At 48.1% G+C, this 115,343-nt stretch carries 116 protein-coding genes and 2 riboswitches (1 of these 118 running past the window's edge); of the genes, 84 read left to right on the top strand and 32 right to left on the bottom strand.

The window, feature by feature from the left end:
* From FB479_RS31095 to FB479_RS26470, 3 genes are all read right to left on the bottom strand, one after another.
* Positions 1–87 carry the 5' portion of a hypothetical protein gene (locus tag FB479_RS31095; protein ID WP_255438700.1) on the bottom strand. It extends 48 nt beyond the left edge of the window, so the window shows 87 of its 135 coding nt (coding positions 1–87); its start codon is at positions 85–87; its stop codon lies beyond the left edge, outside the window.
* Positions 88–113: 26 nt separating this feature from the next.
* Complete coding sequence (locus FB479_RS26475; protein WP_142067264.1) at positions 114–404, bottom strand: hypothetical protein; 291 nt, start codon at positions 402–404, stop codon at positions 114–116.
* A 98-nt stretch (positions 405–502) separates the two neighbouring features.
* Complete coding sequence (locus tag FB479_RS26470; RefSeq protein ID WP_106652618.1) at positions 503–916, bottom strand: Lrp/AsnC family transcriptional regulator; 414 nt, start codon at positions 914–916, stop codon at positions 503–505.
* Positions 917–1,034: 118 nt separating this feature from the next.
* Here FB479_RS26470 and FB479_RS26465 point away from each other — a divergent pair, with 118 nt between their 5' ends.
* The 5 genes from FB479_RS26465 to FB479_RS31090 all read left to right on the top strand — a co-directional run bounded on the left by FB479_RS26465 (position 1,035) and on the right by FB479_RS31090 (position 4,143).
* A complete protein-coding gene (locus FB479_RS26465; RefSeq protein WP_142067263.1) occupies positions 1,035–1,790 on the top strand; it encodes an MBL fold metallo-hydrolase in 756 nt (251 codons plus the stop codon).
* A gap of 154 nt (positions 1,791–1,944) precedes the next feature.
* Positions 1,945–2,538 carry a winged helix-turn-helix domain-containing protein gene (locus FB479_RS26460; protein WP_017247220.1) on the top strand — a complete coding sequence of 198 codons (594 nt, stop codon included), beginning with the start codon at positions 1,945–1,947 and terminating at the stop codon, positions 2,536–2,538.
* A complete protein-coding gene (locus tag FB479_RS26455) occupies positions 2,535–2,792 on the top strand; it encodes a hypothetical protein (protein ID WP_106652620.1) in 258 nt (85 codons plus the stop codon). Before FB479_RS26460 ends, FB479_RS26455 begins: the two co-directional genes overlap by 4 nt.
* A 36-nt stretch (positions 2,793–2,828) precedes the next feature.
* A complete protein-coding gene (gene clpP / locus FB479_RS26450) occupies positions 2,829–3,410 on the top strand; it encodes an ATP-dependent Clp endopeptidase proteolytic subunit ClpP (protein ID WP_106652621.1) in 582 nt (193 codons plus the stop codon).
* 232 nt (positions 3,411–3,642) lie between these two features.
* Positions 3,643–4,143, top strand: a complete 501-nt coding sequence (locus FB479_RS31090) for an NAD-dependent epimerase/dehydratase family protein (protein ID WP_370511706.1) — start codon at positions 3,643–3,645, stop codon at positions 4,141–4,143.
* A gap of 133 nt (positions 4,144–4,276) precedes the next feature.
* On the opposite strand, the gene FB479_RS26440 is transcribed toward FB479_RS31090, so the two are convergent.
* The gene (locus tag FB479_RS26440) at positions 4,277–4,903 is read right to left on the bottom strand and encodes a hypothetical protein (RefSeq protein ID WP_142067262.1); all 627 of its coding nucleotides are present in this window, start codon (positions 4,901–4,903) and stop codon (positions 4,277–4,279) included.
* A 100-nt stretch (positions 4,904–5,003) separates the two neighbouring features.
* Complete coding sequence (locus FB479_RS26435) at positions 5,004–5,819, bottom strand: hypothetical protein (protein WP_142067261.1); 816 nt, start codon at positions 5,817–5,819, stop codon at positions 5,004–5,006.
* 196 nt (positions 5,820–6,015) lie between these two features.
* Between FB479_RS26435 and FB479_RS26430 the strand changes: the two genes are divergently transcribed.
* Complete coding sequence (locus tag FB479_RS26430) at positions 6,016–7,701, top strand: methyl-accepting chemotaxis protein (protein ID WP_142067260.1); 1,686 nt, start codon at positions 6,016–6,018, stop codon at positions 7,699–7,701.
* A gap of 62 nt (positions 7,702–7,763) precedes the next feature.
* Here FB479_RS26430 and FB479_RS26425 read toward each other — a convergent pair whose 3' ends face one another.
* Positions 7,764–9,002, bottom strand: a complete 1,239-nt coding sequence (locus FB479_RS26425) for an MFS transporter (RefSeq protein ID WP_142067259.1) — start codon at positions 9,000–9,002, stop codon at positions 7,764–7,766.
* 66 nt (positions 9,003–9,068) lie between these two features.
* Here FB479_RS26425 and FB479_RS26420 point away from each other — a divergent pair, with 66 nt between their 5' ends.
* The 3 genes from FB479_RS26420 to FB479_RS26410 all read left to right on the top strand — a co-directional run bounded on the left by FB479_RS26420 (position 9,069) and on the right by FB479_RS26410 (position 11,911).
* Entirely contained in the window at positions 9,069–10,946 is a 1,878-nt protein-coding gene (locus FB479_RS26420; protein ID WP_142067258.1) for an SgrR family transcriptional regulator, read from the top strand.
* 78 nt (positions 10,947–11,024) lie between these two features.
* A complete protein-coding gene (locus FB479_RS26415; RefSeq protein ID WP_142067257.1) occupies positions 11,025–11,387 on the top strand; it encodes a cupin in 363 nt (120 codons plus the stop codon).
* A gap of 89 nt (positions 11,388–11,476) precedes the next feature.
* Positions 11,477–11,911, top strand: a complete 435-nt coding sequence (locus tag FB479_RS26410; protein WP_106652628.1) for a metal-dependent hydrolase — start codon at positions 11,477–11,479, stop codon at positions 11,909–11,911.
* A 45-nt stretch (positions 11,912–11,956) separates the two neighbouring features.
* On the opposite strand, the gene FB479_RS26405 is transcribed toward FB479_RS26410, so the two are convergent.
* Together FB479_RS26405 and FB479_RS26400 are read right to left on the bottom strand one after the other, a co-directional pair.
* Complete coding sequence (locus tag FB479_RS26405) at positions 11,957–12,382, bottom strand: hypothetical protein (RefSeq protein WP_106652629.1); 426 nt, start codon at positions 12,380–12,382, stop codon at positions 11,957–11,959.
* A gap of 165 nt (positions 12,383–12,547) precedes the next feature.
* Positions 12,548–14,194, bottom strand: a complete 1,647-nt coding sequence (locus tag FB479_RS26400) for a DUF6583 family protein (protein WP_142067256.1) — start codon at positions 14,192–14,194, stop codon at positions 12,548–12,550.
* Positions 14,195–14,408: 214 nt separating this feature from the next.
* Between FB479_RS26400 and FB479_RS26395 the strand changes: the two genes are divergently transcribed.
* The 10 genes from FB479_RS26395 (at position 14,409) to FB479_RS30660 (ending at position 25,372) form a co-directional block, all read left to right on the top strand.
* Entirely contained in the window at positions 14,409–15,323 is a 915-nt protein-coding gene (locus tag FB479_RS26395) for a LysR family transcriptional regulator (protein ID WP_106652631.1), read from the top strand.
* Between the two features lie 97 nt (positions 15,324–15,420).
* Positions 15,421–16,509 (top strand): DUF418 domain-containing protein, encoded by a 1,089-nt coding sequence (locus FB479_RS26390; RefSeq protein WP_232030129.1) that lies wholly within the window; start codon positions 15,421–15,423, stop codon positions 16,507–16,509.
* Positions 16,510–16,608: 99 nt separating this feature from the next.
* Positions 16,609–17,712 (top strand): citrate synthase/methylcitrate synthase, encoded by a 1,104-nt coding sequence (locus tag FB479_RS26385; protein ID WP_142067296.1) that lies wholly within the window; start codon positions 16,609–16,611, stop codon positions 17,710–17,712.
* 653 nt (positions 17,713–18,365) lie between these two features.
* Positions 18,366–19,394: an NADH:flavin oxidoreductase/NADH oxidase gene (locus tag FB479_RS26380; RefSeq protein WP_142067255.1), complete on the top strand. Its 1,029-nt coding sequence runs from the start codon at positions 18,366–18,368 to the stop codon at positions 19,392–19,394.
* 135 nt (positions 19,395–19,529) lie between these two features.
* Positions 19,530–20,129, top strand: a complete 600-nt coding sequence (locus FB479_RS26375; RefSeq protein ID WP_142067254.1) for a TetR/AcrR family transcriptional regulator — start codon at positions 19,530–19,532, stop codon at positions 20,127–20,129.
* A gap of 74 nt (positions 20,130–20,203) precedes the next feature.
* Positions 20,204–21,583: an MFS transporter gene (locus tag FB479_RS26370; RefSeq protein ID WP_142067253.1), complete on the top strand. Its 1,380-nt coding sequence runs from the start codon at positions 20,204–20,206 to the stop codon at positions 21,581–21,583.
* A 70-nt stretch (positions 21,584–21,653) separates the two neighbouring features.
* Complete coding sequence (gene pdxR, locus FB479_RS26365; protein WP_142067252.1) at positions 21,654–23,039, top strand: MocR-like pyridoxine biosynthesis transcription factor PdxR; 1,386 nt, start codon at positions 21,654–21,656, stop codon at positions 23,037–23,039.
* Between the two features lie 103 nt (positions 23,040–23,142).
* Positions 23,143–23,916, top strand: a complete 774-nt coding sequence (locus tag FB479_RS26360) for an HAD-IIB family hydrolase (RefSeq protein ID WP_142067251.1) — start codon at positions 23,143–23,145, stop codon at positions 23,914–23,916.
* Between the two features lie 20 nt (positions 23,917–23,936).
* Entirely contained in the window at positions 23,937–24,632 is a 696-nt protein-coding gene (locus tag FB479_RS26355; protein ID WP_142067250.1) for a M24 family metallopeptidase, read from the top strand.
* Between the two features lie 410 nt (positions 24,633–25,042).
* Complete coding sequence (locus tag FB479_RS30660) at positions 25,043–25,372, top strand: Rossmann-fold NAD(P)-binding domain-containing protein (protein WP_185746424.1); 330 nt, start codon at positions 25,043–25,045, stop codon at positions 25,370–25,372.
* Positions 25,373–25,401: 29 nt separating this feature from the next.
* On the opposite strand, the gene FB479_RS26345 is transcribed toward FB479_RS30660, so the two are convergent.
* The 10 genes from FB479_RS26345 to FB479_RS26300 all read right to left on the bottom strand — a co-directional run bounded on the left by FB479_RS26345 (position 25,402) and on the right by FB479_RS26300 (position 36,527).
* Positions 25,402–26,217, bottom strand: coding sequence for an ABC transporter permease (locus FB479_RS26345; RefSeq protein ID WP_142067249.1), 816 nt, complete (start codon positions 26,215–26,217; stop codon positions 25,402–25,404).
* Positions 26,214–27,200, bottom strand: a complete 987-nt coding sequence (locus tag FB479_RS26340; protein WP_142067248.1) for an ABC transporter ATP-binding protein — start codon at positions 27,198–27,200, stop codon at positions 26,214–26,216. The genes FB479_RS26345 and FB479_RS26340 overlap by 4 nt, the downstream gene beginning before the upstream one ends.
* A 17-nt stretch (positions 27,201–27,217) precedes the next feature.
* Positions 27,218–28,027, bottom strand: coding sequence for an ABC transporter permease (locus FB479_RS26335; protein WP_142067247.1), 810 nt, complete (start codon positions 28,025–28,027; stop codon positions 27,218–27,220).
* A gap of 1 nt (position 28,028) precedes the next feature.
* Complete coding sequence (locus tag FB479_RS26330) at positions 28,029–29,126, bottom strand: ArsR/SmtB family transcription factor (protein ID WP_142067246.1); 1,098 nt, start codon at positions 29,124–29,126, stop codon at positions 28,029–28,031.
* Between the two features lie 152 nt (positions 29,127–29,278).
* Positions 29,279–30,607, bottom strand: coding sequence for a DUF4129 domain-containing protein (locus tag FB479_RS26325; protein WP_142067245.1), 1,329 nt, complete (start codon positions 30,605–30,607; stop codon positions 29,279–29,281).
* Positions 30,604–31,794 carry a DUF58 domain-containing protein gene (locus FB479_RS26320; protein WP_142067244.1) on the bottom strand — a complete coding sequence of 397 codons (1,191 nt, stop codon included), beginning with the start codon at positions 31,792–31,794 and terminating at the stop codon, positions 30,604–30,606. Before FB479_RS26320 ends, FB479_RS26325 begins: the two co-directional genes overlap by 4 nt.
* A gap of 4 nt (positions 31,795–31,798) precedes the next feature.
* Positions 31,799–32,737: an AAA family ATPase gene (locus FB479_RS26315; protein WP_106652646.1), complete on the bottom strand. Its 939-nt coding sequence runs from the start codon at positions 32,735–32,737 to the stop codon at positions 31,799–31,801.
* A gap of 53 nt (positions 32,738–32,790) precedes the next feature.
* A complete protein-coding gene (locus tag FB479_RS26310; RefSeq protein WP_142067243.1) occupies positions 32,791–34,017 on the bottom strand; it encodes an MFS transporter in 1,227 nt (408 codons plus the stop codon).
* Entirely contained in the window at positions 34,014–35,066 is a 1,053-nt protein-coding gene (locus FB479_RS26305) for an ArsR/SmtB family transcription factor (protein WP_142067242.1), read from the bottom strand. The genes FB479_RS26310 and FB479_RS26305 overlap by 4 nt, the downstream gene beginning before the upstream one ends.
* A gap of 156 nt (positions 35,067–35,222) precedes the next feature.
* Positions 35,223–36,527, bottom strand: coding sequence for a homocysteine synthase (locus tag FB479_RS26300; protein WP_142067241.1), 1,305 nt, complete (start codon positions 36,525–36,527; stop codon positions 35,223–35,225).
* Between the two features lie 91 nt (positions 36,528–36,618).
* Positions 36,619–36,725, bottom strand: a riboswitch (SAM riboswitch).
* 312 nt (positions 36,726–37,037) lie between these two features.
* Here FB479_RS26300 and FB479_RS26295 point away from each other — a divergent pair.
* Both FB479_RS26295 and FB479_RS26290 read left to right on the top strand, forming a co-directional pair.
* The gene (locus FB479_RS26295) at positions 37,038–37,349 is read left to right on the top strand and encodes a rhodanese-like domain-containing protein (protein WP_047073938.1); all 312 of its coding nucleotides are present in this window, start codon (positions 37,038–37,040) and stop codon (positions 37,347–37,349) included.
* An 80-nt stretch (positions 37,350–37,429) separates the two neighbouring features.
* On the top strand, positions 37,430–38,056 hold the full coding sequence (locus FB479_RS26290) for an SCO family protein (RefSeq protein WP_232030120.1): 627 nt from the start codon (positions 37,430–37,432) through the stop codon (positions 38,054–38,056).
* On the opposite strand, the gene FB479_RS26285 is transcribed toward FB479_RS26290, so the two are convergent.
* Positions 38,053–38,391, bottom strand: coding sequence for a YqzG/YhdC family protein (locus tag FB479_RS26285; protein ID WP_106652651.1), 339 nt, complete (start codon positions 38,389–38,391; stop codon positions 38,053–38,055). The two genes, FB479_RS26290 and FB479_RS26285, sit on opposite strands and share 4 nt — an antisense overlap.
* Before the next feature lie 103 nt (positions 38,392–38,494).
* Between FB479_RS26285 and FB479_RS26280 the strand changes: the two genes are divergently transcribed.
* The 4 genes from FB479_RS26280 (at position 38,495) to FB479_RS26260 (ending at position 43,346) form a co-directional block, all read left to right on the top strand.
* Positions 38,495–39,265 carry a hypothetical protein gene (locus FB479_RS26280; protein ID WP_142067240.1) on the top strand — a complete coding sequence of 257 codons (771 nt, stop codon included), beginning with the start codon at positions 38,495–38,497 and terminating at the stop codon, positions 39,263–39,265.
* 98 nt (positions 39,266–39,363) lie between these two features.
* Positions 39,364–41,034 (top strand): ribonuclease J1, encoded by a 1,671-nt coding sequence (gene rnjA / locus FB479_RS26275; RefSeq protein ID WP_106652653.1) that lies wholly within the window; start codon positions 39,364–39,366, stop codon positions 41,032–41,034.
* A gap of 79 nt (positions 41,035–41,113) precedes the next feature.
* Positions 41,114–41,542 (top strand): BrxA/BrxB family bacilliredoxin, encoded by a 429-nt coding sequence (locus FB479_RS26270; protein WP_106652654.1) that lies wholly within the window; start codon positions 41,114–41,116, stop codon positions 41,540–41,542.
* A 1,102-nt stretch (positions 41,543–42,644) separates the two neighbouring features.
* Positions 42,645–43,346: an SDR family oxidoreductase gene (locus FB479_RS26260; protein ID WP_142067239.1), complete on the top strand. Its 702-nt coding sequence runs from the start codon at positions 42,645–42,647 to the stop codon at positions 43,344–43,346.
* Between the two features lie 90 nt (positions 43,347–43,436).
* On the opposite strand, the gene FB479_RS26255 is transcribed toward FB479_RS26260, so the two are convergent.
* Positions 43,437–44,687: an MFS transporter gene (locus FB479_RS26255; protein ID WP_185746423.1), complete on the bottom strand. Its 1,251-nt coding sequence runs from the start codon at positions 44,685–44,687 to the stop codon at positions 43,437–43,439.
* 340 nt (positions 44,688–45,027) lie between these two features.
* Between FB479_RS26255 and FB479_RS26250 the strand changes: the two genes are divergently transcribed.
* Together FB479_RS26250 and FB479_RS26245 are read left to right on the top strand one after the other, a co-directional pair.
* Positions 45,028–45,582, top strand: coding sequence for an RNA polymerase sigma factor (locus FB479_RS26250; RefSeq protein ID WP_142067237.1), 555 nt, complete (start codon positions 45,028–45,030; stop codon positions 45,580–45,582).
* Positions 45,579–47,297 carry a DUF4179 domain-containing protein gene (locus FB479_RS26245; protein ID WP_142067236.1) on the top strand — a complete coding sequence of 573 codons (1,719 nt, stop codon included), beginning with the start codon at positions 45,579–45,581 and terminating at the stop codon, positions 47,295–47,297. Before FB479_RS26250 ends, FB479_RS26245 begins: the two co-directional genes overlap by 4 nt.
* Before the next feature lie 57 nt (positions 47,298–47,354).
* On the opposite strand, the gene FB479_RS26240 is transcribed toward FB479_RS26245, so the two are convergent.
* Complete coding sequence (locus FB479_RS26240; protein ID WP_142067235.1) at positions 47,355–48,584, bottom strand: MFS transporter; 1,230 nt, start codon at positions 48,582–48,584, stop codon at positions 47,355–47,357.
* Positions 48,585–48,770: 186 nt separating this feature from the next.
* Here FB479_RS26240 and FB479_RS26235 point away from each other — a divergent pair, with 186 nt between their 5' ends.
* The 8 genes from FB479_RS26235 to FB479_RS26200 all read left to right on the top strand — a co-directional run bounded on the left by FB479_RS26235 (position 48,771) and on the right by FB479_RS26200 (position 58,342).
* Positions 48,771–49,757 carry an LCP family protein gene (locus tag FB479_RS26235; RefSeq protein ID WP_142067234.1) on the top strand — a complete coding sequence of 329 codons (987 nt, stop codon included), beginning with the start codon at positions 48,771–48,773 and terminating at the stop codon, positions 49,755–49,757.
* A gap of 97 nt (positions 49,758–49,854) precedes the next feature.
* Positions 49,855–51,303: a spore germination protein gene (locus FB479_RS26230; RefSeq protein WP_142067233.1), complete on the top strand. Its 1,449-nt coding sequence runs from the start codon at positions 49,855–49,857 to the stop codon at positions 51,301–51,303.
* Positions 51,304–51,320: 17 nt separating this feature from the next.
* Positions 51,321–52,451 carry a GerAB/ArcD/ProY family transporter gene (locus tag FB479_RS26225; RefSeq protein WP_142067232.1) on the top strand — a complete coding sequence of 377 codons (1,131 nt, stop codon included), beginning with the start codon at positions 51,321–51,323 and terminating at the stop codon, positions 52,449–52,451.
* Positions 52,432–53,592 (top strand): Ger(x)C family spore germination protein, encoded by a 1,161-nt coding sequence (locus FB479_RS26220; RefSeq protein ID WP_142067231.1) that lies wholly within the window; start codon positions 52,432–52,434, stop codon positions 53,590–53,592. The genes FB479_RS26225 and FB479_RS26220 overlap by 20 nt, the downstream gene beginning before the upstream one ends.
* Positions 53,593–53,710: 118 nt before the next feature.
* A riboswitch (SAM riboswitch) is annotated at positions 53,711–53,827 on the top strand.
* A 99-nt stretch (positions 53,828–53,926) separates the two neighbouring features.
* Positions 53,927–54,940: a methionine ABC transporter ATP-binding protein gene (locus tag FB479_RS26215; RefSeq protein ID WP_047074071.1), complete on the top strand. Its 1,014-nt coding sequence runs from the start codon at positions 53,927–53,929 to the stop codon at positions 54,938–54,940.
* The gene (locus FB479_RS26210) at positions 54,941–55,606 is read left to right on the top strand and encodes a methionine ABC transporter permease (RefSeq protein WP_142067230.1); all 666 of its coding nucleotides are present in this window, start codon (positions 54,941–54,943) and stop codon (positions 55,604–55,606) included.
* Between the two features lie 59 nt (positions 55,607–55,665).
* Positions 55,666–56,505 carry a MetQ/NlpA family ABC transporter substrate-binding protein gene (locus FB479_RS26205; RefSeq protein WP_106652664.1) on the top strand — a complete coding sequence of 280 codons (840 nt, stop codon included), beginning with the start codon at positions 55,666–55,668 and terminating at the stop codon, positions 56,503–56,505.
* Positions 56,506–56,692: 187 nt separating this feature from the next.
* Positions 56,693–58,342, top strand: a complete 1,650-nt coding sequence (locus tag FB479_RS26200) for a peptide ABC transporter substrate-binding protein (protein WP_142067229.1) — start codon at positions 56,693–56,695, stop codon at positions 58,340–58,342.
* A 57-nt stretch (positions 58,343–58,399) separates the two neighbouring features.
* Here FB479_RS26200 and FB479_RS26195 read toward each other — a convergent pair whose 3' ends face one another.
* Complete coding sequence (locus FB479_RS26195; protein WP_142067228.1) at positions 58,400–58,849, bottom strand: SRPBCC family protein; 450 nt, start codon at positions 58,847–58,849, stop codon at positions 58,400–58,402.
* Positions 58,850–58,964: 115 nt separating this feature from the next.
* Here FB479_RS26195 and FB479_RS26190 point away from each other — a divergent pair, with 115 nt between their 5' ends.
* The 9 genes from FB479_RS26190 to FB479_RS26150 all read left to right on the top strand — a co-directional run bounded on the left by FB479_RS26190 (position 58,965) and on the right by FB479_RS26150 (position 70,450).
* Positions 58,965–59,768: a helix-turn-helix domain-containing protein gene (locus tag FB479_RS26190; protein WP_185746422.1), complete on the top strand. Its 804-nt coding sequence runs from the start codon at positions 58,965–58,967 to the stop codon at positions 59,766–59,768.
* A 241-nt stretch (positions 59,769–60,009) separates the two neighbouring features.
* Positions 60,010–61,635, top strand: coding sequence for a peptide ABC transporter substrate-binding protein (locus tag FB479_RS26185; protein WP_106652667.1), 1,626 nt, complete (start codon positions 60,010–60,012; stop codon positions 61,633–61,635).
* Positions 61,636–62,057: 422 nt separating this feature from the next.
* Positions 62,058–63,710 carry a peptide ABC transporter substrate-binding protein gene (locus FB479_RS26180; protein ID WP_106652668.1) on the top strand — a complete coding sequence of 551 codons (1,653 nt, stop codon included), beginning with the start codon at positions 62,058–62,060 and terminating at the stop codon, positions 63,708–63,710.
* A 134-nt stretch (positions 63,711–63,844) separates the two neighbouring features.
* Positions 63,845–65,443, top strand: coding sequence for a peptide ABC transporter substrate-binding protein (locus FB479_RS26175; protein WP_142067294.1), 1,599 nt, complete (start codon positions 63,845–63,847; stop codon positions 65,441–65,443).
* A gap of 125 nt (positions 65,444–65,568) precedes the next feature.
* Positions 65,569–67,155 (top strand): peptide ABC transporter substrate-binding protein, encoded by a 1,587-nt coding sequence (locus tag FB479_RS26170; RefSeq protein WP_142067227.1) that lies wholly within the window; start codon positions 65,569–65,571, stop codon positions 67,153–67,155.
* Between the two features lie 130 nt (positions 67,156–67,285).
* Positions 67,286–67,543, top strand: a complete 258-nt coding sequence (locus FB479_RS26165; RefSeq protein WP_007721136.1) for a hypothetical protein — start codon at positions 67,286–67,288, stop codon at positions 67,541–67,543.
* Between the two features lie 41 nt (positions 67,544–67,584).
* Positions 67,585–68,067 (top strand): hypothetical protein, encoded by a 483-nt coding sequence (locus FB479_RS26160; RefSeq protein WP_142067226.1) that lies wholly within the window; start codon positions 67,585–67,587, stop codon positions 68,065–68,067.
* A 164-nt stretch (positions 68,068–68,231) separates the two neighbouring features.
* A complete protein-coding gene (locus FB479_RS26155; RefSeq protein WP_142067225.1) occupies positions 68,232–69,887 on the top strand; it encodes an N-acetylmuramoyl-L-alanine amidase family protein in 1,656 nt (551 codons plus the stop codon).
* A gap of 14 nt (positions 69,888–69,901) precedes the next feature.
* Positions 69,902–70,450 (top strand): GerMN domain-containing protein, encoded by a 549-nt coding sequence (locus FB479_RS26150; RefSeq protein WP_142067224.1) that lies wholly within the window; start codon positions 69,902–69,904, stop codon positions 70,448–70,450.
* 585 nt (positions 70,451–71,035) lie between these two features.
* Here the strand turns inward: FB479_RS26150 and FB479_RS26145 are convergent.
* Positions 71,036–71,239, bottom strand: a complete 204-nt coding sequence (locus tag FB479_RS26145) for a DUF378 domain-containing protein (RefSeq protein ID WP_106652673.1) — start codon at positions 71,237–71,239, stop codon at positions 71,036–71,038.
* A gap of 180 nt (positions 71,240–71,419) precedes the next feature.
* On the opposite strand from FB479_RS26145, the gene FB479_RS26140 reads away from it, so the two are divergent.
* The 4 genes from FB479_RS26140 to pstB (FB479_RS26125) all read left to right on the top strand — a co-directional run bounded on the left by FB479_RS26140 (position 71,420) and on the right by pstB (FB479_RS26125) (position 75,070).
* A complete protein-coding gene (locus FB479_RS26140) occupies positions 71,420–72,349 on the top strand; it encodes a phosphate ABC transporter substrate-binding protein PstS family protein (protein WP_106652674.1) in 930 nt (309 codons plus the stop codon).
* An 89-nt stretch (positions 72,350–72,438) separates the two neighbouring features.
* A complete protein-coding gene (gene pstC / locus FB479_RS26135; protein WP_106652675.1) occupies positions 72,439–73,386 on the top strand; it encodes a phosphate ABC transporter permease subunit PstC in 948 nt (315 codons plus the stop codon).
* Positions 73,387–74,277 (top strand): phosphate ABC transporter permease PstA, encoded by an 891-nt coding sequence (pstA, locus tag FB479_RS26130; protein ID WP_017247277.1) that lies wholly within the window; start codon positions 73,387–73,389, stop codon positions 74,275–74,277.
* 19 nt (positions 74,278–74,296) lie between these two features.
* Entirely contained in the window at positions 74,297–75,070 is a 774-nt protein-coding gene (gene pstB / locus FB479_RS26125) for a phosphate ABC transporter ATP-binding protein PstB (protein ID WP_047073985.1), read from the top strand.
* A 70-nt stretch (positions 75,071–75,140) separates the two neighbouring features.
* Here the strand turns inward: pstB (FB479_RS26125) and FB479_RS26120 are convergent, their stop codons facing one another.
* Both FB479_RS26120 and FB479_RS26115 read right to left on the bottom strand, forming a co-directional pair.
* Complete coding sequence (locus FB479_RS26120; RefSeq protein WP_232030117.1) at positions 75,141–75,533, bottom strand: hypothetical protein; 393 nt, start codon at positions 75,531–75,533, stop codon at positions 75,141–75,143.
* Positions 75,534–75,593: 60 nt separating this feature from the next.
* Positions 75,594–77,639, bottom strand: a complete 2,046-nt coding sequence (locus FB479_RS26115) for a methyl-accepting chemotaxis protein (RefSeq protein ID WP_106652676.1) — start codon at positions 77,637–77,639, stop codon at positions 75,594–75,596.
* A gap of 234 nt (positions 77,640–77,873) precedes the next feature.
* On the opposite strand from FB479_RS26115, the gene pstB (FB479_RS26110) reads away from it, so the two are divergent.
* From pstB (FB479_RS26110) to FB479_RS26085, 6 genes are all read left to right on the top strand, one after another.
* Positions 77,874–78,626, top strand: coding sequence for a phosphate ABC transporter ATP-binding protein PstB (pstB, locus tag FB479_RS26110; protein WP_142067223.1), 753 nt, complete (start codon positions 77,874–77,876; stop codon positions 78,624–78,626).
* A gap of 77 nt (positions 78,627–78,703) precedes the next feature.
* A complete protein-coding gene (locus FB479_RS26105) occupies positions 78,704–79,996 on the top strand; it encodes an arsenic transporter (protein ID WP_142067222.1) in 1,293 nt (430 codons plus the stop codon).
* A gap of 136 nt (positions 79,997–80,132) precedes the next feature.
* Positions 80,133–80,522 (top strand): hypothetical protein, encoded by a 390-nt coding sequence (locus tag FB479_RS26100; protein ID WP_142067221.1) that lies wholly within the window; start codon positions 80,133–80,135, stop codon positions 80,520–80,522.
* Positions 80,523–80,549: 27 nt separating this feature from the next.
* On the top strand, positions 80,550–81,152 hold the full coding sequence (locus FB479_RS26095; protein WP_142067220.1) for a gluconate 2-dehydrogenase subunit 3 family protein: 603 nt from the start codon (positions 80,550–80,552) through the stop codon (positions 81,150–81,152).
* On the top strand, positions 81,139–82,758 hold the full coding sequence (locus FB479_RS26090; RefSeq protein WP_142067219.1) for a GMC family oxidoreductase: 1,620 nt from the start codon (positions 81,139–81,141) through the stop codon (positions 82,756–82,758). Before FB479_RS26095 ends, FB479_RS26090 begins: the two co-directional genes overlap by 14 nt.
* A 96-nt stretch (positions 82,759–82,854) precedes the next feature.
* The gene (locus tag FB479_RS26085) at positions 82,855–83,190 is read left to right on the top strand and encodes an ArsR/SmtB family transcription factor (protein WP_106652682.1); all 336 of its coding nucleotides are present in this window, start codon (positions 82,855–82,857) and stop codon (positions 83,188–83,190) included.
* Between the two features lie 21 nt (positions 83,191–83,211).
* On the opposite strand, the gene FB479_RS26080 is transcribed toward FB479_RS26085, so the two are convergent.
* Positions 83,212–83,463 carry a glutaredoxin family protein gene (locus FB479_RS26080; protein ID WP_106652683.1) on the bottom strand — a complete coding sequence of 84 codons (252 nt, stop codon included), beginning with the start codon at positions 83,461–83,463 and terminating at the stop codon, positions 83,212–83,214.
* 171 nt (positions 83,464–83,634) lie between these two features.
* Here FB479_RS26080 and FB479_RS26075 point away from each other — a divergent pair, with 171 nt between their 5' ends.
* The 14 genes from FB479_RS26075 to FB479_RS26005 all read left to right on the top strand — a co-directional run bounded on the left by FB479_RS26075 (position 83,635) and on the right by FB479_RS26005 (position 95,708).
* Positions 83,635–83,877, top strand: a complete 243-nt coding sequence (locus FB479_RS26075; RefSeq protein WP_106652684.1) for a gamma-type small acid-soluble spore protein — start codon at positions 83,635–83,637, stop codon at positions 83,875–83,877.
* A gap of 147 nt (positions 83,878–84,024) precedes the next feature.
* Positions 84,025–84,411, top strand: coding sequence for a holo-ACP synthase (gene acpS / locus FB479_RS26070; protein WP_142067218.1), 387 nt, complete (start codon positions 84,025–84,027; stop codon positions 84,409–84,411).
* Between the two features lie 262 nt (positions 84,412–84,673).
* Positions 84,674–85,711, top strand: coding sequence for an outer membrane lipoprotein-sorting protein (locus tag FB479_RS26065; RefSeq protein WP_106652686.1), 1,038 nt, complete (start codon positions 84,674–84,676; stop codon positions 85,709–85,711).
* A gap of 694 nt (positions 85,712–86,405) precedes the next feature.
* Entirely contained in the window at positions 86,406–87,488 is a 1,083-nt protein-coding gene (locus tag FB479_RS26055; protein WP_142067216.1) for a coiled-coil domain-containing protein, read from the top strand.
* A gap of 184 nt (positions 87,489–87,672) precedes the next feature.
* The gene (locus FB479_RS26050) at positions 87,673–88,113 is read left to right on the top strand and encodes a hypothetical protein (protein WP_106652689.1); all 441 of its coding nucleotides are present in this window, start codon (positions 87,673–87,675) and stop codon (positions 88,111–88,113) included.
* Positions 88,114–88,115: 2 nt separating this feature from the next.
* Positions 88,116–89,318 carry an alanine racemase gene (gene alr / locus FB479_RS26045; RefSeq protein WP_142067215.1) on the top strand — a complete coding sequence of 401 codons (1,203 nt, stop codon included), beginning with the start codon at positions 88,116–88,118 and terminating at the stop codon, positions 89,316–89,318.
* A gap of 230 nt (positions 89,319–89,548) precedes the next feature.
* Positions 89,549–89,848 carry a CopG family ribbon-helix-helix protein gene (locus FB479_RS26040; RefSeq protein ID WP_007721089.1) on the top strand — a complete coding sequence of 100 codons (300 nt, stop codon included), beginning with the start codon at positions 89,549–89,551 and terminating at the stop codon, positions 89,846–89,848.
* A 3-nt stretch (positions 89,849–89,851) separates the two neighbouring features.
* Positions 89,852–90,202, top strand: a complete 351-nt coding sequence (locus FB479_RS26035; protein WP_005830205.1) for a type II toxin-antitoxin system PemK/MazF family toxin — start codon at positions 89,852–89,854, stop codon at positions 90,200–90,202.
* Between the two features lie 208 nt (positions 90,203–90,410).
* Entirely contained in the window at positions 90,411–90,839 is a 429-nt protein-coding gene (locus FB479_RS26030; RefSeq protein ID WP_106652691.1) for an anti-sigma regulatory factor, read from the top strand.
* Between the two features lie 5 nt (positions 90,840–90,844).
* Positions 90,845–91,846, top strand: coding sequence for a PP2C family protein-serine/threonine phosphatase (locus FB479_RS26025; RefSeq protein ID WP_142067214.1), 1,002 nt, complete (start codon positions 90,845–90,847; stop codon positions 91,844–91,846).
* A gap of 24 nt (positions 91,847–91,870) precedes the next feature.
* Entirely contained in the window at positions 91,871–92,197 is a 327-nt protein-coding gene (locus tag FB479_RS26020) for an anti-sigma factor antagonist (protein ID WP_106652693.1), read from the top strand.
* Positions 92,197–92,691 (top strand): anti-sigma B factor RsbW, encoded by a 495-nt coding sequence (rsbW, locus tag FB479_RS26015; RefSeq protein ID WP_142067213.1) that lies wholly within the window; start codon positions 92,197–92,199, stop codon positions 92,689–92,691. The genes FB479_RS26020 and rsbW overlap by 1 nt, the downstream gene beginning before the upstream one ends.
* Complete coding sequence (gene sigB / locus FB479_RS26010) at positions 92,660–93,448, top strand: RNA polymerase sigma factor SigB (protein ID WP_142067212.1); 789 nt, start codon at positions 92,660–92,662, stop codon at positions 93,446–93,448. Before rsbW ends, sigB begins: the two co-directional genes overlap by 32 nt.
* Before the next feature lie 97 nt (positions 93,449–93,545).
* Complete coding sequence (locus FB479_RS26005) at positions 93,546–95,708, top strand: Tex family protein (protein WP_142067211.1); 2,163 nt, start codon at positions 93,546–93,548, stop codon at positions 95,706–95,708.
* Positions 95,709–95,733: 25 nt separating this feature from the next.
* Here the strand turns inward: FB479_RS26005 and cmpA are convergent, their stop codons facing one another.
* Together cmpA and FB479_RS25995 are read right to left on the bottom strand one after the other, a co-directional pair.
* A complete protein-coding gene (gene cmpA, locus FB479_RS26000) occupies positions 95,734–95,856 on the bottom strand; it encodes a cortex morphogenetic protein CmpA (protein WP_012684250.1) in 123 nt (40 codons plus the stop codon).
* Positions 95,857–95,932: 76 nt separating this feature from the next.
* On the bottom strand, positions 95,933–96,271 hold the full coding sequence (locus FB479_RS25995) for a hydrolase/acyltransferase (protein WP_106652696.1): 339 nt from the start codon (positions 96,269–96,271) through the stop codon (positions 95,933–95,935).
* 125 nt (positions 96,272–96,396) lie between these two features.
* Between FB479_RS25995 and FB479_RS25990 the strand changes: the two genes are divergently transcribed.
* From FB479_RS25990 to tsaD, 6 genes are all read left to right on the top strand, one after another.
* Positions 96,397–96,858, top strand: coding sequence for a SprT family protein (locus FB479_RS25990; RefSeq protein WP_142067210.1), 462 nt, complete (start codon positions 96,397–96,399; stop codon positions 96,856–96,858).
* 98 nt (positions 96,859–96,956) lie between these two features.
* Positions 96,957–97,973: a thiamine-phosphate kinase gene (thiL, locus tag FB479_RS25985; RefSeq protein ID WP_142067209.1), complete on the top strand. Its 1,017-nt coding sequence runs from the start codon at positions 96,957–96,959 to the stop codon at positions 97,971–97,973.
* Positions 97,974–97,978: 5 nt separating this feature from the next.
* A complete protein-coding gene (gene tsaE, locus FB479_RS25980; RefSeq protein ID WP_048036252.1) occupies positions 97,979–98,449 on the top strand; it encodes a tRNA (adenosine(37)-N6)-threonylcarbamoyltransferase complex ATPase subunit type 1 TsaE in 471 nt (156 codons plus the stop codon).
* Complete coding sequence (tsaB, locus tag FB479_RS25975) at positions 98,430–99,152, top strand: tRNA (adenosine(37)-N6)-threonylcarbamoyltransferase complex dimerization subunit type 1 TsaB (RefSeq protein WP_106652699.1); 723 nt, start codon at positions 98,430–98,432, stop codon at positions 99,150–99,152. Before tsaE ends, tsaB begins: the two co-directional genes overlap by 20 nt.
* A gap of 4 nt (positions 99,153–99,156) precedes the next feature.
* Positions 99,157–99,612: a ribosomal protein S18-alanine N-acetyltransferase gene (gene rimI, locus FB479_RS25970; RefSeq protein ID WP_106652700.1), complete on the top strand. Its 456-nt coding sequence runs from the start codon at positions 99,157–99,159 to the stop codon at positions 99,610–99,612.
* Positions 99,612–100,694 (top strand): tRNA (adenosine(37)-N6)-threonylcarbamoyltransferase complex transferase subunit TsaD, encoded by a 1,083-nt coding sequence (gene tsaD / locus FB479_RS25965; RefSeq protein ID WP_106652701.1) that lies wholly within the window; start codon positions 99,612–99,614, stop codon positions 100,692–100,694. Before rimI ends, tsaD begins: the two co-directional genes overlap by 1 nt.
* A 53-nt stretch (positions 100,695–100,747) precedes the next feature.
* Here tsaD and FB479_RS25960 read toward each other — a convergent pair whose 3' ends face one another.
* Both FB479_RS25960 and FB479_RS25955 read right to left on the bottom strand, forming a co-directional pair.
* A complete protein-coding gene (locus tag FB479_RS25960; RefSeq protein WP_142067208.1) occupies positions 100,748–101,248 on the bottom strand; it encodes a DUF3600 domain-containing protein in 501 nt (166 codons plus the stop codon).
* Entirely contained in the window at positions 101,220–101,801 is a 582-nt protein-coding gene (locus FB479_RS25955) for a sigma-70 family RNA polymerase sigma factor (RefSeq protein WP_142067207.1), read from the bottom strand. The genes FB479_RS25960 and FB479_RS25955 overlap by 29 nt, the downstream gene beginning before the upstream one ends.
* Positions 101,802–102,044: 243 nt before the next feature.
* Between FB479_RS25955 and FB479_RS25950 the strand changes: the two genes are divergently transcribed.
* On the top strand, positions 102,045–104,282 hold the full coding sequence (locus tag FB479_RS25950; protein WP_142067206.1) for a hypothetical protein: 2,238 nt from the start codon (positions 102,045–102,047) through the stop codon (positions 104,280–104,282).
* A gap of 8 nt (positions 104,283–104,290) precedes the next feature.
* On the opposite strand, the gene FB479_RS25945 is transcribed toward FB479_RS25950, so the two are convergent.
* Positions 104,291–106,225 (bottom strand): ABC-F family ATP-binding cassette domain-containing protein, encoded by a 1,935-nt coding sequence (locus FB479_RS25945; protein ID WP_106652705.1) that lies wholly within the window; start codon positions 106,223–106,225, stop codon positions 104,291–104,293.
* Positions 106,226–106,332: 107 nt separating this feature from the next.
* Here FB479_RS25945 and FB479_RS25940 point away from each other — a divergent pair, with 107 nt between their 5' ends.
* From FB479_RS25940 to FB479_RS25915, 6 genes are all read left to right on the top strand, one after another.
* Positions 106,333–106,911, top strand: coding sequence for a 5-formyltetrahydrofolate cyclo-ligase (locus FB479_RS25940; RefSeq protein WP_106652706.1), 579 nt, complete (start codon positions 106,333–106,335; stop codon positions 106,909–106,911).
* Between the two features lie 131 nt (positions 106,912–107,042).
* Positions 107,043–107,558 (top strand): MogA/MoaB family molybdenum cofactor biosynthesis protein, encoded by a 516-nt coding sequence (locus FB479_RS25935; protein ID WP_106652707.1) that lies wholly within the window; start codon positions 107,043–107,045, stop codon positions 107,556–107,558.
* Positions 107,552–108,553 (top strand): molybdopterin-binding protein, encoded by a 1,002-nt coding sequence (locus FB479_RS25930; RefSeq protein WP_016740771.1) that lies wholly within the window; start codon positions 107,552–107,554, stop codon positions 108,551–108,553. The genes FB479_RS25935 and FB479_RS25930 overlap by 7 nt, the downstream gene beginning before the upstream one ends.
* A gap of 61 nt (positions 108,554–108,614) precedes the next feature.
* Positions 108,615–108,980, top strand: coding sequence for a twin-arginine translocase TatA/TatE family subunit (gene tatA / locus FB479_RS25925; protein WP_142067205.1), 366 nt, complete (start codon positions 108,615–108,617; stop codon positions 108,978–108,980).
* Between the two features lie 21 nt (positions 108,981–109,001).
* Positions 109,002–109,778 carry a twin-arginine translocase subunit TatC gene (tatC, locus tag FB479_RS25920; protein ID WP_047074049.1) on the top strand — a complete coding sequence of 259 codons (777 nt, stop codon included), beginning with the start codon at positions 109,002–109,004 and terminating at the stop codon, positions 109,776–109,778.
* A 109-nt stretch (positions 109,779–109,887) separates the two neighbouring features.
* On the top strand, positions 109,888–110,307 hold the full coding sequence (locus tag FB479_RS25915; protein ID WP_142067204.1) for a hypothetical protein: 420 nt from the start codon (positions 109,888–109,890) through the stop codon (positions 110,305–110,307).
* Positions 110,308–110,373: 66 nt separating this feature from the next.
* Here the strand turns inward: FB479_RS25915 and FB479_RS25910 are convergent, their stop codons facing one another.
* On the bottom strand, positions 110,374–111,693 hold the full coding sequence (locus FB479_RS25910; protein WP_142067203.1) for a CAP domain-containing protein: 1,320 nt from the start codon (positions 111,691–111,693) through the stop codon (positions 110,374–110,376).
* 264 nt (positions 111,694–111,957) lie between these two features.
* On the opposite strand from FB479_RS25910, the gene groES reads away from it, so the two are divergent.
* From groES to FB479_RS25895, 3 genes are all read left to right on the top strand, one after another.
* Positions 111,958–112,242 carry a co-chaperone GroES gene (groES, locus tag FB479_RS25905; RefSeq protein ID WP_007721023.1) on the top strand — a complete coding sequence of 95 codons (285 nt, stop codon included), beginning with the start codon at positions 111,958–111,960 and terminating at the stop codon, positions 112,240–112,242.
* A 55-nt stretch (positions 112,243–112,297) separates the two neighbouring features.
* Positions 112,298–113,929 (top strand): chaperonin GroEL, encoded by a 1,632-nt coding sequence (groL, locus tag FB479_RS25900; RefSeq protein WP_047074052.1) that lies wholly within the window; start codon positions 112,298–112,300, stop codon positions 113,927–113,929.
* A gap of 111 nt (positions 113,930–114,040) precedes the next feature.
* Positions 114,041–115,057, top strand: a complete 1,017-nt coding sequence (locus FB479_RS25895) for an HAD family hydrolase (protein WP_255438675.1) — start codon at positions 114,041–114,043, stop codon at positions 115,055–115,057.
* Positions 115,058–115,343: the final 286 nt, after the last annotated feature.

The raw sequence follows: 115,343 nt of genomic DNA, 5'->3' as shown, positions 1-115,343 counted from the left end.
TGCATGCATTCCTTCGAGTGTTTGATAAGCGAAAATAGGCAGACCCACAACAAACAACAAAGCTTCTCCGATATATTTGGCGATCATATGATCAACCTCCTTTTGGATGTTCGTTACGCTACGCGATCCAAAACAAAGGAACCATATGTATCCATTTCGCCGTCTGTATGCTGTAAGCGCCTGAATAAGCGAAGGCGCTGCGGTTGCCTTGCCGCCATTGGATAAGTCTCAACCAACAACGTGTTAATAGAAGGTCGGTACGTATCCGTGACGTTCTGATGTAGAGCCCGGTTTTGCAGGTAACACTGTCTGAGACAAAAAGCAGAAGTGAAGCATCCTACAAAAAGCGCGACCAAGGCGAAGAAATCTTCCAGCGAAAACAGCAGCAATAGCATATCTTCCATGGCGTTTCTCCTCCTTTCGTATTCATCATTCTACTCTTGTTCACAATATCGAGCAACCCCGAAAAATCATGAGAGCGGATACATTGCCAAACTGCCAACTATTTCAATTTGCTAATCGATAGATTGACTCGGTAGTTCCCAAAAGGAAGCAGGGCATCTAAAAAATGATTGAGGGCCTCTTGATCTGGAACATGTACCACCATGGTGTAGCAGCCTTCTCCGCTAATGCGGTGGGCTTCGACGATCTCGCTGCGACTTTTGATAAAACGAGTGAAGAGAGAATGATCGGTAGTGGTCATGAACATAGTGACGAGAGCAGTGAGGAATGGGGCGATTTTACTCTCATCAATGAGCGTTGTGTAGCCTTGAATAATGCCTTGCTCCTCCATTCGTCTAATGCGGTTGCCGACGGCTTGACCGCTTAGATGGACCTGTTCGCCGATGTCCTTCCACTGCAATCGGCTATTTTTGCGTAGCAAGGCAAGGATGGAGAGATCGATTTGGTCTAGCATGCGTATCTCCTTTCACGGCGAAAGTCGGTAGCCAGCAATCGTTTCGCGGCAACCGTTCATGACCTTATACAATAAACGTACATCCATTATAACGATAACGAGGAAAGGAAGAAATGACATGCAGATTCAGCTTGTACGACATGCTACCTTGCGCGTGGAATATGCAGGGCTGACACTTTTGGTCGATCCGATGTTTAGCTCCAAGGGCGAAATGCCAGCAGTACCAAATACGCCGAATCAGCGTCCGAATCCAGGAGTAGAATTGCCCATTTCCGTGGAGGAGGTACTCGCTGGCGTAGACGCCCTCTTGGTGACGCATACCCATTTCGATCATCTCGATGAAGCGGCCATACGCCTTCTCCCGAAGCATTTGCCTGTCTTTTGCCAGCCACCGGATCTGGATAAGCTGGTACAGCATGGCTTCGAACAAGTCATTGCCATCGAAGAGGAGTATACATGGCAAGGGATTCACCTACATCGAACAGGTGGTCAACATGGAACAGGAGAAATTGGACAGCAGATGGGGCCAGTATCTGGCTTCGTTCTGGGGCGAGCTGGTGAGCCGACGCTGTATGTGGCGGGGGATACGATTTGGTGTGAAGAAGTGGAGCAAGCTGTTACAGCGTATCGTCCAGATGCGATCGTCGTTTTCGCAGGTGCGGCCCAGTTTTTGACGGGAGACCCGATCACGATGACGCAGGAGGATATCGTCCATATCGCAAATGCCGCGCCCGACAGCCGTATCCTCGTTGCCCATATGGAAACATGGAACCATTGCTTGCTCAGCCGCCGGGAATTGAATGAATGTTTGCAGGAAAAACAGCTGTCCGGACGCGTACATGTTCCGCAGGATGGCGAAATCATCTCTTTTTAATGAGTGAACCGAATAGTAATGAAAAACAAAAGCTCCGCAGGTCATAGCGGGGCTTTTGACGTTGTCGAAAAAAAGGCTTATCCATCATTTGACAAACAAAAACGAACGTAATAAACTATTTTTACGTAAATGATTAATGTCATGAGGTGTTGTTGTGGCGCACGAACAACTGGAAACATATGTAGTCGAGAAGCCGGAACAGGCGATGGCGCTATTGAACCCGCTCCGTGCCGAGATATTAAGCCGTTTGGCAGAGCCTGCTTCGGCAGCAGAAGTCGCACGTGGGATCAATGAAATCCCGCAGCGTGTCAATTATCACTTGAAAGCCTTGGAAAAGGTCGGATTGGTCAGGCGGGTAGGGAGTCGACAGGTGCGCAATCTCGTCGAGGTGCTTTATTTGGCGATTGCGCGGACGTATGTGCTCTCGGAAGGACTGAACTGGGGCAACGATACCATTCAGCAAATGAAGGATCAAGGATCGTTGTCTCATCTAGTCCAAACAGCAGAACGAATCAAGCGTGATGCCATGCTTTTGCTGGAGCGCTCCGATCAAGAGGTGGAGGTTCCGAGCGCCTCGCTGAATGCGAGTATTCAGCTAGCCAGTGCGGAACAGCGCAGTGCTTTTGTAGAGGAGTACGTCCAACTGGTGAATCAGCTTGTGGCGAAGTATCAGCCAAAAGAAAAGGGACAAGAAACGTATCAGGTCGTTCTGGCGGTTTATCCAAAACAAGGAGGAGACGAGGCATGAAGGCACAAGCTGTGGAGTCAAACAAGTCCAAACCCGTAATCGTTTGGGAAAGTCGAGTCCAGCCTCAAACCGATCAGGTCATTGCCATGCCTGCCCGAAACGGAAATGGGGTTGCTGTCGAAAGAGAAGCAGCTGTTCAGACATGGTCAGTGGGGCCGGCGAGTAATCCGGCAGTGGTGACGCAGGTTTCATCTGGATTTAACAAAAAATCAGTGGCGGTTCCACAAGCAACCAGCATGCGTATGGCCGCGTAAAAAATCGAGCGTAAACAAGCGAAGGAGGGCTTTTTCATGAATCTCATTCCGGTAGTAGTCGAGCAAACGAGTTATGGAGAGAGGTCCTATGACATTTACTCCCGGTTGTTGAAGGATCGCATCATTTTTCTCGGCAGTGCCATCGATGATCAGGTAGCCAATGCAGTCGTAGCTCAGTTGCTGTTCCTGGCAGCAGAGGACCCGAAAAAAGACATTCACCTTTATATCAATTCGCCCGGGGGCTCTGTCACAGCAGGGATGGCGATTATCGATACGATGAGTTTCATTGCGCCTGATGTGTCCACAATCTGCACGGGGATGGCAGCGTCCATGGGAGCGATGCTTCTCGTAGCAGGAGCGCCGGGCAAACGGTACGCGCTGCCCAATGCAGAAGTCATGCTCCACCAGCCGTGGGGAGGCAGTCAAGGACAGGCGAGCGATATTAAGATCGCGGCAGACCGTATTCTACGACATCGCAACATGCTGTATACGATCATCGCGGAGCGTACGGGCAAGACAGTCGAGCAAATCGAAAAAGATGCAGACCGCGACTATTTCCTTACCGCCGCAGAGGCGCTCGAATACGGCTTGATTGATAAAGTGATCGAAAAATTGTAGAGATGGGGGTGCCGGGGTGAAGATCCTATTTTTGGGGGGACGCGTTTTATCGGTCCACATGCAGTGAAGCGCTTGGCAGAATCAGGTCATGAGGTTGCTGTATTTATAGAGGGATTAACCCCGGTGCTGCTTCTCTTCCGCAAGGTGTCGTTTCTAGCAGTCTCCACTTTGCGAGAAGCGCTATCCGTTCCGAGGGGCCAGACCAGATCGTGAAGATTATGACAAGATACTCGTGGAGCGAGCCGTGATGGGGCAGCAGAGTCTGCCAGGCACGATTTTGCGCCTGCCGATGGTGTATGGCCCGCATGACTATCAGCATCGCGTCTATCCGTACCTTCAGCAGATGCGTGACGGACGTCCGTTTATTTTGCTCGATGAAGGCTTTGCTTCTTGGCGTTGGGCACGCAGCTACGTAGAAGACATCGCGCATGCCATTTACCTGGTGGCGACCGACGATCGAGCAAAGAATCAGATTTACCACGTAGCAAAAGAGCAATGCTTGTCGATGAGAGAGTGGATTGAACGAATCGGCAGCGTTTATGGTTGGGATGGCAAAGTAATGACAGCGCCTTCTGCTGAGTTGCCGACCGAATGGGTCCCGCAGATCGAATCGAAGCAGCATATTCAGCTGGATTCAGCAAAAATCAGGAGAGAGCTGGGGTATACAGAACAAGCTACCGCAGAGGAGTCTATGCGACGTACGATTGTATGGGAGCTCGAACATCCTCCCTAAAACGTTTTGCAAGGAATTGACTACAGCGTAGAGGATAAAGTGGCTGCGAAGCTCGGAGTTTAGCGTACCGAATGTTCAACCGTCAGGATTTTTCCTGGCGGTTTTTTATCTGCACACGAACGTGATTAAAGGATTAAGTTTTAGTGAATTGTTCTATGAAGTTGTTCAATTGCTCCATAGCGTTGTTAAAATTCATAAAAAAGATATCTATATCCGTAACGGTATACTTTTCAAGTAATTTCTCAGGTTTCGTAATTAATGTGTAAAGATTTATACCTGTCTCATCTTGCTCAGGGTATACATAGATGAGTAGATCGTCAATTCGCTCTCTTAACTCAATGATTTGATTTGCGGAAAGTTCTGCCGCTATATGTTCTTCTGTCAACAAATCATTAAGCTGCCTTGTTAGTTGGGTTAATTTGCGATTCGCTTCAAATAATTTTGCGATGATTTGTTCATTGTAGTGTTTTGCAAAGTAGAGCGAGATGATATTTTCTACACTTTCATAAATTTTCATCCTGCTATTTCCTTGTTTATACCCACTAACATACATTTGAAGTGATTCCAATGTGATTTCTTTTCCATTAGCGTTACCTAAAAAATCACTGATAGATCCTACGTATCTATAGTTATTAAATACATTTTCTGAGTAGGTGTATGCAAGCATTCGGATTTCATCTTCACTGATATCGGCTGCATCCTTATTGCATCCGGAGGTCAACACTAGAATCAAGGATAGCATGATTAGTATCTTTTTCATTATTACCGCCCCTTCATTTAATTATATTATAGAGACTGAATTTTCCAACTCCATCAAGAAAACAGGTGTCCTCCATAAAGGGGACACCCAAATTTTAGCATTATCCTTTCCAATATTCACCTGTAGAGGTGAGTGGATTTAAGTACTTCACTCCCGTGTTCCAAGATATATTAAAACCTCCACCGCCACCTGATACGTTACCACCTATCCCTGTAATTGAAGTGCTTGTCCAAGAATGGTCATATTGTAAATAGACGCGCTCCTTTTTGTTAGTTGTAACTTTTTCAAGTACAGCGGTTATCGTGCCATTTGTAACATATCGATCATTAATCCAAAAGCCAACACCTGCGTCCGTAGCGCGTTTTGCTAAGGCCACCTTACCACGTTTTTTATCAGTTCTTGTATCGAAGAAAGCTTCTTCATCACCCAAACCATTCCATCCTTGGATGACAACCCCATCAACGTCGATTGGCATACTTTTTTTATTATCTGTATAAACACCTACGAAATCGTATGGTTCACGTCCGACAAAACCTTCATTCTCATCCCACTCCCAATATCCAACAAACACATATTGATCACTTTCATCATCGTAAACAATTCTATCAGTAAACGTAAGCCATCCTTCCTCGTTAGATAAAGCCTTGATCGGTTTTCCATCTTCACCATCTGAATTTACAACCTTCAAATTACTGTATTTTTCTACTGTTATTTTCATTGCCTTATCAAAATCCTTCGTTTTTCTTACTTGCTCTCGTAAGTAATCTAATTTTTCGTTAAGTTTTTCAAGTTTTTCTTGTTTTACTGCTTTCTCGTATTTTGCGTCAACTTTTTCAGCAAAAGCCATACTTGGAACAGTGAGCAATGACATTGAAAGTGCAAGAGGTGTAATTATCTTAGACAAATTACCTAACATTAACTCATCTCCCTAATTATGGTATATACTTCGTTTGCATTCTACTATTTCTTGATTGTTTGTTCAATGTATTTTGTTGAAAAATAAAAAGATTACCACAATTTAATCTGACGGTTTTTTGTTTGCACATCAAATTGTTTGAAGGAAGGAGAAGCTGGGAATGAACATGAGTATCAGATGACGGGAGGCTCACCTTGTGAAAATCAGAACAAAAATTATCCTGGCTTTTGGTGTCATATTGGCAGTCATGTTCGGTTCAGGCACGTATATGTATGTGCAAATGTTAGCGATGAAGGCATCCTACACAAAAATTATCGAAGAGGAAAAATTGTTGACGGACCTGCGAGAAATGCAGTTTATCATGACAGGTCGAAACAATGACGAACGTGCCTATTTGTTAACGGGCGATGAAGAGTTTCGGATGGAATTGAAGGAAAAGGCAGCAAAGGTGGACAGCCTGTTTGCTAAAATGATCAGTTCTCTTGATACTTCTCACCATCGTGAGGAAATGGAGGAGGCTGAGAGACTATATAAGTCTTATCTGGAGTCGAGTAATAAAGCAGTAGATGCAATGGATAAAGGACTACGTGAAGAAGCCATCTCTCACCATTTCGGCCAGGAACGGCAATCGAGAAAAGAAATGGATTCGGTTGTGAGTGGATTGGTTGAAGAAGTGCGTAATGAAATCGAAGCAGATCAACAGGAGCTGGCAGAGAACGAAGGAATTTCGGCCATGATTCAGTTGTTTTTTAATGTAGCGGGAATTCTCGTCGCGATTGTGGTTGGCGGTTTTCTGATTCGCTCGATTGTGGCACCGCTGCATCGGGTGAACAAACAGCTTCATGATATCGCTGACGGAAAAGGGGATTTGACGCAAGAGCTGACCGTCTTTTCAAAAGACGAGATTGGACAGTTGGCAGGCTCATTCAACCGGATGCTAGCCAATTTACGAGAGTTGATTTCTCAGGTTCGCGGGCATGCCCAGCAGGTTGCAGCCGCAGCTGAACAACTGACAGCGAGCTCGAAGCAAACGAGCCAAGCTACGGAACAGATCGCCATCACGATTCAGGAAATGACGGAAGGAACGGACAGGCAATCCCAAAACGTAGAGGAGAGTCAGCAGGAAGTCGAAGAAATATCAGCTGGAATTGAAAAAATTGCGGCACGTGCGCAAAGCGTGTCTGCTGCGGCTGCCAGTACCTCAGAGCTGGCGACAGAGGGGGATCGAACCATCCAGCAGTCGGTATCCCAGATGAACGGGATCGGAGAAACGATGGAGCATTTGACTGCACTGGTAGGTGGTTTAGGAAAACGCTCCGAGCAAATCGGCCAAATCGTCGAAGTCATTACGCAAATTTCAGGTCAGACGAATCTCTTGGCATTGAATGCCGCCATCGAAGCGGCGAGGGCGGGCGAGCATGGCAGAGGCTTTGCTGTCGTGGCAGATGAAGTGCGAAAGCTGGCAGAACAGGCATCTGCATCGGCACAAGAAATTTCCCAGCTGGTAGCGTCGATCCAGATGGAGACGAACGAAGCGGTCCTCACGATGGAAAAAGGCTCTCAAGAAGTGGCAGATGGTATGGGGGGCGTCGCAAGAGCAGGAGAAGCGTTCTCTCATATTCGCGATGCTGTTGTGGGCGTGACGAATGAAATTCAAGAAGTATCGACTGCGGCACATACCCTTACGGAAAGTACAGGCAAGGTCGGACAATCGATGCAGATGATCGCCACTGTAGCGCAATCGGCTGTCTCTCTCTCGGTGGGAGTCTCGTCTGCTACAGAAGAACAGCTTGCCTCGATGGAGGAAATCTACTCCTCGGCCGCATCGCTGGCGAGCCTTGCGGATGATTTGGAAAAGCTGATAGGCCATTTCAAGGTATAAAGCTTCGCCACAAGAAATACCCCTTAGAATCGACAGAATGATTCTGAGGGGTTTTTTTTCGTTTACGCCAATTTCCACAAAGACAATCTTCGGTACACAAGAAAAACCACGAGATTCCCCACTGCCGCTGCCAAAAAGACAGCCCAAGGCCCCAATGACAAAGTCATCCAGCCCGAACCATAGATGGAGAAGACAATCCCGAGCTTGAAAATAGAGCCGGTGATCCCGCTAATTCTCCCGATCATGTGGGCAGGGGTAGTCTCTTGACGGAAGGTCCAAATACAGACGTTTTCAATCGTGCTGATCAGACCCGTGAGAAACAGAGACAGACAGAGCATCCACGTACTTTGCGCGAAAACCATGAGCAAATAGGAGCAACCAAGTAGCAGGATGGTTATGCCCATGATGCGGCCGATGGGATAGCGCCTCCGCAGATAGGCAACCACTGAGCTGCCGAGAAGACCGCCAAGTCCAGCGACGGAAAGCACCAGCCCTAATGTGGAATTATCCAGCTTCAGGTGATCCTTGGCAAAGAAAATGATCATGGCGTCATACATGCCCGAGGTGGCATTGAGAAAAATCACGAGCACCGTAATTTGCCATAACGGTCGATTTCCCAAAAGCTCCTTCCAACCATTTTGCAACTCCTGCCAGAAGCCGCCCTGAGAGGGGGCAGGCGCATCGGTACGATCTAAAAACGATATGGCGATAAAAGCCAGTAAATAGGCTGTACCCGTAATAAGCAGCCCGGTGTGCAGTGCCGACAGAAGCAGGATAAACCCGGTAATCGCCGGCCCCATAATTTCGATAAACGTGCCCATAAAAGAAAAACGAGCATTGGCTGAGGTTAACAGTGGGGTAGGGACCACTTGCTTGATCATGCTGACGCGTGCGTTGTGAAAGCCGTAATGAAACGCCATCAGGAAAAAGCCAGCCACATAATAATGAATGACCTGTGCATGCCCGGATTCGGTCAGTCCATATAGCAAAAACAACAAGACCATCTGGCCAAAAACCATCCATTGCGACCAGCGTTTTTTAGAAAAGCGATCGACCCAGACACCGATGAACATCGCGAGCAGCAGATTAGGCAAAAACTCAATGCTTTTCATGGTCGTCATGGCAACTGGCGATTGGGTCATGTCATACAAAATCAGTGGCAAGGCTAGTTCGTACACCTTTGCTCCACACGTGATAAGGGTGGAAGTGAAAAAGAGGACGAGAAAGGGTCGATTCCGCCAGATCGACATGCTTTCGTGTGATTCAGGCTTCGTGGCGGGGGTGTGGTTAGGCACTGGCATGAAAAAACCTCCTTCTTCGATCTCATTGTAGCTAGAAAAAGGGGAAGAAAAAGGGTAAAGTGTTTGATGAGTATGGACCCCTTTTTGGATTCGACAGCGACTGTTTACGTAGAAAGAGTGGTGATCTCGATGCAAAGTGCCTACTACTACTTGCGCTTGCGCCAGCATTTTGCCTCTGCCGCAGAGGGTGAACAGCAGGAGATTACGCTTGCCGAGCTGGCTCGGATTTTTTGTTGCACGATTCGCAATGTGAAAAAAGTCATCAAGCAAATGGAAGAGCAGAAGTGGATTGAATGGAGCCCGGGAAGAGGACGAGGCAATGTCTCACGGATTATCTTGCTATACGGGATCGAGCAGATTGTTTTGCCCATCGCCCAAGAGCGTATACAAGATGGAGATTTGGAAGGCGCCATGCAGCTCCTAAGTGATTTTGCCATCACTGCCAAGGGGCGGGAGCATTTTTTTGAGTGGCTCTCTGGGCAGTTTGGCTTTATTCAGGAGGAAATCCGTGAACAGAAACTGGATACGCTTCGCATGTCCTTTTACAGGCCGATTCCGGCTCTTGACCCTGCCTTTGTCAACAGGCGTACTGAGTCCCATATGGTGAAGCAACTATTTGATACTCTCATTCGGTATGACGAAAAAATCGATGCATTCATCCCGCATCTCGCCCATCATTGGGAGGTAAATGAGAGCCGAACAGAATGGACCTTTTATTTGCGCAAAGGGGTATTTTTTCACCACGGACGTGAACTGACAGCGCATGATGTCGTCTGGACGCTCGAGCGCATTGCCGATCCGAAGACGGGGTCTCCCTATCGCTGGATGCTGCAAGATGTAGAGAAGGTTACTGCGGAAAAAGAGACGGTGGTAAAAATCGTGCTCAGACGTCCCAATCAATTGCTGCTATCCATCCTGGCATCGGTTCGGCTGTCGATCGTTCCGGGAGATGTTATTCAGGAAAAGGGACAAGCCTTTAGCCGATTACCTGTGGGCAGCGGACCTTTTTCATTGATAACGAATGACTCGCAAATGTTCATTTTAGAGGCTGTCCCCACGTATTTTCTCGGAAGGGCTCATTTGGATCGAGTAGAGATTTGGATTGTTCCCCAAAACAATAAAGATGTGCGAAACGAGGATTACTTTTCCAAACGAGGAGAGGTGCACTTCCAAACCTTCTGGAATAAGCTCGGGCCGATGGAGCAATGGCAAGAGCTGCAAAGCGTGGAGAAAGGCTGCACGTATCTCGCTTTTAACCTGAATTGCCCAGGCCCGCAGCAAGATATCGCATTTCGGCAAGCACTGGATCGACTCATCGTGCGCGAGAAAATGATCGCGGAGCTGCGCGGCAATCGGTACGCCCCTGCTTACGGATTTTTACCTGAAAACAAGGATGTGCCTGGTGAGGCAGCGGGCTGGGATGGGGACTTCAAAGGCTGTCCCGATCATCGTCTTTACCAAGGACAAACGATGCAATTGTATACGTATGAAGGAGCAGGCAACGAAAATAATGCGGAATGGTTACAGAAGCATTTGGCGGATTGTGGCATTTGCGTCGATGTGACCGTCTTACCGATTGAGGAATTGAAGAAGCCCGAAATCATCCAGCAGGCAGATATGGTGGTTGCGGGTGAAGTTTTTGATGAACAGTGGGTGCTGGGGATGGTGGAATTCTTCAAGTCGGATGTCAGCTTTTCCCGACAACTGTGGAACCCTGCCTTACGAGAGCGAATCGATCAAGAGCTGAGTGCTTTGATGCTGGAGAGGGAAGTAACAGGGCAGCGTCATCACTTGCAGGAGGTCGAGAGAATTTTGCGTGAGCAGTGCGCGATGCTGTTTTTGTACCATACACGCCAGCATTCTGCTTATCATTCGGCTCTGGCTGGTGTTTCGTTGAATGCGCTTGGACTTGTCGACTACAAAAATATTTGGTTTCGGCAGTAATCGTGTAAGATGAGTCTGTCACAGCACCACTAGTTGCGCTATGATAAGGCTTACGCGTCAAAAGGTGGAGGGGAAAGTATGAAACGATTCCGATTTGATCAGCAAGTAGGCAAAACGATTGATCGCTATCATTCCGTCCAGGCGACGATTTCTCGTGTCATCCGCACACCTGATTCCGTTTCGATTGGGTGTATTCATTTGGAGGCAGGCGGGGTTGTCGGCTATCATCCGGCGACTTGCCCTCAGCTGTTTCTTGTGGTGAGCGGTGAAGGCTGGGTACGTGGTGAAGGTACAGAGCGCATCCCGATCCAGAGTGGTCAGGCGGCATTCTGGATCACAGGAGAAGGGCACGAATCAGGCAGTGAAACCGGAATGACAGCCATTGTGATCGAAGGAGATGGGCTCGATCCGGAAAGCTTCATGTCCTTAGTGGAGACGTAGCATCTGTATGTATGATGGTATTGGTTTGCCATTCCACCAACCGTACATAAGCTCCCCAGACTACCCAAGAAAGACGGTGTGAAAGGCAAATGACATGGAAAACACATATGGTACTCGGTGCCATTGCAGGCTACTGTGCCTATCCTTCGTGGAAGGGCAGTGTCATTGGTGCAACGATGGCACTTGTACCCGATATCGATCAAGCAAATAGCAAGCTCGGAAACTTGATGGGACCTTTGTCCAAAATGCTGCAAAAAGGGTTCGGCCATCGTACGGTGACACACTCCTGGGTGATTTTATTCCTTCCGTTCCTGCTGTTTGGCGATTCTTTGGCTGCCATGGCGGCGCTTTGGGGAATCTTGTCCCATTTGATCAGCGATATGCTGGTGGGACGCATTCAGTTATTGTGGCCGTTGCGAGTAGGCTGGCTCGGCATTCCGGTGTCCAAGTCGATGTATCGGACTGTGGATCGAATCGTATTTTATGGAGCGATTGTGTATATCGTGATCAAAGGTTATCAGTAAAAGAATGGACATTGAGAAAGGACCTCCTTGAGGAGGTCCCCCTAATTAATCAGCATGGTAGTGATTTATAATCAGCAAAAAAGTATTTGTACGTAATTTGACGATTTGTCCTATCTCTACATATTCATTAGGCTCTTTCTCAATGGACTCCATATGTTCATAAAGGACATCGACAATATCACTCTCTTGTTTATTTTGGCATTCTAAATATGCATATGTCTGTTTTATTTTTTTCATAGAGGATCCTCTTTCTCTACTTGTTAGAGTCGCTTCCGATTTATGGTTGATACCGTAGCTATTTAGTGAAAACAATAATGATTTTTGACTGATTTTTGTAATTTGATCAACTTCCACGTATTCGTCAGTTTCGGTATCAAGATATCGAATAACATCTTTTATTTCTTCTAAAACTTTATGGTTTATGCCAACCCTGGATCTTGAGTGTACATAACTTTGACCTGTTTTTCGCATGGTTATCACTCATCCTTATTATGTTGCATATCCATTCTTTATTATATAGCAGAATTGTAATATTTAGAATAAATAGTCATCTGAATAAAAAAGCTGACACCGGTTTAGGACCGATGCCAGCTTGCTAGTAACTATTATGAGCGGATTTTTCTTATCACGAAACAATTAAGGCATCATGAACTGTTGCACGAGTTCAGCGTTTTCATTCATGAATTTATCTGCGTTTTGCATGACTTCTTGTTGCGCTTCCATCATTTGTTGGTCAGTCACTGTAGCGAAATTGATGGAGTTGTCAGCAGTCATAGCTGGAATTTCCAGTGCTTTGCCGAATTCTGCTTTGGACTTCAACTTGAAGCTAAAGCCTTTTGGCATATCTGGAGTAGGGTTCGAGAAGTTCACTTTTACCGTGCCATCAGAATCTACACCATTGTCCGTCTTCGTCTCGTTCACGGTAACATTACCGGTCAGAGCAACAGGGTTGGAGGAGTATTCGTCTGCCACTACGAGTGCAAAGTCATAGGTTCCGGTTTTTTTCTTGTCTTGCTTGGTTGTCTCGAAAGTAGTCGACAGGTCCAGAATTGGCTGGTCGGTCTCTTTCATCAGGATGCTGAACTTGCCCTTTGTCTTGTCTTTTTCTTCTGTCGCTCTGTAGGTGAAAGACATTTCGCCATTTTGCTGATCAGACAGGTTGTGCAGGGAGTAACGGTTGTATGTTTCTGCACCTTTATCGTAGGAAACACTGCTGTAGACCAATTGATCTTTTTTCTCTTTTTCGTCAAACAAGAGCTTGCGGGACAAGATTTGATGGTCACTATCCACGAGCACGACCATTCTCAATTGATCAGTTGATTTGGCGTCTGTATCTTCTGTATCCTTGATGATGTCATCAAAGGCTTGCTCGTAATTTTTCTTGAATTCTTCTTTGCTGATTTCTTCTACTTTGTAGCCGCTGTCGAGCATCAAGGTAGCTACATTGTGGTAGCGGCTGTAGATCAGGTCAAACAGTTTCTGGTCTGCTTTTGCCTTCTCTGCAATTTGCTTCGCCAGAGCCGCGCCTTCTGCGTCGTTAAAAGTAACGGTAATCTCACGCGCATCTTCCTTGAGTCCTTCCTCGGAGAAGGAAACGTCTTTCTTGATGCTTACCTGGCTGTCTTTGATGCTGTCAGCATACAGCATGGCATACGGAGTCATTACCGATTTAAGTTCATCTTGGTTAAAATTGATCGCTTTATTTAAATCACTATAGGTTACGAAGCGCTTCGGCAGTTCCTCGCCCAACTTTGCCTTGAGTGCATCGCGATCTTTCAAGTCCATATATGCGTATTTGGAGTAAAACTCTGGAGCCTTGAAGCCCATGATGGAATCACTCATGAAGTATTCGAGGGTAGCCAGCTTTTTATCCTGGAGATGAATCTCTAGGTTACCGGATTGTTGGTTTTTCTGTTCATCGATGTTGCTTTGCATCACGAGCTTCGCTTTGCCCAGCATGTCGAGAATTTTTTGCGCTTGCGGGTCTGGAATTGTTGCATCTAGGGCAATTTCACTCAACTCAGTGGTGGAGTGAACTGGTTTTTCCAGGTATGGCTTCATGTAGTCTTGGTATTCCCCGTAAGCTTTGGATACGTCGCTTGAAAATTTCATCATGCTCTCCGCTTCCGCTTGCAGGTAAATCGTTTTTGCGCTTTTAAACAAATCGTACTTGGCATAGGCGGTTCCTAAACCACCCAGCACAACGACAGCCGCTGCCCCCGCGATCAACCATACTTTTTTCTTGCTTTTGCGCGGTGGGTTCACGTTTGTTGCAGTTTCCATCTGTTCTCTCCCCTTTTTGCTCTCTCTCTTTGGTGATTACCATGTGCGTAATGATTTTGCGCACTCGATTTTGTATTGTACCATAAGGAGAATGAAGGGGAACGATTTCCAGTAAATTTCTTCAAAAAAGAGGAAGAAAGACCCAAAAGTTGCATTCTTCCTACTTTTGTATGCATATAGAACAAAGAAACAGCGACAGCAGGGGGGAGATTACGTGGATTTTCGCGTGCTGCAAACGTTTATGGTGGCGGCCACGACAGAAAATTTTCACCAGACAGCAGAAGCGTTGTTCATTGCGCAGCCTACTGTCAGCCAGCATATAAGACAATTGGAAAAGGAATTGGGGATCAAGCTGTTTGAACGGGTTGGCAAACGCGTTCGATTAACGGCTGCGGGCAAGCGGTACTTGCCACATGCAAAAGGACTTCTCCAACAGTGGCATAACAGTATGGAGGACTTGCAGGCATGGAGACAGGGCTATCGGGAAAAGCTTCAACTGGCTGTTTCACCGATTATTGCCCGTGCTCGTTTTTCCCATTTGCTGCACCGATACACCAAGCTCTATCCCGATGTAGATATCTCGATTAAAATTGTCGACTCCGTGGAAATTGGCCCGCTAGTTCAAAATGGACAGGCTGATCTGGGATTAACCCGGATGGTGCCGGGAGAATTCCAGTTGTCTACCTATCTTTTGTACGAAGATCCTGTTGTTTTTGCAGTCCCTCACAGCGGCGGAGATATGGAGGCACCTTTGCCTGATTGGGAGCAGGAGGTGCAATCGAACCGTTTGCTGACCCACAATCATCCGGGATACTGGGATGAGTTGCTGTTGCTTTTGCGTCAGAGGGGGCTTTCCTTGCGTACGATGGCTGTTTCGCAGGTAGACATTACGAAGCGATTCATCGAGGATGGATTGGGTGTTTCCTTTTTGCCTCGGACGGCTGTCGATCGGGATTTGTTTGAAAACCGCTTTATTGAACTGCCCACACCTGGCCTTGTTTTACCGAAGGTCGCTTCTTATTTGTTGGTACCCAAGGCGGGGATTAGCGAGCCAGCGCAGCATTTTATGGATATCTTGCAGTCCTTGTATCCACCGATGCCGCTTGTTCAGTCGGGTGGACGGACATAAAAGATAACAAGCCTGTAAGGTAGATGTAAGGTGAATCGATAGTTTTGACCAGCATATGTAGCCTATACTGGACCCTGCTTGAAGACAGCAGGGGGGAATGACGAATATGCAGGCTGAACCAATCACACAGAAGGATCGGATTTATTCCATTGATATTGTAAGGGGATTGGCATTGTTCGGGATTTTGCTGGTGAACTTGCCAGGCTTTATCTTGTATTCGGAAGACGTTCGAATGCCAATAGAGGCAGGGATCGATGCATGGATTCGCTTGAGCTATGATTTATTTATTCAGACGAAATTTTTCGGGATCTTTTCGTTTCTGTTTGGCTTGGGTTTTTACATTTTCATGTCACGGGCTGAACAGCGTGGACAAAAAGTATTTCGTCTCTTCAGCAGACGGTTGTTCGCGATGTTTTTCATTGGTGTGATTCACGTCATTATTTGGTTTGGAGATATTTTGACGGTGTATGCACTCCTCGGCTTTTTACTCATGCCTTTTTATCGAAGAAAGCCATCTACCATTCTAGCATGGGCAGCCAGTCTGGGAGGACTGTACATGCTCACTCAAGGCGTGGCGCTCGTACAGACGCTCAATGGTCAAGAAATCTTTCCGTTTATTGCATCATTGCAGACGACACTGATACCGATTTTCGTGATGTTCCTGTTTGGTTTGTATGCGGGAAAACGCGGATTGATTGCTCAAATTTGCGAGCATAAACCATTGTTGAAACGAATCGCTGCTACTACTCTTGTAATCAGTCTTCCGATCGCAGCAGGTATTGTTTGGGCTAGCGGTGTCGTATTTGGTCCAAAGCTTGAACAGGTGAACAAAATATTGGTTGATCTGAGTACGCTGCCTATGGCGCTGTGCTTGTTAGCCAGCTTGTTTCTGTTGCTGGATCGTGAGTCGGTGAGGAAAGTTCTCCAGCCGTTTGCCTACACGGGACAAATGGGGTTAACGACTTATTTGGGTCAGACCGTCATCATGACCATTCTGATTCCTTTGTTCGGTATTACGGCCATGCCGCTCTCTTCTTGGTTTTTGCTCGCGTTGCCGATCTATGCGTTTCAATTACTCGCAAGCTGGCTGTGGCTGAAGCGTTTTAATCAGGGGCCGATGGAAAAGCTGTGGCGCTTCCTGACGTACGGACGCAAAAAGAAGACGGTTCCAGCTCCTGCTAACTGATTGTAAAACGTGATCAAAACTCCGGTTTTCTTCTATTTCCCTTCACGATTATGAATCGATTATACTGAAGAGAAAAGAGACGAAAATGGAGTGGTGATGATGACAAAACAACATCCTTTGGCTATCGGCTTGGATGGTATCGCCGTAGCAGAAACAGACCTTAGTTTGGTGGATGGGATTAATGGACTGCTGGTATATCGCGGTCATTGGGCACGTGATTTGGCTATTCACCACACATTTGAGGAAGTGGCACACCTGCTCTGGTTCGGACATTTGCCTAGCGAGCAGGAGTTGACTGATTTAAAAGATAAGCTCAAAGCAAACCGTGAGCTGCCGGAGCATGTAAAGGGAATCCTGAAGCTGATCCCGGCAGATGTAGATATGATGAGTGTACTGCGTACGGGTGTTTCGGCGCTGGGCAGTTCCTCGCATGGCTTCCCGCCGACTATTGATGAAGTGATTTCGCTGGCTGCCAAGATGCCGACAATCGTTGCGTATCGCTTCGCTTGTCTGGAGGGCCGCGAGCCGTTGGCACCGAATCCGGAGCTGGATCATACAGCGAACTATCTGTATATGCTCAAGGGTCAAAAGCCGAATGCGGCACACGTACGTGCACTGGATGCGTACCTGATTTTGACGCAGGAGCATGGCATGAATGCATCCACATTCTCCGGGCGTGTCGTCAGCTCGACCGAATCCGATCTGATTTCTTCCATTACGGCCGCAATCGGAACCCTGAAAGGTCCTTTGCACGGGGGAGCACCATCTGAAGTGACGGAGATGATCGAGGCGATCGGCACGAAGGAAAATGCTGAGCCGTGGCTGCGCAACAAGCTGGAGAGCGGCGGACGTTTGATGGGCTTCGGACACCGCGTCTATAAAACGATTGATCCGCGTGCAACTGCTCTGCGCGTCGTTGCATCCGAGCTGTCGTCCAACGATCCATGGTTCGATCTGGCGACACACGTAGAAAAAGTAGGCTTGCAGCTGCTGGAAGAGTACAAACCAGGCCGCAAGCTGAATACAAACGTAGAATTTTTTGCCGCAGCTGTCATGCGCGCGGTGGGCTTGGACGACAATTTGTTTACACCGACATTTGCCGTGAGCCGTGTGGTCGGCTGGAGTGCGCACATTCTGGAGCAGGCAGGCAAAAACCGCATTATTCGTCCGCAATCCAATTACATTGGCACGATGCCAGAATAATTCAGACGTTTATCATGAAAGCTATCCGTTATACGGGTAGCTTTTTTAGTGTTATAAATGTGACTGTAGTGGGGAGAAGAATATTTCCAGTCTAGGCTCCAGGCTCCGTCCTGCTGAGGGCTGAGACTGTCCGCTCCGAAGGGATGAGCGGGGAAACGCAAAAGTGGTAGCCGCTTCGTAGCTCGGGCACGTTGCGTTTCTTTTGCCCGCTCATCCCTTCTCCGCTCGGTAGGACTCCACAAGTCGCTACGTCTGGAAATATTCTTCTCTGGCGTAACCGATGACATTCTTCAATCTTTTAATGCTTTTAAGACCCGTTTAAGTACGGAATGCTCGTAGAGGAAACAGGAGAAATAAGCGAAGATCTTAGGGACACCGACCGAGACGGAATGCAAAAAGCGAAACACGCCTTTAAGCGTCCACCTCTGAAAAAACATCTTGAATGGACCACTTTGGACGCGGTTTCGCTTTTTGCATGGAGTCGTCCAGTCAATCCCGCAGGGGGTGGCCCTAGAAGCTGAGCGTTTTCTCCTGTTTCCTCCCCACCACAACAACCGGACAAAGTTTTCTCTCGTTTTCACAAAGTGCAACTTGGGATTGCAGAACATGCTTACTTTTGACATGATAATAAAAAAAAGTAAGGAGTGGAGCAAATGGCGTTGTTGTCTACCCCGTTTCAGTTTAAAGGACTTAGCTTGAAAAATCGGATTGTCATGCCGCCGATGTGCCAATACTCTGTGGATGCACACGATGGAACACCGACAGACTGGCATTTTGTTCATTACGTTTCTCGTGCCGTAGGGGGAACAGGTCTCATTATCGTGGAAATGACCGATGTCGAGCCTGATGGCAGAATTTCCAACGGCGATTTGGGCTTGTGGTCTGACGAGCAGATTCCGGCGTATGCGCGGATTGTCTCCGAGGTTCAAAAGTATGGGGCCAAAATTGGCATACAGATTGCTCATGCAGGCCGCAAAGCGGAAGACGCCGAAGTGCCTGTATCGGCATCCGCGATTGCTTTCCCAGGGGCGCGCTACAAAACGCCACGGGCGTTGACGACAGAAGAAGTCAAGCAAATGGTCGTCAAGTTCCAGGACTCAGCGAGACGTGCGGTGGAAGCCGGGTTTGACACCATTGAAATCCACGGTGCGCACGGATACTTAATTCACCAGTTCCACTCCCCTTTGACGAATCAGCGAGACGATGAGTACGGGCGGGATAAAGCGCTGTTTGGCGTGGAAATTATTCAGGCAATCAAAGAGGTCATGCCAGCTGACATGCCGCTGATCATGCGCGTATCTGCCGTGGAGTACGTGGATGGAGGATATGGGCTGGATTACAGCACGGAGCTTTGCCGCCGTTACAAGGAAGCAGGCGTGGATATTTTCCATATATCCAGTGGCGGGGAAGGACCGATTGGTTCAGCAGGCCGTCCAGGTGTTCATCCTGGCTATCAAGTACCATTGGCACGCGCGATTAAACAGGCATTGGATGTACCAGTCATTGCAGTCGGCAACCTCGATGATCCAAAAGTGGCGGAAGCATCGATTGGCAATGGCGATACAGATCTGGTAGCAGTCGGACGCGGCATGCTGCGTGACCCTTATTGGGCACTGCATGCGATTCATATGCTGTCGGCGGATGAGTTGCAGCCACCGAAGCAATATTCAAGAGCGTTTTAATCGAGTAAAAGAGCGAGGGGCTTCCTTTCGGCTATATCGGTCGGAGGGGAGCCCTTTTGTATGGTGAGCCCCTTGACACTTTTTGGGAGGAGGTCTATGATGAATGTCAGTCAGTACTGACATCCATTTTCAGGAATGAGGATAGCGATGAGCAGCAAAAATCTTACAAGCAGCGAAAAACTGATGATAGCCGCAATCGATCTCATCGCGGAAAGAGGCTACAACGGCGTAACCACGCAAGAAATTGCCACTGCGGCAGGGTTGAGTGAGAAGACGTTGTTTCGTCACTTCGGCAGCAAGCGGAATTTGCTCGAAAGCGCCTTTGACCGTTTTCATTACACGGAAGGACTGACAAAGCTTTTCGCGGAGAAGCTTGTGTGGGATTTGCGCGAGGATTTGCTTTTGATCAGCCGAACGTATCACGAAATGATGAACCGTAATCGGAAAATGATTCTGATTAGTATTAAGGATGAGGCTCATTTGCCCGGATTCCGCGAGCGGACCCAAAAGCACCCGCGACAGTTGATGGTACTGTTTACAGATTACTTCAAAGAGATGGGCAAAAAAGGCAAGATGATCCAAACGAATCCTGAGGCACAGGCGACAGCCTTCATGGTCATGAATTTCGGGGCGTTTTTAAACGATCTGGACGGCACTAGCAATTTTTCAGGGGTATCTCTGGATGCATTTATCGAAGAGAGTGTAGAGGTTTTTGCTAGGGGTTTGACTCCCTAGTTTTTTTACCACATAAATGTCAGTCAGTACTGACAGTCAAAATGCGAATCACAAAGCGAAGGGGAAGATGCGGCATGGAAGCGACAAAAACGCAGCAAAACAGGGAAATATTAATCCGGATCTTGATGTTTACCTTGGTCATATCATCCATGAGTGCTTTGGTGTTTAACATTGCACTCCCCGAAATTAGCAAGGAGTTTGGTTTGAGCATAGCGCAGGTGAGCTGGCTATCGACCGCATATGGATTGTTATACGCGATCGGAACCGTGACGTATGGCAAGCTGGCGGATCGATACAAGCTCAAGAATTTGTTGACGTTTGGACTTTTGGTGTTTACGGCTGGCTCGTTTTTCGGTTTGGTCTCCGATTCCTTTGCGATGGCCCTTTTCGGAAGATGCTTGCAGGCAGTAGGAGCGGCTGTCATTCCGGCTACTGCGATGCTCATTCCTTTGCGATACTTCCCGCCTGAGCGCAGGGGTTCTGTTTTGGGAAGAACGGCAGTAGGATTGGCGCTTGGCGGTGCGCTCGGTCCTGTGGTCGCGGCGTTAATCGTCAGCTTTGCCCATTGGCGCTGGCTGTTTTCCATACCGCTCTTGATCTTGCTTACGCTGCCGTTCTACCGCAAATACTTGGAGGATGAAGAGATTACGTCTGGTGGGAAGTTTGATTGGGTGGGCGGCTCTTTACTCGCGATCAGCGTGACGTCATTGCTTTTGGGAGTAACCAATGGATCGTGGTGGTTTGCATTGGCGAGTTTGGTTACTTTGCTCCTGTTCGTCGTACGAATTCGTTCGGTAGCTGATCCATTTGTACAGCCGAAGGTTTTTGCCAACAAGCAGTATACAGTCGGGATTCTGATGGCATTTCTCATAAATGGGATGGGGATATCGCTTTATTATCTCAGTCCGCTGCTCTTGGCACAGGTGCAGCAGCTATCGACGAGCTGGATCGGCTTTGTGATGGTTCCAGCGGCCATCGCTTCGGCATTGCTTGGTCGTGTGGGAGGAAAGCTCGCGGACAGGCGGGGGAATGCTTTTCTGTATTTCGTTGCGTCTAGCTTACTGATTGGCTGCTTTGGCTTGCTGTCTACTTTCACAAGCGCCTCGGTTATCGGCATTGCACTCTTCTTGATCTTAGGAAATGTGGGGCAGTCTTTTATGCAAATTTCAATGGCGAACTCGATCTCGAGGACGTTGACGAAGGAGCAGGCGGGAGTAGGCATGGGGATCTTTTCGATGCTGAGCTTCATTTCCATGGGGATCGCGTCTGCGGTATACAGCAAGGTTATCGATCTTGGCGCGACTACCAATTGGAACCCGGTGAATCCGTATACGAGCGGCTTCATTTACAGCAATATTTATTTGATGATGGCCCTGATGCACGTGTGTCTTATCGTCTTCTACTACTTTCAGTTCGGTAGGGCCAAGAGACAAAGCCTTCTGACGGATAGCTGATCTTTTGTTCACTCAGGCTTAATACAATATGTGGTAGACTAAAACAAAAAAGGAAGGGGGTTCCTGTTCGTTGCGAGAGCTTTCTGCCATATGTTTTACAGAGGGAGAACCACTGTTCATCCAAATCTATCACTTTATCAAAGACGAAATATTGCGTAACCAAATCACGTATGAAGAGTTTCTCCCCTCGATTAGAAGCTGTGCCCAGTCGCTTGCTGTCAGCAAAAACACGGTGGAAGTTGCCTATCAGCTACTGGTATCGGAAGGGTACGTCAGCAGTATTTCGAAAAAAGGGTATCAGGTGACGTACAAGGCAGGACCTCCGTCCGGGCAACATCCAGCGGAACGAGAAGACTCTCGTATACCATCGATTCGCTATGACTTTCGCTACGGCAACATCGAGCTCGGGGCATTCCCTTTTCATCCGTGGAATAAGCTGCGCAACAAGCTCATTTCCTACCATCAGCGCACGTATATGGTGGAGGGACTGGCTCAAGGCGAATACGTCTTGCGAAAGGAACTCTCGAAATTGCTGCATGAAACGAGAGGAGTCCTCGCTACGCCAGAGCAGATCATTATTGGAGCTACCCCGCAACAGTTGGTGTCGATTGTCGTCCAGCTTTTGGACAGAGAGAAGCATGTGATTGGCGTAGAAAATCCGGGCTATGATGGTGCGAGAAATACGTTTCTCAACGGTGGCTACCTTGTACACGGCATTTCCTTGGAGGCAGACGGTGTATCCATCGAAGAGCTGAGGCAAAGCGGGGCAAGCATCATGTACGTGAGTCCTTCTCAGCAATTCATCAACAAAATGACGATGCCTTTGGAGAAAAGAAACCAATTGACCTTATGGGCGCAATTCTTATCGCATGCTTATCTGGTGGAGGATGACTACGAATGGGAGTTCAAATATCAAGAGAGCTACATCCCTTCGATCCAGAGTCTGTCACCCCAAAAGGTTGTCTACATTGGGAGGCTCTCCAAAGCATTGCTGCCACTCGTAAACGTCAGCTACGTCGTCCTTCCCTATGAGCTGTTATCGCGTTTTCACCAGCGTATGCCTGAATACGATCAGCCTGTGTCCCGCTTGGACCAGTTGACGCTAGCGGCGTATTTGTCTGATGGCTATTGGCATAGACACTTGCAGCACATGCGAAAAAACTACGCGGAAAAGCGAGAGGTGTTTCTTCAGGCAGTCGCTCGTTACATGGACGGACGTGTGGAAATAGAAGGGAAGGATACAGGGCTGCATGTATTTTTGACCGTAAAAAGCCAGCGTACAGAAGCGGAACTCATGGAGCGTGCCTATCAGAAAGGTGTAAAAGTCTACGGAACTGCCCGATACTGGCTGCATGATACAAGGGAGCATCCGACGGTATTGCTAGGGTACGGAGCATTAACTCCCGACGATATTCAGGAGGGCATTCGGTTGTTGGCTAGTGCCTGGTTCGAGTAACAGATCAGCTTTCTGTCCCACTCATCTTGAACGATCTGTCCCTTTGGCTTCGGACGGCTATCCATTACGATGGACAGGACAGCGATTAGAAAGGGTGGGAAAAATGAAGTTCATTTTTGATCTGGACGGGACGATCTGTTTCAAGGGTCAGCCGATCTCAACAAACATTTTGGATAGCCTGCTTGCACTCGAACAAGCGGGACATACGGTAGGTTTCGCCTCTGCAAGACCGTGTCGTGACATGCTGCCTGTCCTCGATGAGCGGTTTGCCAATCATCTCCTCATTGGCGCGAACGGAGCGATGACACATCACCAAGGGAGCTTGCAGGGCTGCGTGCCGATCCCGGATCGTTTGGCACATGAAATCATCAGCATTCTCGAGGATTATCGCGCGCAGTATTTTATCGATGACTCGTGGAACTACGCACATAATTGTGTGTCTACCCATCCTTTTTTGAGCTATGTCGATCCCAATCGGACAGCCAGCCGCGTGGACGTGGATCAACTGAATGCCGTGCTGAAAATCCTGATTTTATCATGTGACCGTTATGAAGAATTGATGGCGAGAATCAAGGAACTCGACGTCACGCTGCATTATCATTCGGCAGAAGGCATTCTCGATCTTACGTATCGGGGAGTGAACAAATGGGCTGCCCTGAGTCGGTTCGATGTGGCAGGGGAGCCGTTCATCTGCTTTGGCAATGACATGAATGATTTGCCGCTGTTTGAAAAAGCACATCATTCCGTATTAATTGGCGAATATGAACCGCTGCTTGCATGGGCAAAGGAAAAAATCACTGTGGATGAACAGGTGGAGCCATCCATTATCGCAAAATTGCGAGAGCTGGGCGAGAAGTATGAGTTAGCTCTTCCGTAAACTGAAAAGGAGGCCATCAAATGATGAATCCATTATTGGTGAAGAGACATCAGGCACTGCGCGAAGCAGAGACCAAAGCTGAGTTTTTATTTGCCACCATCGAAGAGAAGGGCATCATTCGCAGCGGTGTGACGGAAAAAGATATCAACAAGGAGATTTACGAGCTGGCCTTTCAATTGTTCGGGATCAAAAAATATTGGCATAAGCGAATTGTGCGAGCGGGGAGAAACACGCTGTTTCCGTACCGAGAAAATCCACCGAACTTGACTGTCGCTCCCGAAGATATTGTCTTTCTCGATTTCGGGCCCATTTTTGAAGACTGGGAAGCCGATCTCGGGCGGACGTATGTGCTTGGAAATGATCCGGTAAAACACAAGCTGCGCGACGATATTGAAAAAGCGTGGGACGAGGGCAAGGCTTACTTTTTGTCCAAGCCTGATATAACAAGCAGCGAGCTGTTTACCTACATGTGCGAGCTTGCCAAAGTATACGGCTGGGAGTACGGTGGTCCGCACGCCGGGCATCTCATCGGTGAATTCCCGCATGAAAAAATTCAAGGGGATGATATCGTCAACTATATTCATCCTGACAATCACAAGCCAATGAGAGAGCCGGATCATAACGGACACCCGCGCGACTGGATCCTGGAGGTTCATTTTATTGATCGGGAACGAGAAATTGGGGGATTTGTGGAGAAGCTGTTGACGGTGGAGTAAGGTTTACGTTGTTCAAAGTTATTACTGGAGATTCCGTTTGTTCCTCGGAGTCTCTTTTTTGTAATTGTACGGAATTTACTTATAGTCTCATCATGTACGCGCACTCACACGAAATCCGTCAAGTGCGAAGCTAGACGGTTACACCCCACTGCAAACCGGACCCGAGATTGTTGAACTGGCGCAAAAGGCAGGAGTGCAGCGAGTCACGGTTTTATGGAATGGCGAGAAGGGACCTGTAGAGAGGGCTGTAGAATCCAGTGACCTCGAGTGGACCCTTCTCCAGCCTGTTGAGTTTATGTCCAATGCGCTTCAATGGGCAGAGTCTATTCGCATGGAAGGTATTGTCCGGGAGCCATTTGGTGACTCACCCAGCGCTATGATCCACAATTGCCGACATCGCTAGCGTAGCGGTGGCCGCATTAATCGGTGATGGTCACGCCAGGAAAACCTACACGCTGACGGGTCCAGAGGTACTGACAGTGTTCGATAAGGTTCGGATTCTTGGTGAAGCGATCGGCAGGGATATCCAGTTTTTCGAGCTTACCGAAGATCAGGCACGCGAACGTATGCGAGAGCAGGGAGCGCCAGAGGACGCCATCGATTTCGTCTTAGGATGGTATGCCAACCCTCCAAAATCTGCGTACACAGTGGTTCCGACCGTCGAGCAGGTCACTGGTCGTCCAGCACGAACCTTCGCCCAGTGGGCATCTGAACACGTGCCATATTTTAAAAAACCATAATTGAGGCGTTCCAAAGTACTGGATACGACTTAATACATCACCATATTCCCGGTCTTTTTCATATGCTTCTCCGCTTGCTTCAACAACACGACGGTCGTCGTCACCAGCACAAGCAATACAACGCCCAGAAGTGCCAGACTTGGCAACATTGTCTGCCACGATGCCCCCTCCATCAACAACTCGCGAATCAACTGAAGCGCGTAGGTCAGAGGAAAGCAAAAGGAAATGACCTTGGCCCAAACCGGAAAGGCCATCGGAGGCAGACGGACACCGGAAAAGATCAGCATCGGCTCATCCAAAACGGTGTACAGAAAGCTCGCGTCGCGTGAAAACAGAAAGAGCACACAGAGAAAGCCGCCCCAGACGATGGCCGATACCAGCAAAATGAGGAAGGCGAGTGGAGGTGCCCACCAGCCGCTCAGCTGAATGCCATCGACAAAAAACAAGGCTAACAGGATAAAGCAAAAGAACAGCCAGACCCCCTCGATCAGTGAGGAAAGCGAACGCCCATACAGAAAAGCGAGTCGGTTGACCGGGCTGATGAAGATCATTTCCATGGTTCCCGCTTGCCTCTCAAAGCTCATTTGCCATGACGACTGCACCAGACACCAATAAAAGATGTAGCCTAAATAGCCAGTCAACAAGAACAACGGCAACTGTTCGTAGCTGATGAACCGGGCTAGAGGGGAATCAGCTCCCATCCGGAACGGGGCAAACGAATAATACGCGGTAACAAAATTGATGACGGGCCAAACCAAGAGCGAGAAGTAGATCATTTTGCTGTGAAACGAATGGCGATGCTCCTTGATGATTTCCGCCAAAAGCAGGCTGCCTAGCTGTTTCATGCGCCCCTCCGATCTGCCATGTGCAGGATGACGTCTTCCAGTGATGGCTGTTGGGTGGAGAGACGCAAGACAGGGGATTGATGAGCAGCCAAGAGGGAAAGCAGCGGAGTCGTCATATCCGTTTTGCCCCGTAACGTCACTTCCCAGGTCTGATCGTCCGTTTCCGCGATTTCACGCGAGCCGCCGTAATCCAGTGCCAGCTGGCGCAAATCGTAATCGAGCGAGTCAGAGAGAGCAGGGATCACTACCTGCAAGGCTGTGTCCAGGCGAAGCGATTTAGTCAGGTGCTCTGGTGTATCATGCGCCACGAGCCGTCCTTTATCGATGATGTATACCTCGTCGCAAAGCTCTTCAACCTCATGAATGTAGTGGCTGGTCAACAGAATGGCTTTTCCATGCTGTGAAGCGAGCTCACTCACATGCTGGCGAAGCTGCCGAGCGATGGGGGCGTCCAAGCCGAGAGTCGGTTCATCAAGAAACAGGTAGCGCGGATCATTGATCAGGCCGCGGGCGATTTGCAGTCGTTGCTTCATGCCTTTGGAATAACGCTCGACAGGGGTGTCGGCGGCCTCATACAGGCCAACCTGCAAGAGCAATGAATCGATCCGATTGCGCAAGGCCTGCCCTTGCAAACCGTACAGACTGCCGAAATATTGCAGGTTTTCCCGCCCTGTCAGCCGCCAGTACAGCATGCGCTCTCCCCCTGCGATCATGTTGACCTTGGCCTTGACGAACCGATCGTCCTTTACCGCGTCATACCCGTCTACCGTGATCGTGCCGCTGGTCGGGGTGAGCAGTGTGGAGCACATCTTGATCGTGGTTGTTTTTCCTGCGCCATTAATGCCTAACAATCCAATGATCTTGCCGGGTACCATGCGAAAGGACAGATCAGCGACTGCCTCGACCTCTGTCCATTGCTGGCGAAGCCAGCCTTTTTTCTCTTTCACCCGGTATACCTTCCGTACATTTTCTGCAATCAGCATGATCGTTGTCCTCCTCGTTATCCAAAAATCGATTCCATGACGCGTTTTTCCATCCTACGAATGCCCCACACCCCGATGACGAGATAGACGAGGGACAGGGCTGCCATATGAAACAACTGTGGTGAAACAGCATGCAGCGGCGCTCCTTGAATCACGCATTGCCGAAAAGCATCCAGCGCAGGCGCGAGCGGCATGATGAGCCCGAGTGTTTGCACCCATTCAGGCAAATACGGAATCGGGAACGTCACCCCACTGACAAAGGCCATCACGGCAAACAATGTGTTTTGTGTGATGTACGTATCGCGGAACCAAAGCATGAGACTGCCCAATACAAGCGCCTGGCAAAAGAAAGCACCTGTAGACAAAATCCAAACAAGGACGGCGCTCCATACGTTTGTATGAGAGAGCGTGAGTCCGAACAGCGCCCCAATAAGCACAATCACCGAAAATTCGAACAAAGTACGCATGAGCTGTTGGGCGACATTCCCCAAAAAGTACCCCCTGCGCAAGGAAGGGGTGAGCAAAACCGCCTCCAAGGTCCCTTCCCGCAGCTCCGTAATGAGTGAGCGGCTGACATTCATCAAGGTCGAGACGGCAAACGCATAAAAAGCTCCGCCGAGGATGGCGTACGACAAGTAATCAGACGAGCCGGTGAGATGTGCGAATTTCTCGTCCAACTGCCCGGCAAATACATAGTGATAGGCGAAGAAGGCGAACAGCACCGTATACACCCCGGAAAAAATGTGGCCGATGACAAACGACCACGGATAGGCACGAATCATTACGCGGGTATTGCGGATAAAGGTAGCTTTGGCGACATGAAACACGTTATTTCCTCCGTTCTGGGGGATGTGATGAAGTAGGTGGAGCGGCAAGTCCGGGAACAGGCATATCGATGAACTCATGCAGATCGACTGCGAGCTGTTCCAGCCGTGATGCAATCGCGCGGTAAAACACATATCGTCCCCGCCGTTCACTCCAGATAAAGCCTGTATCTACCAACAGATTCAAATGCTTGTTGACGGCAGGCTCACTGATGCTGTGCAGGTCAGCCAACTGCTGCGTACAGTAAGGATGAGCCAATAATGATTTGAGAATCGCCGTCCGCGTCGGGTCACTGAACACCTTCATTTTGTTGATGAAGTCAGCGGGAATCACCGAGGTGGCTCTGGTGCCGGGAACGTCAACGGATAAGCACACGGAGATATGGTCCTCGTAAATGCCGAGCAACAAATGCGGCGAAATAAAAGTAGAGACACGCAAATGGATACGAGCCAGCTCCGAATAGCCAAATGTGTACGTTTTTGCCTTGTGAAATTGCAAAAAGTCTTCGTGCACCTTCAAGCGCGGGTGCACCTGCGACAAAAACGGAATCGGATCAAGCTTGATCTGCTCTTGCGCCTCATGTACGGCGCGAACGAGCCATGGTTCAATCCGCCGTTCTTCTGTTTGGAAAAAAGGCAGGTAGTCGTAGCAAAACTCCAGAAAGCTTCGCTTGGTCGAGAGCGGATGGCGCAAAAGCTCCCGATGCTCTGGCTTCAGTTCATCAAAAATCTCGTCTGTACGTCCTTGCATCCAAGCGTGAAGTTGTCTGGGATGATAGACGGGACCGATCATGAGTTGGGCAAACTCGCCAGCATCCATCGCCTGTACACGCTCCAATGCAGCCTCGACAGAATGCTCAAAGCACTCCTCCCAAGGCGCCAGGAAGTCCATGGCATCGAGAAACTGATTGGACATGGAACTAAAATAGTGAAGCTTTTTCAAGAGCGGGGCAGGTAAAGCAGTGAGCAACTCCTCCGCCCAATGCAAGCGGGAGGTGTGATGCTCCGGCTTGGCAAGCACGTGGAGACTTAAGAAAAACTCATAGCCGGGTATGTATGCGACATGAAGATGCTTACGCAGCCAGTCAGGCAAATCTTGCACGGAGCATCCTCCTTTCTTGTTTAATTAACCATTTGGTGAATTTAATTTGGGAGTGGGCAAAATTGAAGAAATTATGCCGGAGGGGCATCTCGATGTCAAGAGAAAAAGAAAACAACCACGGCTAACGGGTAGCACGTGGTTGTGGAACGGTATTACGTATCAGAGAAACGAGAGCCGAGCGTCTGCACGGCTTGCTGCATTGCTGTCAAATCCGCTTCGGGAAGCGACTGCTCCTGATAGCGATATTGCTGATAGTAACGTGTGATGCGAGCGACTGCATCCAGTTGACCTGCATCTAGCAAGGACTGTTCGCACAGGCGATTGAAAAACTCTTGGGGCGTCTCATGCAGCTCGATTGGCATTCCTTGCTTCTCCATGAGGACGAGGAATTGATAGTAGGCGTACCTGGTGGGGTCATCCTCTGGGCCAATGGGCTGTTTGAACCATTTGGCAGAGACATCTTCTGCGCTTTCTTCACTGGAAGAGGGAGGAACAGCGGTCAAAACGGTATTTTGTGCAGCCGCCACTTCTTTTTCCAGCGTAATCGTCCCCTTAAAGCGCTTTTTCCATATGTACCGACCGAGGAGGAGCACGCACACGAGGATGAAGGCAACGATTAAATATGGCTGCAGAACAGAAAAGAGTGGTTCTCCGAGCTGTATCTGCTCACTGGGGTTATCTGGTTTTTGTCCTGTATTTTCCGTTAATAACTGAATCGCTGCCTGTTTTTGGTTCGCCCTCTCGTACAAACGTTCAAACCATTCCACAATGAGAATAAGCACAGGCTCAAAGAGCGTATACAGTCCAGCGCTGACAGGTCCTTTTATCCAGCTCCAGATCCAATTGATGAGACCAAGTACGATAGAACCGACAGCCAAATAACCCGTGATCAAAAGAATACGAGTGCCCAGCACCTGACTGCCGAGTAGCAAGCTAATGCGAGCGGGCAGCCTCGTAGAAAGTAATCCTTCTCGCAGCACGAACGCCCCAATCGCCACCAGAAGATAGCTGAGAGTAATGAGGACAAGCATGGAAAAAGAGGCTGCGAGCGAATAGGAACCCGGGTCAACGATGGAGGTGTAAAGGACTGCTATCACGAGCTGTATCAGGCCCGCCATCAGCGCCAGAACAAATCTGCGTTGCAGACTGTCATGTCGATAACCTTCCGATGCAGCGCTTTGTACTCTCCAAAAATAAACAGCAGCCAGTATAAGCGCGATGAGCCAGGAATCATAGAGGTAGAAGCTGCCCATTCCTATGACAAACACAAGGGGATACAGCAGCAGATGGAGCATAAAGCGACCGCCACCACTATGGTACAGCCAGCTCCCGGCCATGAGCAGGATCGCTGCGACTAGGCAAAACAATAGCAGTTGACCAAAGCCTGCTGTCATATAACCAAACAAGATCAGGACAACGCCCGTCAGCATGGCCTCCATCCAAAACGCGAGCGTCCAGCGGCCCATCAAAGAGAGTGTCATCCCATCATCACGCTCCTTTTTTTCAAGCGAGCATGCTCAAAGCGCTGGATGATGACAGGGTCAGAAGAGACATCCAGCACCGCAACTTGATGACCGCATTGAACAAGGCGCTCCGCAGAGGCTTGTACGGATTGGTCCATTCGTGGCGTCACAATGAGAATGGCTTCCTTCCCGTGTGCCCCCTCTAACCGGCGAAGAATAGGCGCCAGTGGCGTTGTCACAAAATGGTGCATTTGCGCCAGCTGGGTCATGACGTGCAAGTGGTGCGCCTTGCCGCTTCCCGTAGGCAAATGAAAATGCTCACGTCCTCGTTGCTTCACGGTGAGGTACAGCTCATATCCGACCGATTTTCTCCTGCACAGGCCAGCCAAAGCCGCAAGACACGAGATTGTCCGTTCATTGGTGGTATCGTTATACTTTTGCATCATCGGTTCATAGGAGGGCAGGATATGCCCGACGATTCTCCAGTTAGGATGGGCCGTATACTCGAACAGGCGCGTCTCCAGTGCCCCTGTTTTGGCGGTTGCCTTCCAATGGATGTGCTTGAAACGGTCGCCTGGCATGTACGACCGAACGCCACGCTGAAACGTGACATCGTCCTGTTGGCGCTGACGAGAAAGCCGATTCCCGTCCGGTTCCGTTTCAGCGAGCACGACCGGAGAAAGAGCAAGAGGCAGCGGATAAACCAGCAAGGAAAAGGAAATCGACAATGTCATAGCGGTAGGTTCCTCACCCAATAACGGCAATGTTTCGGATTGAACATCCGTCAGCCAGACTGTGCCCCGTTTGTTCGGAATGAGAATCAAGGTGCGTGTGGCACTTTGCCGCATCGGCAGATCAAACCGCAGGCGAACGCTCGTCCGATGATTGAGGATTCGCACCTCGTCTGCGCCTTCCACCGAGACATGCTCCGGCAGTGTGAAGCGAAGCCAGGTAGCAGGCAAAGGAAGCCACGAACGATTGTGCAAGCGAACGGTAATGTGCACGGGTGTCCCTGACAGGACGCGCGTTTGATCGCTGGACCATTCGAGCGAAACCCATTTGGACATGGACTTGGCCCACCAGTCTTGTGCAGCAGGCAGAAAAAAGAAAAAGCCCCCAAACAGAAAGAAAAACCAGTGGCCGGAAAAAACGGCGAAGAGCAGCAAGACAAAACCGATTACGTGAAAGGTTTGCTTGGTGATCATAGCGCTACACGCTTTCTTCGACGGGAGCGGGGACGCTGGTCAAGATTTGCTCCACGACTTCCTGCTCCGTCACATGCAGCTCTGCTTCCATGGAGAGGCGAATGCGGTGAGCGGCCAGACTTGGGAACACCACTTTCACATCATCCGGCAAGACATAAGAACGACCAGAAACGAACGCGTAAGCCTGGGCGGATCGCAACAGGGCGAGCATGGCGCGCGGACTGATGCCCACCTCAATCGAGCGATGCTGGCGAGTCGCTTCCGTCAGATCGATGACATAGTCTTCCACTGGTTGACTGACATGAACGGTCGTGACCTCGCGTTGCAGAGCCGCAATTTGTTCGACAGTGATAACCGGCTCGACGGTCTCTAATGGGGAGCCACTGCGGAATCTCCGCAAAATTTCTTTGGCATCCTCTCGCGTACCATAGCCAAGAGACAGCTTGAAAAGGAAGCGGTCCAACTGTGCTTCCGGCAGCGGATAGGTCCCTTCCGATTCGATCGGATTTTGGGTAGCAATGACCAGCATGGTCGATGGCAGTGGCAAGGTGACGCCTTCGATCGTAACCTGGCGTTCCTCCATGCATTCCAGCAAGCCAGATTGCGTCCTGGGAGTGGCCCGGTTTATTTCATCTGCGAGCAAGACATCCGCAAAAACAGGTCCCTTGCGCAGTTCGAATTCACTTGTTTTTTGATTGAATACGTGTAGACCTACGACATCAGATGGCAGTAGATCCGCAGTAAATTGCAGGCGGTTGTAAGAGCCGCCAATCGCTTGCGCCAATGTTTTGGCAAGCACGGTTTTTCCCATTCCGGGCAAGTCCTCCAGCAATACGTGACCACGTGCGAGCAAGGCCGTTACCAATAGGCGGATCTGACTTTCTTTGCCCACGATGACGCTGCTGACAGCATGCTGAAGGTTATCCAATGTCGGATGAGTCATGAAAATTCTCCTTTTCTCATTTAAAATTGACGAGTCATACCATACGGTTCCCATTATATATGGAATATCCTGTTATTTACAAATTTTCGAAATAATATGCCCGTCAGCGCGGCGATCACGATAACAGCGCCTACAGAGATGTAAAGAGGGCGAATCCCTACCTGATCGCTCAGCTGTCCACCGAGCCAAATACCGACAGGCATCGTCGCACGCACGATGAGCAGGCGGACAGACAGTACACGTCCCATTAGCTCGGAAGGAACGTGAAGCTGATACAGGCTTGTGCTATGTACTTGGAAAAAAGGAGCAAACAGACCAGCCAGTAGTTCGATGGTGATTGCGAGCCAGATATCATGGGTAAAGCCTATCGCAACAAAGCTCAAGCCGCCTAGTACCAGTGATCCCAACATGATCAGGGGCTGTCCAAGGCTGCTACGGAAGCGAGGCACGAGCAAGGAGCCGAAGAAATATCCCAACGGATAACCAGCCAAAAACAAGCCGACATGAAACGAGGTGCCTTGCAGCTCCCCGGCTACAAAAGGCAGGTTTAGTACGAGCGTGACTCCGACAGCAAATTGGACGAGAGCCGAGTACAGGCCAAGCCAGAGCAGAAGGGGCTTCTGCCAAAAAATCGCAAGACCAGCCTTAAACATGACGAACCACGGTTGCTTCTTGGTGGCGCTATCCGCTGGGGCGAGTGGACAAAGAACCAGAAAGAAACCGCTGAGCGCATAGCTGATCGCGACCAATGCGAGTACCCATTCACCGCCGATACTCGCTACGAGAATCCCACCCAAAGGAGGACCTGTAATCAAGGCAATTCGCAGGACACTATCCAAATAGGCATTGGCTTGGAGGAGCTGCTCTCTTTTGACCAGAGCAGGGAGGAGCGACTGGCTGGCTGGCACATACAGCGGTTGAACGAGACCGTTGATCAAGGCAGTGAAATACAACGGCCAGAGCGAATCTGTCCCGGAAGTAATGACCGCAAAGGACAAACAAAACGCAGCAGCTCGCATCCATTGAGAAAAAAGCATGACACGCTTCTTGTCGAATCGGTCGATGTACGGTCCGGCTACCAACTGAATAGCGAGAGACGGCAAGAAATACAAAAGCCACATCTGCCCGACCGCACCTTGAGAGCCAGTTGCCTGATAGATGATCCAGCTATTGGCGAGGGTACCGAGTGAGGCGCCGAGTTCTGAAATGAGCTGGCCGAAAAGAATCCAACGATAAGAACGCTGCTGCCAGACAGAGGCTTGTACTACGGTTTGGTTCATGAGGTGCTGCTCCTGTCCAGGAATTCATCCCACAACAGGGGGAGCTTGTCCAGCTTATGACGGCGGAGTCTGTATCGGGAGCCTGCCGTTTCAACGAGATGGGCAGACCGCAGCATGGACAAGTGATGGTGCACGGTCGATTTCGCCATGGAGAGTTGATCTGTTATCTCTTGCAGACTCAGGTCCTTTTCCGCCAGCATTTTGACCATGCGGAGCCTGTGCTCATCTCCGAGTGCTTTTAAGGCTTGCACCAGTGAAGGGGGTGGCTGATAAGGATCTACAGCATCGTGCAAATTTTCGTCGGCAACAGGGTAATAAAAAATTTTCGTCCCAACAGCATCGGCCTGTACGGTCCACGGGCGATAGATCGCTTGCGGAATCAACAGTACGCGTGTCACGGCAGGCTCAGGGAGATAGTTCGATCCTGTCGCATACTCCACCAAGGCTTCCGGGTTAAGCTTTGCTAGCTTGTTTTGCTTTTGCGACCAATCCCGTTCTAGCATGCGAACGATTTCTTCCTCATGCGGCTTGATATGAGTGGTATACCAGCCTTCCATCAATCGGAGAATATGACCTCGCAGCTCTTCTGCATCCACGGAAGTCATATGTCCGATATACGATTCAAAAAAGAGGTGCGCGCGGCACGCTTTCTGCAAAGCGGCGCAAGCGTCTTTGCTTCCTCGTGCAGCATTCCGCCGTGCATCCTGCATGTTTTCACCTAGATAAGGGAGGGCCTCGTATCGGAGCTGTTCTGTTGAGAGCTCTCTGACATACGAGAGAAAGGAATCCAGATCAGCGAAAGGGCAAAGATCGAGCAGTTGCAAAAGCGTCTTCCACGTATTGTGCTCCTTCGCATAGTCGACCTCTTGCCGTACAGAAGGGGACAGCTCGTCCAACAGTTGACGCCAGTAGGCAGGAGGGTGTTCCATCGTGTGATGCAATTGATCGTAGGTAGCGGCAGCGATTCCCAAGGAAGCTTCGAATAAAGGAGAGTACGTGACCTCCACCCGATAAGTTGTTCGTTCACTGCCAATGTTCAAAATTTTCATGTGACCATCCTTCCAAAATTTGTACATGATTATGTATTTTATAAATTCCGAATGTAAAATTCAATATTTTTCGAACGAAAATAGAAAAGGAAAAGAAGAATCACCAATCTCTATCCGAAGAGATCACGTGATTCTTCTGTCCTGTCAAAGGTATGGCTAGCCTACCGTGGATAATTTCGACGCACGCTGCAGCGCTTGCTCCAAATCAGAAATGATATCGTCGATCGACTCTGTGCCGACGGAGAGGCGAATAAGTCCCGGGGTCACTCCGGCGGCTGCCTGCTCTTCTTCCGTCATCTGCTGATGTGTTGTGCTCGCTGGATGAATGATGAGTGACTTGGAGTCCCCTACATTTGCGAGATGGGAGAACAGCTTCACTGACTCGATCAATGTTTTTCCTGCCTCAACGCCACCGCGAATTCCAAATGTCAGGATCGCGCCAGCACCTTTTGGAAAATATTTTTGTGCCAATTCATGCTGAGAGTCTGATTCCAGTCCCGGATAATTCACCCACTCTACAGCAGAGTGATTGGCGAGGAACTGGGCTACTGCCAAGGCGTTCTGGCTATGCCGCTCGATGCGCAGATGCAAGGTTTCTAATCCTTGCAGGAACAAGAACGAGTTGATCGGAGCGACGGCAGCGCCGATATCGCGCTGGAGCTGGACGCGTGCCTTGATAATATAGGCGAGTGGACCAACAGCTTCTGTATAGACGACACCATGGTAGCTTGGATCTGGTGTAGTCAAGCCAGGGAATTTCCCGTTGTTCCAGTCGAATTTTCCTGAGTCTACGATGATACCGCCAATGGCTGTTCCGTGGCCGCCGATGAATTTGGTGGTGGAGTGCACGACAATATCGGCCCCGTGCTCAAAAGGACGGCACAAAATCGGAGTCGCGAAGGTGTTGTCTACGATTAAAGGTACGCCATTTTCGTGGGCAATATCGGCGATGGCCTCAATATCGGCGACATCAATGCGCGGATTGCCGATTGTCTCGCAAAACACGGCTTTTGTCTTTTCATTGATAGAGGCACGGAAATTTTCCGGATTGGATTGATCAGCAAAATGAACCTTGATACCGAGGCGGGGAAGCGTGTGAGCGAACAGGTTGTAGGTACCGCCGTAGAGGCTGCTGGAAGCAACAATCTCGTCTCCTGCATGCGCAATATTCAAGATGGCGAATGTAATGGCAGCTTGCCCGGATGCGGTCGCGAGTGCACCAACACCACCTTCGAGCAGGGCAACACGCTTCTCAAACACATCCTGCGTCGGATTCATGATGCGTGTATAGATATTCCCAAACTCTTTTAAGCCAAACAGATTCGCTGCATGCTCTGTATCGCGGAAAACATAGGAGGTCGTCTGATAGATCGGAACAGCACGTGAGCCTGTTACAGGGTCAACCTCCTGCCCGCCGTGAACCGCAAGTGTTTCTGGCTTCCATTGTTGTTGATCGGACATGTCCATCTCTCCTTTTACTATGGAAATCGGCTAATAAAAAAACGGAGCATTCTCCTGAGAAGAAGAAGGGCTCCGATCATGCACGGGCTTTTGTTCATCTCTCAGAATCACTGGATTCTGCAGGAATTGGCACCATGCAGCTAGTTTGCTGGTTGCCGGGTTTCGTAGGGCCTGTCCCTCCACCGCTCTTGATGATAATGATTGTTGTCGTAATTGTATGAAAATAAAACCTCGCTGTCAATGTGAAATATACAGTTATCGGGGAGGATTTTGTGTATATATGGATGAAAGGTGTTCACTCATGCCATTAATTTGTAACGGTTTTGTCTCAAGCTGTTCACATCCCGTGTGGCTACTGCCGCAGCGAAATGGGAGATAATGGTAGAAAATAGGGAGCAAGAGCGCATAGGTGAAGCCAGGTGCTCTTCGCGTTAGAAAAGTAAAAAAGCGTGTGATATCATGGAGGTGGTTACAACTGATCTGATCGTACATATAGGAGGATAAATAGCGATGAGCCATGGAGTAAAAGAAATTACACCACAAGAGCTGTTGGAAAAGCTGGAAGCCAAAGAGGAACTGCAAGTCATTGATGTACGCGAAGTCGATGAGTGGAATGCAGGTCACATCAAAGAGGCAAAGCTGATCCCACTCGGCTTTTTGCCGCACCGTATCGATGAGCTGGATAAGAACATTCCGATTGTGATGGTTTGCCGCAGTGGTGCCAGAAGCAATACAGCTACAGAGTATTTGAGTGCACAAGGGTATGACGTGGCGAATATGGTTGGCGGCATGCTCGCATGGCCAGGTGAAGTGGAACAGTAAGATGGTAAAGAAACAGTGTGAATGCCTCCCGCGTGAATCAGGAGGCATCACGCATGGGACAAGCAGGGAGGAAGCAACCCATGAGTGAAGGAACACAATTGCAGCAGGAATCTGCGATGAAGAAACATTGGTTTCCTGTATTAGCTGGTATTATCATTTTGGCTATCGTCGGAGTATTTGGTTATAAGTACATGACACAAGAAAAGATCGAAGTGTTGAAGCCCATCGCAGACTTCACCTTGGACAACAGTGACGGAACAACCTATACATTTAATGAAAGTGCTGGCAAGGTAAGACTGGTGGAGTTTATGTTTACCAAGTGCCCGGATATTTGTCCGGCTACCACGTACAACATGGCCAAGCTGCAAGATCAGTTAAAAGAAAAGGGACTGTTTGGAGACAAAGTAGAGTTTATCTCCATTTCCTTTGACCCTGATAACGATACGCCGAAAGTCTTGCAGGAGTACGCAGCCAAGTTCAAGGCAGATCAGAGTGGCTGGAAGTTCCTGCGCGGGGATGCTCAGGCTGTAGAGAAAGTAACGAAGGATTTTGGTTTGATGGTCATTAAGCAGCCAGATGGTTCTTATGCCCATACGGCTCGCATGTTCCTTGTGGATGGAGATGGAAACATGCGCCGCGCGTACGGGATGGCAGCAGACATGGACATGGAAGTCATGATGAAAGAGATGGTACAGCTCGCTGACTAGCGGGTCTCCTCATAGGAGATGTTTACGACTTCTTCTGTCTGATTCACGAATTCAATATGAACGAGTAACGCCCACCTGCGATTGCTTTCTTGAAGCAAGAGCTTAAACGTCTCTTCCGATGTGGTGGGCGTTTTTTGTTTTCGTCCGACATGCAGGTAGTCCACAATTTGAGCGTTTGGATATCGTTTCATCGTTTCCTGTATCGCGAGCCTGCCCCATTTTGCATAGGGAGGCTGGGCATAGGTAGGGAACGGCTGAAAGATGAGCAGGAAAAGTACAGTGGAGAGAAGGGGCATCATGTACCGATAGCGAAATAGGCGACGAGCGGTTTGCACTTGCTTATCCCTCTCCTTTTCGAAATGGTTTGCCATGTATTTTGAAGACTTTTCGGAATATCATTCGTAGAAAATAATGACAATGAAGTGCGGGAGGTATTCGATGCATTACTTGCTCATTCCGTTATTTGGCGTTCCTGTTTTGGTGGGGGTTCTTGCGGCGATTTTCCAAAAGCCTCCTTTCTGGAAAAAATGGGGGCTCACGATTGCTTCTGCCGTATTGATTTATGGAGGCTGCTTCGCTGCGAATGTCTATTGGCAAGTGAAGTATGGCATTCCGGTGTTGCCTACGGAGTCCGACTTGGAAGTCTTTTTGTACTTTTGTATCTTTTTGGTATTTGTTTGTATCCTCCTGTATATCGGCTTTTTGATTACGATGAGAAAACAGTTTTGGAAGATGAACCTTGTGTTTCTATGCACGGCCTTTGGGTTGTTTTGCTTTTTTGCTGCGGCCTTTTTAGGAATGGGGCCCTTTTTGAAGAAAGCGGAGTATGTCAACGTTGTACAAAAAGCAAAAGAGAAGTGGCAAGCGGCGGAGATGAACAATGAGAAGCCTATTGATCTCGCCATCGTGTACAGCAGACAAGACTGTACCAAAAATTGTGCCGGGTATCCCTATACAAGTCTGATCCTAGTACGCAATCAATCGGATCAGCCGTTGGAGATCGATTTGAAGCTGCGATTGAAAAACAAAGGCGGCACCGTATTAAAAGAAGTCGAGGCCGTACCACTAAAGCTCTCTTCAGGAGAAATTACGGAGGTATGGACGGGCGATTCGTATGCAAAGCACGACTTCTGGGCGAGAGCGAGTGTCGTGACCGATGAACGAGTTGCCGATTTGGAGTATCAGTATTCGATTATTGACCGAAGATGAATGTGTGGAATAGACAAGACTGTGTGAAACGAACGTCTTACGTTGTGATATAATAAGAATGGCATGCTTGGTTCGGGTTCCCATAATCATGCACGACGATGTTAGGAGGAAAGAGATTGAGCGACGTTAAGATTTTCGCGATGGGCGGCCTCGGCGAGATCGGAAAAAATATGTACTGCGTCGAGTATGAGGACGAAATCATCATCATTGACTGCGGGGTGAAATTCCCCGAGAATGAAATGTTCGGTATTGATCTGGTTATCCCGGATGTTTCCTATTTAGTGGACAACCAGCACAAGATCAAAGCACTTTTGTTAACGCACGGACATGAGGATCACATTGGTGCGATTCCTTATATTTTACGGCAAATCAAGGTGCCGATTTACGGTGGTCGTCTGACCCTGGGCTTGGTCAAGGCGAAGCTGGAAGAGCACCGGTTGCTAAATGAAGTGAAGCTGATTCCGATTTCGGAAGATACGGAAATTCCTTTTGCGAAGCTGAAGGCGACATTCTTCCGGACGAACCACAGTATTCCTGATTCCTTGGGAATTGTGCTCCATACACCAGAGGGAATGGTCATTCACACGGGTGACTTCAAGTTTGACATGACACCAGTCGGACAAACAACGGAGTACGGAAAAATTGCACGCATTGGTGCGAGCGGGGACGTTTTGGCGCTTTTGTCTGATAGTACGAACAGTGAGCGTCCTGGTTTTACGATGTCAGAGAGATCGGTAGGGGAAGGGATTCTCGATGTGGTACGCAAAGCGCGTGGACGCATCATTCTGGCTACCTTCGCTTCCAACGTACATCGCCTGCAACAGGTGGTAGATGCTGCAGAGCAGTGCAATCGCAAAGTGGCGGTAATTGGCCGCAGTATGGAAAAGGTTTTCTTGATTGGACAAGAGCTGGGCTATATCCAGATGCCAGAGGGCATGCTGATTGATATTAAGCACATCGACAACTACGCAGACAACCAAGTGCTGATTATTTGCACGGGCAGTCAAGGTGAGCCGATGGCAGCGTTGACCCGGATTGCATCCGGTTCCCATCGAACCGTTTCCATTTATCCGGAAGATACGGTAATCATTTCTGCATCTCCGATTCCAGGAAATACGATCAACGTAAGCCGCACGATAGACAAGCTGTACCGTGCAGGTGCCAACGTAGTATTGAGTCACGAATTTGATATTCACGCGTCGGGTCATGGCAGCAGCGAAGAGTTGAAGCTCATGCTCAACTTCATTCGTCCGAAATATTTCATCCCGATCCACGGGGAATACCGGATGCTCAAGACTCATTCCAAGTTGGCCCAACAGGTTGGGATCGAGGAGAGCAACATCTTTATTATGGACAACGGCGAAGTGCTGAATTGCAACCGCGAAAAAGCGTGGCTCAGCAAGGTACAAGCAGGGATTGTCCTTATTGATGGCAGTGGTATCGGCGACGTCGGCAATATCGTCCTGCGCGACCGCAAGCATTTGGCTGAGGATGGCTTGATGGTCGTGGTTGTCAGTCTCGATATGAAGAACTTCAAAATTTTGACGGGCCCAGATATCGTGAGCCGCGGCTTCGTATACGTACGCGGTTCAGAATCCTTGATTCAGGAAGCAACACAGCTCGTTCGTGGGCGTCTGCAGGAAGCATTGGATAAGAAAATCAAGGAATGGTCTGAGCTGAAGTCACAGATTAATGAAGTGATTAAGCCGTTTATTTACGAAAAAACAGGCCGTAACCCAATGATTCTTACCATTTTGATGGAAGTGTAGCTCCTGCTTTCTCGGGTAGGCGAAGTCGGGGTATAATAATAAGTAAGTTGAACACGTGATACAAAGGAGAGGTTGCCCAATGATGTCTTATGAAGCATATATGAGCCAAGTAATTCAACCGATGCGCGATGAGTTGACTCGCAACGGTTTTCAAGAGCTTCGCACTGCGGAAGAAGTAGAGCAAGCACTGCCGAATGCAAAAGGCCTGACACTTGTTGTTGTGAACTCGGTTTGTGGCTGCGCAGCAGGACTCGCTCGTCCAGCAGTTGTACATTCCTTGAATCACGCTACAAAGCCGGATAACATCTTCACTGTATTCGCAGGTCAAGACAAGGAAGCGACTGCAAAAGCTCGTGAGTATTTCGAAGGCTATGCACCGTCTTCCCCATCCTTTGCGATCATGAAAGACGGCGAAATCAAGACGATGATCGAGCGTCATCAGATCGAAAACAATGATCTGGCAACAATCGCAGGCTTGTTGACCAACGCTTACGACACTTACAAATAAGGAAGTACGAAACATCACGAGGCGCCCGGCAACGGGCGTCTTTTTTACAGACTTTCCGCTAAAACGCGGTCGCTCCTTCTTGAAGTTTAAAAGTGGCTGTAGTGGGGAGAAGAATATTTCCAGACTAGGCTCCAGGCTCTGTCCCACAGGGAAGCCTGTACTGTCCACTCCGAAGGGATTCGCGGGGAAACGCAAAAGTGGTAGCCGCTACGTAGCATGGACACGTTGCGTTTCTTTTGCCCGCGAATCCCTCCTCCGCTCGGTAGGACTCCACAAGTCGCTACGTCTGGAAATATTCTTCTCTATCGTGACAGATGTGATTCTTCAATCTTTTGAGACTTTAAAAACCCGTCTAACACTAGAAGCTCGTAGAGGAAACAGGAGAAATAAGCGAAGATCTTAGGGACACCGACCGAGACGGAATGCAAAAAGCGAAACATGCTCTTAAGCGTCCACCTCTGAAATACATCCTGAATGGACTACTTTGGACGCGGTTTCGCTTTTTGCATGGAGTCGTGCAGTTCCATCCCGCAGGGGGTGGCCCTAGAAGCTGAGCGTTTTCTCCTGTTTCCTCCCTACCACTACAGCAACTTTAGCCTTTTGTTATGTGGCTGCGGTGGAGAGAAGAATATTCCATTCTAGGCTCCAGGCTCCGTCCGGCAAGGAAGCTTGTACTGTCCGCTCCGAAGTGATTAGCGGGGAAACACATAAGTGGTAGCCGCTTCGTCGTATGGGCACGTTGCGTTTCTATTTCCCGCTACTCACTTCTCCGCTCGGTGGGACTACACAAGTCGCTACGTCTGGAAATATTCTTCTCTTGCGTTACTGATGACATCCTTACATTCTTTCAAGGCTTTACAGAAAGCTCGTAGAGGAAATATGAGAAAACAGCGAAGATCTTAGGGACACCGACTGAGACGCAATACAAAAAGCGAAACACGCCTTTAAGCGTCCACCTCTGAAATGCATCCTGAAGAGACCACTTTGGCTTGATTAGCAAGGAAACGCAAAAAGAGTACCAAACTCCAATTTATTGGGATTGATTCCCTTTTGTTATTATACTAAAATGTTTAATAAGTATAATAACAGAGGGGGAGAGCGAATGAGCAAGCTGGTAGTAATTACAGGCGTGACACGTGGTTTGGGCAGGGCAATGGTGGATCGTTTTCACGAAGCAGGCTGGACGGTTGCAGGCTGCGGGCGTTCGGAGAAAGAGGTCCAAGGGCTGCGTCAGCAATTCGGGGACCAGCATCATTTTTCTGTTGTCGATGTTTCGGTAATGGAGCAGGTGGAAAAATGGGCTGAGGAAGTCAAAGCCGAGGTGGGAGTTCCCGATCTGTTGATTAACAATGCCTCCATTATTAACCGGAACAGTCCAGTCATTGGGCTTGCAGCAAGTGAGTTTTCGAGAGTGATGGACATCAATGTGAATGGTGTTTTCTATGTAATTCGCTCCTTTTTACCGTTTATGGTTCAACGCGCAAATGGTGGAGTCGTCGTAAATATCAGCTCGTACTGGGGAAGACACGGGGAAGCGTTTTTATCGCCGTACTGCGCTTCGAAGTTCGCCATCGAAGGATTGACGCAATCATTGGCAGCAGAATTACCTGAGGGAATGGCAGCAGTGGCGCTTGATCCGGGAGGCAGTATCGATACATCCATGCTCCGTTTATGCTCACCAGAAGATGTGGACACGGCACCGAATCCAGTAGAGTGGAGCCGTGTGGCGGTACCGTACATCATCGGACTAGGTCCGCAAGACAACGGAAAATCGCTCACCTGCCCACCTGTGAGAAACAACTGAATGTCGTTGCCATTGTTTCACCATACTGCCGAGAATGCCCTCGGCAGCTTTTTTGGTATAAAAAAATCTCCCGTGGATGGGAGACTTTATTTATGGAGATTCATTCAATTTTGGCTTTCCAGCTTGTATTAATACTTTATTTTTCCCTAATAACATAGCCAGTATTAAGATGAACAGCCCCGTTGCAACCAGAAGCCACTCAATTTTAACAACATCGGCGATCGGTCCAAAAATAAGCATACCCATTGGCATCATCGACGTGGAAATCATGCCGAACACACCAAATATTCTTCCCATATAGTTTTCATCCACTTTCTCTTGAACCAAAACCATTGTCGGGGTATTGAAAATGGGCATGGCAACGCCAAATAGAGCCATGAAGACTAGATAAATCCAAAAGTTCGGAATGATTCCAAGGGCTAATGTGCAGGCCCCCATGATTAAGCTCGCGAATGTCATGGTGTGCACTCTGTTTGTAAAGCCTCCCCAAGAGGCAATAATTCCTCCGCCAGCCATCATCCCGACTGAAAAAGCAATTTCGATGGCCGTTAACCGCCAAACCTCGTCGCCGAAGCTGCGTGTAACTTGCAGAGGGGTCAAAAATGCAGCGGGCGCCATCAAGATAAAGAAGAAGGCGAAGAATAGAAAGAATTTCTTCAGAAAATCATTGTTTTTAATGTAAACTAATCCTTCTTTAAAATCGCTGAAGTAGCTTGTTTTTTGTATTTCGGAAGCCTTCTCGTGTAAAGGAATCTTGAGGAATACGAGCAACGTACCAATGGCAAGCAATGCGGTAATAACATCAATAAAGAAAATCATTTCAATGGTAGACATGGTAAGTAATGCAGCACTCACCATCGGGGATACAAACATAATAACAGCGTGCAAGCTTCCGTTTATGCCATTGATTCTCGTCAGTTGGTCGCTTGGTACAATTTGCGGCAAAATAGCTCCGACAGCCGGGGTTTGAATACCGGCTCCGACTGCACGAATAGCAGCCATGAGAAAGAGCAGCCAAGTCGCATTGTATCCCATTAAAAAGACGATCGCGAGTATAAGCGTTGCAAAGGCAATCATTGCATCCGCATAAATGATCAACAGTTTGCGATTGTAGCGGTCTGCCCAAACTCCCGAAACGGGAGATAAAAGAAAAGTAGGGATGAAGCCGCAAATGATATACAACGTCATCATGATGCCGGATTGCGTATTCAGCGTTATATACCACATCATCGCATATTGAACTAAAGATGATCCAAAAAGTGAAATCGCCTGACTGCTTAGAAAGAGAATAATGTTCTTTTTCCAATGTGGATTTGGCGCTACATGATCATTGGCTTCCATCAAATATGTTTACCCTCTCTTTCTCTCGTTATGGTAAGATGCCGTCTCCCATCCTCTCTGTACGAAAGACATTCCTATATTAGCATATGAGTGTCTACAGTGATTTCTTCTCGATTGCTATTTAGGCTACCCGACTGCCGCAAATAACTCTCAGGTAATACAAACCTCCACTTTTTCGTTCCATTATTTCACTTACAAAAAATTTATCAAAAAAAGTTGCGATCTTTTTCCACCATTTTCCGTCGTATTACAGTGTACAAGCAAAAAGGCGATAGCTGCGCAGCGTGCCTTTTTGAACCTGTAGCCCTTGATACAGGTTTTGATATGGGGAGGAAGACAGATGCAGGACGACAGGCTGATCATTGAGGAGGTCCTCCAGGGGAACAAAGAGGCATATTCTCAGATCATACAAAAATATAACAAAAGGGTCAGATTGCTCATTCGCAAGATGATCGAGCAGCCGCATCTTGAGCAGGACATCGCTCAGGAGATCTTTATCAAGGTGTATTACCATTTGGGTGACTACAGCAAAAGCTACGAATTTGGTGCCTGGCTCTACAGGATCGCTACCAATTATTGTTTCGATGAATTGCGTAACAGGAAAAGATCGATTGCGGTTACAGAAGCAGAGATTGAAGTGGCTACCAGCCAAACACCTGAAATGGAGTACCTTGCTAAGGAGCAGAGAGCCTTTTTGCAAAATCGGATGATGACCCTGGAATCCAAATACCGCGTCGTCCTGGAACTGCGTTACCTCCAATTTTTGAGCTATGAAGAAATTAGCGAGGAGCTGGATGTTCCCATCAGTACGGTGCGAACACGTCTTTCCAGAGGAAGGGCCAAGCTCAAAAATGCCATTGCGAATTCGGGTAAAGGAGGGGACCTCTACCTATGACATGCTTGGATACATTCATGCTGAACGCGTATTTGGAAGACAAGCTTCCTTTTCGAGTGAAACAAGACGTACAACGGCATCTGGATACATGCAGCGTGTGCCAGTTGAAGTTTGAGCAATATTTGGATGAGCTGGATCCATTCGATGATGTGGCGGAAGATGTTTGGCAGACGGAGGCAACCGTTCAAAATGTCATGGACAAGCTCCCCGCTTACCCGATGAACGTACTCAAACCCGTTCAAAAACAACCCGTTCAAATAAATTGGAAAAAGCGGAGTGTGGATATAGTGAAGAAAACAACGATTGCAGTTGCAGGATTGGCTATGGTGGTTACATTCGGAACAGCAGTTTCTCCTACGTTTGCGAACTATATGAATGGAATTTATGCCTCGATCAATCCGAGTGAGATAACGGTAACAAAAGGGCCTTACAATGCGAAACAAGTAGTCGACCTGTTTGATAAAAAGCAGACAGACATTGGCGTGAAGAAAGCGGCAGAAAACGGCTTTGTACAGCCGCTTGACTTGAAGGTGACAGACCAAGGGCTGACCATGGAAATCAATGCGGTTGTAGCCGATCCGTTGCGAATCATGATTCTGGGCTCGGTGAAGGACTCGTCAGACAAAAAGATTCCTTCGTTCTGGAAGGATCAGTTCTCGGTCATTACAGGCGACAATGTGAATGAATTCAGGGAAGTTCGACTAAAGGATAAAAATGGAAAAGTAATCACGAGAATAGATGATAAATCGCAGGAATTGCTGCGCTGGCTGCCGCTGCCGAATGGTGAAAACTTCGCCTACGGCTACGGAAGCGATATGGACGCATTCTTTAATGAAGCGAATCCAATGCCGGACGAATTGATTTTGGAACTGCGGGTGAAGCGCCTGACAGATACGAAAGGCACATGGAATTTCGATATCCCAATTGATATGCGCCCAGCAAAAGCAGCCATGAAAACAGCAGCGGTGAATAAGCAGTTAGAAACCCCGACCGGGACGACAGTGGAGTTAAAGGAAGCGCGCTTCGCTCCCACTGGTACGGAGCTAGAGTTCACGACCAGCAAGCCGGATAGAAAACTACAGGGCATTCGTTACGAGCTCCTGGATGAAACGGGTACCGTAGTGGGCAAATGGGATGACATGATGCACGACGATGATAGGGATGACAATCTCGTTATCATAAGCGAGAGTTATGGCGCGGGGAGTTACTCGCACATGGACTATACAAGAACGGAACCATTGACGAGTTGGGTTCATACGTACATGCCAATAGACCCGGCCAAGAACCTGACACTGAAGCTTGATGCAGTCTATACAGCAGAAAAGTCAACACTCCAGGCAAAGCTGCCATTGGCTGAACTGAAAAAGAAACCGATCACTGTAAAAAGTGACGGAAATGAGTTTACTTTTAAATCCGTGAAGAAGGAAATGGAAAATGATAGATCGGTTTACACAATTGAGGTAGAGGGCAAGTTTGCCAAAGATATCGTCGGAGTTCCATACGATTGGAAGGTGTCCGATGATAAGGGAAATGATGAAGGGGGCAATTTCTTATTCGACCAGACAGTCAATAAGGACGGCACATTGAACATCACAGGCCAACTGAAGGTTTGGAGTGAAAATGCAGATGTGAAGGAACTGACGGTTGGTTTCAACGCGATGTACAAAGAGCATAAGGCAGATTGGGAAGTATCCATTAAGGAAGAAAAGAAATAGTTTAACAAAAAGCCGCTCGGTCCTGTAAAAGGATCTGGCGGCTTCTTTGCAGTGAAATTAGTATTTGGCAACCTCAGTTCGTTTTTCCCGATGAAAATAAGCATGCAACAAACAGAGCAGGACCGAACCCGCTGAGACAAGCGTTGCCAAGAACAGAGTTGGATGAATTCCACCATGGTCATACATGAACCCCATAGCCAAAGGCCCCAGCAGTCTCCCACCGGTTGTAATCGCCCCAACGACCCCCAAATAAAATGGTGCATTCTCTCCGGTTTTTTCCGATATAAAAGTAGGGATAGTGGGTGAGATGAGCATTTCTCCAAATGTAGTGATAACCATTCCGACAACAAATGCGTAATAACTACCGTGGTAGACAAGCATACACCCAAAACCGACAGCATACGCGATGGCACTGACGACGAGCTGTGCAGACAGGCTCTGATTCAACAGCCGCTTGATCCAAGACGTGATGGGCTGCCCGGCAAAAATGATAATCCCGTTGATGGTCCACAGCCAGCTATACGAAGACAGAGGCATACCTTGTTCGGTAATATAAGGAGCGACGCCTGTATTCCATACCGTATTGGAAAAGAAAATGAATGCTGCGCCCAATGCCATAAACAAGTACAATTGGTAGCGGAATAGCAGGGTAAAGTTATTTTTCACGCGATGCTTTTGCTGTTCTTCCAGGTTCTCTCCGACCAGCTCCTGATGGGATATGTTCTTCATAAAAAGGAAGAAGAACAAGGCAAACAATAAGGTGCTCGTGCTGTTGAACCAAAATGTAAGCTGGAAGGATAAGGTGGCAATGACGCCAGCCAATGCAGTTCCGATTGCCATCCCCAAATTATTGCCGACGTAGACGATGTTAAACAATTCTCGGCGCTGTTCTTTCCAGCGAAAACCGATAAATGCCTGAATGGCCGGGAATGACAGGTTGAACGTAAAGCCAAGCCCCATCATGAGAATCAGGTAGACAGGCCAGCTCTGAACGAAAGGAATGGAGAATTGAATAAGTCCTTGAATAATCAATGCGCCGACAATAAGTCGCTTGGCACCTAGTCGATGAAACAACGATCCACCGATGAATTGGCCGAAGATTCCCGCCAGAGATTGGATCATCAGGACGAATCCGGCTTCCGTCATCGAGCGTTGCAAAATGGTATGTACGTATAAGGTAGTAAGTGGCCACATAAAAGCGCTCCCGGAGGAGTTAATAAAGCTGGCGATGAGGAAGAAAATGGCCTCACGTGGATAGCGATTGAGGAAAGCTGACGGTGATATCACGCGAATGCACCCCTTACCATTAAGGATAAGAATAGTATAGCTAATATTCTAAACTTTGTAAATTTAAATGTTTATAATGTCGTAGGTACCCAAATAAAGGCTGCTCCACTTTCCGCAAATTCGAGTATACTAATCAAAGTGGAGAGATGACATCAACTGAGGATAGAGAGAATAAAGGTGGACTTTATGAAAATATGGAAACGAGTGTTGCTTCTTTTGCTTGTTGTGATGGCTGCGACAGCAGGATATTACGGATACTCTTTTTATCAATTTACTCAAAATATTCAAGAGCCCAATATCGCACCGCCTAGTGGTGGAAATTCCACCAAAGCTGCAGAAATACCAGAGTGGGACGGCAAGGAACGAGTCAATATCCTGCTGATGGGGGTAGACCGCAGAGGAATGAAAAATAACGGGCTTCCTCGTTCTGACTCCATGATGCTGGTCAGCATCGATCCTGCGGGGAAACGTTATGACATGTTTTCAATCCTGCGTGATACGTATGTAGATATTCCCGGTAGAGGCAGCTCGCGGATCAACTCAGCGATTGTAGAAGGTGGACCTGAGCTGGCAATGGAAACGGTTAGTCAGTTCACTGGACTTCCAGTAGATCGTTACGTGATTACTGACTTTGAAGGCTTCAAGGCTCTGATTGATGCAGTAGGTGGAGTCGAGATCGATGTAGAAAAAAACATGTATTATCATGACCCGACAGACAAAGGCGCCTACGATATTAATCTGAAAAAAGGTCTGCAAAAGCTGGATGGAGACAAAGCCTTGCAATATGTTCGTTTCCGCCATGATGCGACCTCCGATTATACTCGGACGGAGCGTCAGCGCAAATTAATGACGGCAGTCGTGGATCAGATGAAGAATGGTACGACGCTGATGCAGCTTCCTACCATTTTGAAGGAAGTAACACCGTATGTTCAAACCAATATTAGCTCGGTGGACATGCTGAAGCTGTCTGCACTCGGGTTAAAATTAAACACGCTACAGCCAGGCAACTATCAATTGCCGCCAATGGGGATGTTCCGTGAATCAAACCGGGCAGGCTCTGTTTTGATTCCTGATGTCGATCGGGTTCAGTTGTTTATCCAGGAGAAAACCAAACCTGCTATACCGGAAGCAGAACGGACAATAGAGGGCAATACAGACAGCACGCGAAATTAGGCGTGCTGTTTTTTTGTGGAAAAAATCATGGGGAAAGGCAAGTTTTTACATGTTTCAGGGAAGACTAACCATGGTTTTCTAGAAATGGGGTGATGGTATGGATCGGGAGGGTAATCGTAGGTGGTTTACTCATACGGCAGATTTGGTTATCGAGCATGTTGATCGGCCAGATGGACGCGTACAAATATATTTTTTATCCAGCATGGCTGACTCCAAAGTAGTTTACAACGAACTAATGCCCAAACTCCGTCTTCTTTGTCTGGATGAGGCAGGAATTGAACATGTCGAGCAACAGCTTGGAACAGCTGGAGGGAACCGTATCTTTCGGGAAACAGATGCGATCTCCAGAATATTGAGCGGGGACATCTACATCCACGTGGAAGGGGCTAATTACGGTGTTACAGTCCCTAGCGAGGATACGGTTGGAAGGAGTGTGCAGTCTGCTGAAATTGAAACAGTGGTGTTGGGGCCTCAGCTCGCCTTTGTGGAAGATATTCAGGTCAACCTCTGCATTCTTCGCAAGTATTTGCCAAGCTCATTACTGTTCCATGAACGACTCTCAGTTGGCGAGTTGATTCCGACAGAGGTTTCCATTCTTTATTTGGACGGAATAGCAGACCCGGAAAATGTAAATACAATAAGGCAGCGTCTTCAGGATATCCGAGCGGAGAGCGATATGGATGCGGGCATATTGGCTCAATATCTGGCAGATAACGAGATGTCGATATTTCCAACAATTCAATTGACGGAACGACCGGACCGTGCAGTGCAAGGATTGCGTCATGGCCAGATTGTGGTGATTGCGCAGGGCAGTCCGTTTGTAATCTTGGGACCAACCACCTTTTTGCGGTTTTTCCAGTCACCTGATGACTACTATTTGAGATGGAACCTGGCCAGTTTTAATCGTGTGATGCGAATCATTGCCATGTTTATTTCTCTTCTATTGACGCCCATCTATGTGGCCACACTTACGTTCCATTATGAAATGATTCCGGCTGATTTACTGCTTTCGCTCGCTCAGTCAAGATCGCGCGTACCTTTTCCCCCTCTCTGGGAAGCGATCTTCATGGAGCTCATCATTGAACTGTTGCGGGAAGCAGGAGCGAGATTGCCCACGAAAGTGGGGCAGACGATCGGTATCGTTGGCGGTATCGTGATCGGACAGGCAACCGTGCAGGCGGGGTTTACCAGCAATATCTTGATTATTATCGTGGCGTTAGGAGCCCTTTCTTCCTTTATTGCACCCAGCTATATGATCAGTTCCACCATCAGGGTCATCCGTTTTCCGATGATACTCCTCTCTGGCCTTTTGGGGGCAGTTGGTATCGTGGCAGGCTTCAGCTTTCTTGCAAGTCATTTATTGCGCCAGAAGAGTTTGGGCCGCCCTTATATGTATCCGGTTTTTCCCGTGCGCTTTTCGGATTGGAAAAATAGCTTGATACGCGCACCTTTGTCCTTACTACCGAGACGACTTATGTTTTTTACTCCAAAACAGAAGATGCGGTTCGACCCTGAGAGGGGGAGGCAAAAAGAGGACATCGATTAACGAGAGAGAGGGAGTTTATGAAGGTCAATGATGAGGTCAAAGCTGGTAACACCATTTCGTCTCTTCACACGGGTTTTATTGTGCTATCCACGCAAGTCGGGGTTGGGATCCTGGGATTCCAGCGAGTTGTAGCCAAAGAAGCTGGACATGATGCGTGGATATCCGTCTTGATGGCAGGCATTGTGACGCATGTAACCATCTGGGTCATCTTAAAGACTTTGAAGAGATATCCGTCCGCCGACCTTTACGGAATTCATCAGGAGGTTTACGGGAAACACCTAGGGGCATTTTTGAGCCTGTTTTATATCTTGTATTTTTTCTTGTCGGCAACGATTATTCTGCGCGGTTATGTCGAGGTTGTGCAGACTTGGGTTTTTCCCAAATTGGCTACATGGGTGTTGACCGCCATTATCCTCTTTCTTGCCTGGTACACGATTCTTGGGGGAATTCGGATTATTGCCGGGTATATTTTTTTCTCTGTATCTGTTGCGATCTGGTTGGTTGGTGATTTGTTCTTTCCCTTGCGCTTTGCTGAATGGGATTATTTACGTCCGGTATTGGAAGCGAATATAGGGCAACTGCTAAAAGGGATGATAGGCATGTCATTGTCAACGATTGGATTTGAAGTACTGTATGCCGTCTATCCCTTTGTGCAGGATAAAGAGCGCTTAAATCGGGGGGCGCAGTTTGGCGCGCTGACAACCAACTTGATCTACTTGTTTGTGATGATTGTTTCCTTGGTGTTTTTCAGTCAGGGGCAATTGATGAGAACCATATGGCCAACTTTGAATTTGAAAAAAATGGTGTACTTCCCAATTCTGGAGCGGTTTGAGCTGGTTGCCATCTCCATCTGGATGATCATTATCCTTCCGAATGTCATTATGTACATCTGGTCTGGAGTACGAGGATTGAAACGGATTTTTGGCTGGAATATGAGAAATATCTTGTATAGTATATTGCCGATCATATTCATATCTTCGCTGTTCATTGTCACTAGAGAGGAAATGAACACAATGAACGATATTTACGGCCAGATTGGGATGTATCTGGCTTATGCGTATCCTTATGTTCTTTACCTGTTGGTAGCTTGGAGGCAGGGGACAGGTGGAGTCAAGGAGGAATCTGCTGATGTATCGGTGCCAAAATAAGGGATGGTTGATCGAGAAGAGAGGGTTTACCCTTTTGCTTGTGCTCCTTTTTTCAGTTGCGGGGTGCTCTAATCAACAAATTTTTGATGAAACAGGTCTCGTAACCCTGGTTGGATACGACCTGACAAAAGATAGAAATATTCGGGCAACCATTGTAATGCCCTCCATTAATCCCGAGGCAAAAGAAAAAATGCAGATAATGTCTGATGTTGGAGAGACGAGCAAGGGCATAAGGGATAAGACAAACTTGCAGTCGGACAAACGTGTCTTGGCAGGCCAGTTGCGGGTAGCGCTCTATGGAAAGGATATGGCCAAGGCAGGAATCGGAAGCCTAATCGATACGCTGTACCGCGATCCATCGCTCTCAAGCAGAATCTTCCTTTGTGTGTACGAGGGGGAGACATATGAATTACTGACATATCCCTATAAATCACAGGGCAATATTGGAACGTACATGTATCGGATGATCGATCAAAATATCAAAGGTGAGAAAATCCCATCCTCAACGATTCATGAATTTATTCGAGCCTATTATGACGAGGGAATCGATTCGCAAATGCCCTATGTATCACGCAAAGGAGACGAAATTGTTATCAAAGGCGTGGCGTTGTTTAAAGGAGATAAATATATTGATTCGATTTCTCCCAGCGAAGCATTTATCTTAAAGCTGATTCGGGGCAAGTACAAGACGGGCAGCTATGAGATATCAGTCCCTGCTAAAACTTTTAATATGACTCCAAACAGCCCAGCGGGAGAAAAAGAAGAGGTGCAATTAGTCTTTGATACGATCAACAGCGAGTCAAAAGTCCAATTGGAACAGGTTGATCCACCAAAATTCAAAGTGAATATCCATCTAAAAGCCCGCATTTTGGAGCTGACCGTTCCGATTAAGCTGGATAATCCGAGGTTGATGAGGAAGATGGAGGAGGCCCTGGAGAAGGAATTAGTAAGACAAGCAAGGATAGTCATGAAAAAGCTCCAAGATTTGGAGGTCGACCCGACTGGCTTTGGCATTGTCTATAAGGCAAACGTGAGGGGAAAAGAGAAAATGGCTATGGATGAATGGAGAGAGAAGTACAAAAAGGCGAAGTTTGAATTTCAAGTAAAGGCGACAGTTACCCGTAATGGTGTAATGGACTAAGTGTGATACAAAAAAACTTTTCCTACTATTACTATTGACGTGATATTTTCAAAAAGGATATAATCCGTTTTGTATCATCATGAAAGAGAAAAAACGAACATAATATACGTAGATATCTTTCTTATCAAGAGAGGCGGAGGGACAGGCCCTATGAAGCCCGGCAGCCGGTTCATTTTCGAATGAACGTCGCGGTGCCAATTCCTACAGGATTGTTTGGATCTTGTGTAGATGAGAAGGGTGGATGCGAACGTATACATTGCGTTGCAGCCCCTTTTTCGTTTATGAAAAAGGGGTTTTCATATTTTATCAAGATTGTGGTCGGGAGGTGGATGCGTTGATCCAACTGCGTCATTTGCATAAAAGCTATCAAGTACAAGGTAAAACCATCCCAGCGTTAACGGGGATCGACCTTTCCATAGAGCAAGGTGAAATATACGGGATTATCGGACACTCTGGTGCAGGGAAAAGTACATTGATCCGGTGCATCAATTTGCTAGAGCGCCCAACTTCAGGGGAAGTTATTGTAGACGGCGTCGATTTAACAAAGCTGGATGAAGGCAAGCTGCAAGAAAAGCGCCGCGCAATCGGCATGATTTTTCAGCACTTCAACTTGCTGTCTTCTTCGACAGTCGGCGAAAATGTCGCGTTCCCGCTCAAGCTGGCAAAGCGTCCGAAGGCAGAAATTGATAAGAAAGTAAACGAGCTGCTGAAGCTGGTTGGGTTAGAGGCACATAAGGACAAATATCCGTCTCAGCTGTCTGGCGGACAGAAGCAGCGTGTCGGGATCGCCCGTGCGCTCGCGAATGATCCAAAAGTGCTGCTCTGTGACGAAGCTACCTCGGCTCTCGATCCGCAGACAACGAATTCCATTCTCGCACTCCTCTTGGATATCAACCGCAAGCTGGGCTTGACCATTGTGTTGATTACCCACGAGATGCACGTCATTCGCTCTATTTGTGATCGTGTCGGCGTGATTGATGGAGGAAAGATCGTCGAGTCGGGTAACGTACTGGATGTATTCCTTCGTCCGAAGCATCCAACGACACAGGAATTCGTGGAGCAAGTAGCGGATTCTACAGAGCTGCGCGAAGCAGTCGAGCACGAAAAGGCTTCGGGGAACCGCACGATTGCTCGTGTCACCTTCCTCGGAGAAAAAACGTACCAGCCGATCCTGTTCCAAACGATGCAAGAGACAGGTACGGTGTTCAGTATTTTGCAGGGAACGATCTCCCGTATGAAAGATACGCCGTATGGTCAGTTGGTGATCGAGCTGGAAGGCGATGTCGCACAGAATCAAAAGACCATTGAGACGCTGCGCCAACGTGGCTTGGAAGTAGAGGTGATATAAATGGACTGGACATTCGAAAATGTGGATTGGGCTGAAATCGGCGAAGGTACGATGGACACGCTCACGATGCTCGGCTTCTCCACTCTGTTTACCGTCCTGATTGGTTTGCCGTTGGGCATCATTCTGTTTTTGACTTCACGCGGACAGCTTCTGCAAAACCGCACTTTTTATACGATCGCATCATTCGTTGTCAACGTATTGCGTTCGGTACCGTTTATCATTTTGATGATCCTGCTGATTCCTGTGACGAAAATGATCGTAGGAACCTCACTCGGCGTACTGGGTGCCATTCCGCCGCTTGTATTTGGTGCCGCTCCGTTTTTCGCGCGTTTGGTGGAAACCTCGCTGCGTGAGATTGATAAAGGCGTGATTGAGGCCGCACAATCTATGGGGGCTTCCAATTGGCAGATCGTCTGGAATGTCCTTTTGCCAGAGTCTAGATCAGGCCTGATCGCGGGTATTACGATCACGACGGTTACGCTGGTCTCCTACACTGCAATGTCTGGGGTAATTGGCGGCGGTGGTTTGGGTGACTTGGCGATCCGATACGGTTATCAGCGTTTCCAAACCGATGTCATGATTGTGACTGTTGTTATTTTGCTGGTGATGGTACAAATCTTACAATCGCTGGGGGACCGTCTGGTTCTCAAGTTCAGCCGCAAGTAGGATTTTTCCATATAGGGTTTCAAATAATAAGATAAATACATGCAAGGGGGAAATCATTCATGAAAAAGCTAGTCGTATCTGTACTTTCTACTGTATTGGCATTTTCTTTGGCAGCTTGCGGAGGCAAAACGGAAACAGCACCTGCTCCAGCTGAAGGCGGCGCACAAGGCGGACAACAGGAAGTAACATTGAAGGTAGGCGCTTCTCCCGTTCCACATGCAGCAATCTTGAAGCTGGTTCAACCAAAACTGAAAGAACAAGGCGTGAATCTGGAAGTTAAAGAATTCACGGATTACGTACAACCCAACGTTCAAGTGAACGAAAAACAACTCGACGCTAACTTCTTCCAGCACAAGCCTTACCTGGAAGACTTCAATAAAGGACAAAACATGAACCTGGAGCCAGTAGTCGCTGTACACATCGAGCCATTCGGCGCTTACAGCAAAAAAGTGAAATCTGTAGATGAATTAGCTGATGGCGCAACAATCGCGCTGCCAAACGATCCAACAAACAGCGGTCGCGCACTCGCACTCTTGGAGAAAAACGGCGTGATCAAGCTGAAAGAAGGCGCCGGCATCAGCGGTACAGTGAAAGATGTTGTTGAGAACAAGAAAAACCTGAAGTTCAAAGAAGTAGAAGCAGCAATGCTGCCGCGCGTTCTGGAAGAAGTAGATCTGGCGTTGATCAACACCAACTATGCGCTGGAAGCAAAGCTTGTTCCAACCAAAGACGCCCTGTTTATTGAAGATAAAGATTCTCCATACGCAAACTTCCTGGTAGCTCGTCCTGACAACAAAGATTCCGAAGCCATTCAAAAGCTGGTGAAAGAACTGAACTCACCTGAAGTGAAAAAGTTCATTGAAGATGAATACAAAGGCGCGATTATTCCAGCGTTCTAAAGTAGAAATAATTGATCGATCAACAAAGCCCAACTGGCCGAAAAGCTGGTTGGGCTTTACTTTTATTTATAGTTTAGTGAATTTTCATAAAATTAAATTAAATCTATCGCAACCCCGTATTCAACCCAATTCCTGTCGAGTATATTGTGTTTGAAATGAGAAAATATAGATAAGGGGGAATTTTCTGATGAAACAAAATCTCAAGTTGTTTCTTGGCGCGATGCTGGTCGCCGGAAGCGTATTAGCTGGATGCTCAACAAGTACGCAGCCATCAACAACAACCCCACCAGCCGAGGGAACCGCAGCGCCCTCTGAAAAGCCTGCAAATGCAAAGTCGCAGGTATTTCGGGCGAACATTATGAGTGAGCCTGCGACAGCGGACCCCGGTCTTGCGAAGGATGCCACTGCGGGAGCAATTGTGCGTGCTACGTTTGATGGCTTGACTCGCTTCGATGCAAACGCAAAGCCAGTGAATTCAGTAGCATCCGATGTGAAGCTCTCGGATGACAAACTGGTGTATACGTTCACTCTCCGCGATTCGAAATGGAGCAATGGTGATCCAGTGACTGCCCATGACTTCGTGTATGCATGGAAGCGTGCACTTAGCAAGACCCTCGGTGCTGAGTATGCCTATCAGCTGTACTACATTAAAAACGCGAAGCTGATTCACGAAGGCAAGGCGAAGCCAGACGAACTCGGTGCAAAGGCAATCGATGACAAAACACTGGAAGTCACGCTGGAGAATCCTACGCCTTACTTCCTGGAGCTGACGTCTTTCTACACATACTACCCGGTTAATCAAAAAGTAGTGGAAGCCAATCCGAAATGGGCAAACGAAGCAGCAACGCATGTAAGCAACGGTCCATTTAAGATGACAGCGTGGGAGCACAAGAGCAAGATCGTGCTGGAAAAGAATGAGCACTACTGGGAAAAAGACGTAGTGAAGCTCGATCGCATTGAGTTTACGATGATCGAGGACGATAATACAGCCCTGTCCATGTTCGAGAACGGAGAGCTGGATTGGGCAGGTCAGCCACTCGGCGGGCTTCCCACTGATGCGATTCCGACATTGAAAGAAACAGGCAAGCTCGTGGTGCATCCAAAAGCGACGATGTACTGGTACAAGTTGAACACGACAAAAGGCCCGCTCAGCAATGTAAAAATTCGTAAAGCATTGGCATACTCGGTTGACCGTCAGACCATCGTGGATAACATTACACAAGTGGGCCAAGTGCCGACGATGGGGATGTTGCCGCAATCCATGATTATCAATAAAGATGGCTACTTCAAGGATAATGATGTAGAAACAGCCAAAAAGCTGTTGGAAGAAGGCATGAAGGAGCTTAACGTAACGAAGCTGCCTCCGATCACTTTGTCTTACAATCCAAGCGACAGACATAAGAAAATTGCTGAAGCAATTCAGGACCAATGGAAACAAAAGCTTGGCATTGAAGTAAAACTCATGGTGAAGGAGGCCACTGTTCACTTGCAGGATATGCATGAGCTCAATTACGAAATAGGCCGTATCGGCTGGAATGCAGACTTTAATGATCCAATGAACTACCTGGAAATGTTCCGAGATGGTAAAACAGGCAACAACGACACGGGCTGGGAAGATCCGCGCTATCAGGAGCTGCTGAAGCAGGCATCGGTAGAAACGGACCCAGAGAAGCGCAAGCAGCTGTTTGGCGAGGCTGAGCAAATCTTCATGGATGCCATGCCTTTGATCCCCATGTTCACGGATGTGGATGTCTGGGTACAAAGCGACAAGGTAAAAGGCGTACAAGTGGATGGGCTCGGATTTATCGACTTGAAGTGGGCAGAAATGACGGAGTAACGAATATAACAAAAATCCCGAGGCCAACGAAATTGCTGGTCTCGGGATTCTTTTGTATTAGTAGCCAAAATCAAGTGTCTTGCCTGTCTCCGTATACGTCTTGATCGACGAGAGCATCATCGGCCAATTGTTGCTCGCACTTGCGTGGGAGGGATGGTTTTCTGTCCATTGATCCTGGATCAGTGTCAGCTTGGTGCAACCGCCAACCGGTTCTAAGGTAATCGTGACACGAGACTGCAATTCCGCATGATTCTCGTAGTAGGCAGGACCAGGATGTTCAGTGAAACTGAAAATGTGATGAGGTTCGAACTGCAAAATTTTCCCGTATACATGCACTGTGTCGTCACCGTCTTTTCCCGGACCCACGTAAGCCATCTCATCGCCTACTTGAAAAGTCGAGCGGATCGTACAGCCAAAGAAAGTACTCTTTACGCCATCATCGGAAGTAAGGACATGCCAGACCTGCTCTGGCGTAGCACCAATGTAGAAATCAAAGCGAAGATCCATTGTTTTACCCCCTGATTTTTTCATTTGGGAATTGTAATCAAGTCTCTCAACTACTACTCTTACTATAAGAAGAATTCGGAAGTGTGTATTGTAAAAACACGTCAGGAGGCGCGCCTTGGAAAATCAGACTGCCAAGCTCCCAAAGGGAGTACTGCATGCGATGATTGGACAGAAGAAATTTTCGCTGGACAGATACGAGCCATCTGCTGAAATCAGCTACTTCGTGCAGCATTACTGGGTTGTCCGGTGGGATTTGCGTACGGAACTTCCTTACTCGCAAACCGTACTGGCTCATCCCAATGTGAATCTGGTGTTTGAAAAAGGAGCAACTGGCATTTTTGGTGTAGCCCGTACGACTTCCTCGCATCTATTAGAGGGACAAGGTCACGTTTTCGGAGTGAAATTTAGGCCCGGAGGTTTTTATCCGTTTCTGAATGCCCCGGTATCAAAGCTGAGTGGCACTTTTACGAGTCTGGAAGCTGTATTTGGTGTTGCAACCGAGCAGCTTGAGAAAGAAGTGCTAAGCCTGCCAGATGATCAGCAAATGATGAAAAGGGTAGAAGCCTTTCTATTCAAACATTTGCCAAAGCCTGACCCGAATGTAGCGCGCATCAGTGAAATCGTCAGGATGATTCAGGCAGATCGATCCGTACTTAAGGTCGAGGATGCGGTACAGTTGACCGGAATGAACATGCGGACGATGCAGCGCTTGTTTGATCGTTATGTAGGCGTCAGCCCGAAGTCGGTCATCCAACGATACAGACTGCATGAGGCGGCAGAGCAGATTGACCAGGGAACAGTCCAAGATTGGCTGGACCTGTCTACCTCTCTTGGCTACTACGATCACTCTCACTTTATTCGAGATTTTCGAGCAATCGTCGGTGTAGCGCCGAACGAGTATCGACGAGCCCAAATGTAATCATAGTGAACCCCTTCACCTTTTGGCTGGAGGGGTTGTTTCATTCTGCATAAATTTTTATGTACGAGGCATACTTCATCATGATGAAACTACCGAATTTATTTCCTTTAATAGAATTTGATGTTTGAATAAAACATAATTAATTTTACTTAAAATGTCTTCAATATTACTAAAAATGCAGTATATTTGTGGAGTAGCTTTCAATGAATTTTTACCGATAGAAAAAAAGGGGGTCAACACCATGAAAAAAAGCGTTTTTGCAGCAATGAGTTCTATCCTGGTTCTTAGTGCGGCGCTGGCTGGTTGTGGCGGCGGTGGTGAGAAAGCAGGCGAGCAAGGCAATGCTTCTAAGGAGCAAACAAGTGGTCCTAAAGAATTGAGAATGAACATGATGTCCGAGCCACCAACTGCTGACCCTGCATTGGCTGAGGATTCTACTTCCAGTGCGGTACTGCGTGCAACATTTGATGGTCTCACCCGTATTGGCGAAGATGGCAAACCACATCCATCTGTAGCAGAAAAAGTTGACGTATCCGAAGATGGTCTTACTTATACATTCACCCTGCGTGATAGCAAATGGAGCAATGGAGATCCAGTTACCGCTAAGGATTTCGAATACGCTTGGAAGCGAGCGCTCGATCCGAAGACAGCATCTAACTACTCCTACCAATTGTATTACCTGAAAAATGCAGAAGAATACAACAAGGGTAAAGCAAAAGCTGAAGATGTTGGCGTAAAAGCGACAGACGATAAAACACTCGTCGTGACTTTGAAGAACCCAACACCATTCTTCTTGGAACTGACTGCGTTCTATACGTACTACCCAGTTAACCAAAAAGTAGTGGAAGGCAGCGATAAATGGGCGGGCGAAGCAGCTACACACGTTGGTAACGGTCCATTCAAAATGGAAACATGGGAACATAAGAGCAAATTGGTTCTTGTGAAGAGCGATACTTACTGGGATAAAGACGCTGTAAAACTCGACAAGCTCAACTTCTCCATGGTTGAAGATGCAAATACAGAGCTGTCCATGTTCGACAATGACGATCTGGATTGGTCCGGAGCGCCTTTGAGCTCACTTCCTACCGATGCGATTCCTGCATTGAAAGAAACCGGTCAAATGCAAACACGCCCGATCGCGGGTACGTACATGTACAAATTCAATACGGAAGTTCCGCCGTTCAACAACGCGAAAATCCGTAAGGCGTTTGCTTATGCAATCGATCGTAAATCTATCATCGACAACATCACGCAAGCAAACCAAGAACCAGCTATGGGTCTGATCCCGCCAACAATGGCAGTGGCAACAAGCCCGTACTTCAAAGACGGCGATGTAGAAGCAGCGAAAAAAATGCTGGAAGAAGGTATGAAGGAAGAAGGCATTACCAAAATGCCGACCCTGACTCTTTCCTTTAACACGTCCGAAGGCCACAAGAAAATTGCCGAAGCGATCCAAGACCAATGGAAAAAAGCGCTCGGCGTAGACATTAAGCTGGAGAACAAAGAATGGAAAGTATTCCTGGAAGATGTGAACCAAGGTAAATTCCAAATCGCACGTTCCAGCTGGTCTGGTGACTACAACGATCCATACACGTTCTTGGACCTGTTCAAGGACAAAGATGGCGGCAACAACGACACGAAATGGGAAAATCCGAAGTACAAAGAGCTGCTGAACAAATCTGCTCTGGAAAAGGACCCAGAAAAACGCAAACAAATCCTGGCGCAAGCAGAAGCCATTTTCATGGACGAAATGCCGGCAGTTCCAATCTACTACTACACACATTCTTATGTGAAAAAAGACAAAGTAAAAGGTGTAGTACTCGACGGTCTCGGTTTCGTAGACTGGAAATGGGCAGACATTCAATAAGAAAAAGCGCATAACTCGTTGTGAAAAAGAAGGGTGCTACGGCACTCTTCTTTTTTTGTAAATCATTTCTGAGAGTAAAAAAACGAGCAGACGATTGACGATGATGTGAGTAATTATAAAATTATAAATGAAATTACTATTGTTATTTTACTGAATGTCAGTAAAATTGGATGAATGAAAAAATACATCAATAAATGAGATCTGAATCCTCAACTCTGAGAAAGCTTGATATTACGCGGTTTTTCTTAGAGATATTGGAGGAGGAATGTTATGGAAAATTTATTTATCGATCAATATAATTTATAATTCATTAATTCTCTTTATAAATAAATAAAAATTTATTAAATCATTCTAAAACATATTTAAAAAATATATAAAACCATGTATATTGATAAAAGATTTAGAAAAGGGGGATTACTTGTATGAAAAAGAATGTTTTCGTGGCAATGAGTTCTATCCTCGTTCTTGGCGCGGCACTCGCAGGATGCGGTGGCGGAAACCAGGCGGCACCGGCAGATAGCAATGCATCGGCAGGAAAGACAGAAAATTCTGCACCAACAGCTGGCTCTAAAGTACTGAAACTGAACTTGCACTCCGAGCCACCAACAGCTGACCCAGGTATCGCGGAAGATACAACTTCCAGCACCATCATCACTGCTACCTTCGAAGGTCTGACTCGCGTTGGTAAAGACGGTAAATACAATCCAGCAGCAGCAGAGAGCTACACTGTTTCTGAAGACGGTAAAAAATATACATTCAAAATTCGTGATAACAAATGGAGCAATGGCGATCCTGTATCGGCAAAAGATTTCGAATATGCTTGGAAACGCGCTCTTAATCCGAAAACAGCTTCCAACTATGCATACCAACTGTACTATGTGAAGGGCGCAGAAGCCTACAACAAAGGCAAAGGTAAAGTAGAAGACGTTGGCGTAAAAGCAGTTGACGATAAAACACTCGAAGTAGAACTGGCAAACCCAACTCCATTCTTCCTGGAGCTGGTTGCATTTAAAACATACTTCCCAGTTAATCCAAAAGTAGTAGAGGGCAACGAGAAATGGGCTACTGATGCGAAAACAGTTATTGGTAACGGTCCATTCAAAATGGATTCTTGGGAGCACAAGAGCAAGCTCGTCGTTTCCAAAAACGATAACTACTGGGATAAAGACAACGTAAAATTGGACAAAATCGAATTCTCCATGGTAGAGGATGAGAATACTGAGCTGTCCATGTGGGAAAACGGTGAACTGCACTGGGCAGGAGCTCCAACTTCTGCGTTGCCAACTGACGCGATCCCGGCTTTGAAAGAATCCGGCAAAATGACAACTCAGCCAATCGCGGGTACTTACTTCTACCGTTTCAACACAGAAAAACCACCGTTCAACAATGTGAAAATCCGTAAAGCGTTTGCCTATGCGATCGATCGTCAAAGCCTGATCGACAACATCCTGCAAGCTGGTCAATTGCCTGCAACAGGCTATGTACCACCAAGCATGGCGCTGAACAAAGACGGTTTCTACAAGGATAATGACATTGAAACAGCGAAGAAATTGCTCGAAGAAGGTATGAAAGAAGAGGGTCTCACCAAATTCCCAGCACTTACTCTTTCCTTCAACACTTCCGAAGGTCACAAAAAGATTGCTGAGGCAATCCAAGACCAATGGAAGAAAAACCTCGGCGTAGACGTGAAGCTCGAGAACAAAGAGTGGAAGGTTTACTTGGATGATGTACACCAAGGTAAATACCAAGTGGCTCGTGCAGGCTGGTTGGGTGACTTCAACGATCCAATCAACTTCCTGGAAATGTTCAAGGAAAAAGACGGCGGAAACAACGATACTCGTTGGGAAAATCCGAAGTACAAAGAACTCCTGAACCAATCCGCTCTGGAGCTAGACCCAGAAAAACGTAAAGCAATCTTGGCACAAGCTGAGCAAATCCTGATGGATGAAATGCCAATTATGCCAATCTACTACTATACTCAATCTTGGGTGAAGGACGACAGAGTACAAGATGTTATCATCGATGGTCTGGGTGCTGTAGACTACAAGTACGCAGATTTCGTAGAAAAGAAATAATAGCTGTGCATGTAAAAGAAGAGCGGTGTTATACTCACCTCTCTTCTTTTTTTACCTATCCCACTTCCATATTTTTACTTTTGTTGTATACTAATTTTTGGAAGATTCTCATTAGGAAATTAGGGGGGCATATGATGAAGAAGAGTGTTTTTCTGGCTTTGAGTTCAGTCCTTGTTTTCGGTGGAATGATGACAGGGTACGAAGGCGCTATTCAAGCAGCTGAGCCTAAGGTATTAAGGATGAATCTGCATTCGGATCCGCCTACAGCAGACCCGGGAATTGCGGAGGATACTACCTCTAGCACAATCATCACTGCTATATTCGAAGGTCTGACACGTCTCGGAAAAGACGGAAAGGTACACCCAGCCGCGGCAGAGAGCTATACCGTTTCTGAGGATGGGAAGACTTATACATTCAAGATTCGTGATGCAAAATGGAGCAACGGAGATCCGGTAACGGCACATGACTTCGAATATGCTTGGAAACGCGCGCTCGATCCAAAGACAGCTTCCAACTACGCCTACCAGTTGTATTATGTGAAAGGTGCAGAAGACTTCAACAAAGGGACAGGCAAGGCGGGAGACGTTGAGGTAAAGGCGATTGACGATAAGACGCTAAAAGTGGAACTGACAAACCCGACACCATTTTTCCCAGAGCTCGTTGCTTTCAAAACGTACTTCCCAGTGAACAAGAAAGTAGTCGAAGGCAACAAAAAATGGGCTGACGAGGCAAAGACGGTTGTTGGCAACGGACCATTTAAAATGGAAACATGGGAACACAAGAGCAAACTGACTGTCGTAAAAAACGAGAAGTACTGGGATAAAGCCAATGTAAAATTGGATAAGATTGAATTCTCTATGATAGAGGATGAGAATACGGAATTATCCATGTTTGATAACGACGAGCTGGATTGGGCGGGTGCTCCAACGTCCGCTCTGCCAACCGACGCACTTCCGGTTTTGAGGGAAGCTGGCATCTTGAAGACACAGCCAATCGCCGGTGCCTACTTTTATCGTTTCAATACAGAGCAAGCACCGTTTACCAACGCAAAAATTCGTAAGGCGTTCGCGTATGCCATTAATCGTGAGAGCATCACCGCCGATATCCTGCAAGCGGGTCAAGTACCGGCAACAGGCTATGTACCACCGAGCATGGCGTTGAACAAAGACGGTTACTTCAAAGACAATGACCTTGAAGTTGCAAAGAAATTACTGGTAGAGGGTATGAAGGAAGAGGGCATCACCAAACTCCCGCCAATCACACTCACCTACAACACATCCGAAGGTCATAAAAAGATCGCAAAAGAAATACAGGCTCAATGGAAGAAAAACCTCGGTGTAGATATCAAGCTCGAAAATAAAGAGTGGAAGGTATACCTAGAAGACGTACACCAAGGTAATTATCAAATCGCTCGTGGAGGTTGGCTGGGTGATTTCAATGATCCCATCAACTTCTTGGAAATGTTCCAGGAAAAAGACGGCGGAAACAACGATACGCGTTGGGAAAATCCAAAGTACAAAGAGCTCCTGAACCAATCCTCTCTGGAGCAAGACCCAGAGAAGCGCAAAGCAATGCTCATGCAGGCTGAGCAAATCCTGATGGATGAAATGCCAATCATGCCAATCTACTTCTACACAAACTCTTGGGTGCAGAACGAGAATTTGAAAGATGTCGTAATGGATGGTCTGGGTGATATCGATTTCAAATACGCGGATATCGCAGAAAAGAAATAAATGACAGGAAAAAAGAAGAGTGGAGTTGTATAAACCACTCTTCTTTTTCGTCTCATTTTCATTTAAAATTCGTTTTTATTGTATACTATTTTTGGATTTATTTCAAAAAAATTGGGGTGTATATTTTGAAGAAGAGTATTTTTCTGGTGTTAAGTTCGGTCCTCGTTTTTGGTGGAATGATGACAGGGAACGAGGGCATTGCCAAAATGGCAGAGTCAAAAAAGGTACTGAGAATGAACCTGCATTCAAATCCGCCTACAGCAGACCCAGGTATTGCGGAGGATAGCGCTTCTCTTACGATTATCAGAGCTATTTTTGAAGGGTTGACCCGTAAAGGTAAGGACGGTAAGACACACGAAGCAGCAGCAGAGAGCTATACCGTTTCTGAGGATGGGAAAACATATACATTTAAGATTCGCAAAGCAAAATGGAGTAACGGCGATCAAGTAACGGCACACGACTTTGAGTATGCCTGGAAACGCGTTCTCGATCCAAAGACAGGTTCTAATTATGCCTACCAGTTGTATTATATCAAGGGTGCAGAAGCATTCAATAAAGGGACTGGCAAGGCGGGAGACGTTGGTGTAAAAGCGATTGACGATAAAACGCTAAAGGTGGAGCTAACAAACCCAACGCCATATTTCTTGGAGCTGTTGGCCTTCAAAACATACTATCCAGTAAATAAGAAGGCTGTCGAAAGTAACCCAAAGTGGGCTGAAGATGCAAAAACGATCGTTGGTAACGGACCATTCAAGATGGAAACATGGGAACAAAAAATCAAAATGGTCCTTGTGAAAAACGAGAACTACTGGGATAAAGGTAACGTAAAGTTGGACAGAATCGATTTCTCGATGGAAGAAGATGAATATAAAGAGCTGGAAATGTTCAAAAATGGAGAGCTGGATTGGGCAGGATCCCCAACTTCGTCACTTCCATTTTATTTTGGTGAGACGGTTGCCGAGAAAATAAAATGGAAGCCGATTGCAGGTACATACTTCTACCGTTTTAACACCGAAAAAGCACCGTTTCACAACGCAAAAATTCGGAAAGCTTTTGCTTATGCGATTGATCGTCAATTATTGATTGATGTTCTTGGCCTTAGTCCATGGCTTGCAACCAGCTATGTACCGCCGACTATGACATTGAATGAAAAGGGATACTTTACAGATAATGATGTGGAAACAGCGAAGAAGCTGCTTATAGAGGGGATGAAAGAAGAAGGTATCACCAAGCTCCCGCCAATCACACTTACCTACAACACCTCCGAAGGCCATAAGAAAGTCTCGGAGATCATTCAGCATCAATGGAAGATGAACCTTGGTGTAGATGTGAAGCTCGATGATAAAGAGTGGGAGGTGTTCCTGGAAAATGTGAACGAAGGTGACTACCAAATTGCTCGTGCAAGTTGGACAGCTGATTTCAATGATCCGATAAGCTTCCTGGAATTGTTTAAGGAAACAGACGGTGGAAACAACGATACTGGTTGGGAAAATCCGAAGTACAGGGAGCTTTTGAACCAATCTAACCTAGAGCAAGACCATGAGAAGCGAAAAGCGATCCTGGCGCAGGCTGAACAAATTTTAATGGATGAAATGCCTATCACGCCCCTCTACTACTACACGAATTCGTGGGTGCAAAATGACAAGCTGAAAGGTGTAGACATGGATGGTCTGGGTGCTATCGATTTCAAATACGCGGATATTACTCCATAATCAAAACAAGGATGAGAAGAGGGTTTTTACGACCTCTTCTTTTTTTCTGTCTCATGGACAAATGACCAATCCATTACGCCCTTGGCTACATAGAGTAAAAAGGAACTAACTGCAACCAGGGGGGATATTGATGGATATTGGTTCTTTACTCAACATTGTTAAATCGATTCCTAAGGAAAAGCTGAGGACAGATGCGGGAATCAAGGAAGTCATTCGTGAAATGGCCAGAAAGTCAGGGAAAAAATTGACCGAGCAAGAGGTTAACAGTTATGCTGCGCAGTTTCGTCAGATGCAGAAAACAGAAAATGTCGGTAGTCTGCTGAATAAGCTTTCGAAAAAAGGTGTCACTGCAAAGGATTTGGAAAATATAAAAAAACGTTTTAGATAAGGGGGTAGAGTGAGGAGGGAGGTGGGATTATCGTTGAGAAAATGAAAGCGAAAAGGAAGCAGGCTGTCCCCAGGAGCAATTTGCTAGAATCGATCAACAAGCTTGCGGATGCACAGCATGCAAGCAATGCCCAAATGATGAAAGAAATGAGTCAGGTGCGACAGGAGCTGCAGGATATGAAGAATACACTGGGGCGTCTCAAACAAGCACCTCCAAGAAGTACAGGAGAACGGCGAGGGCTGCTGTTTGGAGGACGAAAGAATGCCGCTCAAGTGGAAGTTGTACCTCAACCACAAAAGCCTGCCATTTCTATCGAAGATTTACTGCCGCTTTTACCGTATCTAGGCGACGCTATTCCCCAATTGAAAAACCCAAAAGTAGCCGACTCCATTAAAGTGCTGTCGAATCCGGCTGTGATTTCGCTGATCCAGCAATTTCTTGCCAACGGGGGCTTGAACATGATAAAAAAACCTGTTCAAGAAGTAAGTAGGCAAGAGAGAAGGGGATTTTTTCGATACAAATGATCAGTTATAAAGACTGTCTCGCGGCATGCGGAGGCGGTCTTTTCATTTTGGTACCAAAAGACTATAAACTTTACAGATCATATAGCGTCTAATAGAATGGTGAACGTTGCACATTGGCTGACGCCACATAACGAAAGAAAACAGACATCACGGAGGAGGTCAGGATGAAGAGACGATTTTACCCTCTGCTTTTTGCGCTGCTGGTCCTGCTGCTAATCCCCAGTTGGGCGGTTGCAGCAAGCAGTGCCTCAGAGGAAGCTGTCAATCTCATGATTGGTGGACAAGCAGTGAATGCTGAAGTGCCGCCAGTCATCAAGAATGGACGCACGTTGGTTCCCGTCCGTGTCATCGCCGAAGGGCTAGGTGCAAAAGTGGATTGGAATGACGCTACTCGAACAGCTGTCATTACCAAAGGCACGCAGCATCTCTCCCTTACACTTGACTCCCGTACAGCAGTGTTGAACGGCAAGCAAGTGAAGCTCGATACGCCGCCTGTTATTTCACAAAAGCGTATGCTGCTGCCACTGCGTTTTGTCGGGGAGTCGCTTGGCGTTACAGTCGGGTGGGACAACAGCACACGAACTGTCATTGCGAACGAAACACCACAGGTCAAGCTGAATGGCAAGGCACCAACCCAGCCGATCAAGCTGTATCAAGTGGAAGACACGATGTACGTGTCCGCACAGGCTGTAGCTGAGCAAGTGGGACAAAAAGGCTTTGCGTGGAAACGACCTGAGCGAGGGATGACGATTGATGATCAGTTGGTCCTCTCATTACGTCAATTGGAGGACGAGCTTGGAGGGTCATTTGCGTGGGACAAGAAAAATAATCAGGTTGAGATCGATCGCCTCAATATTTTGAAAGATGTATCTGAGGACGGCGACCGTGTTCGTATTGAGACGACCATACCTGTAATTCCTGAGTCCTTTGTAATGACAGGTCCACACCGGATCGTCTTGGATCTCCCACAAACAGCATTGGATGACGATTTAATCGAAGATCTCAAACGGCAAGACGAGAAAAATGATAGCGTAGGCGAATCCGAGGAAACGGCCTCCGCTGATGAGGAAGACCAAGACGCAGATTCTGATTCTGATGAACAGAATGAGGCAGAACAAACGAAAGAAGAACCTCTCATTGCTGATCTGCGTTACAGCCAATACAGTGCATCTCCGGACACGGTTCGCGTTGTCATTGAACTGAACCAAAAGAGCAAGTATGAGTTGGCTTACACGGAAGATGGTATCGAAGTAAAATTGACGCCAAAACCGAAGAAAACAGGCTACCTGATCGTCGTTGATGCCGGTCACGGAGGGAAAGACCCAGGCACGAAGGGCTCCGCTGGCAACAATGAAAAAGATTACAACTTGGCTGTCTCTAATAAAATTGTGGCTTTGCTGAAGCAATATCCAGAGTTTCAAGTCGTTCCCGTACGCACAACGGATGTGTTTTATGAACTGTCAGAGCGTGTCGCTTTTGCCAATGAGTTAGATGCCGACATGTTCTTGTCTATTCATGCCAACGCATTCCCGAAACCAACGGCTGCAGGAACGGAAACCTTCTATTATAATGAAAACAGTAAAGACTTTGCCCAAGTGGTACATAAACATTTGCGGGGGGCAACGCAGTTCCCGGATCGAGGCGTCAAGAAGAGCGGCTTTTATGTGATCAAAAACACAAATATGCCCGCTGTGTTGACCGAAACTGGCTTTCTCTCCAATCCACAGGAGAATGCACAGCTGACGAATCCGGCATTCCAAGATAAAATCGCGAAAGCCATTGTTGCGGCTATTCGTGAATACTACGAGTCTTATCAGTAAGGGGGCTTTTCACGATGAAAAAAAGTCGAGTGATCTGGATGGCAGCGTTAGTGATGCTGCTTTTGGCCGGATGTGGGCAAAACGCGACTGAAACACCACAGCCATCCACACCAGTAGAACAGCCATCTGGTTCAAACACTGATCCATCGACAACAGAGCCGACTCTGAAAAAGCAAATGGTCACCGTTTACTATTCGGATAATAATGTGATGGAGATGCAAAAAGAAGAGCAAGAGATCACGTTTGCAGAAGATATCGAGAAGTACAAAAAGACACTTGCCCTGCTGGAGTCGCCTGTAAAGCCAGACGTGCACATTCCGCTGTGGAAAGACTTCAAGTACCATTCAATCACATTTGATAAAGGAACCCTGACGATTGATGCAGATAGCAAGAATCAGTTCAACATGGGTTCAAGTGGCGAGACGATGGCTTTGGATGCGTTGAAGAATACATTCTTTCAGTTCTCGGAAGTAAAGGAAATTGTCTTCCTGGAGGATGGCAAGAAAGTAGTAACGCTGATGGGACACGTAGATCTCTCCGAGCCACTGAAACGGGACAATTAATCATCACCATAAAGGCGGCACACCCTGTTCATCAGGATGTGCCGTCTTTTTTCGTAGATATTGTGTTTCACGTATAGTGGCTGTCGTGGGGAGAAGAATATTTCCAGTCTAGGCTCCAGGCTCCGTCCTGCTGGGGGTCAAGACTGCCCGCTCCTAAGCGATTAGCGGGGAAACGCAAAAGTGGTAGCCGCTTCGTCGCATGGGCACGTTGCGTTTCTTTTGCCCGCTAATCGCTTCTCCGCTTGGTAGGACTCCACAAGTCGCTACGTCTGGAAATATTCTTCTCTGTCGTGACTGATTACATTCTTCAATCTTTTAATGCTTTTAAGACCCGTTTAAGCACGGCAAGCTCGTAGAGGAAACAGGAGAAATAAGCGAAGATCTTTGGTACACCGACCGAGACGGAATGCAAAAAGCGAAACACGTTCTTAAGCGTCCACCTCTGAAATACACCCTGAAAGAACTACTTTGGACGCGGTTTCGCTTTTTGCATGGAGACGGGCAGTGAATCCCTCAGCGGGTGGGACAAGAAGCTGAGCGTTTTCTCCTGTTTCCTCCTCTCCTCAACAGCCTGACATAGTTTTTTTATGTTGTTGGTGTTTCTTCCCGATCCGTAAATAGAAACTTGATAGCATATACCCCAAACAAGCCTACCAGCGTATACACGATTCGACTTACAATCGACTCCGCTCCACCAAACAAGCTTGCGACTAAATCAAACTGAAATAACCCGATTAATCCCCAGTTCAGGGCACCGATGATAACAAACAGCAAGGCCAGTCGATCCATATGGACACCCCCAGAAAAGAATAGGGACATTATTCCCATGTTTTCGGTTTTACAACAGGAATTTCTCCATCTTTAAGAAAGCTTTACATTCACAACATAATACGACAACATTCCCCCTGTATAGTTTGTACTTGTAAGAGAGAAAAACAAACCGAACCTTTTAAGGAGGATTTTCATCAAATGAAAAAACTCAGCAAAATGTTTATTGCGCTGACATGTGTAGGGGCATTACTCGCGGGGTGCGGAAGCGGCAACACTGCACAGACACCAGCACCAGCGCAACAACCAGCCCAGGAGCAAAGCAACTCTGGTTCGACAACAAAACCTTCCGGTGAACCTGTAACAGCAGTGGGTTCTACCGCTTTACAGCCTCTGGTCGAGCAAGCGGCCAAAGACTTTATGGCAAAAAATGCAGGCGCACAAATCCAAGTACAAGGCGGAGGAAGCGGCACGGGCTTGAGCCAAGTAGCAAGCGGTGCAGCAACGATTGGTAACTCCGATATTTTTGCAGAAGAGAAAAAAGGCATTCCAGCAAACGAACTGGTTGACCATAAAGTAGCGGTTGTCGGTATGGCAGCAGCGGTAAGCCCGCAAGTAAAAGTAGACAACTTGACCAAGCAACAATTGATCGACATCTTCACTGGAAAAATCACCAACTGGAAAGACGTTGGCGGCGAGGATATGAAGATCACGCTGGTTAACCGTCCGAAATCTTCCGGAACTCGCGCGACATTCAGCAAATTCGCGTTGGATGGCAAAGAAGAAGCAGAAGGTATCACAGAGGATTCCTCCGGTACTGTTCGCAAAATCATCGCTGAAACACCAGGTGCAATTGGTTACTTGGCACTGTCCTACTTCAATGACTCTGTAAAAGCGCTGAAATTGGATGGCGTGGAAGCAAACGCAGAAAACATTACAACGAACAAATATCCAGTATGGGCGTACGAGCATATGTACACCAAAGGTGAAGCAACTGGCGATGCAAAAGCATTCCTCGACTTCATCCTGACTGACGAAGTACAAAAGAAAACTGTAACAGAATTGGGCTTCCTGCCAATCACAGATATGAAAGTGGAACGTGATGCAGAAGGCAAAGTAACACAAAAATAAGCGTTATCGTCAACAGCAAAATAGAGGGGTAGGGGGGCCTTCCCCTCATTTTGCTTGCGTACAGTCGTTTTCTTTCCAGGAGGGAGAACATGAGCCATCGTACTGAAGGGGTAAATACAGAGCGTAAATCGATGATTGCGCAAAAAATGCTGACAACGAACAAGCGTCAAAAGACAGAGAATATTACCGGCAAAACCATCGCGATGATTTGTGCGGGTTTGCTCGTTATTGTTGTTTTATCGATCACCTATTTTATTGCTTCCAAAGGGCTGTCGACGTTCTTCGTCGATGGAGTAAGCTTCAAAGAATTTTTAACCCATGACAAATGGGACCCAGAAGGTGAGCCATCCGCGTATGGTGTGTTGCCTTTTATTCTTGGTTCGTTTTTCGTAACGGCACTGGCTGCTTTAATTGCCGCGCCACTCGGAATCGGCGCCGCTATTTTTATGACAGAGATCTTTCCTGGCTTCGGGAAAAAAGTGTTGAAGCCGGTAATCGAGCTGTTGGTTGGTATTCCATCGGTCGTTTACGGTTATGTTGGACTAACTTTGCTTGTTCCATTTATTCGCGAACAATTTGATGTTCTTGGCTTCAGCTTATTGGCAGGGGGACTAGTTCTTGCCCTGATGATTTTGCCAACCATTACGAGTGTGGCAGCAGATGCTATTGAGGCTGTTCCGCAAGATTTGCGCAACGCTTCGCTTGCACTGGGTGCTACTCGCTGGCAAACCATTTGGAATGTCGTGTTGCATTCCGCGCTTCCTGGCTGTTTGACGGCCATTGTTTTGGGAATGTCTCGCGCTTTTGGAGAAGCTTTGGCTGTGCAAATGGTTATTGGTAATACAACGAAGCTGCCAGGCGGTTTGCTCGAACCAATCAGTACGCTCACTAGCGGTATTACATTGAATATGGGGAATACGATTCAAGGAACTCCGTATAACAATGCTCTCTGGTCAATGGCTTTGCTGCTCTTGGCGATGTCTTTCGTCTTTATCGTGATTTTGCGCCTGTTGGGCAGAAAGAGGTTGGCGAAATAGATGAAAGCGAGACTGATGGACCGTGCTGCTACTGTTGTTTTGACACTGATTGCCGTACTGATTATCGGTACCTTGGTGGGATTGTTGGGCTTCATTCTCTCACAAGGCTGGCATAAGCTGAATCTCGACTTTTTGACCTCTCCGCCGGATATCGTCAATGCGGGTGGCGGGATTGGACCACAGCTTTTCAACTCGTTGTACTTGCTGGTCCTGACCATGCTGATCGCGTTGCCGCTCGGGATCGGAGCAGGCATTTATATGGCTGAATATGCGCCGGATAACAAGATTACACAGTTTATCCGCATGAGTATAGAAGTATTGTCTTCCCTTCCGTCTATCGTAGTTGGTTTGTTTGGATTGCTCGTGTTTGTAAACATGACTGGCTGGGGCTATACCCTGTTTGGTGGAGCACTTGCGCTGACGGTATTTAACCTGCCACTCTTGGTTCGTGTAACAGAGGATGCACTGCGCAACGTACCACGCAGTCAAAAGGAAGCGAGCCTCGCGCTTGGTATTACCAAATGGCGTACCATCGTGTCTGTCATCCTTCCAGCAGCACTCCCAGGTATCATTACGGGTGCCATTCTGGCATCTGGCCGTGTATTTGGGGAAGCGGCTGCCTTGCTGTTTACGGCAGGGATGTCTTCACCGAATCTGGATTTCACCGACTTCTCATTGAATAGTACGACCTCACCGTTGAACCCGTTCCGTCCTGCCGAGACATTGGCCGTGCATATTTGGAAGGTAAACAGCGAGGGGCTGACACCGGATGCGCGTGATGTCGCAGATGGCGCGGCTGCTGTTCTGATTATTGCCGTCTTGCTCTTTAACCTTTCCGCTCGTTGGTTCGGGAATTGGGTTTACAAAAAGATGACGTCAGGATCAAACTAAGAAGAGGTAGGTGGCAGTCATGTCCGTACTGACCATGCAAGAAACGATCATTCAGACGAATAACGTGAATGTATACTACGGAGAGAAGCACGCCGTAAAAAATATATCAATGGATATAGAAAAAAACTCCGTGACGGCCTTCATCGGTCCGTCCGGATGCGGGAAATCGACGCTTTTACGGAGCTTGAACCGGATGAATGATCTGGTTCCTTCTTGTCGTGTAGAGGGTTCCATTATTGTAGATGGTATCGACATTAACAGCTCGCAAGTAAACATCGAGAGCCTGCGCCAAGTGGTAGGAATGGTGTTCCAACGAGCGAATCCATTTTTTAAATCGATCTATGAAAACATCGCATTTGCACCGCGTTTCCACGGGATGACCAATAAACGTGATTTGGATGAATTGGTTGAATCGAGCCTGCGAAAAGCAGCGCTTTGGGATGAGGTAAAGGATCGTCTTCGCGACTCTGCGCTCTCCCTTTCCGGTGGACAGCAGCAAAGGCTTTGTATCGCGCGTGCAATCGCGATGCAGCCAACCATTTTGCTGTTGGACGAACCGGCTTCCGCTCTCGATCCGATCTCTACCATGAAAATCGAAGAGCTGGTCATGCAGCTAAAAGATGAGTATACGATCGTGATCGTTACCCATAACCTCCATCAGGCAGCGCGAATTTCTGAGAAAACCGCCTTCTTCCTGATGGGTGAGCTGATCGAGATGGATGAGACGGGGAAAATCTTCACATCACCTGAAAACGAAAAAACCGAAGCGTATATTAGCGGACGATTTGGTTAATAGCGAATAGAAATAAAGAAGCCCTCCCAAGCGAATCATCTCACATCAGCTTGCTGGAGGGCTTCTTGTTCTATTCGTTTTGGGCTTTCTTCAAATACCGTGAATAAAGACCATAGTAGGCAATAAACAGACCCAGGAAAAAGAACGCGATGACAGTGCCGTAGTCTTCGCTGGAAGCCTCATAACCTACAACAGCTTTTACACCATATTTGATAGCCATATAGATAAGGGCAAAAGCAAGTATAAATCCATATTTGTACCATTTGCTTTGATGCTGCATATTCTCGCTTTTGACCCTCATCACATATCGTACATAACCGACAATCAAGCCAACAAAAAATATCGCGACAAACAAGTAACGCAGATAGTGGCTATGAACAAAGACCTTGATAAATGTTAGTAGGGACATTGCTAGCAGTACGAGTAGGGCAATGACATAAAAGTGAATGGAACGCTTATCCAAGATCCAGACATCCCCTTTCACAGGATAGGTTTGTGAAAAGTTCACATTCACTTTATGATATCATGAATTTTTCAAAGAAAGGGTTGTTTCTCCCGCTCGAAAAAATTTGATGGTTTGCTCGAGATCCTCTACGATTTCTGTCAGGCGCAGGGAGTCATCGAGAAATTGCTCCGATAAGGAGAGGCTCTCTTGATTGGCGGCTACCGCTTGCTGTGTGCCTGATACGACTTGCTGGGCAGAAGCAGACAGGTTATCGACCCGCTGTGAAATGACTTGGCTTTGTGCAGAAATCGTTCCTGTGAGTGCTCTGATGGTCTCGAATTGTGCTGTAAGAGCTTCGCTGAGCTGTACGGTATTGTTAAAAATAGAAGCTGCTTGATGCAAGGTTTGAATGCCATTTACAGTGGCATGATCGGTCGTTTCCAAGCACGCAGCTACGTGCTCCATTCTCTCTTCCCCGGATGCGATTACCTGTTGAATACGGGCCGATGCCTCTTCGGTCTGATCGGACAGCAAGCGGATTTCATCCGCGACGACACTGAAACCGATTCCTGCTTGACCCGCTCTTGAAGCTTCAATACGGGCATTGAAGGACAAGAGCTTCGTTCGTTTCGAGATAGCAGATATCAAGCCGAGCATTTCGTTGATATCTCCCATACTTTCTCGCATGGAAGACATAGCTTGAATGGAGGCTTTCATGTCTTCCGAGATGCTGTGCATATTTTGCTTTAACGTATTCATGGAGGCTGCAGCCATGGCGTTCTGTTCACGCGATTCCTGGCTTTGCAAGATCGCTTCTTCCATCGAGCTCGTGATGCGGGACATTTCTTGTGTGATCTCGTTCATCGTGAGGTTTATTTCTTCAATCTGCTCCTGCTGGTTATCCATTTCTTGGGCGAGTCGTTCAGTTACGGAGACGACCTCGGTCTGCATCGCGTGCGAATGGCGAGAGCCTTTTCCTACATGATCGGCTACTTGTTTGACGTCTGAGATGACATACTGGATTTTACCGATGATCGTCCGGATTTGTTCACTCATTCGATTGAAGCTGTCAGCGAGCTGTCGTATTTCATCATTGCTCTGTACCTGCATCGTTTGTAGGAGATCACCCTCGCTAAAGGCTGTCATTTTTTGCTGAGCTTCCTTGATCGGATTAATAATTCTGCGTACGTACACATACAGCAACAATGCGAGTGCCACGAGTCCAACCAATGAGACGGCCAAAATGGTTAGCTGTAGGCGACGGACCTCTTGTTTTACCTCCGATACAGACTGAACGACGATTACGCCCCATTTCAACGATGGATCGAATTGATAAGCAGCAAAAGAATCGATTCCATTGATCTTGCTCGGTTCGTAGCCAGATTGACCGGCGATGACATTTTGCACGACCGGAAGCTCAGTGAGAAGGGGACGCTGCAACGCGTAGGATTGATCGGGATGAGCGACCAGCTTTCCTTGATGATCCACGATCATGGCATACCCGGTTTCCCCGAGTTTAATCTGACCGATTGACTCGCTCAGCTTCGGGACAGAGACAAAAGCCACGACTACCCCGACAGACTCCTCCTCTTCGTTGCGCAAGGGGAGGGAGACGGCAATCTTCGGAAACTCCGTCTCGGAAAACTGGAAGACGTCCGAGACAAAAGCAGCATGCTGCGTTTGATTCAAAGCTCCTTCATACCAGTCTGTTTTTCGCGGATCATATGAGCTGTCGAGCGGTGATCCGGGAAAGGTCAAATACCGCCCGTCTGTGGTAACGATCTGTAATTCGGAAATAGTAGGATTGTTGATCGTCATATCCGTAAAGATGCCAAATATTTGGCTGTTGGTAACCGTGCTGTTTTTATAAGTAGAAGCAAATGATTGCAAGGCGGTCACGATGTCGTAGACCCTGCTATGTACGTTCTGTAAAGCGGCACCGGATGCGTCATGTAATTGCTGCTTTGTTTTTTCATTTAGTGTGGCTTGCGATTGATAGCTGATGAAGAATGCGGCAATGGCCATTATACAGACTACCATTCCCATAATGCCCGCAAACAGCCTGGTGAAGATTGAACGATAATGAAACGACGAGTGACCCCATATCTTTTTTATGCCCGCCATCGATTGTTCTCCCCTTATTTGTCAAAACGTTCAGCTTCATTGTAGGGTTAGTCCAGGGGAGCGTATATGCTTTACGAGCAAGATTTACCATAACTTAATGTAAGATGACCTATGTAAAAAGTCCTAAGACAAAATCTTTATCGAAACTTAATAAACTTTATACGGAAACCTAACATTGGTGCGCTATAGTGGGGAAGTAAAAGGACGTAACAACCACGAAGGAGCGAAGACCGTATGAGCGTTATTTCGGTGAGAGAGTTGAATCTCTTCTACGGTAATAAGCAAGCCCTCTATAATATAAATCTGGATGTAGAGTCTGACTCCATTACAGCCTTAATCGGTCCGTCAGGCTGCGGTAAGTCTACATTTTTGCGGACGTTGAATCGAATGAACGATTCTGTACCGAACACCAAAATCACGGGAACGGTAAAAGTGTTCGATGAGGATATTTATGGTAATCGGGTAGAAGTTGAGCGACTTCGCAAAAATATCGGCATGGTGTTTCAGCATCCGAATCCATTTCCGAAGAGTATCTACGACAACATCACGTACGGGCCGAGACTTCATGGCATGAACGATCGCAACAAGCTGGACGAGTTGGTAGAGACAAGCCTCAAGGCAGCAGCCCTTTGGGATGAAGTGAAGGATGTATTGAAAAAGCCAGCAACAGGTCTTTCCGGTGGACAGCAGCAACGCCTCTGCATCGCTCGGGCACTCGCTGTTCAGCCACAGATCATTTTGATGGATGAGCCAACCTCTGCCCTGGACCCGATTTCGACAGCCAAAATCGAAGAGCTGTTGGAAGAGCTGAAGAACCGTTATACGATTGTAATCGTGACGCACAACATGCAGCAGGCAGCACGTATTTCCGATAAGACTGCGTTTTTCTTGAATGGAGAGCTAGTCGAGTTTGACAGTACCCCGACGATTTTCCAAAATCCTCGTGACAAAAGAACAGAAGATTACATTACCGGACGTTTCGGATAATTTCAATTTGTAGTATGGTAGGAGAGCGGACTTTTCGAGGTCCGTTCTTTTTGGTTTTTGGAAAGGAGATACATGCAGTGGTTTGGATTTCATTCTTTCTTTTTCTGATCACGTTGACATTGGTCATCTGGCAACCGCGGGGGCTGTCGATTGGCTATCCGGCAGTCGGCGGGGCACTATTGGCCTTGGTGATCGGGGTAGTCACAATCAGTGATGTCGCAGAGGTAACCTCGATTGTTTGGAATGCGACACTAGCGTTAATCGGGATTATTATCATCTCGCTCGTATTGGACGAAATCGGTTTTTTTGAATGGGCTGCGCTCCATATGGCTCGATTTGCCAAAGGAAATGGGCGACTTATGTTCGTTTATGTGATCCTGCTTGGTTCACTCGTATCCGCCTTGTTTACGAATGATGGGGCTGCCTTGATCTTGACACCGATTGTGTTGGCACAGGTGCGGGCACTGAAGCTGGATGGGAAAACGGTTTTGGCATTTGTCATGGCGAGCGGGTTCATTGCAGATACGAGTTCTTTACCCTTTGTGATTAGCAATCTGGTGAATATTGTTTCCGCTGACTATTTTGATATTGGCTTTGCTGCGTATGCAGCTAAAATGATCATTCCGACTTTGTTTTCGATTGGTGGAAGTCTGCTGGTTTTGTACCTATATTTTCGCAAAAGCATCCCGGCGCAGGTTGAACTTTCCCATCTGAAAAATCCGAAGGAAGCGATTCGCGACCACAGAATGTTTCGCCTGGCGTGGCCGATTCTTGCGGTCTTGTTGATTGGCTTTTTCATTAGCGAATCCATCCATACGCCCGTTTCTATCATCATTGCGGGGGCAGCTATCATTTTTTGCCTGGCTGCAAGAAAAAGTGAAGCAATCGCCATGCGGCGGATTATGAAAGAAGCACCGTGGGTAGTCGTTGTTTTTTCGATTGGCATGTATGTCGTGGTGTGGGGGCTGCACAACGCGAGATTGACTGACTTGGTCAAGGACACCTTGGATTGGTTCATGGCGCATGGTTTATTGGCAACGACCTTGGGGACGGGCTTTCTCGCTGCTGTTCTCTCCTCTGTTATGAACAACCTTCCGACAGTCATGTTCAATGCGCTGGCGATTGCAGAGACACAGGCAGACGGAGTGTTGCGGGAAGCCATGATTTACGCAAATGTGATCGGGAGCGATTTGGGGCCGAAAATGACCCCGATTGGATCACTGGCGACTTTGCTCTGGTTGCATGTCTTGGGACGCAAAGATGTGACGATTACGTGGGGACAGTACTTTCGGACGGGGGTTATTTTGACCGTACCGACATTGACGGTAACTTTGCTTGGATTGTATCTGACATTGGTTTATTTTTTATAGGGAATGAAAAGCCTGCTGGTTAATTGTCAGCAGGCCTTTTTCTATTCATCACGCTGCTCGCAGTGAAACAGGCAGAATAGGACCTGACAAGGACGGAAAAAATAGGCGCAACGTACGTAAAAAGGAGGATGTTTCCATGTGGCATGGCTGGCCGATCGAACGCGTACTGATTCTTTTTGCTGGATTGGCGTTTGCCCTGATTGCGGTTCAGGTCACACTTTTTCACGCCAGACAAAACTTCCGACATTGGGCAATGTGGATTCCCGTACTTGAGCTACCTGTATTTGCGGTTACTGCTATTGTTTTATCGTTTGTAAATGCGGGGTGGCTACGTTGGGTGTTTGCCTTGATGATGGTGGTTGGCATGGCTGGCGGCGTGTACGGAGCCTATTTGCATACGGTCGGGGTTGGACAGCGTGTGGGAGGTTATTCGCAAAGTCAAAATTTTCTCGTCGGTCCTCCCATGATTCTTCCTTTACTGATCACGGCAATTGCAGCATTGGGGCTTCTTGCGCTGTTTTGGTAAAAAACGTTATCGAAGGGGTGAGAGGACATGGTGAAGCCTGGACGTTACCCATCCTATGATGTTTGGGACCAACATACAGAGTGGGATGCTCACACCAGGAAAGTGGTAGGGGCCAGACGAATGCCCGCGATTGCCAATCAATTTTTTACGAAGCCTGAATCCTTGCTTTTACAGACAGTCGTAGGCGTATTGGTCAATGATCACCGTTTGGAGGTGCTGACCTTTGTGGTGGAGCATCTGGATGATACGACGGCTAGTAATATCGGCGAGTCGCAACGAAAGGTCGGAGTTCCACCAAAAAAAGAGCTCTACCGCTTAGGCTTGAAAGGGATTGATGCGGAGAGTCATGCCGCTTATGGAACCGACTTTGTTGCGTTGAAGCTAGACCAGCAGGAAGCCGTTCTTCAGCATGTTGCGAATGGGGGCATCCAAAACCAGGAGGCGTGGAAAGACTTTGCTCCCGCAGATTTTTTCAAGCGGTTGCTGCATGACACAGTTAGTGCGTACTATTCTCATCCGTTGGTTTGGTCAGATATCGGCTATGGCGGACCGGCTTATCCGCGCGGCTATGTACGGGTGGAAAAAGGATTGACGGACCCATGGGAGGCGAAAGCAAATGACGAGTCATGACCATCATACGATTACTCATCGCCCCACTCCTGTGGATCAAAGAAAATATGCCGATGACGCAGATGTATGCATCGTAGGTGCTGGAGCGGCAGGGGGCGTACTGGCTTATGAGCTGGCAAAGGCCGGGTTGCGTGTAGTCGTACTGGAAGCAGGGCCGTTTTGGGACCCGCAACACGATTTTGCCAGTGATGAGCTGTCGATGCGGAGATTGGCCTGGCAGGAAACAAGGCTGGTAGCAGGCAATGACCCATTGCGTTTGGGACATAACAACTCAGGACGGGGAATTGGGGGAGGCACCGTGCATTTTACAGGGGTGTTCCTGCGTTTCCACGAAAGTGATTTTAAGACAAAGACCGTAGACGGCGTAGGGGAAGACTGGCCGATTACATATCAGGATCTTGCCCCGTATTACGACAAGATAGAACGGGAGATTGCGGTCTCAGGTCCGAATCATTTTCCGTGGGGCTCCTTTCAAGGTCCGTATCCGTACCCTGTTCGGGAGCCGATCAGTGCCAATGCCCAGCTGTTCCGGGAAGGGTGCGAGAAGCTGGGCATCGAGAGTGTGGTCGCCCCACTGGCGATTTTATCGGCTCCTTTTGATGGACGTCCACCCTGTATCAATCGTGGCTTTTGCAATCAAGGGTGCATGCCGAATGCTAAGTACAGCGGGTTGATTCATCATATACCCAAAGCGATAGCGGAAGGGGCAGAGGTACTGTCCGACTGCATGGTGACGGAAATTTTGATGGCTGGCGACCGGGTCAGCGGTGTGGTGTTCAATCATAATGGTTTGACGCACAGGCAAATGGCTCGTGTGGTCATTTTGGCCGGGTTCGTGGTAGAGACTCCCCGATTGCTGCTCAGTTCGGCGAATGCTCAGTTTCCGCAAGGGCTGGCGAATTCAAGTGGATGGGTAGGAAAAGCGATTATGCCTCACTCCAGTCATGATGTATACGGACGACTCCCGGAGGAAGTGCGATTGTATAAGGGAACACCTGTCCTTGCCTTGACCCAGCATTTTTATGAGACGGACCGGGAACGAGGATTTGCCCGCGGATATACATTGAGTGCACACGGGGTACGTCCGGTCGGGATGGCGGCTGCCATTGCTGCCGAGAGGGAAGATGGCTCGTATTTATGGGGAAAACAGCTTCGAGAGACCATGCTGGATTACAATATGTATGCGCGGATCACCTTGGTAGGGGAAGTGTTGCCTCATCCTGATAACAGAGTGACGCTCTCAGGGGAAAAAGATGAATACGGAATGCCGATCCCTACGGTGACGTTCAGTTATCAGGAGAACGACAAACAGCTTTACAAGCATGCCATTGGGCAAATGAACCGGATTATTGAAGCGATGGGGGGACATCCGGAGCATGTAGTGTCTGATACTGCTCATCTCATGGGGGGATGCCGGATGGGGAATGACAGGGAAACCTCTGTTGTGAATGAATATGGGCAGTCACATGACATACCCAATCTTTTCATAGCGGGTGCTTCTACGTTCGTTACCTCGAGTGGCAGCAACCCGACAAATACAGTCATGGCGCTGGCTGCGCGCACGGCAGACAAGATCATTGAGTCGATGAAAAAGCAAGATGTATAAGCAGGGTTCACATAACTTTTGCGTTCCTATCTTCCCCATCATATAAGCCATATAGTATACTGATAAACAGATATGTAAGGCAAAGGTGGGTTCCTTATGGAAATGGATTTGATGCAGGTACTGTTTTTGTCAGAGACTTATAAGCTACTTGGTGACAAGACGCGCTTGACGATCATGGCTCTCCTGCAAGTACAGTCCTTATGTGTCCGTGATCTCGTGGAAATTTTGCAAACTTCCCAGCCTTCTGTTTCCCAGCACTTGGCTAAGCTAAAAACTCATGGTTTGGTCAAAGAGCGCCGGAAGGGACCATGGGTTTATTACTCCGTTAATACGGAATGCAGTCCTGAAGTGAAGCAAATTTTGTCTAACTTGCCGGACATGTCGCCAATCGTCAAACAAAAATCAGTTGCAAGTGAACCTTCATTTGGCTGATCAGTCGTAAAAAGCGTTGGATCAATTGAGATCCAACGCTTTTTTTAGTTCTTCCTTGTCAAATCCATGGATGACAATTTGCTCGCCGTTGTCCTTTTCAATGTAGGTTACAGGTGTCATGCTGGCGCCCAATTGAATGGCTTCCTGGAAAAAAGCCTCGTTTTGACGGATGTCTCTGTCTTCGAAAGCAATGTTGTTAGAAGTCAGCCACATTTTTTCTTCCTGACAAGGACCGCAAGTAACTTGGGTATAGATGATGACCTTGTGAGCCATACAGAATCACTCCTTTGACGTTGTTTTGTGCTGAAGTCTTGCCCTTCCACTATGCCTGATCAGTTGTGACAAAGCAAGTCAATCAAGTGCCATTTGGGAAAATAAGGATGGATATACCAATAGGGAGCGGTACAAATTATATTCAGTGACGTTGAGGAGGTGAATCTAACGATGCCTAAACAAAACAGACAAGCGGGAATGAACGCGAACCAAGCGGGCCAAGCGGCTAACACTGCGACTGAATTTGCAAGTGAAACAAACGCAGCTGAGGTTCGTCGTCAAAATCAGCAATCCGCTCAACAAGCTGCTACACAAAACACTGCGACTGAATTCGCAAGTGAAACAAACGTAGCAGAAGTTCGCCGTCAAAACCAACAATCTGCTGCCCAACAAGCTAACCGAGCTACTGAGTAGTAGGCAGTTGAAAAACAGCCCTCGCGAATTGCGGGGGCGTTCTTATTTATATGCTGCTATCCAAATTTCTTGCTTCTACAACTTGCAAAAGGATAGAAGAGGGTGATACTGTGATCCGTAAAACAGCCCACTAGGAGGCAATTTCTCATGATCATTGGAACAGGCGTAGACATTGTGGAAATAGAGCGCATGGCTACTTTAATAAAAAGACAAGAGAGTGCGATCAAACGCTTTTTGACCACAGATGAACAGCAGCTCCTGCATGGAAAATCAGAGACGAGACAGGCGGAAATGGTTGCGGGCAGATTTGCTGCCAAGGAAGCGGGAGCAAAGGCTCTTGGCACAGGCATTGGTGCCGTGCTCAGCTTTTTGGATATGGAAATCCTCCCGAATCATTCGGGCAAGCCGGTCATGACCATAAAGAACGAGGTATACAGCAAACTTGATCTCGACCCCGCCCGCATTCATATTCATGTGAGTATTTCGCATAGCCAGACGCATGCGATTGCGCAAGTAATTATAGAAGAACGATAGCTGTTTGTAAAAACCGATAAACTTGTCTGCATATTAGGACGAGGATGGACATACATTTATATCGCGTAGATCAGGAGGGACTACCTGCTCTTACACAGGAAGGCTAAGTCTGTAGCCGACAAGCGATATATCGCCAACTTCGTATCCATTCGCAACCATTGACACGATGTGCGCTGCATGGGCGAGAGACTGACAGATTTCCCAGGAAATAGACAGGGATGCCCTTCTTTGTCGAAAATATTGACAAGGAGGAGTTCATTGAATGAAACGGGTAGCTTTACCACTGGTGTTATTGTTGGTTTTCACCCTGTTCCTCGGCGGTTGTTTCGGTCAGAAAACACCAGAAGATGTGGTGAGCGACCTGAACGGTACGCTGGGAAAAATGACTGGGTACAAGTCTCAGGCTGTTTTGACCATGCAGACAGGCTCTACCCCCATGGAGTACGATGTTCAGGTCTGGTATGAAAAGCCAACCAACTATCGGGTAGCTCTCACCTCGAAGCAGCGTGGCATTACACAAATCATCTTGAGAAACAATGAAGGAGTCTTTGTACTGACCCCGCATCTGAACAAGAGCTTCCGCTTCCAAAGTGGCTGGCCTGAGAACAACGGACCGTTATATCTATACGAAACGCTGGCCAAGAGCATTATCGATGACACTGAGCGACAAATGAAGATGGAAGAAAAACAGTATGTATTTGAAGTAAAAGCGAACTACAGCGGCAATCGTTCTTTGACCAAGCAAAAAATTTGGCTGACAGAAGATTTCAAACCGACGCACGCCGAAATTATGGATGCTAGCATGAATCCGCTCGTACGGATTGATTTCACTGATTTTTCGTTCAACCCTATGTTTGACAAAGACGCCTTTGACAAAGAGCGCAACATGACAACAAGCTCATTGACAACGATCCCAACAATGGCGCAAACAAATGGACAGGTCATGAAACAACCGAACAGCCAATTCGGTGTCATCGTCCCTACGTATATGCCGGAAGGGGTTACGCAAGGCGATATCGAGCCAGTTACCCGTGATGGGGAGAGAAAAGTTATCTTGACCTACAAAGGGGCCTACAACTACAAGGTCATCGAAGGACGCCCAACAGCAGCATCTGTGTCGTATGAGCAAGGTATGCCTGTGAACCTTGGCTTTACGGTTGGTGTGCTTGCCCAGACAGGTGAAAATCAGCGACTTCTGACGTGGGAGCTCGACGGCATCGAATATACAATCGCGGGGGATCTTCCTGAGGAAGAAATGGTGAACGTCGCACAGTCGACATATGGTCTCAGCGCGAAATAAAATGTGGGAGAGGGGACGGTAAATGCCGTCCTCTTTTGCTGTCTCCTGGGAAAGTGGCTGCGGTGGAGGGGAAGAAGCGCATTTCCAGTCTACGCTTCGGCCTACGCCCCACTGTAGGTTGGACTTAAATGACGGGAGCGCTTCAAAAGTGGTCATGTCGATGATTTATTCGCAGAGGTTGAAGCTTGAAAACCCCCGTCATTTATTGCGGAACTAGGTCGGGCTCCAGAGGCGCTTGAACTGGAAATGCACTTCTTCCCAAGCGGCTTTGTTCTACTATTTGAGAAGAACAGCCCCGTTGAATGATCTTCCTAAGTATGAAAAGAAGCGATGAATCAAAAAAGCTGGCGAAAAGAAAAAGCACAGGGCTCGCAGACCTTGACAACGCCTACCCAGTCGGAACTGCAAAAAGAGGACCACGCTTGTCGAACACTTCTTCCTTGAGAAACGTCCGCCCGTAGGGTGGCTTTGGCTCGACGGTCCTCTTTTTGCAGTGGAGACGGACATTCAATCCCCCACGCTGGCGTGTCAGAGTCGAAGAGAACTGTGCTTTTTCTTTTCCTCCACTACTCCTCGATTTTCCCTCAAGTTTTCCTTTTTTCTCAAACGGGAATCTAAAAATACCCATGTACACTTGGTCTTGTACCAAAGAGAAAGCACACTACACGAGCAAAGACGAAAGGGTTGAGTGTATATGTTTAGCAAAGCGAAAATGGGAATGCTGATGGGAACGATGGCAGTGGTTCTGAGTCTGGGTAGCATAGGCGGAGCAATGGCAGCCGATTCAGCACAAACAACTTCATTGAATAAACCGGCAGAAGTAAAATTCAAAACAGGCAAGATGGGCCACCACGGTGGAGTGGGCTTCAAAGAAAATACAGAGCTGCTTTCGCTGTTGAAGCTGGATGCTGACAAGCTAAAAGAAGAGCTTGCGGCAGGGAAAACACTCGCAGCCATTGCACAAGCCCAAGGAGTCGACACCGCAGATGTTGTGGCACTTCTGGTTGAACAGCAAGAGTCTAAACTGAAGGAAGCAGTAGCAGCAGGCAAGCTGACGCAGGAGCAGGCAGATAAGCTGTCTGAAAATCTAAGCGATCGCGTAAAAGAACAGGTAGAAAACACGAAACCGCATAAAGGCTTCGGCAAAGGAGGCTTCATCGGTGGCTTTGAGAAAAACGAAGAACTGCTGTCCCTCTTGAAGCTGGATGCCGATAAACTCCAAGAAGAACTGAAAGCGGAGAAATCGCTGGCTGCCATTGCAGAGGCCCAAGGTGTATCTGTGGATGATCTGGTAGCGCTGTTGGTGAAACAACAGGAAGCCAAGCTGAAAGAGGCGGTAACCGCCGGGAAGCTGACACAGGAACAAGCCGACAAAATGAATGAGAATGCCAGTGAGCGGGTAAAAGAAATGGTGCAAAACACGCATCACGGACGTGGACCGGGTAAAGGAATGGGCATCGAGAAAAATGAAGAACTGCTGTCCCTTCTCAAGCTGGATGCAGACAAGCTGAAGGAAGAGCAAAAAGCAGGAAAAACGTTGGCGACCATCGCCAAGGAGCAAGGCGTAGAAGTGGATGACGTTGTCGAGCTCTTGGTAGGTCAGCACGAAGCCAAGCTGAACGAAGCAGTAGAGGCAGGCAAGCTCACACAGGAGCAAGCAGACAAACGCAGCGAGGAATTGACAGCGATGGTACAAAAGATGGTGGATGGCAGCTTTGAAAAAGTCGTTTTCCCAAGACATGAAAAAGAGGAAAAAGACCAGGAGGAAACCATGTAGAAAAGTCAGCAGGTGGGAGTTAATCCCATCTGCTTTTCTATTTTCTCGGGATTGGTCGATGAGGGCTGATTTGTACATAAAAACCAACGTGCGAATGAGGTAAGGGGACAATCCGCGAATTGACACACAGCGGGAAAACACGATACATTCAGAGTAACTTATTGAATGAGGTGGCATGCTTTACATGAAGAAACCGTCTAACGAAGTTTTGTACGAGGAAGCATCGACCTACAAAGACATGCTCCTGCGAAAAAGCTGGAAAATGCGTATTAACGAGACTGTCATGTTTGTGCTGGGGATGATGATTCTCTCTCAATTTTTCCCGACCAATGACACGAGATTCAAGGTGCTTGTTTTTGCCATTGCCATTGCTGTAGTTGGATTGTCTCCGTTTCTGTACAAATCGGTTTTGCGTCCGGTGTACAAGCTGACCAAGACCCACCTGATTATATCCATGTCAGGACAGGAAAAGAGCTACCCGCTGTCTGAAGTCGAGCAGATTTATGAGGGCCGTCATTTTTATCGTGTAGGCGGCAAAAAGGAATCACTGATGGTTTCCAGGCAATTTCTCAGCCATTTAAATGAGCGCTTGTTTTACTATAAAAAAGGGAACAAGAGGAGATAGGAATGAAATCGTTTTGTCGTGACACTTGGGTAGAGGTTGATTTGGATGCCATCCGGGCGAACCTCGAGGCATTCAGACGCCATTTGCCAGAAAAAACGGGTATTATGGCTGTTGTGAAGGCAGACGGGTATGGTCATGGCGCTGTCCATGTCGGAAAAGAAGCGTTGGCGAGCGGTGCAGATTCACTTGCAGTTGCATTGCTCGATGAAGCGCTTATTTTGCGGAGGGCAGGGATCACAGCGCCGATTTTGGTGCTGGGATACACACCTGTCGAATCCATCGTCACCGCAAGCGAGCTGGAAGTGGAGTTAACCGCTTACAGCGTCGAGTGGATCACGGAAGCGAATGAGATTCTTCAGGAAAACGATCACAAGCCTATCGGGATTCATGTAAAGATTGATACGGGCATGGGACGTCTGGGGGTTCGGACAACGGAAGATCTGTTTGCGGTAGTTAACACCCTTGAAGAATGCTCTAAGCTTAAGTGGACAGGCATTTTTACGCATTTTGCTTGCGCGGATGAACCAGATACAACCCATGTGCGACGACAACACGACTTGTTTCAATCCTTTTTGCAAGCACTGCGTGAAGCAAATAAAACATTGCCGACCGTTCATTGCTGCAATACGGCTGCGGCTATCGCATTTCCCGATTGGGGGTATGATACGATTCGTTTAGGCATAGGTTTATACGGATTGTATCCTTCTTTGGATATAAAAGAACGTGCGGATGTCATTCTTGTGCCCGCCCTGGCGCTCAAGACCAAAATTGCCCACGTAAAGAAGGCAGATGAGCCATTTACGGTCAGCTATGGTGCTACGTATACAGCACAGCCTGACGAGTGGATCGCAACGCTGCCGATCGGATACGCAGATGGCTATTCTCGTCTTTTGTCCAATCGGGGTGAGGTGTTGTACAATGGATCTCGCTACCCGATTGCAGGCAGAGTTTGCATGGACCAAATCATGGTCAGCCTGAAATCGACAGAAGCAGCGGTCAATGATGAGGTCGTCTTGTATGGCAAGCAAGGGGACGAGGAAATCTCCTTGGATGAAATTGCCGATTTGCTGGGAACAATCAATTACGAGGTTCCTTGTATGCTGAATTACCGAATTCCGCGCCTCTATTTGCGCGATCAGAAGGTAACAGACGTATTTCACCCATTGACAATGAAACACTCGTCCCGTGAAAATGTAAATAACTAGCAAGGAAAATCAGCAGGAATTTTCCCGTGGAACACGAATACTAGTTAAGCGAAAAAGCTGGCTTTTTTGGGTAAACGAAGTCTTCACCTGCACCTTTGGATTGTTTACACTCACGTTTTCTCACCGAAAAAGCGCACAGTAGGTATATTTTTGCAATGGATTCGACATAATGGTATTGTTCATATTGGCTGTTCTTTCTAGAACCAGCATAGCGGATGGAAGTTACGGTCATGGTTGGAGGTGGATTTGTCTTGTCGAAGTCAAACACGAAACGCATCATGATCAGCTTGCCACAACACTTGCTTCAGGAAGTGGATGGCGTTATTCAAAAGGAAAAATCCAATCGCAGCGAGTTTATTCGTCAAGCGATGCATTTGTATTTGAAAGAGCGAAAAAAACGTACAATCCGTGAGACCATGCAAAAAGGGTACATGGAGATGGCGAAGATCAATCTGAATATGGCATCGGAGGCTTTTGGCGCTGAAGAAGAGGCTGACCATACTCTTGTCCGCTTAGTTAGCGGGGTGTGACTGGTGATTGTCAAACGTGGCGATGTGTTTTTCGCGGACCTGTCCCCGGTCGTTGGCTCTGAGCAAGGAGGCGTACGGCCTGTTTTAGTCATTCAAAACGACATTGGAAATCGATTTAGTCCGACGGTCATCGTCGCAGCCATTACGGCGCAGATTCAAAAGGCGAAGCTGCCTACGCATGTGGAAATTGACGCAAAAACTTATGGATTTGATCGTGACTCCGTTATTCTATTGGAACAAATACGAACCATTGACAAACAACGTCTCACTGATAAAATTACGCATCTCGATGACGAGATGATGGATCGGGTTAATGAATCCTTGCAAATCAGTTTAGGACTCATTGATTTTTAACGTGTGAGAAAAGATCAGACTATTTGATAGGAAAAGCCACTTGAGTGAAGCAAGTGGTTTTTTGCTGTCAAATTTGCAGGGATTTCATAGGTGCACATCGAACTGTTCGAAAAGAGAATATAAGACAAAATGTGACACAATATGCTTTATTTTTCGAGGTAGAGAAAAAACTCATTTCTACCTACCAAGCGAGGCGGAAGGGGTTTTTTTGGTTGTGGCAGACTATTCTCCTGAGACAATCAATATAGAAAAAGAATCAGACATCGTAGCGGCGCGACAAGTGGGGCGAAATATGTCGAAGCTGTTTGGCTTTGGCACGATCACGCAGTCCCGCATCGCCACGTCAATCTCTGAATTGGCTCGTAACATTTATTTGTATGCGGGTAGGGGGACGATCACCATTTCGCCGATTGAGCGCGAAGGAGTGATTGGCTTGCAGATAACAGCGAATGACAGCGGTCCAGGGATTCCTGATATTCGCCAGGCATTAGATGATGGCTATTCGACTTCGGGTGCCCTCGGGGCCGGATTGCCGGGTGTCAGGCGCATGATGGATGAATTTGAGATCCACAGTACCCTGGGAGAAGGGACGCGTGTCGTTGTTGTGAAGTGGAGCGATCAAGCAAAGGAGGAATGAGATAGATGGTAACCCGGAGCTTCCAAGAAGAGTATGTAAAAATTCTTCGGGATTACCTGAGTGCTCAAGGGGAGGACCAGCTTTACGGAGCCCAGCAGTTGGGCAAATGGATGCTTTCTCAAGATATTTCGCCAGAAGAAATAACTGATTTGCATGCGCGAGCGCTTGAGCAGCTCGGGGAAGTGCCAGAGTTTGTGCGCTCCTCCTTCTCCATTTTGACAGAGGTCATGATTGAATATGGAAACGAGCACCGATCCGTAAACAGCTGGCGCAACAGGCATCAGCAGATGGAATCAGAAATAGCCGTGGCGAAGGCGATGCAGCAATCCCTTTTGCCAAGTGAGGTTCCCGTCTATCCAGAGCTGGAGATTGGCGTAGTGAGTATTGCTGCGAAACAAATCTCGGGCGACTACTACGACTTCATTGAACAAACCAAAGGTCGTTTCAGCGTCGCCATAGCAGACATTACCGGAAAAGGAATGCCTGCTGCGATGTGTATGTCGATGGTGAAATATGCGATAGACAGCCTTGGACAAATGGAGCTGGGTCCCGATGAAATGCTGCACCATTTAAACCGGATCGTGGGAAGAAATATTGATCCGAGCATGTTTGTGACGATGCTGTTTGGCAGTTACGACTCGAAGGAACACTGTTTCCGTTATGCGATGGCAGGACACGAGCCAGGATTTTTGTACAGGTCGGCCGAAGGAAAGTTTTACGATCTCGAAGGGCGAGGGAATGCACTCGGTTTATGCCCAAACAGTGAATACGCTGTTCAGGAGATTCATTTGGAAAAAAATGATGTTCTGATTCTTCTGACGGATGGTGTAACAGAATGCAAAAATAACCGATATTATTTGCAAAGGGAAGAGCTTGTACACCATTTGCAAAAAGAGGTAGGCGAATCTGCCCAAAAGATGGCAAACGGCCTGTACAATAGACTGCTTCTGCTCTCCCAGTTTGACCTGCTGGATGATTACACCATGATTGTACTTCGAAGAACCTAAGCAACGTACGGGGGGTAGACGCAGATGGACCTGCTAATTAAGACAACGAGCCTTGAAACTGAGCACCGAGTGGTCCTTGGTGGAGATATTGATGCTTTTACAGCACCGAAAGTAAAGGAAACACTCCTATCACTCGTCACCAAGCCGGATATCAATCGCATTACGGTTGATTTGGAAGCAGTAGAATACATGGACAGTACCGGAATTGGAATTTTCATCGGGATTATGAAAGAGTGCATCCAACGAAATCGTACATTTGAGGTGCACAAATTGTCTCCGCGTGTGGAAAGGCTATTTCGCATTACTGGCTTATACGATCATATTGCCATCCGCAAAGGAGAGAGCGAGTAATGGGTCCAAATCGACCTCAGGCAGACGTGATTCAATTGACTTTGCCAAGCATGGCGGAGTATTTGGGAGTAGCGCGTCTGACTGTATCCGGTGTAGCCAACCGTATGGGATTTTCTTATGAAGAGATTGAGGATATCAAGCTTGCCGTCGGAGAAGCATGCACGAATGTAGTAAGACATGCATACAAGGAAACAGAGAATCCTGGCTCCATTCATATCCAATGCCATGTTTTTGAAGATCGATTGGTGATCGAGGTAAGCGATCAGGGCGTTGGATTTTCAAATGAGCTCATTGCTGAGCAACTGACGCCGATTTATGCAGGGAAAAGCCTTGAGGATTTGGATGAGGGCGGGCTCGGGCTCTATCTCATTCACACGCTTATGGATGAAGTGGAGACTCGCTCTGAATCAGGAGTAGTAGTCTCCATGACCAAGTATGTTCGGCAGGATGGGGTGGCTGGCAATGACTGGACAATCTCGGAAGCAGAAATATAGTCCAGAGGAGTTGAAGGAGCTCATTCACCTGTATGGTGAAACAAAAGATCCTGCGATACAGGAACAACTGGTGAGGGCCTATACTCCTCTTGTGGAATCGTTAGCGAAGAAGTTTGTTCGCGGACAAGTCATGTATGAAGACCTCGTGCAAGTCGGATTAATCGGCCTGCTTGCTTCCTTTCGTCGGTTCGACCCTAGTTTTGAGCGGACATTTGAGAGCTTTGCGATCCCGACTATCGTAGGGGAGATTAAGCGCTATATTCGGGACAAGACATGGAGTGTCTATGTTCCGCGCAGAGTAAAGGAGCTGAGCCCGAAGATCAAAAGGGTGGTCGACGAGCTCACGATCAAGCTGCAGCGTTCTCCCCAGATTGCGGATATTGCCAACAGCCTTGACGTTACAGAGGAAGCGATTCTGGAAACCTTGGAAATGGGGCGCAGCTATCATTCTCTCTCCATGGACAGCGAGCTGGAAGCGGATCTGGACGGCAACACCATTTCTTTACTCGACCTAGTGGGGACGACGGAAGAAGGGTACGGAGCAGTCGAGCAGAATCTGATGCTGGAGCGGGCCCTGCAAATTTTGGATCACCGTGAAAAAGAAATCATTCAATTAACTTTTTATCAAAATTTGAGTCAGAAGCAAGCTGGGGACATCATGGGAATGTCGCAGATGCATATTTCCCGCCTTCAGCGCAGGGCGTTGGGCAAGCTGAGAGAAGCATTGAAAGTGGAACAACTGGAAACTGCGACGTAGAGGGGCCAAGTGGCTCCTCTTTTTTCTTCCCTTTTTCCAGTCCTTGTTAGCAAATGTGGTACAATAAACGACGAAGAATGAGCGCAGGAGGACAGGTATGGAGCTTACGTTGATGATCCAGACAATCGCCCAAGATACGGGTGTCAAACCTCACCAGGTGGAGCGCACGGTTGCCCTCCTGGATGATGGAAACACGGTTCCTTTTATTGCCCGCTACCGCAAAGAAATGACGGGGCAGCTAGATGAAACACAAATTCGAGCGATTGAGGAACGCGTTCGCTATTTACGCAACCTGTCAGTGCGGAAGGAAGAGGTCGTTCGGCTCATCGATGAGCAAGGCAAGCTGACGGACGAGCTGCGCACAGCTATTGAGCGTGCGACAAAGCTGCAAGAGGTAGAGGACCTGTACCGCCCTTACCGCCAAAAACGCCGCACGCGTGCAACCATGGCCAAGGAGAAGGGGCTAGAGCCGCTTGCCAACTACCTCATGAGCTTACCGAAAACCGGGAATCCGGAAGAAGAAGCAAAACCATACATCAACCCGGAAAAAGGCGTAGAGACGACTGAGCAAGCTCTGCAAGGAGCAATGGACATCGTGGCGGAACTTCTGTCTGATGACCCAGAAATTCGCCAGTGGGTTCGCCAACGCTCCGTGCAAAAAGGATTGCTTCTGACAGAGCAGAAAGCCGAAGAAGCAGACGAGAAAAATGTATACCAAATGTATTACGCATATAGTGAGCCTCTGAAAAAGGTCGTTCCCCATCGGGTACTGGCCATCAATCGGGGAGAAAATGAAGGCATCTTGAAGGTTTCCATTGAAGCGCCTGTCGCAGAGATTCTGGCTTGGATGCAAAAACGAACCATTCCTCGTGATACCGTTGCCCGCGATCTGCTGACTTTGACAGTCGAGGACGCGTACAAGCGTCTGATTGCACCTTCTATTGAACGAGAGGTGCGCGCCGAGCTGACAGAGGCAGCAGAGGAACGTGCTATTCACATCTTTGCAGAAAACCTGCGCAATTTGCTGCTTCAACCTCCTGTAAAAGGCAAAGTCGTACTTGGGGTCGATCCTGCGTTTCGGACAGGCTGTAAGCTCGCCGTTGTAGACGAAACCGGGAAACTGCTGGAGGTTGCTGTCGTTTATCCGACTCCTCCGGCCAATAAAGTGGCAGAAGCTACAGTGAAAGTGAAGCAGTTGATCGAAACCTATGGGGTTACGGTTGTGGCGATTGGGAACGGTACTGCTTCGCGCGAGACAGAACAGTTCATTGCTACGCTACTGAAAGAGCTGAAGCGAGAGGTGATGTACATCATCGTCAACGAGGCAGGTGCATCTGTGTATTCCGCATCCACACTGGCCAAGGAAGAATTCCCGGACCTGGATGTAGCAGAGCGAAGTGCGGCCTCGATCGCGCGTCGCTTGCAGGACCCGCTCGCGGAGTTGGTCAAAATCGATCCGAAGTCCGTCGGGGTTGGTCAGTACCAGCACGATGTTTCCCAATCGAGGCTGGCAGACAGTCTGCAGTTTGTGGTGGAGTCTGCCGTGAACCATGTCGGGGTAGATGTGAATACTGCTTCTCCTTCTCTATTGCAGTATGTATCAGGAATCAGCCGTCAAGTGGCGGGGAATATTGTAAAAAAACGGGACGAGATCGGGAAGTTCACGGAGCGCTCCCAGTTGAAGGCGGTTCCGCGCTTGGGTGCTAAAACGTATGAGCAGTGTATCGGGTTTCTCCGTGTGATGGACGGTGCGAATTCACTGGACAAAACGCCGATTCACCCGGAATCGTACGAGGCGACCCACCAGCTATTGTCGATGCTGGGCATTAGTGCTCAGGAGATCGGCAGTGAGAACTGCAAGGAACGCGTGCAGTCTCTGGATGTAAAAGAGACCGCTGCGAAGCTCGGGATTGGCGAGCCTACGCTGCAAGACATTGTGGACAGCCTCTTGCGTCCTGGTCGCGACCCGCGTGACGAGCTGCCAAAACCACTCTTGCGAAGTGATGTCCTCCAGCTGTCTGATCTGAGTGTGGGTATGAAGCTGCAAGGTACTGTACGCAACGTGGTCGACTTCGGAGCGTTTGTGGATATCGGTCTGAAAAACGACGGGCTCGTGCACATTTCCCGTTTGAAAAAGGGCTTTGTGAAACATCCACTTGAAGTAGTGACCGTTGGCGATATCGTAGATGTATGGGTAGTAGAAATTGACGAGAAACGTCAGCGTGTAGGGATGACCATGATCGCGCCAACGGAAGGATAAGAATGAACTAAAAGGCGGCCCCCTGTCAGTCAGGGCGGCCGCCATTTTTTTCCAAATATAAGAACCAGCAACTGTTGAGCACTCGAATTTGGCGAACGTCCTTCCCATTAAAGGCACGTTGCAACTGCCTGCGCATCCATTGTGGCATGAAAGTACCTCCTGGAGATATTCGTCTATAGGCAATGTATGCGCCGAGACGAGCAGGAGGTGCCTAGAATTTTTATTTACTCTTCTTCTTCATGCAAATACTCCAATTGGGCTTGCAGGGCACGGATCTCTGTCAATAAAGAGATGAGCGGATACTCTGTTTCTTGTAGGGCAGCGAAGCGGCGCTCCAGACCACTGACGTACTCCAAACCATCTACGAGCGAAAGCCCGCTCTCTAACCGTTCCACATCCGCACAGTCTGCCAAAACCGTAGGCAATTCTGGGCGCTCTGTGATCGTCAATTTGTCAATTTCCTTGTAAAGTCGTTTCAATAGAGCGATTAATTGGTACATATGCGTTTCGGGCAACGAGACAAACTGTAGTCCGTCACTGGACTGCAACAACAAATAGCGCATGAGCTCCTCCACCATTCTGTCTACCGTTTAGATATGACCGTTTATTTGCACATAGTGTAGCCTATCTGTCTGGCACTTTTCAACTGGAACTGCTATGGTGAAAGGAAGGAAGCGGAGGAGATGAGATGACCGATACGGAACTGCAAATGCTGGTAGAGCAGATATCCAGCGAATTTTTTGCCAAGCCCTTTCGCCATCAGGCCCGCTTTAACAGCAGATTGCGCACGACTGGCGGGAGGTATTTGCTGCGCTCGCATGACATTGAATTGAATCCGAAGCATTTGCAGGAGCATGGTGTGGAGGAATTGATTGCGATCATTAAGCATGAGCTTTGCCATTATCATTTGCACATAGAAAAGCGCGGGTATCGTCACGCTGATCAGGATTTTCAACTGCTTCTGCGTCAGGTGGGGGGAAGCCGATACTGCCAACAGGTAGGAAACGGTCGGACGACCCTGCCTTATCGCTACGAGCTGGTATGCAAGGCATGTGGCATGAGCTACAAACGCAAACGAAAGATGAACCCGAGCCGCTATCGCTGCGGACGCTGCAAAGGAAAGCTGCTGCTGCGCGAGCTAACGACGTAAAGAGTCAGAGGCGCTTGGCTTTCTTGCGCGTCTTTTGACAGCAGGGGTATAATGAACAGACGAAAAATGTTTTCCGCGAAGGAAAAGGAGCGTTTGAAGTGGCACACGACGAATTTTCCCTGATCCGGCAATGGACGAGTCGTTCTGCGGGGCAGGAAGGGAACGGTTTGACCGTCGGGATAGGGGATGATGCCGCTGTCTTCTCCCCAGCGCCAGAAATGGAAGTCGTGGCTTGTTGCGATGCGATGGTGGAGACGGTTCATTTTTTGAAGAAAACGATGAATCCTAGTGATATCGGATATAAGGCTGTTATCAGCAATGTGAGCGATGTTGCAGCAATGGGCGGGGTTGCCCGGTATGCGCTTGTCAGTATCGCGGTAAGTCCGCAATGGACGCCTGACGAATGCCAGCAAATCTATGAAGGGATTTACGAGGCTTGTCAGACATATGGAGTTCGTGTCATAGGTGGCGATACCGTTTCTGCGCCTGATGCCCTGCACTTGAGTGTTACCGTGTTGGGCGAGGTGGAAAAAGGGCGTGCCATTCGTCGTTCTCAGGCAAAGCCTGGGCAGCTTGTTTTTGTTACAGGGCATGTCGGAACTTCTGCAGCAGGACTACATCTTCTCCTGCAGGGCGAGACTGCTGAAAGGGGCGACTCTTTACCTTGGGAGACATTGATGGATGCTCATCAGCGTCCCGTTGCCCAAATAAAGGCGGGCAGACTGCTGCTGGAATCAGGGGCATGCAGCGCGCTGAATGATGTAAGTGATGGACTTGCATCAGAGCTGTGGGAGATTGCCGAGGCGAGCGGCGTATCAATCTTGGTCGATGCTGCAACGGTACCGATCCATGACGAAGTCCGGGAGTATGCACGGCTCGTAGAGAAAGATCCGCTGGAGTGGGCTTTTTATGGCGGTGAAGATTATCAATTGGTCGGAACGCTTGCGAAAAGTCACTACGAAGCCGTAAGCAAGCAATTTGCCGCTAGTGGTGTACCGTTTACTGTCATCGGTGAAGTGGTAGCAAAAACGCATGAGCCAGAATTGATGCTTCAGCGCGATGATCAACAGCTCCCGTTGCCCAAAGCGGGATTCAACCATTTTAGGAGTGGATGAAAGAGATGAGCTATACATGGAGGCTCACGGGAGCGCAGGAGACGCAGCGCTTTGCCGAGCAACTGGCAGGTCTGCTTGAGCCGGGGGACTTCCTCGCGATGGAGGGAGATCTGGGAGCGGGCAAGACGACTTTTACCCAAGGGTTGGCCAAAGGACTAGGAGTCCGACAAGTAGTGAACAGTCCGACCTTTACTATCATAAAAGAATATCAGGGGCGCTTGCCGCTTTATCATATGGATGTCTACCGGGTAGGCGATGATCCAGACTCTCTGGGACTGGACGATTACTTTTTTGGAGAAGGTGTCTGTGTTGTAGAGTGGGCCTCTTTGATCGAGGATGTCCTGCCAACAGATCGGATGACCGTCTTCCTGCGTAGAGAAGGAGAGGAACAGCGCATGATCGAGCTGGTTCCTCAAGGGAATCGTTATGTGAAATTGTGTGAGGAGTTTGATTTTGATGCGCGTACTGGCGATTGATACATCGAATCTGGTGCTAAGTGTAGCTGTGGTAGAGGAAGAGCGGGTCTTGGCCGAAATGACGACAAACCAACAAAAAAACCATTCCGTGCGTTTGATGGACTGCGTCAGTGAACTGCTCGATGCAACAGGAACAGCGCCAGAGGAACTAAGCGGTTTCGGGGTGGCAAACGGACCGGGTTCCTATACAGGCGTGAGAATCGGCGTTGCCTCTGCGAAAAGCATGGCTTGGTCACTGAATGTGCCAGTCATTGGTGTATCCAGTCTGGAGGTAATTGCCATGAATGCCACAGGCTTCTCTGGATTGATTGTGCCGCTGTTCGATGCGCGCAGAGGTCAAGTGTATACCGGCTGTTATCGTTCCCATGGCATGGAGGCGGTGCGAGCGCAGTCCGCAGAACAAATCATCCTGTTGCGAGAATGGCTGCCACTGTTGCGAGACCTGGCGCAAGGAGAGCCGATCTTGTTCTTGGGTGAAGATGTAAGGCTGCATCGGGAGACGATTGTGCAAGAGCTCGGGAATCAGGCGCAATTTGCTTCTCCAGCTTTCAATCACCCGCGTGCTGCCCATATCGGCTATGTGGCACTGCGCAAGCTACAAGACGGCGGCAATGCGCATGAACTGGTTCCGGAGTATTTGCAACTGGCAGAAGCAGAAGCGAAGTGGCTTGCCCAAAAGCAGGCGGGGGCCGTAAAGGAGTAAAAGCATGAGTCAACCAATCGATTTGGAATATCGTTATATGACGATGCAGGACGTTGGGGCTGTGGCAGAGCTGGAGCGCTTGGCTTTTACAACTCCATGGCCGCATGATGCATTTGTCAACGAGCTGACGAGAAATCCAAATGCACGCTATGTAGTCGTCGTCCACCAAAATCGGATTATCGCTTACTGCGGCATGTGGATCGTGATCGATGAGGCACATATTACAAATATCGCCGTCCATCCACTATATCGCGGAAAAAAGGTTGGATTGGCACTGATGATTAAAATGATGGGTGTTGCCAAGATGCAGGGTGCCCATAGCATGACGCTGGAAGTTCGACCTTCGAACACAGTCGCACGGAACATGTATATCAAGCTCGGCTTCAAAGAGCATGGGCGACGCAAGGGATATTATTCGGATAACAATGAGGACGCAATCATTATGTGGGTGACATTGTAATGAACAAGACGTATACGTCGCGCTACGAGAAGCGCATACAGCAAAAATACGAAGCACATAGGGAATCAGGTGCTCCTACTTATATTTTAGGAATTGAAACAAGCTGCGACGAGACAGCGGCTGCTGTCATCCGTGATGGCCGAGAGGTGCTGTCGAACGTCATCGCTTCCCAAGCCGATATCCATAAAAGGTTTGGCGGAGTCGTGCCGGAGGTGGCTTCTCGCAGACATGTAGAGAATATTACGCTTACCATTGAAGAGGCACTGACCGAGGCCGGAAAAACGTTGGATGACATCCAGGCAATTGCGGTGACGTACGGGCCTGGGCTTGTCGGAGCCCTGTTAGTCGGCGTGGCAGCAGCAAAAGCCATTTCCATGGCCAGAGGCATCCCGCTGATTGGAGTGCATCATATCGCGGGTCATATTTACGCGAATCGTCTGGTGCAAGAAATGGAGTTTCCGCTGATCGCACTCGTTGTATCGGGCGGGCATACAGAGCTTGTCTGGATGAAGGAGCACGGTCAGTTCGAGATTTTGGGGGAAACGCGAGATGACGCGGCAGGGGAAGCGTATGACAAGGTAGCACGAGCGTTGAATATGCCGTATCCAGGCGGACCTCATATTGATCGCCTCGCACATGAAGGGGAGGCAAATGTACCGCTCCCTCGTTCATGGCTGGAGCCAGACTCCTACGATTTCAGCTTCAGTGGCTTGAAGTCAGCTGTGCTCAATACGTTGCACAATGCAGCTCAGCGAGGAGAGACGATCGAACCGGCGAATCTGGCTGCCAGCTTCCAAGACTCTGTAACGGAAGTGCTCGTAGAAAAGACAATTCGTGCAGCCCGTTCTCATGGAGCGAAGCAGGTATTGCTGGCGGGCGGTGTGGCGGCGAATCGTGGACTGCGTGAGAGACTGCAAGCGAGATGCGAGGCAGAAGGAATTCCTCTCGTGATTCCTCCGTTCTCGTTATGCACAGACAACGCTGCGATGATTGCGGCAGCAGGCTTTATCAAGTATGAAAAAGGACAGTTTGAGGGGCTTGATTTGAACGGAGTCCCAAGCTTGTCGCTTTCTGAGCAATAGATGTAAAAATGCAAGAAGGGACTATCCAAGCCGGATAGTCCCTTTCTTTTTTGTTACTTGTCGCCACGCACCTTTTCGAAAAAGGGTGCAGCTTTTTGGGGGAGTATCTCTTCAAACTGCTTCCGTTCCTCAGCAGTCAGCTGATCCTCGTGCATGACCCCGTTTTCATCCGTAATCTTTATTTTCAGATCCATGAGTTGCTTCATGATCGCCGAAAACTCCGCGTACTCTTCTTCAGTCAGCTTACTTTTCGCTTCCTGAAAGAATTTCTCGATTTCCTGATAATCCTCCTGTGTGCCACCACGCTCGATGATGGTTTGCGATGACCCGAAGATTTGATCAGCCAAATAAGGAGTAGCCAGGGCCGCAGTTGGGATCAGGATAGCCACTGCTATGATTCCACTTACCAAACGTTTTTTCATGAATAATCTCCCTTTCTTTTGCAAGAAGTCATTTTGATAGGAGAGGTACACACGACTCTCGATTTCGGGTGGGGTTTTCAACGATTCAGCATGTTGAAGAAGCTCATCGCGTAGTTGTTTGTCTATGGACATAAGAGTCTCCTCCCGATAATTCGCAATGCTTGCGTAGTGCCTTCAGTGCCAGATGATGCCTGGATTTCACGGTACCGAGCGGGATTTGCAGCAACTCGGCGATTTCATCCAGAGCATAATCGTGAAAATAGCGCAGAATGACCACGAGGCGTAACTTGTACGAAAGTGTACGAACCATTCCGAGCAATTCAAGCTGTGTCTCAGATTTGATCACTGTGGAATCTGCCCAATCAAATTGCTCATCGTGCATAAGGCGGTTTCGTTCAAAGAGCCGTATTCTTCGCCAAGCTTTCCTTTTCCAGTCCTGCACCTGACGGACGGTGATCCCGTGAAGCCAAAAGCGAAACGGCCGACTCTGATCATAGGTGTGAAAAGAACGCCACATACGAATATAGGTTTCATTCACTATGTCTTCGATGTCTTGTTTGTTGTAGACAAGAAAAGCGATCGTACGATGAACATCGGTGTGCGTAGCTTGATAAACGACGCGAAAAGCTGCTTCGTCTCCCGTCAGCATTTTTTCCAGCCAAGGGAGCAACTCTTTATCATTCATGGGGGCCCCTCCAGAACGTATTACATCCCTATATTCGCTAACAGAGGCAAAAAGGTTCAGTTGTTTCCGTCCCTCTACTATGATTTATCCACATCATAGGATAACTTTCTGGATTGTTCACATAGACTCCTGTGAATACTGGTGATAACACGAGAAAATGACCGGGAAAACCGCATGTGCTCTGTGGATTGTTCTGTGGAAAATGTGGATAAAAAAGTCGAGTTATCAACAGGAGGGAGACTCGTGAGAAAGAAACTCGCGTTGATTTGCTTGTCATTCCTGATATTGTTTCTGGCTACAAATATAGGAAATCCATTGATAGCAAAGGAAAAACAACAAGTCATCATGCTGTTTGTGGAGGGGATGTCGTTTCATGATCTGGAGCAGCTCAAAAAGTTATCAACTGTGGATAAATGGTTGGATGGTGCAGGAGCTGGGGCTCTGTCCATAAGAACACCCGGATCGCGAATGGCCGCGAACGGCTACCTGCTCATGGGGAGCGGCGGTCAAGCGCTTTACTCTGAAAAGAGCGGGACAGGCTATCATCCGTATGAAGCGCTCTCGTCCAGGGAAACAGCCGGTGAACGGGCGGAAGAGCTGGGCAGTGATCAGGCGCAGGAGGTGGCGCGCTCCTCGATCATTTTTCCGGGTATTTTTCGGCTCTTGGCAGATAATCGGGAGAAACCGTATTCTGCGCAAATCGGGCTTCTTGGAACGGTGCTTGCTGCAAACCACATTCCGGTTGCTTTATATGGAAACGGTGACTATGAGGATACCCGGCAGAGACATGCCGTTCTATTTGCAATGGATCAGCAAGGAAGGGTTCCGACAGGGGACATTTCTACAAAAAGCATGGAGCTCCTTCGTGGCTATCCGTACGGGATCAAGACAAACTATGCTTACTTGCTTGAGAAAATCCACAGCGAGCGTCAAGCGGGCTTGATTATTGCTCAACTCTCAGATTTATCCCGGTTATACCAGTTGAGTACGGATATGGACCCAGGTCAGTTTTCCTGGCAATATCAGCGTGTTTTGCGGGACTTGTCCCTTTTCCTTAACCAGCTCCTTGTGGAACGTAAACCACACCAACGCATTGTATTGGCATCGCCAGCCGTCAATCATGTGGCGACAAAAGAAAAGGCTCTCTTATCTCCCGTGTTCATTTGGGGAGAGAAAGCGAGTGGAGTTTTGACATCAGCTACCACGAGGCAAGCGGGATTAGTCAGTGGACTGGATATGGTACCAAGCATACTGTCTTGGCTGGATGTACCCGTACCAAAAGGGTTGGCTGGTCATGTCATACGTATCGAAAAAGGGAAGGGTCTCACTGCCCTTCAGAATCAGGTAGGCGAAATTCATCATACGTATGCGACACGGCCAGCAGTGCTCTATACCTACGTCATGCTGCAGATTGTCATTGTAGGATGTGCGGTCGTTCTCTGGTGGTTTGGGCGGAAGAGAGAAGGGGCAGGCCTTTTGTGGCTTCGTAGAGGAATACGTCTGGCGCTGCTGGCTTTATTGTGGTTTCCCGCATTGCTTTTGGCAGAGAGCCTGCTCGACTGGCAGGTTTCTGGCGCGGTTGTCTTGGGGGGACTGATCATGACTGCCTTGATCGCAGCTTTTTGGCAGGAAGCTCATGCTCTCTCGCGAATCGTGATGACGGTTAGCGGAGTCACGACAGCCATTCTGCTGGTGGACGGATGGACTGGCGCTCATTTGATGCGGCAATCGTACCTCGGGTATGATCCGGTAATCGGAGCGAGGTTTTACGGGCTAGGAAATGAATACGAAGGGGTCCTGATCGGCAGTACGATCATGCTTGTGGCTTCGCTGTACGAGAGAATGCGTGGGGGACAAAAGGATCTAGGTCGGGAAAATAAATGGTTGCCTGCTGTCTCCACAGCCATATTCAGTGTCGTGCTGTACTACATGGTGGCACCGAGCCTAGGAACAGATGCAGGGGGTTTTCTTGCGGGGCTGATCGGTTTTTCCGTGGCATTGTCACGGCTTGAGGGCTGGCGAATCGGCAAAAAAGGCCTCCTGCTGTTGGCAGGCGGCCTGGTTATGGGTGTATGCAGTTTGATGGCGATCAGTCTCATGTCAGATCAGCCCTTGACCCATGTCGGACGGCTTTCTCAGCAGATTGTACATGGGGAATGGTCCGAGGTGGGGCAGATGATTGAACGCAAGCTGGCGATGAATCTCCGTTTGATTCGTGTTTCCATTTGGAGCAAAGCATTTGTCGTCTCCCTGATTGCTCTAGGCGTTCTCACCTTGAAAAACGACCGCTTTTTGCACCATCTGGCGAAGGACGCGCCTTACTTAATCAAAGGCTTTGCTGGTGTCATTGCCGGTGCACTGGCTGGGCTGATCCTCAATGACTCCGGCATCGTCACAGCAGCCACCTGCACTACCTTTCTGGTGATTCCTGCTCTCTATGCCGCCTTGGAGGAGCCTGCGCAGGAGCGCTGTTCTACGTGAAGAGGAGACTACTCCTCTGATAGCGCGCTCCACTCGTCATACAACTGCTCCAGCTCTTCTTTGGCAGCCTGGATTTGATCGTTGCGTTCTTTTGCCTGCACATGATCGCTATAAATTTCTGGGAGACAGAGTTCTTCTTCCCATCTGACAATGTCAGCCTCTCGTTTTTGGATCGAGACCTCAATCTCTTCCAAACGGCGCTGACGTTGACGCTCACGACGTTTCGCTTCCTTATCTAGCTCATAAGAGGATTTCTCAGGCTGTGCCGCTACGGTACCGCCTTGTTTTTTTGCGGGCTGCGCTGCTTGTTCGGCTGCGAGCTCTTCCAGTTCCTGCTTTTTCTCCACGAAGTAATCGTAGTTACCCAAATAGCTGGTCACGCCATCACCTGTCAGCTCTAGGACGCGTGTGGCAATCTTGTTTAAGAAGTAACGGTCATGGGAGACGAACAGGATCGTACCCGGATAATCGTAGAGGGCGTTCTCGAGCACTTCCTTGCTGAAAATATCCAAGTGGTTCGTCGGCTCGTCGAAGATCAGGAAGTTTGCTTGCTTTAACATGAGCTTTGCGAGGGAGACGCGTGCACGCTCTCCTCCAGAAAGGTCGCTGATCTTCTTTTGTACATCATCACCGCTAAACAAGAAGTTGCCGAGCAAGGTACGGACGTCCTTTTCCAGCATGTTCGGATATTCATCCCAAATTTCGCCGAGCACTGTATTCCGTTCGTTCAGGTTACGATGCTCCTGGTCGTAGTACCCGATTGTTACATTGCTTCCGAAATGAATATCGCCGCGCAGCTTAGGCAACTGTTCCACAATCGTTTTTAACAGCGTCGATTTCCCGATACCATTGGGACCGACCAAGGCCACACGCTCTTCGCGTTCGATTTCAAACGTAAGGCCCTGAGAAAGAACAGCATCCGGGTAGCCAATCGCAACGTTGTTTGCCTTCATCACGATGGTGCCGCTCATTTTCGCCACATCAAAGGAGAAGTGGACGGATTTGTTGTTCATAATCGGCTTGTCCAAGCGGTCCATCTTTTCCAACGTCTTGCGCCGGCTCTGTGCTCGTTTGGTCGTCGTAGCCCGAGCGATGTTTCGCGCGATGAAATCCTCCAGCTTGGCGATCTCTTCCTGCTGCTTTTCGAATCGCTTCAAATCCTGTTCGAGCCGAGCCGCTTTTTCATCAAGGAAGCGGCTGTAGTTACCGACATAGCGGGTAGCGCGTGTCCGTTCGATTTCATAGACAACGGTCACGAGCTTGTCCAGGAAGTAACGGTCATGGGAGACTACGAGAATGGCGCCCTGATAGTTTTGCAAATACGTCTCCAGCCAAGTCAGCGTCTCGATGTCCAGGTAGTTCGTCGGCTCATCGAGCAGGAGAATGGTCGGAGATTGGAGCAGCAGCTTGGCAAGTGCCAGACGAGTCTTCTGTCCGCCGCTCAATGTGCGGATCGGCGTCGTGTAATCGAAGTCCGCAAATCGTAGGCCGTGCAATACTCCACGAATCGCACCCTCGTAGCTGTAGCCGCCCTTTTCCTTAAAGGCCTCCGAGCGGTGAGAGTAATTTTCCAACAGTTGCTGGTAACGCTTCTCATCAGCCAGTATAGCCGGATCGCCCATTTTGGCCTCGAGCTCACGAAGCTCCAGCTCTTCTTTTTGCAGATGGGAAAAAACACTCAACAGCTCATCCCAAATCGATCGTTCCGATTCAAGACCGCTGTTTTGTGCCAAATACCCAAGGGTTACATCCTTTGGGATGCGGATAATTCCTTTGTCGTAGCTTAGCTCGCCGGCGAGGATCTTCATCAGAGTCGATTTGCCTGCACCGTTTACGCCAACCAGGCCAACCCGTTCCCCGGTTTGAATTTGCAGGGAGATGTCTTGTAGAATGGTTTCGATACCATACGTTTTTTCTATATGTTCAGCTTGTAGCAAAATCATCGGATTCACCTCTTTATATACTAATGCCAGTGTAGCCTAGAGAGAGCGCATGGGACAAGCCTCGTGGGAATGTCCCAAGCACGTTATGAAAGAGGGAAGAGGTTGTCATGGACCAAAAAACGAATAAAAAACAGCTGCGAAGCCATATTTTGGAGAGACGCAAATCCATGTCTGCAAAGGAACGGGAGCAGTTTTCCAGAGAGGCATGCGATCATTTGCTGTCTCATGAAAGGCTGGCTGATGCCAAAGCAATCATGGCTTTCCATCCTTTTGGAGATGAACTGGATATTCTGCCCTTTCTACATGAGGCAAAAAAGCGAGGCCAAGACATATGGCTGCCGCTCACAAACATTGCCGAGAGACGTCTCATTCCTTATCGGTATACAGGCCCAGAAATGCTAAAGCAGGGAGTCTACGGAATTTGGGAGCCAGACCCTGCCTTGGCAGAGGAAGCGGACGTATCACACTTGGATGCGATCATTGTTCCAGGCGTTGCTTTTGACAGCAAGGGCGGGCGAATGGGGTATGGCGGTGGTTATTATGACCGTTTTCTGGCAACGCTGAAAAAGCTCCCGTTCTTGGTTGGAGTCGGCTTCTCTATTCAGGTCGTGGAGCATGTGCCCCTAGAGTCTCATGATGTTTTGCTGAATGCAGTTGTCACCGAAAAAGGTCTTCTGCATTTTTGAATGTTTTGTGTCAGCAGCTTTTACATGCCTTCTACTGTCGCGAATGGTGCTATCCCCCAAGGAAAAACGACGAGACGTTTTTGACAGAAAAGTGTACAATACTATCGAATGAGAAACCGGAGGAATGTATCGTGAGCAAATGGAAGGTAGGCGTTATTTCTGCAAGTGATTCGATTGCCAGAGGAGATCGTGTGGACGATCGTATGCCAATCGTTCGTCATCTGACAAGGGAATGGCTTCAAGTAGATGTCGCTGTATACCGTGCCGTTAGTGATGATATGGAAGATTTGCAAGAACATATGATTGAGCTCGTAGACCGCGAAAAATGCGATCTGTTGATTGTTACGGGTGGCACGGGGCTTAGCCCGCGTGACGTTACGCCAGAAGTGACAGCGTGGGTCATTGACAGACCAGTCCCAGGCTTGGCCGAAGAAATGCGCCGTGCTGGTTTGAAGCAATCCCGCCGTGCGATGCTGACACGTGCAGTTGCGGGAACCAGGGGTAATTCGTTGATTATCAACCTCCCTGGTAACCCGAGAGGCGTAGAAATCTGTTTCAATGCGATTGGCGATATGCTGTCGGACGCTTTGCACATTTTGCAAGGGACGGGAGAAGCAAACGAAGATTGGGGAGGATTGCATTGGTAGAAAAACCTCAGATGCGGGAAGTGCCAGTGCGTGAAGCGATCGGAATGATGCTTCCTCACGATATGACGCAAATTTTGCCTGGAGAATTCAAAGGGCGCTTGTTTAAAAAAGGACATGTTGTCACCGAAGCGGATATTGAGCCGCTGTTGTCCATTGGCAAAGAGCATATTTATGTGCTGGAGATGCCAGAAGGCTACATCCATGAGGAAGAAGCGGGCATTCGAATCGCGAAGGCTGTTTCTGGATCAGGCTTGACCTTGACGCCTCCTTATGAGGGCAAGGTGTCGATGAAGGCCGCGAGAACAGGTTTAGCCAAAATCAACGAGGAAGCTGTCCATGCGTTGAACAAGCTTGAAGGAATTGCGTTCTCCACGATTTACGGCGATCAGGTCGTGCATCCGGGACATACATTGGCGGCTACGAGAATCATCCCGTTAATTATGGAAGAGTCTCGAATCATCGAGCTGGAGCAGCTGGCCAAACAGTTTGACGAACCGATTGTCCAAGTAAAAACGTTTCAGGATAAAAGAGTGGGACTTGTTACGACCGGGGGAGAAGTTTTCTCTGGCAGGATTGCAGACAAGTTCGGTCCTGTCATTCGAAACAAGGTGGAAGCTCTCGGCTCTACTGTCGTAGACCAGCGTTTTGCGCCAGATGACAAGGAAGCGATCGAACAGCAGATTCACTCGTTCCTCGATGAAGGGGTCGATCTGATCCTGGTCACGGGGGGCATGTCTGTCGATCCAGATGACCGCACGCCGGGAGCGATTGCAGGAGTAGGAGCGGAAGTAGTGCGTTACGGTACACCGATGCTGCCGGGCTCCATGCTGATGGTTGCTTACAAAGGCGAAGTGCCGATTCTCGGATTGCCGGGAGCGGTCATGCATGAAACGTTTACTTCCTTTGATGTATTTTTGCCGCGCATTTTGGCTGGGGAGCGAATTGTGGCTTCCGATATGACAAGACTCGGATATGGTGGTTTACGAAAGTGCTAGCTGGTTAGACTGGCAAATAACGAAAAGCAAACGACTTCACAAGAAAAAGGAGTGAACACGTATGAGCTCAATCGGGATTCCTGGATTAATCTTAATTTTAGTTTTAGCCTTGGTGCTTTTTGGTCCGAAAAAGCTTCCAGAATTGGGGCGTGCGGTAGGTCATACTTTGAAAGAATTCAAAAATGCTACACGTAGTCTGACAAGCGACGATGAAGACGACGATGAGGAGAAAAAGCGCAAAGAGCTAGCTTCCAAAGAAGCGTCTGCCAAAACAGCGCCGGTTGTCGCTGAGAAGGAAGCAGCGGAGCGGGAGCGAATTGAACGCGAAGTTCGTGAAAAAATGGAACGCGAGCGCTTGGAAAAAGAAATCCGCGAAAAGCTGGAGCAAGAGCGCCTGCAAATGGAAAAAGAGCAGAAGAACGCGTAACAGGTAAGGTTGGTGGTTACCATGAAGGATCAGGAAATGACAGTGGTAGAACACCTGACGGAACTGCGCAAGCGCATCATATGGGTGCTGGCCGTGTTTATTGTCGCATTGATCGTCGGTTTTTTCCTCGCCGGTCCACTCGTGGATTATTTAAAGCAAGAACCGATTGCGGATGGCGTGCCCATTGTCTCGTTGCATCCGTCAGACGCACTTCGTGTTTACATGCAGGTTGCCTTCCTAGTGGGCGCTGTCATCACACTGCCTGTAGCACTTTATCACGTTTGGCGTTTTGTTTCTCCGGGGATGGAAGTACAGGAAAAGCGGGGGACGCTTTACTTCATCCCGGCGGCTTGTTTTCTATTTATCGTTGGTATCCTGTTTGGCTATTACGTTGTTTTCCCGATGGTCATGCAGTTTATGACCAGTATTACAGCGTCGATGGGCGCAGACCCGAACTACGGAATCGCGCAATACTTTGGCTTTATGTTTAATATGGTCATTCCGTTCGGGATACTGTTCCAGCTGCCGATTATCGTCATGTTCCTGACGAGACTGCGCATCCTCAATCCAATGAGGCTGGCAAAGGCACGACGCTACGCTTACTTTGCACTGGCTGTCGTCGGAATCACCTTGACGCCTCCTGAGATTGTCAGCGATATTCTCGTGATTATCCCTTTGCTGCTGCTGTACGAGCTGAGCATTTGGCTATCCCGCGTTGTTTATCGCAAGCAATTAAAAGAACAAGAAGCGTGGGAACAAGAATACGGCAGTTTGGAAACAAACGAACCCGTTCAATAACGAGCGAGCATGAGAAAAGTCTTCTGTCCTGAGTGGCAGAGGACTTTTTTGGTATTCCAGCAGAAATTGGGAAATACTACAGACGTTATGATCCGGGAGGTGCTGAATATTGTGGCTGATCGTATGTTTGGCGTTGCTCTTTTCTGGGAGTACTGCGAATGCCGCCGGGCTGGGGGAGCCTATCGAACTGTTTGATACGGACAAGCAGCACGTTGTGGCTAGCTTTGAAAATACAGCTGGATTTCAGGAGGAAGCCCAGCAAATTTTGCAGAGTGTGAGTGGGCGGGTCTTGGAGTTTAATCCATCGTTGGATTCCGCCATGATCGTAAAAATTCCGCTAGTCCCCCCAAAGCCGATAAAGCTAAAATCCGCGAATCTCGATGCGATGATTGCAGAGATGTTTGTCATCATGCCCAAAAAAGGGGAGCGTCGTCCGTGGCTGATTCTGCACACGAAAGAATACGAAACGGTCGTTGTGGAGTTTACCGAAAAAGTTGACCATCTGAGGGAGCAGGTGAAATTGCCGTAAAGTGGCGCTTCTTCTTGCAAAAACAAGCCCGGTCGTCCATAAAAAGCGACGAAACCGGGCTTTCGATTATTTCATGGGAGTGAGGAAGGTTTGGGTGAAGTAGTCTGTATATACGCCCACTCCTAACTGGGTGAAGCCTTTTTCGAGTACGTTTTTGCGATGGCCTGGACTGTTCATCCAGCCTTCATGGGCTTCGATGGCATCCGTGTAGCCTGCTGCAATATTCTCTCCGGCCATGCTGTAAGCGAGAGATGCACTTTTCATGCGGTCAAAAGGATTACTCCCGGTAGTCGCAGAGATGTGATCGAAGAAATTGTTGCCCTCCATGTCCATGCTGTGTTTTCGTGCCACATCGGCAGCTTTTTCGTTCCATTGAAGGGGCGGAAGCTTGTACCGGTAGCGGGAGACATTGACCAGATCGAGGATTTGGCGCTCAGATGCTGCATTGACCTGCTCTCGTTCACCGACACGAAGCGGCGGGGGATCAAAATTGGGGGCCTGGCCTTGATAGGTCCACTTCGTTTCGTAAAAACTGCCGCGCAACAGCATTTGCGTATCCATCATACGTACGGCGGTGACCTTGTTGCCATTTTGCTTGTCCAAGTAATACATGTAGGGAGTGCCGTCTTTCATGACAAGAGGGCGTTGCTGCTTTTGATTGGTAATCTGGATATGGGCCCCCTGAAAAGAGAAAGAAACAATGTTTTGTACATCCATCTGACGCTCGAGTGATTGCTGGCTGGTGCCAACGCCGATGTTTCCGAGCTTTGCTGTCGGAGCGAGCGAGTACACATCGACGACTTTGTCATTTGCGATGCCGACTTGAATGTAGCGGGCAGGCTCGCGATTGTACACCCACCATTGATAGCCGAGACTGCTTGGCTCTTTGCGGGCAGGCTCACCTAATAGCTTGTATACTTCCTCAGAAGACATGCCGAGACCTATGTCAAAAATCGTGTTAGGCTTCTCCTCTCGAATGGGTGTGGCAGGTGGTTTGTTCGTTGCAGGATTTTGGGGAAGCGGCAGAGAGGCCGGGACTGCATCGGGTGTAGTCTGTTTTTCAGGCTGTCCGACGGAGAATGCAGGAGGTTGACCGACCCAAGTGGTTTGAGAAGTTTCGTCCCAACCGATAGGCTTATTCAAGTGGCGACTGATCATGGGCAGAGGTACATATAGCGTTCCTTTGTATTCTAAGGAGGCTGGTATTACCTTGCCTTCCTCCGTGTAGTACCCGGGATTTTCACTTTCGACGATTTCACGGCCATCCCAATAGATGGAGGCTGGGTTAAGGTTGACCCGTATAAAGGAAGTAGTATCCGAAGTGAAGAGACGGCTGATTCCCAAGACTCCCAGGGCAATTAAGCCAATCCAGAGCCATTTGTGCATGGAACGATTCCCTCCTTGGCGAGCTTGCCTGATTCTATGTTTCATTTATATGAGCGTGTCCGAATACTAGAACCTTTTTGCTAGAGAATGCAATTTAATAGGAGGAAGAGGAGTCAAGCAGTTGCAAATGGAAAAAAGTGAGGGAAACTACTTGCAAAGTACATAGTGATTCATTATTATAGGAATTGGGTGTTAGCACTCATAACAGTCGAGTGCTAACAACGTAAATTTGTTTACCTACATTTTTTGAGGAGGGTGTTTTTAGTGCTTAAGCCATTGGGTGACCGTGTGGTAATCGAAGCTATCTCCAAAGACGAAACGACTGCAAGCGGTATCGTTTTGCCTGATTCTGCAAAGGAAAAACCGCAAGAAGGCCGCGTAATCGCAGTAGGTTCTGGCCGTGTTGCTGACAACGGCGAGCGCATCGCTTTGGAAGTAAAAGAAGGCGATAAAGTAATCTTCTCCAAATACGCTGGTACTGAAGTAAAGGTAGACAACAAGGAATACCTCGTGCTGCGCGAATCCGATATCCTCGCGATCATCGGTTAAGGCTCTTAACATAGGAAGTCGAACGAATAAACACATAACAGGAGGTTGAGTTTAGATGGCAAAACAAGTCAAATTCTCTGAAGACGCTCGCCGCTCCATGCTCCGCGGTGTTGAAACTTTGGCAAATGCGGTTAAAGTAACCCTCGGTCCAAAAGGCCGTAACGTGGTTCTTGAGAAAAAATTCGGTTCTCCGTTGATCACAAACGACGGTGTAACGATCGCGAAAGAAATCGAGCTGGAAGATGCTTACGAAAACATGGGTGCGCAACTGGTTAAAGAAGTTGCTACCAAAACCAACGACATCGCTGGTGACGGTACAACAACTGCAACTGTACTTGCTGCAGCTATGATCCGTGAAGGTCTGAAAAACGTAACTGCTGGCGCTAACCCAATGGTTATCCGCCGTGGTATGGAAAAAGCAGTTCGTGCAGCTGTAGAAGAAATCAAATCCATCGCGAAGCCGGTTGAGAACAAATCCTCTATCGCGCAAGTAGCTGCGATTTCCGCTGACGATCAAGAAGTAGGTAACCTGATCGCTGAAGCAATGGAAAAAGTGGGTAAAGATGGCGTAATCACTGTTGAAGAATCCAAAGGATTCGTAACAGAGCTGGAAGTAGTAGAAGGTATGCAATTTGACCGTGGCTACGCTTCCCCTTACATGATCACTGACACTGACAAGATGGAAGCGGTTCTGAACAACCCTTACATCCTGATCACTGACAAAAAAATCTCCAACATCCAGGAAGTTCTGCCTGTACTGGAGCAAGTCGTACAAAGCGGCAAACCACTCCTGATCATCGCTGAAGATGTTGAAGGCGAAGCGCTCGCTACTCTCGTAGTGAACAAACTGCGTGGTACCTTCACAGCTGTAGCGGTTAAAGCTCCTGGCTTCGGCGATCGCCGCAAAGCTATGCTGCAAGACATCGCTGCTCTGACTGGCGGCGAAGTAATCACAGAAGAGCTGGGTCTGGACCTGAAATCCACTAAGCTGGAGCAACTGGGCCGCGCTGGTAAAATCGTGGTTACAAAAGAAAACACAACTGTTGTTGAAGGTGCTGGCGACAAGGCTTCCATCGAGAGCCGTGTAACGCAAATCCGTCAACAAATCGAAGATACTACTTCCGATTTCGATCGTGAAAAACTGCAAGAGCGTCTGGCTAAATTGGCTGGCGGCGTAGCAGTAATCAAAGTCGGTGCAGCTACTGAAACCGAACTGAAAGAGAAAAAGCTCCGCATCGAGGACGCTCTGAACTCTACTCGCGCAGCAGTAGAAGAAGGTATCGTACCTGGTGGTGGTACTACTTTGATCAACGCAATCAAAGCGGTTGAAGCGATCAACGTAGGTGGCGAAGAGGCTGTAGGTGTACAAATCGTACTCCGTTCCCTGGAAGAGCCAGTTCGTCAAATCGCTGCGAACGCAGGACTCGAAGGTTCTGTAATCGTAGAGCGTCTGAAAAAAGAAGCAGTGGGCATCGGCTTCAACGCTGCAACTGAAGAGTATGTAAACATGCTCGAAGCTGGTATCGTTGACGCAGCGAAAGTTACTCGCTCCGCACTGTCCAACGCAGCATCTGTAGCGGCTATGTTCCTGACTACAGAAGCAGTAATTGCTGACAAACCAGAAGAAAACAAAGCTCCTATGGGCATGCCAGATATGGGTGGCATGGGCGGTATGGGCATGATGTAAGAAAGCGGCTCATCGCTTTCTTCAAAGAGAGGCAGACAAATCGTCTGTCTCTTTTTTTGTGCATATCTTATGTAGATGCAGCTTTACTTTATACTTGGCTTAATACTACCAATGAGGGTGGCGATCGAAGGGATAGTTCATCTGATCGGATTGTGGGATGACTTCATTTACCCGCTAACTTTTTTAAAGAGCGAAGAATCAAGCACCATTCCGTTAGGTGTGCTTACACTATTTGGGGAATACGTACGCGGTGTGGAATATGCTTTTTGCCAGTTTGACGATATCATCATTGCAATGATTTGCTTCCAAGTAATTTATCGAAGGACTTATGTCGGGGGCGATAAAATGGGCAAACGCTGGATTAGCTTTGATCTGGATGGAACCTTGATGCAAAACCCGTTTGGAACATGGGTATTTCCAGAGATTGCGCGTGTAATCTCCAGTCAGTTGGGAAGAGAGTACGATATTGTTTCAGAAATGGTAACCGAGCATGAACGGCGTATGTACCAAGAACGCTATGTAGAAGCGTATGATTGGGATGATATCCTTGTTAGTAGATGTGATGCATTGAGTATAGAAAAAAAGATTGATATTGAATCCCTGGTTCGTAAACACTCTGTAATACCCAAGGTTAATTTGCTCGAGGGTGGAATTCTTCAGATGCTCGAGGAGATAAAGAAGCTGGGTTTTTCATTGGCAGTGGTCACAAATGGCTTTTACAAGTTTCAGGTACCAGTAATGGAGGCATTAGGCTTGCTGGAGTACTTTGATGAGATAGTTACGCCAGAACGAGCTGGTACGGGCAAGCCTGACCCAGCAATTCTGCAAAAACTGTCGGGAGAAGTAATTGCTCATGTAGGAGATCGCTTGGATCACGACATTCATCTTGCTAACCGCAGTCATGTAACCTCTATATTAATAGAACGAAAATTGCCAGAGGAATTGTTGAGGCTCCAACCGCATATGCGTGCAAATGATCACGGAATGCGGATGTTTTGCTTGGAGAAGTGGAGGAGGGAGTGCAAGAATCCATTATTGTCAGAGCTTCCGGAGCTTTTCATGCCGCGAATTGTTATTTGTTCTATGGGAGAATTCCTGTCTGTTCTGGCTAAACAGGAGATGGGATAAAATTCTAGGTAAAATTGCTTGCATTTTTGTTTCCGGCTTGGTATGATAACTCTTGTCGCTTTTGAAGGGAATTTTAGAGAGAATGAAAAAAACTTCGAACTCCTAAAAATAACCCTTGATTTTCAAAAGAAGATCTGATATAGTTTAAAAGGTCGGCGCCACAAGCGCTAACGACGAAAGAAAAGAACGATATGCTCTTTGAAAACTGAACAGCGAAAGCGTTAATGAGTCTATCATTAAATGATTTGCCAGCTTTGAACCAGTAACAAACTTTATTGGAGAGTTT

Origin of the sequence: Brevibacillus sp. AG162 (assembly GCF_006715575.1) — a bacterium.
Taxonomy (GTDB): Bacteria; Bacillota; Bacilli; order Brevibacillales; family Brevibacillaceae; genus Brevibacillus; species Brevibacillus brevis.
This window is presented reverse-complemented; position numbering and strand designations above follow the sequence as displayed.

Excerpts from the sequence above, each read along its gene's own strand:
- tsaE (WP_048036252.1), top strand. The coding sequence starts at position 97,979 with ATGAGCTATACATGGAGGCTCACGGGAGCGCAGGAGACGCAGCGCTTT.
- FB479_RS25955 (WP_142067207.1), bottom strand. The coding sequence starts at position 101,801 with ATGAATGATAAAGAGTTGCTCCCTTGGCTGGAAAAAATGCTGACGGGA.
- pstC (WP_106652675.1), top strand. The coding sequence starts at position 72,439 with ATGAGCCATCGTACTGAAGGGGTAAATACAGAGCGTAAATCGATGATT.
- FB479_RS26155 (WP_142067225.1), top strand. The coding sequence starts at position 68,232 with ATGAAGAGACGATTTTACCCTCTGCTTTTTGCGCTGCTGGTCCTGCTG.
- FB479_RS26390 (WP_232030129.1), top strand. The coding sequence starts at position 15,421 with ATGACGAATATGCAGGCTGAACCAATCACACAGAAGGATCGGATTTAT.
- pstA (WP_017247277.1), top strand. The coding sequence starts at position 73,387 with ATGAAAGCGAGACTGATGGACCGTGCTGCTACTGTTGTTTTGACACTG.
- FB479_RS26305 (WP_142067242.1), bottom strand. The coding sequence starts at position 35,066 with ATGAAAATTTTGAACATTGGCAGTGAACGAACAACTTATCGGGTGGAG.
- FB479_RS25995 (WP_106652696.1), bottom strand. The coding sequence starts at position 96,271 with ATGCGCTATTTGTTGTTGCAGTCCAGTGACGGACTACAGTTTGTCTCG.
- FB479_RS26385 (WP_142067296.1), top strand. The coding sequence starts at position 16,609 with ATGACAAAACAACATCCTTTGGCTATCGGCTTGGATGGTATCGCCGTA.
- FB479_RS26470 (WP_106652618.1), bottom strand. The coding sequence starts at position 916 with ATGCTAGACCAAATCGATCTCTCCATCCTTGCCTTGCTACGCAAAAAT.
- FB479_RS26320 (WP_142067244.1), bottom strand. The coding sequence starts at position 31,794 with ATGATCACCAAGCAAACCTTTCACGTAATCGGTTTTGTCTTGCTGCTC.
- FB479_RS26150 (WP_142067224.1), top strand. The coding sequence starts at position 69,902 with ATGAAAAAAAGTCGAGTGATCTGGATGGCAGCGTTAGTGATGCTGCTT.
- FB479_RS26195 (WP_142067228.1), bottom strand. The coding sequence starts at position 58,849 with ATGGATCTTCGCTTTGATTTCTACATTGGTGCTACGCCAGAGCAGGTC.
- FB479_RS26085 (WP_106652682.1), top strand. The coding sequence starts at position 82,855 with ATGGAAATGGATTTGATGCAGGTACTGTTTTTGTCAGAGACTTATAAG.
- tsaB (WP_106652699.1), top strand. The coding sequence starts at position 98,430 with ATGCGCGTACTGGCGATTGATACATCGAATCTGGTGCTAAGTGTAGCT.
- FB479_RS26185 (WP_106652667.1), top strand. The coding sequence starts at position 60,010 with ATGAAAAAAAGCGTTTTTGCAGCAATGAGTTCTATCCTGGTTCTTAGT.
- FB479_RS26055 (WP_142067216.1), top strand. The coding sequence starts at position 86,406 with ATGTTTAGCAAAGCGAAAATGGGAATGCTGATGGGAACGATGGCAGTG.
- FB479_RS26090 (WP_142067219.1), top strand. The coding sequence starts at position 81,139 with ATGACGAGTCATGACCATCATACGATTACTCATCGCCCCACTCCTGTG.
- pstB (WP_142067223.1), top strand. The coding sequence starts at position 77,874 with ATGAGCGTTATTTCGGTGAGAGAGTTGAATCTCTTCTACGGTAATAAG.
- FB479_RS26280 (WP_142067240.1), top strand. The coding sequence starts at position 38,495 with ATGCATTACTTGCTCATTCCGTTATTTGGCGTTCCTGTTTTGGTGGGG.
- FB479_RS26355 (WP_142067250.1), top strand. The coding sequence starts at position 23,937 with ATGATGAATCCATTATTGGTGAAGAGACATCAGGCACTGCGCGAAGCA.
- FB479_RS25895 (WP_255438675.1), top strand. The coding sequence starts at position 114,041 with ATGAGGGTGGCGATCGAAGGGATAGTTCATCTGATCGGATTGTGGGAT.
- FB479_RS26295 (WP_047073938.1), top strand. The coding sequence starts at position 37,038 with ATGAGCCATGGAGTAAAAGAAATTACACCACAAGAGCTGTTGGAAAAG.
- FB479_RS26370 (WP_142067253.1), top strand. The coding sequence starts at position 20,204 with ATGGAAGCGACAAAAACGCAGCAAAACAGGGAAATATTAATCCGGATC.
- FB479_RS26080 (WP_106652683.1), bottom strand. The coding sequence starts at position 83,463 with ATGGCTCACAAGGTCATCATCTATACCCAAGTTACTTGCGGTCCTTGT.
- FB479_RS26455 (WP_106652620.1), top strand. The coding sequence starts at position 2,535 with ATGAAGGCACAAGCTGTGGAGTCAAACAAGTCCAAACCCGTAATCGTT.
- FB479_RS26415 (WP_142067257.1), top strand. The coding sequence starts at position 11,025 with ATGAAACGATTCCGATTTGATCAGCAAGTAGGCAAAACGATTGATCGC.
- FB479_RS26230 (WP_142067233.1), top strand. The coding sequence starts at position 49,855 with ATGGATCGGGAGGGTAATCGTAGGTGGTTTACTCATACGGCAGATTTG.
- FB479_RS26065 (WP_106652686.1), top strand. The coding sequence starts at position 84,674 with ATGAAACGGGTAGCTTTACCACTGGTGTTATTGTTGGTTTTCACCCTG.
- FB479_RS26115 (WP_106652676.1), bottom strand. The coding sequence starts at position 77,639 with ATGGCGGGCATAAAAAAGATATGGGGTCACTCGTCGTTTCATTATCGT.
- FB479_RS26340 (WP_142067248.1), bottom strand. The coding sequence starts at position 27,200 with ATGCTGATTGCAGAAAATGTACGGAAGGTATACCGGGTGAAAGAGAAA.
- rnjA (WP_106652653.1), top strand. The coding sequence starts at position 39,364 with ATGTTAGGAGGAAAGAGATTGAGCGACGTTAAGATTTTCGCGATGGGC.
- FB479_RS26205 (WP_106652664.1), top strand. The coding sequence starts at position 55,666 with ATGAAAAAGCTAGTCGTATCTGTACTTTCTACTGTATTGGCATTTTCT.
- FB479_RS26300 (WP_142067241.1), bottom strand. The coding sequence starts at position 36,527 with ATGTCCGATCAACAACAATGGAAGCCAGAAACACTTGCGGTTCACGGC.
- FB479_RS26345 (WP_142067249.1), bottom strand. The coding sequence starts at position 26,217 with ATGAAACAGCTAGGCAGCCTGCTTTTGGCGGAAATCATCAAGGAGCAT.
- FB479_RS26360 (WP_142067251.1), top strand. The coding sequence starts at position 23,143 with ATGAAGTTCATTTTTGATCTGGACGGGACGATCTGTTTCAAGGGTCAG.
- FB479_RS26325 (WP_142067245.1), bottom strand. The coding sequence starts at position 30,607 with ATGACACTCTCTTTGATGGGCCGCTGGACGCTCGCGTTTTGGATGGAG.
- FB479_RS26200 (WP_142067229.1), top strand. The coding sequence starts at position 56,693 with ATGAAACAAAATCTCAAGTTGTTTCTTGGCGCGATGCTGGTCGCCGGA.
- FB479_RS26425 (WP_142067259.1), bottom strand. The coding sequence starts at position 9,002 with ATGCCAGTGCCTAACCACACCCCCGCCACGAAGCCTGAATCACACGAA.
- FB479_RS26075 (WP_106652684.1), top strand. The coding sequence starts at position 83,635 with ATGCCTAAACAAAACAGACAAGCGGGAATGAACGCGAACCAAGCGGGC.
- FB479_RS26435 (WP_142067261.1), bottom strand. The coding sequence starts at position 5,819 with ATGTTAGGTAATTTGTCTAAGATAATTACACCTCTTGCACTTTCAATG.
- tatA (WP_142067205.1), top strand. The coding sequence starts at position 108,615 with ATGAGCTCAATCGGGATTCCTGGATTAATCTTAATTTTAGTTTTAGCC.
- rimI (WP_106652700.1), top strand. The coding sequence starts at position 99,157 with ATGAGTCAACCAATCGATTTGGAATATCGTTATATGACGATGCAGGAC.
- FB479_RS26180 (WP_106652668.1), top strand. The coding sequence starts at position 62,058 with ATGAAAAAGAATGTTTTCGTGGCAATGAGTTCTATCCTCGTTCTTGGC.
- FB479_RS26005 (WP_142067211.1), top strand. The coding sequence starts at position 93,546 with ATGGAGCTTACGTTGATGATCCAGACAATCGCCCAAGATACGGGTGTC.
- FB479_RS26050 (WP_106652689.1), top strand. The coding sequence starts at position 87,673 with ATGAAGAAACCGTCTAACGAAGTTTTGTACGAGGAAGCATCGACCTAC.
- acpS (WP_142067218.1), top strand. The coding sequence starts at position 84,025 with ATGATCATTGGAACAGGCGTAGACATTGTGGAAATAGAGCGCATGGCT.
- FB479_RS26270 (WP_106652654.1), top strand. The coding sequence starts at position 41,114 with ATGATGTCTTATGAAGCATATATGAGCCAAGTAATTCAACCGATGCGC.
- FB479_RS26160 (WP_142067226.1), top strand. The coding sequence starts at position 67,585 with ATGAAAGCGAAAAGGAAGCAGGCTGTCCCCAGGAGCAATTTGCTAGAA.
- tsaD (WP_106652701.1), top strand. The coding sequence starts at position 99,612 with ATGAACAAGACGTATACGTCGCGCTACGAGAAGCGCATACAGCAAAAA.
- pstB (WP_047073985.1), top strand. The coding sequence starts at position 74,297 with ATGTCCGTACTGACCATGCAAGAAACGATCATTCAGACGAATAACGTG.
- FB479_RS26100 (WP_142067221.1), top strand. The coding sequence starts at position 80,133 with ATGTGGCATGGCTGGCCGATCGAACGCGTACTGATTCTTTTTGCTGGA.
- rsbW (WP_142067213.1), top strand. The coding sequence starts at position 92,197 with ATGGGTCCAAATCGACCTCAGGCAGACGTGATTCAATTGACTTTGCCA.
- FB479_RS26220 (WP_142067231.1), top strand. The coding sequence starts at position 52,432 with ATGTATCGGTGCCAAAATAAGGGATGGTTGATCGAGAAGAGAGGGTTT.
- FB479_RS26420 (WP_142067258.1), top strand. The coding sequence starts at position 9,069 with ATGAGTATGGACCCCTTTTTGGATTCGACAGCGACTGTTTACGTAGAA.
- FB479_RS26465 (WP_142067263.1), top strand. The coding sequence starts at position 1,035 with ATGCAGATTCAGCTTGTACGACATGCTACCTTGCGCGTGGAATATGCA.
- FB479_RS26250 (WP_142067237.1), top strand. The coding sequence starts at position 45,028 with ATGCAGGACGACAGGCTGATCATTGAGGAGGTCCTCCAGGGGAACAAA.
- tatC (WP_047074049.1), top strand. The coding sequence starts at position 109,002 with ATGAAGGATCAGGAAATGACAGTGGTAGAACACCTGACGGAACTGCGC.
- FB479_RS25960 (WP_142067208.1), bottom strand. The coding sequence starts at position 101,248 with ATGTCCATAGACAAACAACTACGCGATGAGCTTCTTCAACATGCTGAA.
- FB479_RS26315 (WP_106652646.1), bottom strand. The coding sequence starts at position 32,737 with ATGACTCATCCGACATTGGATAACCTTCAGCATGCTGTCAGCAGCGTC.
- FB479_RS26235 (WP_142067234.1), top strand. The coding sequence starts at position 48,771 with ATGAAAATATGGAAACGAGTGTTGCTTCTTTTGCTTGTTGTGATGGCT.
- FB479_RS25940 (WP_106652706.1), top strand. The coding sequence starts at position 106,333 with ATGGACCAAAAAACGAATAAAAAACAGCTGCGAAGCCATATTTTGGAG.
- FB479_RS26380 (WP_142067255.1), top strand. The coding sequence starts at position 18,366 with ATGGCGTTGTTGTCTACCCCGTTTCAGTTTAAAGGACTTAGCTTGAAA.
- FB479_RS26255 (WP_185746423.1), bottom strand. The coding sequence starts at position 44,687 with ATGGAAGCCAATGATCATGTAGCGCCAAATCCACATTGGAAAAAGAAC.
- cmpA (WP_012684250.1), bottom strand. The coding sequence starts at position 95,856 with ATGCCACAATGGATGCGCAGGCAGTTGCAACGTGCCTTTAATGGGAAG.
- FB479_RS26440 (WP_142067262.1), bottom strand. The coding sequence starts at position 4,903 with ATGAAAAAGATACTAATCATGCTATCCTTGATTCTAGTGTTGACCTCC.
- FB479_RS26290 (WP_232030120.1), top strand. The coding sequence starts at position 37,430 with ATGAGTGAAGGAACACAATTGCAGCAGGAATCTGCGATGAAGAAACAT.
- FB479_RS25910 (WP_142067203.1), bottom strand. The coding sequence starts at position 111,693 with ATGCACAAATGGCTCTGGATTGGCTTAATTGCCCTGGGAGTCTTGGGA.
- FB479_RS26165 (WP_007721136.1), top strand. The coding sequence starts at position 67,286 with ATGGATATTGGTTCTTTACTCAACATTGTTAAATCGATTCCTAAGGAA.
- FB479_RS26175 (WP_142067294.1), top strand. The coding sequence starts at position 63,845 with ATGAAGAAGAGTGTTTTTCTGGCTTTGAGTTCAGTCCTTGTTTTCGGT.
- FB479_RS26020 (WP_106652693.1), top strand. The coding sequence starts at position 91,871 with ATGGACCTGCTAATTAAGACAACGAGCCTTGAAACTGAGCACCGAGTG.
- FB479_RS26095 (WP_142067220.1), top strand. The coding sequence starts at position 80,550 with ATGGTGAAGCCTGGACGTTACCCATCCTATGATGTTTGGGACCAACAT.
- FB479_RS25990 (WP_142067210.1), top strand. The coding sequence starts at position 96,397 with ATGACCGATACGGAACTGCAAATGCTGGTAGAGCAGATATCCAGCGAA.
- FB479_RS26310 (WP_142067243.1), bottom strand. The coding sequence starts at position 34,017 with ATGAACCAAACCGTAGTACAAGCCTCTGTCTGGCAGCAGCGTTCTTAT.
- clpP (WP_106652621.1), top strand. The coding sequence starts at position 2,829 with ATGAATCTCATTCCGGTAGTAGTCGAGCAAACGAGTTATGGAGAGAGG.
- FB479_RS25945 (WP_106652705.1), bottom strand. The coding sequence starts at position 106,225 with ATGATTTTGCTACAAGCTGAACATATAGAAAAAACGTATGGTATCGAA.
- FB479_RS26145 (WP_106652673.1), bottom strand. The coding sequence starts at position 71,239 with ATGGATCGACTGGCCTTGCTGTTTGTTATCATCGGTGCCCTGAACTGG.
- FB479_RS26260 (WP_142067239.1), top strand. The coding sequence starts at position 42,645 with ATGAGCAAGCTGGTAGTAATTACAGGCGTGACACGTGGTTTGGGCAGG.
- FB479_RS26140 (WP_106652674.1), top strand. The coding sequence starts at position 71,420 with ATGAAAAAACTCAGCAAAATGTTTATTGCGCTGACATGTGTAGGGGCA.
- FB479_RS26025 (WP_142067214.1), top strand. The coding sequence starts at position 90,845 with ATGGTAACCCGGAGCTTCCAAGAAGAGTATGTAAAAATTCTTCGGGAT.
- FB479_RS26225 (WP_142067232.1), top strand. The coding sequence starts at position 51,321 with ATGAAGGTCAATGATGAGGTCAAAGCTGGTAACACCATTTCGTCTCTT.
- FB479_RS26040 (WP_007721089.1), top strand. The coding sequence starts at position 89,549 with ATGGTTGGAGGTGGATTTGTCTTGTCGAAGTCAAACACGAAACGCATC.
- alr (WP_142067215.1), top strand. The coding sequence starts at position 88,116 with ATGAAATCGTTTTGTCGTGACACTTGGGTAGAGGTTGATTTGGATGCC.
- groL (WP_047074052.1), top strand. The coding sequence starts at position 112,298 with ATGGCAAAACAAGTCAAATTCTCTGAAGACGCTCGCCGCTCCATGCTC.
- FB479_RS26400 (WP_142067256.1), bottom strand. The coding sequence starts at position 14,194 with ATGGAAACTGCAACAAACGTGAACCCACCGCGCAAAAGCAAGAAAAAA.
- FB479_RS26245 (WP_142067236.1), top strand. The coding sequence starts at position 45,579 with ATGACATGCTTGGATACATTCATGCTGAACGCGTATTTGGAAGACAAG.
- FB479_RS26210 (WP_142067230.1), top strand. The coding sequence starts at position 54,941 with ATGGACTGGACATTCGAAAATGTGGATTGGGCTGAAATCGGCGAAGGT.
- FB479_RS26375 (WP_142067254.1), top strand. The coding sequence starts at position 19,530 with ATGAGGATAGCGATGAGCAGCAAAAATCTTACAAGCAGCGAAAAACTG.
- FB479_RS26475 (WP_142067264.1), bottom strand. The coding sequence starts at position 404 with ATGGAAGATATGCTATTGCTGCTGTTTTCGCTGGAAGATTTCTTCGCC.
- FB479_RS26410 (WP_106652628.1), top strand. The coding sequence starts at position 11,477 with ATGACATGGAAAACACATATGGTACTCGGTGCCATTGCAGGCTACTGT.
- sigB (WP_142067212.1), top strand. The coding sequence starts at position 92,660 with ATGACTGGACAATCTCGGAAGCAGAAATATAGTCCAGAGGAGTTGAAG.
- FB479_RS26405 (WP_106652629.1), bottom strand. The coding sequence starts at position 12,382 with ATGCGAAAAACAGGTCAAAGTTATGTACACTCAAGATCCAGGGTTGGC.